The 115,343-nt window shown below is 43.6% G+C and carries 111 protein-coding genes, 1 other RNA gene and 1 riboswitch (2 of these 113 cut by a window edge); of the genes, 80 read left to right on the forward strand and 32 right to left on the reverse strand.

Annotated features, from left to right (window positions below; all coding sequences use genetic code 11):
* Positions 1 to 795, forward strand: the 3' portion of a protein-coding gene (accC, locus tag IRJ16_RS00250; protein ID WP_194109508.1) for an acetyl-CoA carboxylase biotin carboxylase subunit. It extends 690 nt beyond the left edge of the window; 795 of the gene's 1,485 nt are visible here — the last part of the coding sequence; its start codon lies off the left edge, out of view; it ends in the stop codon at positions 793 to 795.
* 184 nt (positions 796 to 979) lie between these two features.
* On the opposite strand, the gene IRJ16_RS00255 is transcribed toward accC, so the two are convergent.
* Positions 980 to 1,438 (reverse strand): NUDIX domain-containing protein, encoded by a 459-nt coding sequence (locus tag IRJ16_RS00255; RefSeq protein ID WP_194109509.1) that lies wholly within the window; start codon positions 1,436 to 1,438, stop codon positions 980 to 982.
* 74 nt (positions 1,439 to 1,512) lie between these two features.
* On the opposite strand from IRJ16_RS00255, the gene IRJ16_RS00260 reads away from it, so the two are divergent.
* On the forward strand, positions 1,513 to 2,097 hold the full coding sequence (locus IRJ16_RS00260; RefSeq protein WP_194109510.1) for a riboflavin synthase: 585 nt from the start codon (positions 1,513 to 1,515) through the stop codon (positions 2,095 to 2,097).
* On the opposite strand, the gene IRJ16_RS00265 is transcribed toward IRJ16_RS00260, so the two are convergent.
* Positions 2,094 to 3,371 (reverse strand): tetratricopeptide repeat protein, encoded by a 1,278-nt coding sequence (locus IRJ16_RS00265; protein ID WP_194109511.1) that lies wholly within the window; start codon positions 3,369 to 3,371, stop codon positions 2,094 to 2,096. The two genes, IRJ16_RS00260 and IRJ16_RS00265, sit on opposite strands and share 4 nt — an antisense overlap.
* Before the next feature lie 120 nt (positions 3,372 to 3,491).
* Here IRJ16_RS00265 and IRJ16_RS00270 point away from each other — a divergent pair, with 120 nt between their 5' ends.
* Together IRJ16_RS00270 and IRJ16_RS00275 are read left to right on the forward strand one after the other, a co-directional pair.
* Positions 3,492 to 3,782, forward strand: a complete 291-nt coding sequence (locus IRJ16_RS00270) for a hypothetical protein (protein WP_194109512.1) — start codon at positions 3,492 to 3,494, stop codon at positions 3,780 to 3,782.
* 109 nt (positions 3,783 to 3,891) lie between these two features.
* Positions 3,892 to 4,977: a DNA topoisomerase IB gene (locus tag IRJ16_RS00275; protein ID WP_194109513.1), complete on the forward strand. Its 1,086-nt coding sequence runs from the start codon at positions 3,892 to 3,894 to the stop codon at positions 4,975 to 4,977.
* On the opposite strand, the gene IRJ16_RS00280 is transcribed toward IRJ16_RS00275, so the two are convergent.
* The 4 genes from IRJ16_RS00280 to IRJ16_RS00295 all read right to left on the reverse strand — a co-directional run bounded on the left by IRJ16_RS00280 (position 4,974) and on the right by IRJ16_RS00295 (position 9,545).
* Positions 4,974 to 5,810 carry a DUF3667 domain-containing protein gene (locus tag IRJ16_RS00280; protein ID WP_194109514.1) on the reverse strand — a complete coding sequence of 279 codons (837 nt, stop codon included), beginning with the start codon at positions 5,808 to 5,810 and terminating at the stop codon, positions 4,974 to 4,976. The two genes, IRJ16_RS00275 and IRJ16_RS00280, sit on opposite strands and share 4 nt — an antisense overlap.
* Before the next feature lie 65 nt (positions 5,811 to 5,875).
* Positions 5,876 to 7,309 (reverse strand): TlpA family protein disulfide reductase, encoded by a 1,434-nt coding sequence (locus IRJ16_RS00285; protein ID WP_194109515.1) that lies wholly within the window; start codon positions 7,307 to 7,309, stop codon positions 5,876 to 5,878.
* 71 nt (positions 7,310 to 7,380) lie between these two features.
* Positions 7,381 to 9,177, reverse strand: a complete 1,797-nt coding sequence (locus IRJ16_RS00290; protein WP_194109516.1) for a M56 family metallopeptidase — start codon at positions 9,175 to 9,177, stop codon at positions 7,381 to 7,383.
* Between the two features lie 11 nt (positions 9,178 to 9,188).
* Entirely contained in the window at positions 9,189 to 9,545 is a 357-nt protein-coding gene (locus IRJ16_RS00295) for a BlaI/MecI/CopY family transcriptional regulator (protein WP_194109517.1), read from the reverse strand.
* A 259-nt stretch (positions 9,546 to 9,804) separates the two neighbouring features.
* Between IRJ16_RS00295 and IRJ16_RS00300 the strand changes: the two genes are divergently transcribed.
* The 4 genes from IRJ16_RS00300 to IRJ16_RS00315 all read left to right on the forward strand — a co-directional run bounded on the left by IRJ16_RS00300 (position 9,805) and on the right by IRJ16_RS00315 (position 15,090).
* Positions 9,805 to 11,355 carry a flavin monoamine oxidase family protein gene (locus IRJ16_RS00300; protein ID WP_228079694.1) on the forward strand — a complete coding sequence of 517 codons (1,551 nt, stop codon included), beginning with the start codon at positions 9,805 to 9,807 and terminating at the stop codon, positions 11,353 to 11,355.
* Positions 11,356 to 11,405: 50 nt separating this feature from the next.
* On the forward strand, positions 11,406 to 12,581 hold the full coding sequence (locus IRJ16_RS00305; RefSeq protein ID WP_194109518.1) for a pyridoxal phosphate-dependent aminotransferase: 1,176 nt from the start codon (positions 11,406 to 11,408) through the stop codon (positions 12,579 to 12,581).
* Positions 12,582 to 12,670: 89 nt separating this feature from the next.
* Positions 12,671 to 13,669, forward strand: a complete 999-nt coding sequence (locus IRJ16_RS00310; protein ID WP_194109519.1) for a Hint domain-containing protein — start codon at positions 12,671 to 12,673, stop codon at positions 13,667 to 13,669.
* Positions 13,670 to 13,782: 113 nt separating this feature from the next.
* Positions 13,783 to 15,090, forward strand: a complete 1,308-nt coding sequence (locus IRJ16_RS00315) for a DEAD/DEAH box helicase (protein ID WP_194109520.1) — start codon at positions 13,783 to 13,785, stop codon at positions 15,088 to 15,090.
* Between the two features lie 96 nt (positions 15,091 to 15,186).
* Here IRJ16_RS00315 and corA read toward each other — a convergent pair whose 3' ends face one another.
* Together corA and IRJ16_RS00325 are read right to left on the reverse strand one after the other, a co-directional pair.
* Positions 15,187 to 16,314: a magnesium/cobalt transporter CorA gene (gene corA, locus IRJ16_RS00320; protein WP_194109521.1), complete on the reverse strand. Its 1,128-nt coding sequence runs from the start codon at positions 16,312 to 16,314 to the stop codon at positions 15,187 to 15,189.
* Positions 16,315 to 16,863: a WbqC family protein gene (locus IRJ16_RS00325; RefSeq protein WP_394355209.1), complete on the reverse strand. Its 549-nt coding sequence runs from the start codon at positions 16,861 to 16,863 to the stop codon at positions 16,315 to 16,317. It abuts the gene before it with no gap.
* A gap of 100 nt (positions 16,864 to 16,963) precedes the next feature.
* On the opposite strand from IRJ16_RS00325, the gene IRJ16_RS00330 reads away from it, so the two are divergent.
* From IRJ16_RS00330 to IRJ16_RS00390, 13 genes are all read left to right on the forward strand, one after another.
* Positions 16,964 to 17,851, forward strand: a complete 888-nt coding sequence (locus tag IRJ16_RS00330) for a lysophospholipid acyltransferase family protein (RefSeq protein WP_194109523.1) — start codon at positions 16,964 to 16,966, stop codon at positions 17,849 to 17,851.
* The gene (locus IRJ16_RS00335) at positions 17,852 to 18,886 is read left to right on the forward strand and encodes a glycosyltransferase family 2 protein (RefSeq protein WP_194109524.1); all 1,035 of its coding nucleotides are present in this window, start codon (positions 17,852 to 17,854) and stop codon (positions 18,884 to 18,886) included.
* A 70-nt stretch (positions 18,887 to 18,956) separates the two neighbouring features.
* Positions 18,957 to 19,850, forward strand: coding sequence for an SMP-30/gluconolactonase/LRE family protein (locus IRJ16_RS00340; protein ID WP_194109525.1), 894 nt, complete (start codon positions 18,957 to 18,959; stop codon positions 19,848 to 19,850).
* A gap of 261 nt (positions 19,851 to 20,111) precedes the next feature.
* Positions 20,112 to 20,288 (forward strand): hypothetical protein, encoded by a 177-nt coding sequence (locus tag IRJ16_RS00345; RefSeq protein WP_194109526.1) that lies wholly within the window; start codon positions 20,112 to 20,114, stop codon positions 20,286 to 20,288.
* 2 nt (positions 20,289 to 20,290) lie between these two features.
* Entirely contained in the window at positions 20,291 to 20,893 is a 603-nt protein-coding gene (locus IRJ16_RS00350; protein WP_194109527.1) for a hypothetical protein, read from the forward strand.
* A 28-nt stretch (positions 20,894 to 20,921) separates the two neighbouring features.
* Positions 20,922 to 21,224 (forward strand): M23 family metallopeptidase, encoded by a 303-nt coding sequence (locus IRJ16_RS00355; protein WP_194109528.1) that lies wholly within the window; start codon positions 20,922 to 20,924, stop codon positions 21,222 to 21,224.
* Positions 21,225 to 21,226: 2 nt separating this feature from the next.
* Positions 21,227 to 21,700: an RNA polymerase sigma factor gene (locus IRJ16_RS00360; RefSeq protein ID WP_194109529.1), complete on the forward strand. Its 474-nt coding sequence runs from the start codon at positions 21,227 to 21,229 to the stop codon at positions 21,698 to 21,700.
* A gap of 3 nt (positions 21,701 to 21,703) precedes the next feature.
* On the forward strand, positions 21,704 to 22,255 hold the full coding sequence (locus IRJ16_RS00365; RefSeq protein WP_194109530.1) for a hypothetical protein: 552 nt from the start codon (positions 21,704 to 21,706) through the stop codon (positions 22,253 to 22,255).
* 204 nt (positions 22,256 to 22,459) lie between these two features.
* Positions 22,460 to 24,472 (forward strand): thioredoxin domain-containing protein, encoded by a 2,013-nt coding sequence (locus tag IRJ16_RS00370; protein WP_194109531.1) that lies wholly within the window; start codon positions 22,460 to 22,462, stop codon positions 24,470 to 24,472.
* Between the two features lie 33 nt (positions 24,473 to 24,505).
* Positions 24,506 to 25,006, forward strand: coding sequence for an FKBP-type peptidyl-prolyl cis-trans isomerase (locus IRJ16_RS00375; protein ID WP_194109532.1), 501 nt, complete (start codon positions 24,506 to 24,508; stop codon positions 25,004 to 25,006).
* A 293-nt stretch (positions 25,007 to 25,299) separates the two neighbouring features.
* Positions 25,300 to 26,049: a molybdate ABC transporter substrate-binding protein gene (gene modA / locus IRJ16_RS00380; protein ID WP_194109533.1), complete on the forward strand. Its 750-nt coding sequence runs from the start codon at positions 25,300 to 25,302 to the stop codon at positions 26,047 to 26,049.
* A gap of 6 nt (positions 26,050 to 26,055) precedes the next feature.
* Positions 26,056 to 26,727 carry a molybdate ABC transporter permease subunit gene (gene modB, locus IRJ16_RS00385; protein WP_194109534.1) on the forward strand — a complete coding sequence of 224 codons (672 nt, stop codon included), beginning with the start codon at positions 26,056 to 26,058 and terminating at the stop codon, positions 26,725 to 26,727.
* Positions 26,724 to 27,347 (forward strand): ATP-binding cassette domain-containing protein, encoded by a 624-nt coding sequence (locus IRJ16_RS00390; protein WP_194109535.1) that lies wholly within the window; start codon positions 26,724 to 26,726, stop codon positions 27,345 to 27,347. The genes modB and IRJ16_RS00390 overlap by 4 nt, the downstream gene beginning before the upstream one ends.
* 1 nt (position 27,348) lies before the next feature.
* Here the strand turns inward: IRJ16_RS00390 and IRJ16_RS00395 are convergent, their stop codons facing one another.
* Positions 27,349 to 27,870: a DUF4251 domain-containing protein gene (locus IRJ16_RS00395; protein WP_194109536.1), complete on the reverse strand. Its 522-nt coding sequence runs from the start codon at positions 27,868 to 27,870 to the stop codon at positions 27,349 to 27,351.
* Between the two features lie 201 nt (positions 27,871 to 28,071).
* Complete coding sequence (gene htpG / locus IRJ16_RS00400; protein WP_194109537.1) at positions 28,072 to 29,955, reverse strand: molecular chaperone HtpG; 1,884 nt, start codon at positions 29,953 to 29,955, stop codon at positions 28,072 to 28,074.
* Positions 29,956 to 30,123: 168 nt separating this feature from the next.
* Here htpG and IRJ16_RS00405 point away from each other — a divergent pair, with 168 nt between their 5' ends.
* A complete protein-coding gene (locus tag IRJ16_RS00405; RefSeq protein ID WP_194109538.1) occupies positions 30,124 to 30,600 on the forward strand; it encodes a hypothetical protein in 477 nt (158 codons plus the stop codon).
* 106 nt (positions 30,601 to 30,706) lie between these two features.
* On the opposite strand, the gene IRJ16_RS00410 is transcribed toward IRJ16_RS00405, so the two are convergent.
* Together IRJ16_RS00410 and IRJ16_RS00415 are read right to left on the reverse strand one after the other, a co-directional pair.
* On the reverse strand, positions 30,707 to 30,940 hold the full coding sequence (locus tag IRJ16_RS00410) for a VF530 family protein (RefSeq protein WP_194109539.1): 234 nt from the start codon (positions 30,938 to 30,940) through the stop codon (positions 30,707 to 30,709).
* A 191-nt stretch (positions 30,941 to 31,131) separates the two neighbouring features.
* Positions 31,132 to 31,713 (reverse strand): acetate uptake transporter, encoded by a 582-nt coding sequence (locus IRJ16_RS00415; RefSeq protein WP_194109540.1) that lies wholly within the window; start codon positions 31,711 to 31,713, stop codon positions 31,132 to 31,134.
* A gap of 108 nt (positions 31,714 to 31,821) precedes the next feature.
* On the opposite strand from IRJ16_RS00415, the gene gpmA reads away from it, so the two are divergent.
* Together gpmA and IRJ16_RS00425 are read left to right on the forward strand one after the other, a co-directional pair.
* Positions 31,822 to 32,511 carry a 2,3-diphosphoglycerate-dependent phosphoglycerate mutase gene (gene gpmA, locus IRJ16_RS00420; protein WP_194109541.1) on the forward strand — a complete coding sequence of 230 codons (690 nt, stop codon included), beginning with the start codon at positions 31,822 to 31,824 and terminating at the stop codon, positions 32,509 to 32,511.
* A 70-nt stretch (positions 32,512 to 32,581) separates the two neighbouring features.
* A complete protein-coding gene (locus IRJ16_RS00425) occupies positions 32,582 to 32,917 on the forward strand; it encodes a hypothetical protein (RefSeq protein WP_194109542.1) in 336 nt (111 codons plus the stop codon).
* A gap of 74 nt (positions 32,918 to 32,991) precedes the next feature.
* Here the strand turns inward: IRJ16_RS00425 and IRJ16_RS00430 are convergent, their stop codons facing one another.
* The gene (locus IRJ16_RS00430) at positions 32,992 to 33,936 is read right to left on the reverse strand and encodes an MlaD family protein (RefSeq protein ID WP_194109543.1); all 945 of its coding nucleotides are present in this window, start codon (positions 33,934 to 33,936) and stop codon (positions 32,992 to 32,994) included.
* Between the two features lie 23 nt (positions 33,937 to 33,959).
* Positions 33,960 to 34,832 carry an N-acetylmuramoyl-L-alanine amidase family protein gene (locus tag IRJ16_RS00435; protein ID WP_194109544.1) on the reverse strand — a complete coding sequence of 291 codons (873 nt, stop codon included), beginning with the start codon at positions 34,830 to 34,832 and terminating at the stop codon, positions 33,960 to 33,962.
* Positions 34,833 to 34,885: 53 nt separating this feature from the next.
* Here IRJ16_RS00435 and IRJ16_RS00440 point away from each other — a divergent pair, with 53 nt between their 5' ends.
* The 3 genes from IRJ16_RS00440 to IRJ16_RS00450 are packed head-to-tail and all read left to right on the forward strand — an operon-like array spanning position 34,886 to position 40,463.
* Positions 34,886 to 37,675, forward strand: a complete 2,790-nt coding sequence (locus IRJ16_RS00440; RefSeq protein WP_194109545.1) for a putative LPS assembly protein LptD — start codon at positions 34,886 to 34,888, stop codon at positions 37,673 to 37,675.
* Entirely contained in the window at positions 37,675 to 38,922 is a 1,248-nt protein-coding gene (locus IRJ16_RS00445; protein ID WP_194109546.1) for a competence/damage-inducible protein A, read from the forward strand. Before IRJ16_RS00440 ends, IRJ16_RS00445 begins: the two co-directional genes overlap by 1 nt.
* Before the next feature lie 44 nt (positions 38,923 to 38,966).
* Positions 38,967 to 40,463 carry a dihydrolipoamide acetyltransferase family protein gene (locus IRJ16_RS00450; protein WP_194109547.1) on the forward strand — a complete coding sequence of 499 codons (1,497 nt, stop codon included), beginning with the start codon at positions 38,967 to 38,969 and terminating at the stop codon, positions 40,461 to 40,463.
* 52 nt (positions 40,464 to 40,515) lie between these two features.
* Here the strand turns inward: IRJ16_RS00450 and IRJ16_RS00455 are convergent, their stop codons facing one another.
* The 6 genes from IRJ16_RS00455 to IRJ16_RS00480 form a co-directional block, all read right to left on the reverse strand.
* Positions 40,516 to 41,310, reverse strand: a complete 795-nt coding sequence (locus IRJ16_RS00455) for a polysaccharide deacetylase family protein (RefSeq protein ID WP_194109548.1) — start codon at positions 41,308 to 41,310, stop codon at positions 40,516 to 40,518.
* Positions 41,291 to 42,241 (reverse strand): glycosyltransferase family 2 protein, encoded by a 951-nt coding sequence (locus IRJ16_RS00460; protein ID WP_194109549.1) that lies wholly within the window; start codon positions 42,239 to 42,241, stop codon positions 41,291 to 41,293. Before IRJ16_RS00460 ends, IRJ16_RS00455 begins: the two co-directional genes overlap by 20 nt.
* A complete protein-coding gene (locus IRJ16_RS00465) occupies positions 42,238 to 43,398 on the reverse strand; it encodes a glycosyltransferase family 87 protein (RefSeq protein WP_194109550.1) in 1,161 nt (386 codons plus the stop codon). The genes IRJ16_RS00460 and IRJ16_RS00465 overlap by 4 nt, the downstream gene beginning before the upstream one ends.
* A 129-nt stretch (positions 43,399 to 43,527) precedes the next feature.
* Positions 43,528 to 44,763, reverse strand: a complete 1,236-nt coding sequence (locus IRJ16_RS00470; protein WP_194109551.1) for a homoserine dehydrogenase — start codon at positions 44,761 to 44,763, stop codon at positions 43,528 to 43,530.
* Positions 44,764 to 44,765: 2 nt separating this feature from the next.
* Complete coding sequence (locus IRJ16_RS00475) at positions 44,766 to 45,818, reverse strand: homoserine O-acetyltransferase family protein (RefSeq protein ID WP_194109552.1); 1,053 nt, start codon at positions 45,816 to 45,818, stop codon at positions 44,766 to 44,768.
* Positions 45,819 to 46,069: 251 nt separating this feature from the next.
* Positions 46,070 to 46,183: riboswitch (SAM riboswitch) on the reverse strand.
* Between the two features lie 191 nt (positions 46,184 to 46,374).
* Positions 46,375 to 47,490 carry a trans-sulfuration enzyme family protein gene (locus IRJ16_RS00480; RefSeq protein WP_194109553.1) on the reverse strand — a complete coding sequence of 372 codons (1,116 nt, stop codon included), beginning with the start codon at positions 47,488 to 47,490 and terminating at the stop codon, positions 46,375 to 46,377.
* Between the two features lie 59 nt (positions 47,491 to 47,549).
* Here IRJ16_RS00480 and IRJ16_RS00485 point away from each other — a divergent pair, with 59 nt between their 5' ends.
* From IRJ16_RS00485 to IRJ16_RS00540, 12 genes are all read left to right on the forward strand, one after another.
* Positions 47,550 to 48,062: a hypothetical protein gene (locus IRJ16_RS00485; RefSeq protein WP_194109554.1), complete on the forward strand. Its 513-nt coding sequence runs from the start codon at positions 47,550 to 47,552 to the stop codon at positions 48,060 to 48,062.
* Between the two features lie 113 nt (positions 48,063 to 48,175).
* A complete protein-coding gene (gene mqnE, locus IRJ16_RS00490; protein ID WP_194109555.1) occupies positions 48,176 to 49,372 on the forward strand; it encodes an aminofutalosine synthase MqnE in 1,197 nt (398 codons plus the stop codon).
* Between the two features lie 35 nt (positions 49,373 to 49,407).
* Positions 49,408 to 50,028 carry a histidine phosphatase family protein gene (locus IRJ16_RS00495; protein WP_194109556.1) on the forward strand — a complete coding sequence of 207 codons (621 nt, stop codon included), beginning with the start codon at positions 49,408 to 49,410 and terminating at the stop codon, positions 50,026 to 50,028.
* Between the two features lie 12 nt (positions 50,029 to 50,040).
* The gene (locus tag IRJ16_RS00500; protein WP_194109557.1) at positions 50,041 to 50,799 is read left to right on the forward strand and encodes a menaquinone biosynthetic enzyme MqnA/MqnD family protein; all 759 of its coding nucleotides are present in this window, start codon (positions 50,041 to 50,043) and stop codon (positions 50,797 to 50,799) included.
* A 224-nt stretch (positions 50,800 to 51,023) separates the two neighbouring features.
* Complete coding sequence (locus tag IRJ16_RS00505) at positions 51,024 to 51,530, forward strand: hypothetical protein (protein ID WP_194109558.1); 507 nt, start codon at positions 51,024 to 51,026, stop codon at positions 51,528 to 51,530.
* A gap of 257 nt (positions 51,531 to 51,787) precedes the next feature.
* Positions 51,788 to 51,985, forward strand: a complete 198-nt coding sequence (locus tag IRJ16_RS00510; protein WP_194109559.1) for a cold-shock protein — start codon at positions 51,788 to 51,790, stop codon at positions 51,983 to 51,985.
* A 136-nt stretch (positions 51,986 to 52,121) separates the two neighbouring features.
* Positions 52,122 to 53,372, forward strand: a complete 1,251-nt coding sequence (locus IRJ16_RS00515) for an MFS transporter (RefSeq protein WP_194109560.1) — start codon at positions 52,122 to 52,124, stop codon at positions 53,370 to 53,372.
* A gap of 103 nt (positions 53,373 to 53,475) precedes the next feature.
* Positions 53,476 to 54,387 carry an oxygen-dependent coproporphyrinogen oxidase gene (hemF, locus tag IRJ16_RS00520; protein ID WP_194109561.1) on the forward strand — a complete coding sequence of 304 codons (912 nt, stop codon included), beginning with the start codon at positions 53,476 to 53,478 and terminating at the stop codon, positions 54,385 to 54,387.
* A gap of 9 nt (positions 54,388 to 54,396) precedes the next feature.
* Positions 54,397 to 54,789, forward strand: coding sequence for a hypothetical protein (locus tag IRJ16_RS00525; RefSeq protein WP_194109562.1), 393 nt, complete (start codon positions 54,397 to 54,399; stop codon positions 54,787 to 54,789).
* 165 nt (positions 54,790 to 54,954) lie between these two features.
* The gene (gene gyrA / locus IRJ16_RS00530) at positions 54,955 to 57,558 is read left to right on the forward strand and encodes a DNA gyrase subunit A (RefSeq protein WP_194109563.1); all 2,604 of its coding nucleotides are present in this window, start codon (positions 54,955 to 54,957) and stop codon (positions 57,556 to 57,558) included.
* A gap of 13 nt (positions 57,559 to 57,571) precedes the next feature.
* Positions 57,572 to 58,690, forward strand: coding sequence for a tetratricopeptide repeat protein (locus IRJ16_RS00535; protein WP_194109564.1), 1,119 nt, complete (start codon positions 57,572 to 57,574; stop codon positions 58,688 to 58,690).
* Between the two features lie 6 nt (positions 58,691 to 58,696).
* Entirely contained in the window at positions 58,697 to 60,103 is a 1,407-nt protein-coding gene (locus IRJ16_RS00540) for a tetratricopeptide repeat protein (RefSeq protein WP_194109565.1), read from the forward strand.
* Positions 60,104 to 60,233: 130 nt separating this feature from the next.
* Here IRJ16_RS00540 and IRJ16_RS00545 read toward each other — a convergent pair whose 3' ends face one another.
* Positions 60,234 to 61,709, reverse strand: a complete 1,476-nt coding sequence (locus tag IRJ16_RS00545) for an alpha-L-fucosidase (protein WP_194109566.1) — start codon at positions 61,707 to 61,709, stop codon at positions 60,234 to 60,236.
* 50 nt (positions 61,710 to 61,759) lie between these two features.
* On the opposite strand from IRJ16_RS00545, the gene IRJ16_RS00550 reads away from it, so the two are divergent.
* On the forward strand, positions 61,760 to 62,221 hold the full coding sequence (locus IRJ16_RS00550; protein ID WP_194109567.1) for a DUF4268 domain-containing protein: 462 nt from the start codon (positions 61,760 to 61,762) through the stop codon (positions 62,219 to 62,221).
* Positions 62,222 to 62,319: 98 nt separating this feature from the next.
* Here IRJ16_RS00550 and IRJ16_RS00555 read toward each other — a convergent pair whose 3' ends face one another.
* Positions 62,320 to 63,189, reverse strand: a complete 870-nt coding sequence (locus tag IRJ16_RS00555) for an OmpA/MotB family protein (protein WP_194109568.1) — start codon at positions 63,187 to 63,189, stop codon at positions 62,320 to 62,322.
* A 106-nt stretch (positions 63,190 to 63,295) separates the two neighbouring features.
* Between IRJ16_RS00555 and IRJ16_RS00560 the strand changes: the two genes are divergently transcribed.
* The 4 genes from IRJ16_RS00560 to IRJ16_RS00575 all read left to right on the forward strand — a co-directional run bounded on the left by IRJ16_RS00560 (position 63,296) and on the right by IRJ16_RS00575 (position 65,258).
* Positions 63,296 to 63,583, forward strand: coding sequence for a hypothetical protein (locus tag IRJ16_RS00560; protein ID WP_194109569.1), 288 nt, complete (start codon positions 63,296 to 63,298; stop codon positions 63,581 to 63,583).
* A gap of 113 nt (positions 63,584 to 63,696) precedes the next feature.
* Positions 63,697 to 64,167 (forward strand): DUF4442 domain-containing protein, encoded by a 471-nt coding sequence (locus IRJ16_RS00565; RefSeq protein WP_194109570.1) that lies wholly within the window; start codon positions 63,697 to 63,699, stop codon positions 64,165 to 64,167.
* Positions 64,164 to 64,619, forward strand: a complete 456-nt coding sequence (locus IRJ16_RS00570; protein WP_194109571.1) for a GNAT family N-acetyltransferase — start codon at positions 64,164 to 64,166, stop codon at positions 64,617 to 64,619. The genes IRJ16_RS00565 and IRJ16_RS00570 overlap by 4 nt, the downstream gene beginning before the upstream one ends.
* Positions 64,620 to 64,634: 15 nt before the next feature.
* A complete protein-coding gene (locus tag IRJ16_RS00575) occupies positions 64,635 to 65,258 on the forward strand; it encodes an RNA-binding domain-containing protein (RefSeq protein WP_194109572.1) in 624 nt (207 codons plus the stop codon).
* A 48-nt stretch (positions 65,259 to 65,306) separates the two neighbouring features.
* Here IRJ16_RS00575 and IRJ16_RS00580 read toward each other — a convergent pair whose 3' ends face one another.
* The 3 genes from IRJ16_RS00580 to IRJ16_RS00590 all read right to left on the reverse strand — a co-directional run bounded on the left by IRJ16_RS00580 (position 65,307) and on the right by IRJ16_RS00590 (position 68,045).
* Positions 65,307 to 66,164 (reverse strand): TonB family protein, encoded by an 858-nt coding sequence (locus tag IRJ16_RS00580; RefSeq protein WP_194109573.1) that lies wholly within the window; start codon positions 66,162 to 66,164, stop codon positions 65,307 to 65,309.
* 148 nt (positions 66,165 to 66,312) lie between these two features.
* A complete protein-coding gene (locus IRJ16_RS00585) occupies positions 66,313 to 66,891 on the reverse strand; it encodes a DUF4468 domain-containing protein (RefSeq protein ID WP_194109574.1) in 579 nt (192 codons plus the stop codon).
* A gap of 92 nt (positions 66,892 to 66,983) precedes the next feature.
* Entirely contained in the window at positions 66,984 to 68,045 is a 1,062-nt protein-coding gene (locus IRJ16_RS00590) for a porin (RefSeq protein ID WP_194109575.1), read from the reverse strand.
* 535 nt (positions 68,046 to 68,580) lie between these two features.
* On the opposite strand from IRJ16_RS00590, the gene IRJ16_RS00595 reads away from it, so the two are divergent.
* Entirely contained in the window at positions 68,581 to 70,752 is a 2,172-nt protein-coding gene (locus IRJ16_RS00595) for a glutamine synthetase III family protein (RefSeq protein ID WP_194109576.1), read from the forward strand.
* Between the two features lie 44 nt (positions 70,753 to 70,796).
* Here the strand turns inward: IRJ16_RS00595 and IRJ16_RS00600 are convergent, their stop codons facing one another.
* Entirely contained in the window at positions 70,797 to 71,303 is a 507-nt protein-coding gene (locus IRJ16_RS00600; RefSeq protein ID WP_194109577.1) for a DinB family protein, read from the reverse strand.
* A 140-nt stretch (positions 71,304 to 71,443) separates the two neighbouring features.
* On the opposite strand from IRJ16_RS00600, the gene IRJ16_RS00605 reads away from it, so the two are divergent.
* Positions 71,444 to 72,985, forward strand: coding sequence for a L,D-transpeptidase scaffold domain-containing protein (locus IRJ16_RS00605; protein WP_194109578.1), 1,542 nt, complete (start codon positions 71,444 to 71,446; stop codon positions 72,983 to 72,985).
* Positions 72,986 to 73,045: 60 nt separating this feature from the next.
* Here IRJ16_RS00605 and IRJ16_RS00610 read toward each other — a convergent pair whose 3' ends face one another.
* The 4 genes from IRJ16_RS00610 to IRJ16_RS00625 all read right to left on the reverse strand — a co-directional run bounded on the left by IRJ16_RS00610 (position 73,046) and on the right by IRJ16_RS00625 (position 77,950).
* Entirely contained in the window at positions 73,046 to 73,870 is an 825-nt protein-coding gene (locus IRJ16_RS00610; RefSeq protein WP_194109579.1) for a murein L,D-transpeptidase catalytic domain family protein, read from the reverse strand.
* A 279-nt stretch (positions 73,871 to 74,149) separates the two neighbouring features.
* Positions 74,150 to 74,731, reverse strand: coding sequence for a nitroreductase family protein (locus tag IRJ16_RS00615; protein WP_194109580.1), 582 nt, complete (start codon positions 74,729 to 74,731; stop codon positions 74,150 to 74,152).
* Positions 74,732 to 74,776: 45 nt separating this feature from the next.
* Complete coding sequence (locus IRJ16_RS00620; protein WP_194109581.1) at positions 74,777 to 75,490, reverse strand: hypothetical protein; 714 nt, start codon at positions 75,488 to 75,490, stop codon at positions 74,777 to 74,779.
* A gap of 27 nt (positions 75,491 to 75,517) precedes the next feature.
* On the reverse strand, positions 75,518 to 77,950 hold the full coding sequence (locus IRJ16_RS00625; protein ID WP_194109582.1) for an alpha-ketoacid dehydrogenase subunit alpha/beta: 2,433 nt from the start codon (positions 77,948 to 77,950) through the stop codon (positions 75,518 to 75,520).
* Positions 77,951 to 78,102: 152 nt separating this feature from the next.
* Here IRJ16_RS00625 and IRJ16_RS00630 point away from each other — a divergent pair, with 152 nt between their 5' ends.
* The 31 genes from IRJ16_RS00630 (at position 78,103) to IRJ16_RS00780 (ending at position 110,721) form a co-directional block, all read left to right on the forward strand.
* The gene (locus tag IRJ16_RS00630) at positions 78,103 to 78,504 is read left to right on the forward strand and encodes a DUF1573 domain-containing protein (RefSeq protein WP_194109583.1); all 402 of its coding nucleotides are present in this window, start codon (positions 78,103 to 78,105) and stop codon (positions 78,502 to 78,504) included.
* Between the two features lie 92 nt (positions 78,505 to 78,596).
* The gene (locus IRJ16_RS00635) at positions 78,597 to 79,793 is read left to right on the forward strand and encodes a pyridoxal phosphate-dependent aminotransferase (RefSeq protein ID WP_194109584.1); all 1,197 of its coding nucleotides are present in this window, start codon (positions 78,597 to 78,599) and stop codon (positions 79,791 to 79,793) included.
* A gap of 133 nt (positions 79,794 to 79,926) precedes the next feature.
* Positions 79,927 to 80,296: a transfer-messenger RNA gene (gene ssrA / locus IRJ16_RS00640) on the forward strand.
* Between the two features lie 854 nt (positions 80,297 to 81,150).
* Complete coding sequence (locus tag IRJ16_RS00645; protein WP_194109585.1) at positions 81,151 to 81,933, forward strand: polysaccharide biosynthesis/export family protein; 783 nt, start codon at positions 81,151 to 81,153, stop codon at positions 81,931 to 81,933.
* Between the two features lie 3 nt (positions 81,934 to 81,936).
* Positions 81,937 to 84,312 (forward strand): GumC family protein, encoded by a 2,376-nt coding sequence (locus IRJ16_RS00650; RefSeq protein WP_194109586.1) that lies wholly within the window; start codon positions 81,937 to 81,939, stop codon positions 84,310 to 84,312.
* A 308-nt stretch (positions 84,313 to 84,620) separates the two neighbouring features.
* Positions 84,621 to 85,148, forward strand: a complete 528-nt coding sequence (locus tag IRJ16_RS00655) for a UpxY family transcription antiterminator (RefSeq protein ID WP_228079697.1) — start codon at positions 84,621 to 84,623, stop codon at positions 85,146 to 85,148.
* A 6-nt stretch (positions 85,149 to 85,154) separates the two neighbouring features.
* Positions 85,155 to 86,471: an MATE family efflux transporter gene (locus IRJ16_RS00660; protein WP_194109587.1), complete on the forward strand. Its 1,317-nt coding sequence runs from the start codon at positions 85,155 to 85,157 to the stop codon at positions 86,469 to 86,471.
* A complete protein-coding gene (locus IRJ16_RS00665) occupies positions 86,468 to 86,971 on the forward strand; it encodes an acyltransferase (RefSeq protein WP_194109588.1) in 504 nt (167 codons plus the stop codon). Before IRJ16_RS00660 ends, IRJ16_RS00665 begins: the two co-directional genes overlap by 4 nt.
* A gap of 9 nt (positions 86,972 to 86,980) precedes the next feature.
* Positions 86,981 to 87,811 (forward strand): glycosyltransferase family 2 protein, encoded by an 831-nt coding sequence (locus tag IRJ16_RS00670; RefSeq protein ID WP_194109589.1) that lies wholly within the window; start codon positions 86,981 to 86,983, stop codon positions 87,809 to 87,811.
* Complete coding sequence (locus IRJ16_RS00675) at positions 87,808 to 88,350, forward strand: acyltransferase (protein WP_194109590.1); 543 nt, start codon at positions 87,808 to 87,810, stop codon at positions 88,348 to 88,350. Before IRJ16_RS00670 ends, IRJ16_RS00675 begins: the two co-directional genes overlap by 4 nt.
* A 129-nt stretch (positions 88,351 to 88,479) precedes the next feature.
* A complete protein-coding gene (locus tag IRJ16_RS00680) occupies positions 88,480 to 89,466 on the forward strand; it encodes a glycosyltransferase family 2 protein (RefSeq protein ID WP_194109591.1) in 987 nt (328 codons plus the stop codon).
* 95 nt (positions 89,467 to 89,561) lie between these two features.
* Positions 89,562 to 90,674, forward strand: coding sequence for a glycosyltransferase family 4 protein (locus IRJ16_RS00685; protein WP_194109592.1), 1,113 nt, complete (start codon positions 89,562 to 89,564; stop codon positions 90,672 to 90,674).
* Positions 90,671 to 91,561: a hypothetical protein gene (locus IRJ16_RS00690; protein WP_194109593.1), complete on the forward strand. Its 891-nt coding sequence runs from the start codon at positions 90,671 to 90,673 to the stop codon at positions 91,559 to 91,561. Before IRJ16_RS00685 ends, IRJ16_RS00690 begins: the two co-directional genes overlap by 4 nt.
* Positions 91,554 to 92,204 (forward strand): class I SAM-dependent methyltransferase, encoded by a 651-nt coding sequence (locus IRJ16_RS00695; protein WP_194109594.1) that lies wholly within the window; start codon positions 91,554 to 91,556, stop codon positions 92,202 to 92,204. Before IRJ16_RS00690 ends, IRJ16_RS00695 begins: the two co-directional genes overlap by 8 nt.
* A gap of 6 nt (positions 92,205 to 92,210) precedes the next feature.
* Positions 92,211 to 93,215 carry a glycosyltransferase family 2 protein gene (locus IRJ16_RS00700; protein ID WP_194109595.1) on the forward strand — a complete coding sequence of 335 codons (1,005 nt, stop codon included), beginning with the start codon at positions 92,211 to 92,213 and terminating at the stop codon, positions 93,213 to 93,215.
* On the forward strand, positions 93,216 to 94,184 hold the full coding sequence (locus IRJ16_RS00705; protein ID WP_194109596.1) for a hypothetical protein: 969 nt from the start codon (positions 93,216 to 93,218) through the stop codon (positions 94,182 to 94,184).
* A 32-nt stretch (positions 94,185 to 94,216) separates the two neighbouring features.
* Positions 94,217 to 95,350, forward strand: a complete 1,134-nt coding sequence (locus tag IRJ16_RS00710; protein WP_194109597.1) for a glycosyltransferase family protein — start codon at positions 94,217 to 94,219, stop codon at positions 95,348 to 95,350.
* Positions 95,347 to 96,411: a glycosyltransferase family 4 protein gene (locus IRJ16_RS00715; protein WP_194109598.1), complete on the forward strand. Its 1,065-nt coding sequence runs from the start codon at positions 95,347 to 95,349 to the stop codon at positions 96,409 to 96,411. Before IRJ16_RS00710 ends, IRJ16_RS00715 begins: the two co-directional genes overlap by 4 nt.
* A gap of 15 nt (positions 96,412 to 96,426) precedes the next feature.
* Positions 96,427 to 97,668, forward strand: a complete 1,242-nt coding sequence (locus IRJ16_RS00720; RefSeq protein WP_194109599.1) for a glycosyltransferase family 4 protein — start codon at positions 96,427 to 96,429, stop codon at positions 97,666 to 97,668.
* A complete protein-coding gene (locus tag IRJ16_RS00725; RefSeq protein ID WP_194109600.1) occupies positions 97,668 to 98,768 on the forward strand; it encodes an acyltransferase family protein in 1,101 nt (366 codons plus the stop codon). Before IRJ16_RS00720 ends, IRJ16_RS00725 begins: the two co-directional genes overlap by 1 nt.
* Positions 98,769 to 98,780: 12 nt before the next feature.
* The gene (locus IRJ16_RS00730) at positions 98,781 to 100,058 is read left to right on the forward strand and encodes a hypothetical protein (protein ID WP_228079700.1); all 1,278 of its coding nucleotides are present in this window, start codon (positions 98,781 to 98,783) and stop codon (positions 100,056 to 100,058) included.
* 28 nt (positions 100,059 to 100,086) lie between these two features.
* Positions 100,087 to 101,256, forward strand: coding sequence for a glycosyltransferase family 4 protein (locus IRJ16_RS00735; protein ID WP_228079702.1), 1,170 nt, complete (start codon positions 100,087 to 100,089; stop codon positions 101,254 to 101,256).
* Entirely contained in the window at positions 101,246 to 101,908 is a 663-nt protein-coding gene (locus IRJ16_RS00740) for an acyltransferase (RefSeq protein WP_194109601.1), read from the forward strand. Before IRJ16_RS00735 ends, IRJ16_RS00740 begins: the two co-directional genes overlap by 11 nt.
* A gap of 16 nt (positions 101,909 to 101,924) precedes the next feature.
* On the forward strand, positions 101,925 to 103,058 hold the full coding sequence (locus IRJ16_RS00745; protein ID WP_194109602.1) for an XrtY-associated glycosyltransferase XYAG1: 1,134 nt from the start codon (positions 101,925 to 101,927) through the stop codon (positions 103,056 to 103,058).
* Between the two features lie 32 nt (positions 103,059 to 103,090).
* Positions 103,091 to 104,023 carry an aldo/keto reductase gene (locus IRJ16_RS00750; protein WP_194109603.1) on the forward strand — a complete coding sequence of 311 codons (933 nt, stop codon included), beginning with the start codon at positions 103,091 to 103,093 and terminating at the stop codon, positions 104,021 to 104,023.
* A 4-nt stretch (positions 104,024 to 104,027) separates the two neighbouring features.
* Entirely contained in the window at positions 104,028 to 105,425 is a 1,398-nt protein-coding gene (locus IRJ16_RS00755; RefSeq protein WP_194109604.1) for a GMC family oxidoreductase, read from the forward strand.
* 37 nt (positions 105,426 to 105,462) lie between these two features.
* The gene (locus IRJ16_RS00760; RefSeq protein ID WP_194109605.1) at positions 105,463 to 106,836 is read left to right on the forward strand and encodes an exopolysaccharide biosynthesis polyprenyl glycosylphosphotransferase; all 1,374 of its coding nucleotides are present in this window, start codon (positions 105,463 to 105,465) and stop codon (positions 106,834 to 106,836) included.
* Positions 106,837 to 106,892: 56 nt separating this feature from the next.
* On the forward strand, positions 106,893 to 107,681 hold the full coding sequence (locus IRJ16_RS00765) for a glycosyltransferase family 2 protein (RefSeq protein ID WP_194109606.1): 789 nt from the start codon (positions 106,893 to 106,895) through the stop codon (positions 107,679 to 107,681).
* A 37-nt stretch (positions 107,682 to 107,718) separates the two neighbouring features.
* The gene (locus tag IRJ16_RS00770; RefSeq protein ID WP_194109607.1) at positions 107,719 to 108,267 is read left to right on the forward strand and encodes a WcaF family extracellular polysaccharide biosynthesis acetyltransferase; all 549 of its coding nucleotides are present in this window, start codon (positions 107,719 to 107,721) and stop codon (positions 108,265 to 108,267) included.
* A 70-nt stretch (positions 108,268 to 108,337) separates the two neighbouring features.
* A complete protein-coding gene (locus IRJ16_RS00775) occupies positions 108,338 to 109,615 on the forward strand; it encodes a WcaI family glycosyltransferase (RefSeq protein WP_194109608.1) in 1,278 nt (425 codons plus the stop codon).
* On the forward strand, positions 109,615 to 110,721 hold the full coding sequence (locus tag IRJ16_RS00780) for an endonuclease/exonuclease/phosphatase family protein (protein WP_194109609.1): 1,107 nt from the start codon (positions 109,615 to 109,617) through the stop codon (positions 110,719 to 110,721). The genes IRJ16_RS00775 and IRJ16_RS00780 overlap by 1 nt, the downstream gene beginning before the upstream one ends.
* Positions 110,722 to 110,734: 13 nt before the next feature.
* Here the strand turns inward: IRJ16_RS00780 and IRJ16_RS00785 are convergent, their stop codons facing one another.
* Positions 110,735 to 110,953, reverse strand: coding sequence for a hypothetical protein (locus tag IRJ16_RS00785; RefSeq protein WP_194109610.1), 219 nt, complete (start codon positions 110,951 to 110,953; stop codon positions 110,735 to 110,737).
* A gap of 560 nt (positions 110,954 to 111,513) precedes the next feature.
* Here IRJ16_RS00785 and IRJ16_RS00790 point away from each other — a divergent pair.
* The 3 genes from IRJ16_RS00790 to IRJ16_RS00800 all read left to right on the forward strand — a co-directional run bounded on the left by IRJ16_RS00790 (position 111,514) and on the right by IRJ16_RS00800 (position 114,241).
* Positions 111,514 to 112,221, forward strand: coding sequence for a sensor histidine kinase (locus tag IRJ16_RS00790; RefSeq protein WP_194109611.1), 708 nt, complete (start codon positions 111,514 to 111,516; stop codon positions 112,219 to 112,221).
* Positions 112,214 to 112,861 (forward strand): response regulator transcription factor, encoded by a 648-nt coding sequence (locus IRJ16_RS00795; RefSeq protein WP_194109612.1) that lies wholly within the window; start codon positions 112,214 to 112,216, stop codon positions 112,859 to 112,861. The genes IRJ16_RS00790 and IRJ16_RS00795 overlap by 8 nt, the downstream gene beginning before the upstream one ends.
* A 69-nt stretch (positions 112,862 to 112,930) precedes the next feature.
* Positions 112,931 to 114,241 carry a UDP-glucose dehydrogenase family protein gene (locus IRJ16_RS00800; RefSeq protein WP_194109613.1) on the forward strand — a complete coding sequence of 437 codons (1,311 nt, stop codon included), beginning with the start codon at positions 112,931 to 112,933 and terminating at the stop codon, positions 114,239 to 114,241.
* A gap of 139 nt (positions 114,242 to 114,380) precedes the next feature.
* On the opposite strand, the gene IRJ16_RS00805 is transcribed toward IRJ16_RS00800, so the two are convergent.
* Positions 114,381 to 115,343, reverse strand: partial view of a Gfo/Idh/MocA family protein gene (locus IRJ16_RS00805; protein WP_194109614.1) — the 3' portion only. 207 nt of this gene lie beyond the right edge of the window; only the last 963 of its 1,170 coding nucleotides appear in the window; the start codon falls outside the window, past its right edge; the stop codon is at positions 114,381 to 114,383.

Genomic DNA, 115,343 nt, shown 5'->3' on the forward strand with positions numbered 1-115,343 from the left:
CAACGCCGCCACCAAAAGGTGGTGGAAGAAGCGCCGTCGTCTGTTTTAACGCCCGAGATACGCGAACGCATGGGTCAATGTGCCGTTGATGTGGCGCGTTCGGTTAATTATACGGGGGCAGGTACTGTAGAATTTATCCTTGACGAAAACCTCGATTTCTTTTTCCTGGAGATGAATACCCGCTTACAGGTAGAGCATCCGGTCACCGAACTGATCACCAACGTAGATCTGGTGAAAGAGCAGATCCGCATTGCCCGTGGCGAAGGGATCAGCTTTAAGCAAGAAGACCTGCAAATGAAGGGCCACTCGATAGAATTACGTGTTTACGCCGAGGACCCGGCCAATAATTTCTTGCCGGACATTGGAACCCTGCAAACCTATATCACCCCAAAAGGCCCGGGTGTGCGTGTCGACGATGGCTTCGAGCAAGGTATGGAGATACCGATCTATTACGACCCGATGATCGCCAAACTGACAGTTTACGGCAAGGACAGGGAAGAGGCGATAGAACGGATGATCCGCGCAATAGACGAGTACCAGATCACCGGCATCACTACCACTTTAGGTTTCGGTAAATTTGTGATGCAACACGATGCGTTCCGTTCCGGGAAGTTCGATACGCATTTCGTTGCTAAGTATTTTAAGCCCGAAGTTTTGCAGAACGCAGATGAGCAGGATGCGATGATAGCTGCCTTGTTAATGGCTAAACTTTTAGACGATAAAAAGTCCGTGAGACGGGAGAAGGTGGCAGTGGATGTTAACTCGAATTGGGTGATGAAGCGGAGGCAGTATTGATAGGGTCAAGTTCTTTCTTGCAAGGGGCTTAAATGGCTAGTCATTAAGAAAGTTAACAAAGGTTAACATATTTCAATATCGTATATTTACAAGTATTTGATAATCATATATTTATAAATATATGATTGGGGCTTGCATTACTCACCTCAGAAGTCCGTATCTGACTGAACATTCACGGTATGGATCAATGCAATACATCCATCAACCGGTCAATAAAAATCATCTGCGACTGATTGATCTTTACTCTGGCTTCATCAACACCGAACCATCCGCCACGATCAACCTCGGGGATATCGATCATTTTACCCGACCTTGGCGGCCACTCGAAAGGGAAGGTGTTGCTGATGACGTTAGTCTCATCAACCTCGCCTTCAATCGTCCATACATGGATATCCTTGCCGCCCTTTGATCGGGTTTGGCCTAAAGGGATAAAATCACCGTCGATGGTTTGGCCCGTCTCTTCGGCAAATTCGCGTTTGGCGGCGGCAAGTGGTTCTTCGTCGGCTAAAAATTCTCCTTTGGGGATCGACCATGCGCCGGCATCCTTGTTCTTCCAAAATGGCCCACCGGGATGGACGAGGAAGACCTGCAGGTTGTTTTCCTGCTTACGATACACTAATATGCCTGCCGTTTGTTTTGCCATCGTCTTAGGTTTATCTAATAAGGTTTTTACAAACCTATAACTTATCTGTGCTTGCTTGTGGCTAACTTCGTGCCATGTTTACCGGAATTATAGAGACCTTAGGCAAGGTAGTAGATCTTCGTCAGGATCAGGGCAACCTGCACATCACTGTGGCATCAACTTTATCGCACGAATTGAAGATCGATCAGTCGGTCGCTCATAACGGCGTTTGCCTTACCGTAGTTGCTGTGGCTGATGGCGCACATATTGTTACTGCTATAGAGGAAACATTGAATAAGACCAATATCGGCGATCTGAAGATCGGCTCACCGGTAAACTTGGAACGCTGCATGCAAATGAATGCGCGTTTAGATGGGCACATCGTTCAAGGCCACGTCGACCAAACGGCTACCTGTATCGGCTATAAGGAACTGGACGGAAGCTGGGAATATACATTTGAATACGACGCTTCGAATGGGAACGTTACGGTAGAGAAGGGATCTATCTGCATCAACGGCATCAGCCTGACAGTGGTAAATTCAAGGGATAACAGCTTTTCGGTAGCCATTATCCCTTATACTTACGAGCATACTAACCTTCAGGTGGTGCGCGAAGGCGATACCGTTAATCTCGAGTTCGACATCATCGGTAAATATGTAGCCCGCTTGATGCAGCGTTAATCGGTACCACCACCCAACTGACCAATGCGGCTGTTGGTGTAATCGATATACTGCTGCTGTTTTTGTGGAGGTTTAGAGCTAATATATTTTTTATAGTACTTAATGGCGTTGGCGGTGTCTTTCAATTGACTATCGAACAAACTTGCCAAGGTGTAGATCGTCATTGGGTTCTCCACGGTCTTAATGTCCTGCACATAAGCCGCAGCTGCTTTCTTATAGTATAATTTAGCGTTCGCTTTGTCTTTCAGTTGCTTGTCGTATACCAATGCTATAGCGTAATAGTATTGTGGTTGCGTATCGTCAAACTGTAAGGCCTTCAAATACGCTTTCGTAGCGTTCTTGGGTTTTGCCAGTGCTTCGTGGCTGTCGCCCATCTCAGCGTAGTAGGATGCCACATTACCTGATACGCCTTGCTCTATGGCTTTCCCCAACCAATAAATGCACTTGTTCATGTCCTTAAGTCCCTTGTAACATAATGCCGCAAAGTAATCGCTGTATTCGGTCTGGTCGTTGGTCGGTGTCGACGACAATATCTCGGCACCACAGGAAAAGTTGTCAAGACTGTAATAAGATACACCTAAGCGGTACCTGGTCGTTTTATCCATGGCATCCAATGCGATCAGCTTTTGGCAAGAGGCAACCACCTCCTTAAACTTCTTCTCTTTAAACAACAACTCAACCATCGCCTGCAAAATGTAAACATTATCAGGGTCTACCTCTGATGCCCGGTCAAGTACCTTAAGCGCTTTGTCAAATTTCTTCAGCTTGATGTAGAACTCGCCAAGGTCAACGGCAACACTTACGTCGGCATCGTTCAGCTTGTTCGCCCTTTCAAGGTAGTTCACAGCGGCGGCAGTGTCCTTTTTACTGCCGGCAATAGTTGCAAGTTTGGTGTAGACGGATATGTTGGTGGTGTCGGTAAGCAGGATCCGTTTCAAAAATAGTTCCGCCCGATTTTGGTTCCCCCGTGCTGCATTAATATCCGCGATAGCGAACAAGGCGCTCCGGTCGGCAGTGTCTATATCGTACACGCGTTGATAGTACATCTCGGCCTCGGGCAAACGTTTGGCCAGCCTGCTCATGTAAGCTAAGCGGTTGAGCGCTTTAACGTCGGTAATAGGTTCGGGGAAGGTCTTTTTTAGATAGTCAGCAGCTTCCAGGTAGCGTTGATTTTGGTAGTAGTCCATCAACAAGGCATCGTCAACCTTCCCCGCTTGGGCAAAGACGGTGGCGCTGAAGAGACATGTGATAAGAGCGATCAGTGTAGTTCTCATGAGCAGTGTGTTTATAAAAACTAAAGTATTAGTTTAAATCGAATTCTCCAAATATTTAAACAAAAAATAGTTTATGGGTGTTGCTTAGTTATATTAATTCATCTTAAACAGAGAAAAATTATGGATACGCTAAAGAAATTTGCCCTGATGGAAAAGATAGTTCATGAGTTAGAGGACTTGAAAAACAGCCAGCAGGCACTGATACAAAAATTAGGTAAAATAGAGGTAGATAACATTGACCTGGGCGATAAACGCCTGGAAAAAGAATTGCCGGAGATGCACCAGCGTGTAGCCGACAATTTGGATACCATTGCAGGTTTGTTAGAGGACTTTGCAACGCAGACCGACACATTCAGTGATAAGAACAACGTTGCTGCATTGAAAGAGCAGGAAGCGATAGAGAACTTGTAATCACTACAGTTACACTATAGGAGGCCGCCCAATAGGGCGGCTTTCTTTGTTTAAACAACACTGTGACCGGCCTAAAAACATTCCATCACAACGCTTGTTGATGTCGGGTATGAACCGCCTCCTGAAAAAATTAGAGAAGATAGGCCGCGACCCTAAGGTCACCGCCAAAGCTGTTGGATTGACTTACATATCGGACAGTACACCCGGCTATACCCGCAAAAGATCGGGCGGCGGTTTTGTTTTTTATGACGCGGACGGAAAGGTCGTTAAGGATAAAGAACTTACCGCAAGATTTAAAGCCTTGGTCATCCCGCCTGCTTACACCAATGTTTGGATATCGCCAAAAGAGACCGGCCACCTGCAATTTACCGGTGTTGATGCCGCCGGGCGTAAACAATACCGCTATCACCCGCAATGGAATAAGATACGCAACCAATCAAAATACCATCGCCTGCAAACATTTGCGGCCCATCTGCCAACGATCCGTCATCAGGTTGATACGGACCTTGACCGCAAGCAATTGGATCATGATAAAGTAGTGGCTCTGGTCGTTCGGCTCATGGAGCTGACCAGTATCAGGGTAGGGAACGAATCGTACAAAAAGTTATATGGATCGTTCGGTTTGACAACGTTACAAGACCGCCATGTTAAATTCGATGGGACAAAGATCAATTTTGAGTTTAAGGGCAAAAAGGGCGTTCAGCATAAGGTTGCCTTGCAAAGCCGCAAACTGGCCCGGTTGGTGAAGCAGTGCCGGGATATCCCGGGGAAAGAATTGTTCCAGTATTATCAGCCCGATGGTACACGTTGTTCGGTAGGTTCGGGCGATGTTAACACCTATCTTAAAAACATAACGGGGGAGGACTTCACCGCCAAAGATTTCCGTACCTGGGCGGGTAGCGTGAGTGCGCTCTACGCTTTTAAAGAAGCCGGAGATTTTGACACAGTGACCGAATGTAAACGCAAGATCGTTAGCGTGCTGGACGAGGTTGCACTGAATTTGGGCAATACCCGCACGGTCTGCAAAAAGTACTACGTGCACCCAACGGTTATTAAAAGTTACGAGGAGGGACACTTGTTCAGATATATATCAGAGCTGGATGGTCGCAGGGATATTAAAGCCTCGGAACTTAATACTGCCGAACAAGCACTGTTGCAGATATTGGAACACGAAAAACTCGCCGAGGCCAGTTAATGAAATACGAATACTCCGATAATTACGTACCCCAAAATACATAGGAACCAAAAAAACGTCCAACCGAATATGGCTACGATCACTGATAGTACACATTTGATGTAACTGACCGCTGTGGACGGCAGATCCAATACCCTAAAATAAGCTATCGACGTGTAGATGACATGCGACGCCAGTAATAAGGTTGTGATCACCCAATGATAACTGGAATCGCCCAGCAGGTAGGTAAGCGGCGTGAATATAAATATTGATAACAGGTTGAGAAAGGAATTAATGAAGGTGACCGTAACCAAATGCTCGGCATAATATAACGTTCGCCGATACATCAGGAACATGATGAACGCAATGATCGGCGTGCTGAGGCAAAGCACAATATTGGTTTTGGTGTTCATAAAATTCATGGCCTTTTGCAGGCGGCGCTGGATCTTGATGTAGCGCTCCTTTTGTTTTTTAGTTTTGTATTCGGGCGGTAATTGGGCTTGTTCCCCACGTTCGGCGGCTTGCCTGTCAATTGCGTAGTCGAACGGTCTAAAGAATGAATTACTCAACACATATATCCCCAGCACAATAAAAAAGAAGCTGAACGGGTTGAAGAACTTTTTGTGCTTACCCGCTAAAAACTCCTTAATGGTGATGCCGGGCTGTGTAGCCAGTTCTTTGATCATATACAGGAAGCCTTTATCGGCATGGGTTAGCGCATGTACTACCTCATGCGTAACATGATGCATGGTTATCCGGGTATGTATTTTGGCAGATTGGCCACAATGATGGCAAAAGTTATCTTCATCATCAAATGGCGTAGCGCAGTTAAGGCATTTAGAAAGGTGTTGCATGAGGTTGTGATCTGTCACCCGAAATATAAAAGATCTTTTTAATATTACGGGTGCAGGCCATTGCATTACAGATATTTACCGATCTGGTCAAACAATTTTTGTGTGCTGCTTGGTCGTTCGGCATCTTTCACTACTATCTCGCTATTTTTTACGATCACATATCGCGGTATCGCGTAACCTTTGCCGCCCCATAATTGCTTGATCAGGTCTTGACGTAGCGCGTCAGATGTACGGATATTATCGCCGGCAAGGTTGTAGTATCTGATCATCTCACGCCATTCTTTATCACGGGCATTATAGTCGGTAGATAGGTAGAGCATTTGCACACTCTTATCTTTCATGAACTTGTGCAGCTCTTTATTATACCTAAATTCTTCCTTACATGGTCCGCACCAAGTGGCCCAAATATCTATGAAAACCACCTTGTCTTTATATCGGGTCAGTAATTCATCGAGTGTATTGATCGATGCATAGCTGTCAACTATCTTTTGTTCCGCGGTCGCTGTGGTTTTAACTTTAGCTTGGTAATCAATTATAGCGTCTATTTCCGGTTGCACAACAACATGATAGCCCGACTTTGGGTAAGTTTTTTTAAAATCGTTGTAAAGATCCAGCAACTCGGGTTCATATTTTTTTGCATTGGCTCTTTGATATAGGAAGTTTGCCAACATATACTCACGAGCAGGCTCCGGTAAATTGTTTGCATAGCGACCATACCAATCTAACAAGTACTCGTTAGACATCCTGGTATCAAAGATCTTAGTTTTGTTGTTGATCTTGCGTAAGTAAGCTTCTTTGTAAGTGTAAGCAAATGCCTCCAGGTACTCATAAAAACCTTTTGTAGATGTAGCCTTTGCATCTGTCATACTGTAGGCTTTGAAAAGCGCTGGCCAATGGTTAGTGAACGACGTATCGATGTTTTTAGCGTCGATAGCGGATGATAACAAGGCCGCATAGTAATAGTCACGGTCGAGCTTTGTATAGTCATACATCGCTTTGCTTATGCCATTGTTTTTTAACAGGCCATCATATTGAACCTGTTCGGTTTTACTTATGCTATCGATAGCCGACCTCACCAGTGCATAAGTTTTAAATTTTTCAACTATCGCTTCAGCTTTGCTCCATACGTCACGGTGCTTGATCTTGTTGATCAAAACCTGGCCTTCGGTATTCCCGCCGGTGATCGTGAAGGGATGCTCTTTATTGTCGGTGTTAAAGGTGATGGTGTAGTCCTTTTTAGGTTCTATATAAAAGCCAAAAAAGCTGCCGTAAAGTGCTTCTACCAAACCCGGGCGGATCAGGTCATTAGTGATGGTATATTCTCTGGCGTCCGACAGTTTAAGATCTTTGAACGTAATAAAGTGGCTGCCGTTCACCGGAGCATAAACCCTAAGAAGCTTTTCGACAGGGGAATTGGTCTTAAAAGTGATCTTGAAATTTTGCGCAATAGCTAACTGCGCGATCAGGGTGATAAGGATGGTAGATAAGGTTTTCTTCATGTATGCAATGTTTCTCTATGAGATGTAATTTACCCAGAAACATTGCATAACAATACGGTTATTCTTTAAAACTATTTGGTTTTGATGAATACTACGCCATTTTTGGCTTTATCGCCATACTTTTTCACACCTTCACTGCCCGGCATGTTGCCGATGGTGTCAATATGGTCTATTCCAAGGTCCTTGATATCTGTTGCCTTGGACTCCTTTCCGTCAATGATCACCAGTTTATCATTAAAGTTGAAGGAAGTACTGGTAGCTTTAATATTCAATACTTTAGCAGGCGTTGCATGAGCAGAAAAGCCTTTAACTGTTACCTCTTTAAGATCAGGTTCCGCGCTGATGGCCCGTGTGAACGATACATTGGTTGCGTAAACGGTATCCCCATCCGCCGTTACGATCTTGCCCGAACCATCGGCCGGTACCGGATAGCCACGCAGGCGTCCTGTCGAGCCTGAAGTTTGTATCTGGATACCTTGCACTTTTGTTTTGTGTATTAAGCTGTCCCCTCTGTACAGTGGGCTCACGCTTACACCAGGCAAGCGGTTTGTGATCACATGCACTTGTCCCTTAGTGGCCATCTCGCCACTAAATACTTTTACGTCGGTTATGTGGTCAGGAATTATCTCGGCAAGGCGTGCCATTTCACTTTTAACACCGTCGATAAACACTTCGGGAACTTCCTGGCCGTTCACCCTCATTTTTGTTATTTTATTGTTGCTGTCGAGTGAAATACCTCTATACAGACGGGTGATGTTTACCGAAGGCCTTCTATCGGTATCTACCTTAGTTACAAAGTCGATATGAAAGAACTTTCTCATCGGACTTACCTCCATGCTATCCGATAATGCTACCTCAAGTGTTTGTACTTGGCGTTTCTTCTTGGTTGCTTGTTTGGTCTCAGTTTTGACAGGCTCGTCAATGGTCACCATATCTTTCAGTTTTATGGTGATAGCCTGCATTATCTTCTCGCTGTTCTTAGCGACTTTTTTTACCTCCGCCTTCGATACCGAAAAGATCAGCAATAGCACCACTACCGCCGGCACCAGAAACAGATAACGGGTGATATTTACTTTAGACGACCGTTTGGCATTCATCATCATAATGCGCTTTTTAATGGTCGACATGTTAAAGTTATTCACTATGGCGCTGTTCTCGGCACCCATGTTCACGTTCAGCAGGCTGTATTGATAGTCCTTGCGGTCCACACCCTTCATCAGGATCTTCTGATCGGTAATGAACTCGATATTCTCACGGATGGCGCGTTTCATCAGCCAAACCCCCGGGTTAAACCAGTAAAAGATAGCGCTTAACTCGCCCAACAAAATATCCAGCGTATGCCACTCTTTAACGTGGATCTGCTCATGTTCTAATATCGCCCCTAACTCGCGCTCAGGGTGATTTTTAGGGTTGATATAGATGTTTTGCCAGAACGAGAACGGATTGATATCGCCATCGATCACACGGATCATGTATTGCTGTATCTGCAACGGCTGAGAGCGTTTGTGCAATCTGTATAAAGACAGTAACTGCATGCCCAGCCTTACACCAAACAGCGTAACACCGGCCCAAAAAGCGGCCAGCATCCAAAACCATACATCGCGCCCCAGGAAAGTTTTGGTGATCTCTTTCACCGGTTGCTGCCAGTTGATCACTACTACCTGTACCGGCTTGGCCAATTCCTCATGCCTATTCAAAAAAGCGGCTACATCCAGTAGGGGATATAGCGTCGAAAAAATGATGGCAGTGATCAGGTAAACCCGGTTAAGGTTATAAAAAGTAAGGTGGCGCAGCACCGCGTAGTATCCCGCACAAAAAATGAGCAGGGCTACGTTCACTTTAATAAGATATATGAACAGGGCAGGCATAGCTTTAAGGTTTATTTGTTCTCGATCATCTTGATTATCTCTTCCAACTCATTCTTGCTGATCTTCTTTTCTTTAGCAAAAAAGGTCACCAATTCTTTATAAGAGTTTTGGAAGTAATCGCTCACAAAGCCGTTCATGAAACGTTTTTTATAGTCGGCCTCCACAATAGACGGCAGGTACCTGAACGAGTTGGCTACCTTCTCGGCCTTAACAAAACCTTTACGCTCTAAGTTTTTTACAGTAGATGCCAGGGTAGTGTAGGGCGGTTTAGGTTCGGGCAGCAGATCAAGGAACTCTTTGATAAAGCCACCTTTGGTATGCCAGATGGCTTGCATAGCCTCCTCTTCTTGTATGGTCAATTTTTCCATTATGTACGATCGTTTATGTAAACCTACGAATGTTTCGTAAAACGCCAAACTATTTAACAGAAATTAACACAAATGATTCATTTAAGCATATGTGCCTAAAAAAATAATTTATTAAAGTTAATTGGTAACTTTTTCATTGTATTTATCCACAAATAGAGCAATTATTATCAAATTATTATTTTATCGATTAACTTTATCGGTATAATTTAAAACATTGGCCAAATTTTTATCTAGAAGGGATTTTTTATCTAAGGGTGCTATGCTTGCCGGCGGCGCTTATCCTGCCATGATGGCGCTCGGAATGCTGAAAGCCGCGCCGGCACATGCTTTCAACCTCGGAGAGAAAGTTGAAGGAAAACACATCATAATATTAGGTGCCGGTCTTGCCGGTATGACAGCTGCTTACGAACTGAATAAATTAGGTTATACCTGCACCATATTAGAAGCCCGCGAACGTACGGGCGGCCGCTGCTGGAGCATCCGTAACGGAAGTTTAAATACTGAGAACGATAAACCCACCGCTACTGCGGTTTTTGATGAAGGCTTGTATTTTAACGCAGGTCCATCACGCATACCGCATCATCATCAACTTACCCTGCATTACTGCAAAGAGTTAGGGGTGCCAATACAAGTTTATAACAACGTGAACGAGGGCGCTTACTATTTTGCTGAGGGTAAAGGGCCGCTTTCTAATAAAAAGATCCGCGTGCGCGAGGTGCATAATGATATCCGCGGATACACTACAGAAATGCTGTCCAAAGCGATGGATCATGGTAATCTCGACTCGGGTTTGACAAAAGAAGATGCGGAGAAAGTACTTAATTATCTGGCTGCAGAAGGTGGCCTGAATATAGATAAACTGTACAAAGCATCGGCCCGGCGGGGTTACATCGAATCGCCGGGAGCTGGGGACAAGCCGGGCAAGATTGGTGATCCTCATAAACTGGCTGATATTATACAGTCGGGTTTATTGGATCCGGACTTTTACAATGTGGCCGAATACACCTACGAGTTGCAGATGACGATGTTCCAGGCGGTAGGTGGCATGGATCAGATAGCAAAAGCATTCGAGAAAAAACTGAAGCCATTTATCAGGCTTGGGGCTGAGGTTACAAAAATCACTAATACCCCAAATGGAGCTACGATCATCTACAAAGATAAACTGGGCGAACACAGTATCAGCGGCGATATGTGCATCTGTACATTGCCCTTACCTGTATTAAGTAATATCAACAATAATTTTTCGGGTGATGTAAGTCGCGCGATAGATTACGTGGAATACATGAAGACCGGCAAGATAGGCCTGCAATTTAAAAGACGTTTTTGGGAGGAGGATGACCAGATCTATGGTGGCATCACCCATACCAATAATGATCTTACACAGATCTTTTATCCATCATATGATTACCTGAGCAAAAAAGGCATCCTGATCGGCTACTATAATTTTAACGATAAGGCCAAACGTACCGGCGAACTAAGCTATGCCGAGCGCGAGAAACTGGCTTTAGAAAAAGGACGCCTTGTGCATCCGCAATACGATAAGGAATTTGAAAAGTCGTTCTCGGTAACCTGGCATAAAACTAAATACAGTATGGGAGGCTGGGGCGAATACAACAGCGAGACCCGCAAAACCTACTATCCGGCATTATTAAAGCCCGACGGACACATTTACTTTGCCGGTGAACACCTGACTTATCTGAACGCGTGGATGGCCGGAGCGTTCGAATCGGCGCGGAGCGTGGTGACGGCTTTGCACGGCCGCGTGACCGAGCAACGTATAAAATACCCTGCAGCGGGAGTAAAAGGATAACAAAAACTATAGGTTAATACTCATACACACCAAACAAAACTAAAGATCACATGGCAAACTCATTATCTCGCAGAAACTGGCTTAAGTCCAGCGCACTGATGGCCGGGGGGCTGGTAGCAGCATCGGGCACGGTAAATACATTAACGGCGGCACCGCTAAACAAAGCGCCATCAGCAGCGCCTGAATTTTTATCAGAGCAGGATTTTTTAAGGCAATTACCGCCAACCGAGATGAAGGCGCGTTTAAGCGCTAACGAAAACCCGTTCGGTCCATCACCGGCTGCTAAAAAAGCTTTGCAGGATGCGATAGATGGCAGCTTCCGTTACCCTATGGGCAGCATGCGAACATTGGCTACCAAGATAGCGGAGTCGGAAGGTTTGCAGGCATCTAATATCTTGTTGAGTTCGGGTTCATCGCCATTATTGCAAGCAGCAGCTATGCACTTTACTAAAGGCGGTAAAAGCGTGATCAGCGGCGATCTTTCTTATAACGATCTGCCGGGTCAGGCGGCACGCTACGGCGGCAGCTGGATAAAAGTACCCATGACACCAGATCTGAAACTTGATCTGGACGCTATGGAAGCCAAGGTTGATAGCAATACAGGCTTGGTTTACATTTGTAACCCTAACAACCCTACTGCTACCATGGTTGATACCGCTAAACTGAAAGCTTTTTGCGAGCGGGTATCTAAAAAAACGACCGTAATGGTTGATGAGGCTTACATTGATTACCTGCCAAATATGGCCGATGTGACCCTGATGGGTGGCGTAAAGGCCGGTCAAAATATTATTGTGGCACGCACCTTCTCTAAGCTGTATGGCTTTGCCGGTTTGCGTTGCGGATACTTTGTTGGTCAGCCAGAATTGATGCGCGAGATAAGCGCTTACACTTCAACGGGTATGGCATTGTCGGCAACCACCATCGCTGCGGCTATCGCGGCTTATCATGAAACTCCTTTCTTACAAGACGCACTGAAGAAGACCATGGCCTCTAAAGAGTTTTTATACGCGACGTTAAAGAAAGAAGGTTACGAATACATTCCATCATCGGCCAACTTTGTATTGTTCCCTATTAAAATGGCGCCGCAACAGTTCAGTCAAGAGATGAACAAGCGTGGCGTAAGCATCCGCACCTGGACATACGGCGGTAAAGATTACTGCCGTGTTAGTATCGGTACCATGGACGAGATGCAGGCTTTTGCCGATGCATTTAAACAACTATCTTAACAACAGAAACTACCGGGACATCTTATTTATACATCTGCACTTATCAATAGCGCGTTTGGCGCTATTGATCTTTTTATTAAAAGCAAATTATGCGAAAATTTACATTCCTACTTTTACTATCAGGCGCTGCCCTATTTGCGCAAGCGCAAACCAAAGCACCAAACCCAAGGCCCATTACCATGGCCGAATACGAAAAGGCGCAAACCTACACAGTTGCTAACTTAGATGCCGACACTTATGTAAAGTTTGATAATGCTTACGTGCTCGACCGTTACGAAGGCCGCAAACCATACTTTATTACCGGTAGCGACGGCTTAAAAAAGCGTATAGATCTTTATAAACTGATCGCCAAGGAGGGCATGCAGGAGATAGGCCTAATGGTTTTCTACACCAACGAGAAAGGCAAGATCTACAAAGCCCTGGTGCCTGATTTTACTGCTGATGCAAAGGTTTGGGACAAGTACTTTAATGATATCGATAACATTAATAAAGTAGAGACCAACTTTATCCTGAAGCTGTCGTATATCCTGTCAAAAGAGATGGCCTTCCAGCAATACAAGGTGATCAACGGTGGCAAGGATATGAAAGAAGAGAATGCCACCTATGGTAACGACATCTGTTTCCCGGGCGACGAGGAAGTGACCATGGCCGATGGCAGCAAAAAGATATTAGCTGCGATAAAACCGGGCGATAGGGTAGTATCTATCGATCCGGAAACCAAGGCAGCCAGTATTGTTAATGTAAAAGAACTAACCACGCACGATGCTAAGAATTACGCGCTGACGCGCCTGGTATTGGTATCAGCAAAAACCAAGAAGACTTTAACTGGTGAATATATCGATCTGAATACCAAAGTGCTGCAAGCTACACCTAACCACCCGATGCCAACCAAAGATGGTCGCCTAAAAATGGGCGAAGTGGCCGAAGGACAGGAAGTGCTTTGCCTGAATGAAAAAACAGGCGAGTACGAAGCCTTTACTGTAATGCAAAAGACCGAAAAAGGCGGCGGCGTACAAAAGGTTTACAACATTGTAGCCGATGGCGGTAGTACCCTGATCCTAAATGGGGTGATGGTGTTGCAGAAGTAATAGGATAGAAGAGCTATTATGAAATGGTTGTTGGATATTACAGATCCGGCAACCATTTTGTGTTTTATAGCCCCTACGAACCCCTTCCCTAAAAAATACCTACCTTTGCGGCCATGGGATGGCTGGAAAAGATCAAACTAACTAAACAATTACTACGTTCTGCCGCTGAGGCGGGTTATGCGTCGCCGACGGAGATGCAATTAAAGACCATGTCGAGAATGATCGGTGGGAACGACCTGGTCGCTGTCGGTCCGCAAGGCAGCGGTAAAACTACTGCTTATGTGCTAAGTGTACTTAATCGCTTTAATTATGCTCCGGACGGTGTGCCGCAAGTACTGATCTTAGTGCCTAACCAGGATGCTGTTGAAGCCGTGATAGATCGGTTTGATACACTTAACCGTAACCGTTCTATATCGATAGTGGGCCTGTATGCTGCGCCTGGAATTGAGGGGCAAATGGATGCCCTGGCAGATGGTGCTGACATTGTGGTAGCTACTCCCGATAGGGCCCGTGCTATCTATCTTAAGTTAGGCTTGAACTTAAATAAGTTACAAGTGATCATTGTTGACGATGCCGATCTTATAGTTAAACAAGGTTTACAGTTACCTGTGGCTGAACTTGCCAACAGTGTCCCCAAAGCGCAACGGATACTGTTTACCGAGGTGATGCACGAGAAGCTGGAAAAAATGATAGGTAATGTAATGGTCGATGCAACACCGGTGATCGAGGTAGACGAGATAGGCGAGCCAACCTTGTCATTACTGCCGCAGATGTTATATCAGGTACCAAATTTTGGTACCAAAATAAACTTGCTTAATCTGTTTATGCAGGACGAGGAATTGTTCACCAAGGTGATCGTCTTCGTTAATACAAAACAAACTGCTATGAAGATCTATGATGAGCTTAGCAAGATCAACCGAGGTTCGATAGCACTACTAAATTCATGGAACCCAACTTTAACAAGCATCGATGATGTGGCTACCTTCAAAGATAGCGATACCCGCATGCTTATTGTCGCTAACGAGAATAATGACGAGGTAACTTTAGATGGTGTACCATTCATTCTGCATTTTGACCTTCCTGAAGAAAAAGATATCTACCTGGGTCGCGTGGTAAACAGTAGCGGGAGCAACGAAGATGACGAAACCATAACCATCACTCTGGCTACCGATATTGAATTGACGTTAGTTAAACGTATAGAACAAGCCGGCGGACAAAAAATGCAGGTAATGGAATTACCGGACGACCTGGTCATCGCCAAAGAGAAAAAGAAAAAAGAAGAAGCCCCTAAAGCTTCGACTAAAGAAGATACTAATGCTCCCGGCGCTGCTTTTCATGAAAAGAAAGCTAAGAACTCAAAGAACTACAATTATAGCTCAGGTGAGAAGGCTAAGATGAATATGAAGAAGAAGCACGGATAGACAAACAATATCCCTCTCCATATTTAACTTCAAGTTCCAACGGACTATAAATTCGGTATTACAAAAAAGTTTGCGAAAGTTAGCTTAAGGTGACAATTACAATCTATGGAACCAACCCTTTCGCCAAAAAACGAACAGCTGTATACCAGCAATTAGTCCCATTAGGATCAATGCGTAGATATAACCGTGATCCCAGTACAGTTCGGGCATGTTATCGGGGATGGTTTCGCCGTGCACACCCTCTCGGGAGAAGTTCATGCCATAGATCCCTGCAATAAAGGTCAGTGGTATAAAGATGACCGAGATAATGGTGAGTACCTTCATTATCTCGTTCATGCGGTTGCTCACCATGGATAAGTAAAGGTCTACCAAACTGGAAGTGATCTCTTTATAACTATCGATCATATCCATGGATTGGATGGTATGATCATATGCATCCCGCAGATAGGTTTTGGTCTCGGGCGTGATCAGCGGACTATCGCTCCTGATCATATCGTTGATCTTATCACGCTCGGGCCAGCTGGCGCGGCGCATAACAATGAGGGCGCGTTTAAGGTGCTGGGCATCATACATGATGCTTTTATCGGGTTTGATGTAAAGTTTTTCTTCTACCAGATCCAGCTTATCGCCGATGGTAGATAAGATCACAAAATACTGATCAATGATCATATCCATCAGTGCGTAACACATATAACCGGCGCCACCTGTACGGATAGATCCTTTGCCAACCTTAAGGCGGGTCTTTATCGGTGCAAAGCGGTCTTCGTTATCTTCCTCAAAACTAATGATCAGCTTATCCTTAACAATGGCCGAAAATTGTGTGTTAGATAGCTCATGCTTAGGTGTCAGCTTCATGATGCGGCTGACGGCAAAAACGTAGTCGTCGTATTCCTCAAACTTAGGCCGCTGGTGATTGCTGGTAATGTCTTCTAAAACAAGCGGGTTAATGTTGAGTTGCTCACCAATGGATTCAATCAATTGAGTATCACCCAAACCATTTATCTGTATCCAATGCGTATGGTCGGGGCAGCTTTTAAACTGCTCTAATATCTCGGGGATGGTCGTCCCCTCGCATTTAACTACCTCTTGCGCATTGTAGGAGTAGATGTTGATCTTTGGCTCAATGGCATCCTCGGCAATACGGATCGTACCCGGGCTATCACCCACGTTACCCATCCGTTTTTTGATATTCAGTTTTAGCTGTGCCTTGGCCAATGCATTCATCTATAAATAATTTATGGTTTGCGGGCCTTGATTGAATAGCAGGTCAACAATACTCAGGTTCTTCAAAAAGCCGATCCGCTCTTCAAAAACCTGAAAATAGGATTTTTGTTCGTACCCGCTTTCCGCTTTGGCACTTATGGTTTTGCGGTAGTCGGCCATATCATCGTATTTGGCATGAAACTCTTCGGTATAATTCAGGTTTACCTTCAGCTTTATCATACCTAACACTATGTTCAGCAATTCCTGATTATAGTCGAATAAGAACTCGAACCTGTCTTCGTAAAAACGGGCAAAGTCATCCTCGTAATATTCAAAAAATGCCGAGCGGCGATAGCATGATTGCAGGCTCATCCAATGCAGGCGTTGCCATCTAAAGTCGTAACTGATGCGCACGTCCTTCACGCTGGTATGTACTTTAGAACCTTTGATCACCGGTATGGTCAGGTCCAATGGCCCATCGGGCGAGTAGATGGTGGCCCGGTTGCGGTAGGTCTGCTTGATGAGGTGTTCGTGATGTTCTATCAGCACATTTTGTTTGTGCTTGTTCAATAGTGTAAAATATTCGACAGGCGGTAGATAAAACATTGGAAGAACAGCGCCGTTATCCGTCATAAATTTTTATGTTTGCAGTTAAAACTGGTCGAAATTAATGATAATTAAAGGGCTTTCAAGAATAGGCGTATTCTTTTTGTACCTGCTTTCTTTATTGCCCTTTTGGTTGCTGTACATCATATCCGATGTATTGTACATCATCCTATATTACATAATTGGCTATCGCAGAGCCGTTGTAGACGAAAATCTGTCCAATTCCTTTCCTGAAAAAACAGCCGAAGAACGGAAAGTCATTGCCAAAAAGTATTACCGTTACCTCGGGGATCTGATCATGGAGACTTTTAAGATGCTCAGTATCTCCAAGGAAGAGTCGCGACGCAGATTTTCACCTGCCAAGCCTGATACCGACCAGCGTGTGCGCGATCATTTAGCACAAGACCGCACCGTTTTAGTAGCTGCCGGCCATTATGGTAACTGGGAGCTAAGCGCGTTGAGTTGCAGTATGATCACCGATAAGGATAGGATCGTTGTTTACAAACCATTGGCCGATGAAGTGTTTGACGATATGTTCAAAAAGATGCGGTCGCGTTTTGGAGGTACACCCGTGGCTATGAAGGACACTTTACGTAAACTGGCGACCTTGCGGGGCAAGCCGAGTTTAACGGTATTAGTGTCCGACCAAACCCCTGTGCGCGAGACGGTACAATACTTTACCCAATTTTTAAACCAGCCGACGGCGATATTTTTGGGAATAGAGAAACTGGCTAACGCGATGAATGCCGTTGTTGGTTTTTGGGATGTGCGCTGCGTAAAACGCGGTTATTACACTTACGAATTTGTGGTGCTGACCACCGAGCCAAAGCAATTGGCCGAATATGAGATAACGAACATGCACGTTGCTTATTTAGAGCAGATGATAAAAGCCGAGCCGCAGTACTGGCTATGGTCGCACAAAAGATGGAAATTTAAGCCCGAACACGTATAGATGAGCAATTTACCTAAAGTAGCGGTAGTTATTTTAAACTGGAACGGCTTAAAACACCTTAGTCAATTTTTGCCCTCGGTACTGGCAAGCGAGTGGGACAACCTGGATATTGTGGTTGGTGATAATGCATCGAGCGATGGTTCGGTCAGCTTCCTGCAACATACATTTCCAACCGTCAGTATAATTCAGAATGACCAGAATTACGGCTTTACAGGTGGCTATAATCGTGTATTGGAACAGGTTGAAGCTGATTACCTCATATTGCTGAATTCGGATATCGAAGTTACCCCTAACTGGATCAAACCGGTCATCGACATGATGGAGGCCGACGAGCTGATCGCTGCCGCCGCCCCAAAGATCAAGTCATATCATCAGCAAACGCATTTTGAGCATGCCGGAGCTGCAGGTGGATTTATAGATAGCTATGGTTATCCATTTTGCCGCGGACGTATATTTTACGAAGTAGAAGAGGACAAAGGCCAGTACGATACGTCGGGCGAAGTTTTTTGGGCATCGGGCGCTGCCATGTTCATTAAAAAGAAATGCTGGGATCTGGCCGGGGGTTTTGACGAACGCTTTTTTGCCCATATGGAAGAAATAGATCTTTGCTGGCGATTAAAGAACCTTGACTATAAGATCATGTACTGCGCCGAGTCGGAGGTATTCCATGTTGGCGGCGGTACGTTAGACAAGGAGAACCCATTTAAGACCTACCTCAACTTCCGCAATAACTTGCTGTTGCTTAAAAAGAACCTCTCGTTCGGCAGGGCATTTTATACGATCAGTTTACGTATCTGGCTCGACTTTTTGGCCGTGATCCGCTTTATGAACGAGGGTAAACGTAAAGATGCCTGGGCGGTAAGCCGTGCGCATCAAAACTTTTTCAGGACACTTTTCAATCGTCCGGCGTTTAAAGTTACCAAAGCGCACCATACCACCTTAAAGTGCATGTACAAGCGCAACATCGTTTGGGATTTCTTCATCAAAAAGAAAAAGGCGTTCAGCGATCTAAGTTCAGAGGATTTCTTTCGGTAATTTTATGTTTATTTGAGATAGTGTAGCAGTTTACTGTTGCGTATCATCAAAACTATCATATCCACCTAAAATGAATTACTTAAAGAAAGGCTTCGCTTATTTGTTAGCTGCCACGCCACTGTTGGCTATTGCGCAAGACCAACCACTGTACGATACCACACAAAAAGTACAACTAATATCCCGTCAGTTCAGCTTTACCGAGGGTGCGTCGGTAGATAAAAAGGGCAACGTTTTTTTCACTGATCAGCCTAACGATAAGATATGGAAATACGACACCGACGGCAAGCTGAGTGTATTTTTAGATAAGACAGGTCGTGCCAACGGCACTTACTTTGACAAAAAAGGTAACCTGATCGTTTGTGCTGACGATAAAGGCGAATTATGGTCAATAGATAAGAATGGTAAAGTTGACGTCATCCTGAAAGATTATGAGAGCAAGCAGTTTAACGGCCCTAACGATCTTTGGATAAACTACAGATCAGGCGGCCTGTACTTTACCGATCCGTACTATCAGCGTGATTACTGGACCCGCAAAAAAGGCGATCTTGACGGTCAAAAGTTGTACTACATAGCCAAAGGTGGCCAACCTGTAATAGCCGACGGAGAATTGCGCCAGCCCAACGGCATTGTAGGCACACCTGATGGTAAAACGCTTTATGTGGCCGACCTTGGTGCCAATAAAACATACAAGTATACCATCAATAGCGACGGCTCACTGACCGATAAACAATTCCTGATCGGTCAAGGATCGGATGGGATGGTGCTGGATGAGCAGGGCAATATTTACCTGACCGGCAGGGGCGTAAGTGTATTTGATCCAACAGGGAAAAAGATCGCTCAAATAGCCGTTCCGGAATCATGGACCGGAAACGTTTGCTTTGGTGGTAAGGATAAGAGGACGCTGTTCATCACGGCATCAAAAGGGTTGTATACGTTGAAAATGAATGTGAAAGGGGTTGAGTAAGGGATCGAGCAGCAACATATTGCTTGATGTCCAACCGCCCGTCTTTATTCCCGTTAATTTCTACCTCGATATCGGAGTCCTCTGGTAAGCTAAGCCAAATTTGATACGAGTTGCCGAAAATTTGCTTGCTCTTCAGGCAGTACTTAAGAAAATCGGTGCCTAATTGTATATCGCAACAAATATTCTGCTTTTTGTGTAAGTTTTAAAAAATGCAAACAACTAATAGTTGAAAAAGCATATATGAGAACTTTACTACTTTTAATGGCTGCAATAATAAGCACCACATCTTGCGCACCCAATTCGTCTCCGGAGAAGCGAATGAATATTAAGAACCTGGAACTTGATCAGAAAGTTGAAGTGATCTCGAAACAGCAACAAGTATTAAGAGACAGTATTTTGATCTTGAAAAAGGAGATCGACGCCATCAAACATCAATAAGCATGGCTGTTGAAAAAAAATCCGTGAAGAGCATACTATCATTGATCATCATAGTATTTATCACTACCAGCGCCATTGCACAGCAAGAGCCGCTACAAGCCAAGTCTGTTATCAAGTTGTTTAAGGAGTACGTTAATGCCGGTCAGTATAACCTGGTCTGCAGTTTATTCGCCGAAAAAGCTAAAGCTAATTTCCCGCCCGATCGAACAGTTTCATTCCTTGAACAACTGCAAGGCAGGTACGGCCATATAAAAAGCACATCGTTTATTTCGGTAGAAAATTCGTTTACCACCTACCTTGCTGATCTTGATAAGGGGCAGGTTGTAATATGGATAGCCGTAGATAGTCTTTCAAAGATCAATGGTTTGTTCGTTAAACCTTACCAGATCATTCCGGCGAAAGTTGAGCGTAATACTAGTAAATTATCGCTGCCTTTTAATGGCTCGTGGACCGTTTTTTGGGGCGGCGACACTAAAGCGCTTAATCTGCACAATGGCGTTAGATTTCAACAGTACGCTTTTGATATCGTTATTAATGGGTTGGACGGCCGTTCTTACAAAACAGACGGAAAGTCAAATACGGGCAGTAGATGGTGTTGCGGATAATATTCCCGGGAAGGTAAACACGATGTATGTGCCAGGCAATTCAGTGATATTAAAAACAGCAAATAATGAATATCTCTTTTTTGCTCATCTAAAACAACTCACTGTAAATGTTAAAGAGGGTGATGTGGTAAAGCAAGGGCAATTGCTTGGCCGGTGCGGCAACTCGGGTAATTCGTCTGAACCACATTTGCATTTCCATGTTCAGGATACGCCGAGTTTCGACACAGCAACCGGAATAAAATGTTATTTCGAGCGCATCCATGTGAATGGAAAGATCATGGGTAATCATTCTCCGATCAAAGGGGACAGAATAGAGAATATCAAACTTTAGTAATGAGCGAAAAGGATTTTCTAAGTATGATACAGGATAACCAAGGCATTATCCATAAGATATGTCGGATCTACCGCGATAGCCCCGAAGACCGGGAAGATCTTTTTCAGGAAGTTGTTTTCCAGCTTTGGCGGTCATACCCATCATTCAGCGGTGGCTCTAAAAGTTCAACATGGCTCTATCGTGTTGCGCTGAACACAGCCGTGGCATCATTCAGGAAAAATAGACCAAATATTACTACGACCGAGTACCTTCCGGATGTACAATTCGAAGATATTAATAATGAAGACAATGAACGGCAGGAAGAGTTTCTTGCGGGTATAAGGCAGTTAAGTGAGCCTGATCGGGCACTGATCGCATTGTATCTCGAAGAATTGAGTTACCAGCAAATTGCAGGGATATTGGGCATCAGCGAAAACAATGTTGGCGTAAAACTTAACAGGATAAAAGTAAAACTGCAAAAAATAGTAAAGTAACCTATGGAAATTGAAGAATTAAGAAAAGAGTGGAAAAGCATCAAAACGCCGCAAATAGATCTTGATCGACTTAAAGATATGACAATAGAAAAAAGCCACCCGGTGCTTAGCGGCATAAGGAAACAACTCACAATGGAACTGATCGGATGGTCAGCGGTCCTTATTATCTGCTTTACCGGCTTAGATGCTGATGCAAAAACGATGCTTGCAAATGCTATATTAATTATATCGGTGACTATCCCGATGCTCTTCAATATTTATGGCTATAAACTATCAAAGGAATTTATAGCCGGCCCGGACATCACTTCATCACTGCAAAACCAAATTAGATCCCTCAAGCGTTTTGCTGTTACAAGTGTGTTGCTTAGAATAATGCTGATCGCAGGAGTGGGTTACTTTTTCCTGTCTAACATCAATATTAACCCGGGCAAGCTTATGTTGCTTGGAGCGGGGAGTGTTTTATTATTATTGCCACTTTACTTATTAGTTCGCATCTGGACCAAAAGGGTAGGCACATTAAGTACCACGCTTAGGTTATTGAAAGAGCACGAATAGGCATCCCAACAACAAGAGCTACGTCTACTTTTTATCACTTCGTCTTTAACAAAATGCAAGTGTGCTAAAGATGGAGAGTTGGATGTCCCCCTCTTTGACCCATTTGGCAAAAATGTAGGCTCTTTCAAACCAAATTTCATAAAAAGTCTTTATTGGGTATATATTGCGATCAACTGCTCTCATATATCAAAGTAGATATAAATTATGAATCGTCTCGCTAACTCATCATCGCCATATCTTTTACAACACGCCAATAACCCTGTCGATTGGTTTCCCTGGGGGCCTGAGGCTTTGCAAAAAGCTAAGGACGAGAATAAACTGATCTTGGTCAGCATTGGTTACTCGGCCTGCCATTGGTGCCATGTGATGGAGCACGAAAGTTTTGAGGACGAAGCCGTGGCTGCAGTGATGAATGAACACTTCGTTTGCATTAAAGTTGACCGTGAAGAACGCCCCGATGTAGACCAGATCTATATGAGTGCCGTACAATTAATGACCGGCCGTGGTGGCTGGCCCTTAAATTGTATTTGCCTGCCTGATCAGCGGCCGATCTATGGCGGCACGTATTTCCGTAAGAACGATTGGACAAGTCTGCTCTTCAACCTGGCTGATTTTTATCAACAAAAACCGGATGAAGCGGCTGATTATGCTGATAAGCTGACGGCAGGCATCAAGCAATATGAATCGGTTACCTTTGTGAAAGATGCTGTCGAATACACCAAAGCCGACCTCGAAAAGATCGTTGAAAATTGGAAACGCTACTTCGATACCGAAGAAGGCGGTATGGGCAACTCCCCAAAATTCCCCATGCCGAATAATTGGCTGTTCCTAATGCGTTACGCACATTATATGTGGGACGGCAATATCGCAAATATTGTAACGCTGACCTTAAAGAAGATGGCTTACGGCGGGATCTACGATCAGATCGGTGGAGGCTTTGCCCGTTATTCGGTAGATAAGGTCTGGCATATCCCGCATTTCGAGAAGATGTTGTATGACAATGCGCAGCTGATCAGTCTTTATGCCGAGGCTTACACCTGGCAAGGCGATGATCTGTATAAGCAAGTTGTTGAAGAGACCATCGACTTTGTTCAGCGCGAATTGATGTCGCCTGATCTCGGGTTCTACTCGGCCCTTGATGCAGATAGTGAGGGAGTGGAAGGTAAATTCTATAGTTTTTCTAAAGCTGAATTGGACGAGGTGTTGGGTATCGATGCACAGCTTTTCGGTATCTATTACAACGTAACCGAACACGGCAATTGGGAAGAGGAGGAAACCAACGTATTCTTCCGCCGCGATGATGACGAGGAATTGGCCGCTAAGATCGGTATCAGTACCAAAGAATTACGTGAGGTGATCCAAACCTGCAAGGTTAAGCTGATGGCATTGCGAGATGGACGCGTCCGCCCGGGACTGGATAATAAGATATTGGCCTCGTGGAACGGACTGATGTTGCGCGGTTTGTGCGACGCGTACAAAGCATTTGATAAACCGGAATATCTGGAATTGGCATTAAAGAATGCTGAATTCATCACCAAACAATTGATCAATGCTGATGGTAAGGTCAATAGGATCTATAATGCTGATGCAGTTAAAGGCGATGCCGACCCGATCGCGTTCCTGGATGACTACGCCAATATCATTGACGCATTTATCGGCCTATACGAGGTCACTTTTGATATTAGTTGGTTGGAACAAGCTAAAGAACTCACCAACGTCGCTATCGAACATTTCTACGATGAGGCAAATGGCATCTTCTTTTATACTGATGACCAGGAACAACTGATCGCCCGTAAATCAGAGATCATGGATGGCGTGATACCGTCATCCAACTCGGTAATGGCGCGTAACCTGAAAAAGCTGTCGCTGGTTTTTGAGGATGAACGTTATGAGCAGATCGCGGCTCAGCAGTTACGCAATATCTTCACACTAATAGCTAAGTATGGTTCATCATATTCAAATTGGGCGATCTTGTTACAAGAAGAGATATTCGGCTTAGCCGAAGTGGCCGTTACCGGCCCCGAATTTCAGGATATCCGCTGGGAATTGGAACAAACTTACGCGCCTAATAAAATAATATTGGGAGGTACGGCAGAAAATTTACCTTTGCTGCAAAACAGGGTAGGAGAGCGGACGCTCATCTACGTTTGTAAGAACAAGACCTGCGGTTTACCTGTCGACAATGTTGCCGATGCGTTAAAACAAATTGCAGGTTAAACGCGTATAATTAACGGATCAATATAATAAAGAATGAAAATTGAAGCACAACACGTAGTATCATTAACCTACGATCTATATGTTAAAAACCAGTCTGGTGTGGAAGAACTGGTCGAAAAAACTACCGAAGAGCAACCGCTTACCTTTTTATATGGTGCGGGCCAAATGTTGCCAAAGTTTGAAGAGAATTTGAGCACATTATCAACCGGCGATACTTATGATTTTAGATTAACGGCGGAAGACGCCTACGGTGAGCATGATGAGGAAGCGATAGCTAACCTGCCTATCCAGATGTTCGAAGGTCAGGATCTGCCCGAAGTTGGTGCGGTATTGCCTTTGCAAGATAACCAGGGTAACCATTTTCAAGGACAGGTGATCTCTATCGCCGAGGACGCGGTATTGGTTGACCTTAACCACCCGATGGCTGGTCAGGAATTGCACTTTAGCGGCAAGATCCTTAACGTACGACCGGCTAATACAGAGGAATTGGCTCACGGCCATGCACACGGTCCGGATGGTCATCACGCTCACTAATAAGAAGTATTGTAATACGTAGCCGACCTTTTAGGTCGGCTTTTTTTTGCTATTGTCAAAAAAAAATAACTATAAAGAAGGTTAACAAAGGTTAACATAGTTTTGTAATAAATAAACATAAAACATTGATAATAAGTACATTTATATACTTTATATAAACTTTACATGTTTTTAAAAAATTGATGGTCTTAATTTGAGATAGATTAGAACTCATTAGATAAGCGCTTAATCATCTCCCCGTCGATGTATCCTGACAATTTTAAATTCCCGCTTTAAACCCTACCTTAGCCTTGATGAATACGTTAAGGTCGATCTTCACATTTTTATTATTTGCTTTAGGTGTTGATGCCTGTGCACAAACCATTAATGTGGCGGTGGCGGCTAATCTGCAGTCGGTCATCAAAGAATTGGGCGAGGATTTTAAAACGCGTTCGGGTATTGCTGTCGAACCGATCGTAAGCTCATCCGGTAAACTGGTGGCACAGATCAGTAACGGCGCACCATACGATGTTTTCCTGTCAGCGGATATGGATTTTGCTCGAAAACTGTCAGACGATGGTTTTGCCGATGGCAAGCCAAAGGTCTACGCGAAAGGTATCCTGATCGTTGGTACGGTACAGGATATCGCGATCAATACCTGGCGAACATCGATATTGACCAAAGAAGTTGAGAAGATCGCTATCGCTAATGCTAAATTGGCACCCTACGGTCGCGCGGCCGAAGAAGCGTTGACCAAACTTGATCTGCTGGATAAAATACGTTCTAAACTGGTTTATGGCGAAAGCATATCCCAGGTGAATACTTATATTGTTCAACCTGCTGTCACCTTAGGCTTCACCACAAAGTCATTAGTTAAAGAGCAACAAGGCAGCATGACCTTCCATTGGGCCGAGGTAGGTCCTAAACTATACTCGCCGATAGAGCAAGGTATGGTGGTCATCAAAAAAAGCAAAAACAAGCGTGCGGCAAAGAAATTTTACGATTATATGCTGACCGCACCCGCGCAGGAGATCTTAAAAAAATACGGCTACCTTATCCCATAGATACGGATGGACGCTTCGCCTATTTGGTTATCGCTTAAGCTGGCCGCCGTAACAACAGCTTTGTTATTGCTCATCGGTTTGCCGCTGGCTTACTGGTTAAGTAAAGGCCGGTCGGTATGGCGCGTGATCATCGAGGCCATCGTTACACTGCCGCTCGTATTGCCACCCTCGGTATTAGGATTTTATCTGCTGATCGCTTTTAGTCCGCAAAGAGGGTTTGGTAAATGGTTAAACGAACATTTAGATATCCAATTAGTGTTCTCGTTCCCGGGATTGGTGCTGGCATCCGTCATTTATAGTCTGCCGTTTATGGTGGGGCCTATCAAGTCGGCTTTACAGCAATTGCCATCTTCGCTCGCACAGGCGTCATATACCTTGGGTAAAAGTGAGTGGGAGACGTTCATGAAGATCCTGCTCCCCAATATCAAAGCATCGGTACTGACCGCCGTAGTAATGACCTTCGCCCATACCATCGGCGAGTTTGGCGTAGTGCTGATGATAGGTGGTAATATCCCCGGTCAGACCAAAGTTGCATCCATCGCCATTTACGATGCTGTGGAGAGCATGGATTATGCTACTGCTAATACCTACTCTTTGTTGCTGGTTGTTTTCACATTCGTTATTGTCACCGCTGTATTTCTCCTCAACCGCAATAAAGCCAAAAGCCCGCTGGAATGATCGCTATCGATATACATAAAAAGCTAAAGATCGGTAAGGGATGGTCTGACCTGCATGTGCAATTACAGGCAGAGCGTGGTACTATCACGGTCATTCACGGACCGTCCGGGGCAGGTAAATCTACGTTTTTAAAAGTGTTGGCGGGGTTGATCAAGCCGGAAACAGGTAGTATCTCGGTCGATGGTGATGTTTGGTTAGATACCTCATCCAGGATCGATCTATCCCCTCAACAACGCAAAGCAGGATTTGTATTCCAGAACTATGCTTTGTTTCCTAACATGACCGTTAAACAACACCTGCAATACGCTACTAATGATGCCGCCTGGATAGACGAGTTACTAAGTTTAGGCCAACTACAAACCTTCGCCGATCAAAAACCTGATGACCTTTCGGGAGGTCAACAACAGCGCCTGGCTATTTTGCGCGCCATGGCCATTAAGCCTAAATTATTACTCATGGACGAACCGTTTTCGGCACTCGACCAAAAAACAAAGGCCGACCTATTGGCCGGCCTGAAAATTTTATGGGATAAATTACAAACGACGGTGATCATTGTAAGCCATTATCCGGATGAATTAAAGGATATCGCTGATCATCAGCTCTATGTCAGCTATCAATAGCTTACTTCTTATCCTTCTTATTCGCCTCTACATAACCCCAAAAGCTGATCGCGTCCCTGCTGGTGTTGTTCACAAATAAGGTAGCATAGCCTGATGGGGTAACTTCTAAGATCATGCGCTGCACATCTTTAATATCCGTAGGTTTGATGATGATCTGATAATTGTTTTTACGTGTAGCGGCCTCGTAAACAAAATCTGTGGATGCAAATTTGATACCGCCGTCGCGTGGGGCGTTCGGTACCAGATAGGCCTGTCCGTAATAGGGCAGGAATGACAGGATGGTATCCGGCAGGATCTTTAGATCGTAATAACCGTATTGGATGTTTACGTTACCACCCCTTAACGGACTTGCCGATTGAACGTAGAAGGTAAAGTCCTTGCTCTCTACCAATTTTCTCACAGCTGCCTCTTTAACAGCTTTTTTATCTGCTTTACTATCTTCTTTTTCGTTTTGCGGATAGGCCGCAAAAGCCCCGGCGAAAACTATGGCCAACGCCGCGATGGATGTCTTTAATGCTCTCATATATCTCTCATTTTTTATACAGGATGCATAACATCCGTATATTCCATAAATAAAACGAAGACCGTGCCAGTTTAAGTATCAAGCGAAAGATAATGCTAATGTGTAAGCTATGCAACAAAGCTTATAAAACAGCAAAGCCATTCAAATAGAATGGCTTTGCATATCTTCTATCCCTCCCTTCAGGGAGGTAAGGAGGGTTTCTTAGATCATGCTCACACTACGGTTAACAAAGGCGGTCAGGTCGGCACCGGTCAGTAAACCTTGGGATAACAGAGCTAAGTCGAATGCTTGTTTAGCTAAACGCGATGCCTCTTCAGCGTCCTCGGTTTGCAAAATACGGGTGATCAGTTTGTGGTTGCCGTTCACTACCACTTTGTAGTTATCAGGCATGTTGCCATAAAAGCCCATACCGCCGCCCATGGCTGCCATCTCTTTCATACGGCGCATAAACTCGTCCATAGTAACGGTTACCGGTAATTCCTCAGGGTTAAGGCTTTCCAGCTCAACTTTGTAAGCCGGCTTGTTGATAGCACTATCAAAGATGGTTTTCACCTGTGTGCTTTGCTCTTCGGTCAGGATGTGCGCCGGTGCATCATCTTTCTTGATCAGTTTATCGGCAACATCAGCGTCAACGCGTTTAAATGACGTTTTTTCTAACTTGTTCTCTATCTGGCCAACAAAGTGGTTATCTATCGGCGAATTCATCAGCAACACATCGTACCCTTTTTTATTGGCCGACTGAATGAAAGAATCCTGTTTAGCCGGGTCGTTGGTGTAGATGTAAACCAACTGATCGTCTTTATCGGTCTGCTCGGCCGATACTTTCTCTTTGTACTCGTTAAGCGTGTAGTTGGTTTTGTCGGTGCTGGTCAGCAAAACAAAGTCTTTAGCTTTATCGTAGAATTTCTCTTCGCTGATCATTCCATATTTAACAAACAGGCCAATGTCGCTCCATTTTTCTTCGTAAGCGGCACGGTCGGCTTTAAATAAGTCCGACAGCTTGTCAGCTACCTTACGGGTGATATAGCTATTGATCTTTTTAACGTTGCTGTCAGCCTGTAAGAAACTACGCGAAACATTCAACGGGATATCTGGTGAATCGATCACACCGTGCAGCAACATCAAAAATTCAGGAACGATGTCCTTAACCTCGTCGGTAATAAATACCTGGCGAGAGAACAGCTTGATCTTGTTTTTACTGATCTCGAAATCGTTCTTCACCTTAGGGAAGTACAATACACCGGTCAAGTTAAATGGATAATCTACATTCAGGTGGATCCAGAACAATGGGTCCTCGCTGAAAGGATATAATTCTTTGTAGAAGTTCAGGTAATCCTCGTCTTTTAACTCAGATGGTTGCTTGGTCCAAATAGGGTTGGTATCGTTGATAATGTTGTCAACCTCAACGCTCTTGGTCTTTGGTTTACCTTCAGCATCCTCGCCATCAGGCTCTTGCTCGGTAATGGTGCCGAATTTTACCGGAACAGGCAGGAATTTAGCGTACTTATCCAGGATGCCTTGCAGCTTAAACTTATCCAAAAACTCTTCGCTTTCAGCGTTCACATATAGGATGATATCCGTACCACGGGTTTCGCGGATGCCTTTGCCGATCTCAAATTCAGTGCTGCCATCGCAGGTCCAATAAGCAGGTTCAGCGCCTTCCTGATAGCTCAAAGTTTGTATCTCCACACGGTCGGCCACCATAAAGGCCGAGTAGAAACCTAAACCAAAGCGACCGATGATCTCGTTAGCATCTTTAGCCTCCTTAAATTTATCCATAAACTCGGTAGCGCCCGAGAAAGCGATCTGGTTGATGTATTTCTTGATCTCGTCGGCCGTCATACCAAGGCCGTTATCAGAAATGGTGATGGTTTTAGCATCTTTATCAAAAGCAACTTCAACCTGTAAATTGCCCAACTCGCCATTATATTGGCCTAATGAAGCTAAACGTTTGATCTTTTGCGTAGCATCAACAGCGTTTGATACCAATTCGCGCAGGAAGATCTCGTTATCAGAGTACAGGAACTTTTTAATGATAGGGAAGATGTTCTCGGTGTGGATCGAAATGGTGCCTTTTTCTTGCATAATATTATAATTTAATAAAGTTGTTAGATGATATGTCTATTGCATATCAATGGGCGTTCCAAAGGTGGTAGGGTTGTCAAATTGGCAGAGTTGATATATATTGCCCCCTTAACAGAAATATTTCTGAAATCTATTTTGAATTATCGACTAAAGAATTAGTTTTACAATATGAAAAGCACCATACAACTATTTGCAATTGCCGCATCGGCCTTACTTTTCGGTTGCGGGCAAGGCGAACAAAAAGCCGACGATAAACCAGCATACACCAGTCACCTTACGGTTGGTAAACATTGCTATAAAGCATTGTTCGAAAAAGATAGCGCCGCTATTACTTTCGATGTGGCCGCCAGCGGTAAGATCAAAGGCGAATTGGCCATTCAATTTAATAAGAACGACACCTTAGACCTAAGCAAAGGCGAAGTGACCGGCGAGTTTAAAGGAGATACCCTTTTTGGCGAATTCAGCTTTAAGAACAAAGGTACACAATACGTGAACCCGGTAGCACTGCTACACAAAGGCGATACCTTGCTGATGGGGCAAGGCAGGGTAATGGAATATTTAGGCCGTACCTATTTTGACCCGCAAGTACCAATCAAATTTGAAAAAGCACGTTTCAGATTTGTACCGGTGGAGTGTGCTAAATAGATAATAGTGGTTTATTTAACCACAAAGAATTAAAAACACAAAGCCTTGCGTAGTCGATAAGCGAGGCTTTGTGTCCTTTGTGTTTCTCAACTTTGCGCCCTTGTGGTTAGAGCTGAACTCGATCATCCCCCAAACTCTCCAGATACAATTCTTCCACTTTCTTCCTCGCCCAATCCGTCTTACGCAAAAACTTTAGGCTCGACTTAATGCTTGGGTCATCTAAAAAGCAATTGATACGGATCCGGTAGCCCATCTCCGCCCAACCGTAATGCGCTACTAAGTGGTTCAGGACAGCTTCGAGCGTTTTGCCGTGGAGTGGGTTATTGGTTTGCGATGACATGGTGCAAAGGTAAGGTTATTTTTTGGAGACCCTTGTTTTGGATATGACGCTGCAATTATCATATGATAAAAAATAGCGACATATCCAAACCTTAAGGGTGCTTTTATTTAAAATTAATACATTGACTATCAATTAAATAAAAGTGTATATGGTGTATACACCCACGCTGTATACACCTATAGTATTCTTATTTACAAAGCACCTATCGGCAACACAGTTCTTCCGTAAACTTCATTCAGTACACCCGCAATACCGGTGTAGATAGCCGAACTACCGCAAATGATTCCAACATAACCTGCTATGTGTTCTATCTGTTCGCTGCCGGTAGCTTTGGTTACGGCTAATAGCGCGAATAAGATGGTCAGTGACAAAAACACGAATTGTAAAGCTCTGTTCAACTTCAACGTGCCAAAGAACAGGCAGAAAGTGAATACACCCCAAATGGCTAAATATGCAGAGAACGCGGTAGGAGAGGTAGCCTCGGCCCAGCCCAATTTAGGGAACACGATCAAGCCGACCAACGACAGCCAAAAGAAACCATAAGATGTAAAAGCGGTCAACCCAAAGGTGTTATTCTTTTTAGCCTCGATAATTCCGGCTATCACCTGGGCAATGCCGCCGTAGAATATGCCCATGCCTAATATCATGGAGTTTAAGGGGAACATTCCGGAATTATGCAGGTTCAATAAAACAGTTGTCAAGCCAAAAGCGCATAGGCCAAGGGGTGCAGGGTTGGCAATGCCATCCTTTACAGGTGCAGTAATTTCGCTCATAAATTGTTAGGTTAATAATGGTTTATAAGGGCAAGCTAAGTCAATTATCGGTAAATTACAAATCAATTGGCCAAACATGCTAAAAGGTTTTACGTTTAATGATCAGATATGCAGAAAGTAGTATTGATACGTCACGGAGAAAGCATTTGGAATTTAGAGAACCGCTTTACCGGCTGGACCGATGTTGATCTGAGTGAAGAAGGTGCCAGGCAAGCTTACCGTGCCGGCCAACTGCTAAAAAAACACGACTATAATTTTGATGCAGGCTTCACATCGATGCTTAAACGGTCTATCAAAACCCTGCATTACATTTTGGAAGAACTGGACCACCTTTGGATACCGGTGACCAAATCATGGCGGCTGAACGAACGTTACTACGGTGCCTTGCAAGGTATGAATAAGGACGAAGCGATCGCTCAGTATGGCATAGACCAGGTGCACAAATGGCGGCGCGATACTAATGAACATCCGCCCGTGGTCACTAAAGACGATGATCGATATCCCGGCAAAGATCTGCGTTATCGATTATTGACCGAACGGGAGTTGCCACTGACCGAGAACCTGAGCGAGACCATGGACAGGGTGTTGCCTTTTTGGAACGAGATCATTGTGCCCGTCATCCGCCAAAACCAAAAGGTAGTGATCTGCGCGCATGGCAATAGTTTGCGCGCGCTGATCAAGTACATGGATAACCTGACCGATGAGCAAGTGGCCGATCTGGAGATACCCACCGCCACGCCATGGGTTTATGAATTGGACGAAGGCCTGAATACCATTCGCCACTACTATCTGGAATAACCGTCAAAAAAAATTACAATAACAGAACCGCCGCTTTTTTATCTTTGCGGTAAAATACAATAGAACTACCATGAGACCCGGAGATAAAGTGATATGTGTGAATGCCACCATCGACCCAGATAAAGCTGAAGAGATCCGTAAGGATTTTGAGATATGGGTGACCAAGGATACCCAATACACTGTTCGCGAACTATTAGATAACAATGGCATCGTAATGGGGGTGTTGTTGGATGAGATACACAACTTCCCTAAATATTTTAAGCTGATAGACCGCTTTCAGGAGCCGGCCTTTGCGCACTGGCGTTTCCGCAAATTAAATTACGCCACCAGCGAAGCCGCCGAAGAGCAGGTTGAAGAATTAGTAGGAGTGGGCCGCAGTGATGAAAAACAACAAGAAGGTTTTTGATCGGTCGACCATGAAAAAGCGAAGCGCCATTGTGATGAACAATGGCGCTTCGCTTTTAAAAAGTTTAAAGGATATTAATCTTTCTTACCTCCAAAAACCGAGAAGCTAACATAACGCTTTGGATGCGCCTTAAGATCGGTCAGCAGGTCATCAAGGCTTTGTGTTGCTTTAGCCATGTTATCGTAAACCTGGGTATCATTTAGTAATAAGCCAAGCGATCCGTTCTTGCTGTTAACTTTAGCCATTGTTGCCTGTAGGTCGGCCATGGCTTTATTAGCGTTGTCGAGGGTTTGTTTGATGTTCGAGTTTGCCAGATCGTTACTCACTTTCTTAAAGTTTCCGGTAACATCATTCATATTGTTAACAGTAACTTTTAGGCCGCTTGATGCAACCTCGGCATTGGTAAGGATACCGTTAATGTGGCTGGTTTGTGAACCGACCAAAGCATCTATCTTTTTGGTAGTACCTTCTAACGTTTGTAATGAGTTAGCAATGCTGTTAAAACTACGATCCACATTCTTTTGAAATTCAGGATTCAATATCTTGTTGATCGCGGCCAAAGATGAATCTACCTTACCGATCAGTAATTCTGCTTTACGCTGGATTGGCTGCAAGCTCTCGGCCAAACTACCCTGAATATCGGCACGTAATGTAGCGCCGTCTTCGGCCAATTCTTTGCTATTGCCTAATTCAAACACAATGGCCTTGCCGCCTAAAAGGTCGGTGCTTTGCAGTTTGGCTAAGGTGTTCGCAGGGATGTCATAATCCGGCTCTATTTTAAACTCTACAATACTGTAGCCGTTGGGCTGCAATTTCATAGATGATACCCGGCCTATCTGGAATCCGTTAACCAAAACCGGTTTTGATACTGTTAGGCCTTCCACACTGCGATAAACGGCATAATATTTATTAGAGCGCGAAAAAACGTCGTTACCGCGCAGGTAACTGTAGCCTATAATAAGTACCGCTATACTAAAAGCGGTAAGTGCGCCTATTTTGGTTTCGTTAGATATTTTCAAGGTAAATGTGTTTTAAGTTGTGTTTAGTTAGATGTTGATGGTTCTACTTCTTTTTTATAGGTCTTTATAGCTTCTAGTATCGCCTCTACAATTTCGTTCTGTCCTTCTTCCGAACTCATGTATTCCTCTTCTTCGGGGTGGTTGATGTAACCCATCTCCACCAGTACCGACGGCATCCCGGCTCTGGCTAACACGTGCAAACTTTGCTCGCGTACACCTTCGCTTTTGCGGCCCTGGCCTATAAATTCTTCATTCACTAAAGTCGCAAAGCGCAAACTTTGTTTTCGGTATTTTTCTTTAAAGGCACTTAACAGCATGATAGATGCAGGATCAGTAGGCATTAGTTCCGTATTCTCTTTGCCGCCGGCGTCTTCCATTTCATTTTCACGTATAGCCGCCTCCTGCTCGTTACCCCTCCTGAAAATGTAGACCAGCAGCAGCACACCTTTGCCCGAACGGTCTGGTACACGGGTCACTTTACCACGAGCACCTCTAACTATTCTATCAGACAGTGAGTTACAATGAAGGGAAATAAAAAGCTGCCCTTTTTTCTCGTTAGCGATAATGGCGCGTTGTTGTAGTGTCACCTCATGCTCGTCGGTGCGGGTCATAACTACTTTAACATCCTTCAGATCTTTTTCTATCGCCGCCTGCAATTTCAAGCCTACGGCCAGCGTTACAATGCTTTCCTTAGAGAAAGAGCCCGATGCCCCGGAGTATGAACCATCCTTACGATGGCCGTGACCGGGATCAATAACTACCGTTCTTAATTTAAAACCCGGAGCAACAATAGTATCCGGACCGGGCTTATGGACCGAAGTAAAGGAGAAAAGTGTCAGAGATATTAATGATAAAGATAAACCGAAGATGGATCTTTGTAATGCTTTATTTTTCATTATTTTTGGGCGCTGTTAACCAACATACGCAAAATTAGTATTCGTAATCGATTTTGAAATTTATCCGACTTTTTTTTCTGCTTGCAGTTGTATTATTGGTTAATGAGGTAACTGCCGCTGCAAAAAGCGGGCGGGTTAATAACGCTTCAGCTAAAGATACTATTATCCAGCTTGATCCTGTTAGGGATAAAATATTATTAAGAGGCAAGTCTTACGCCCCTGCGGCTAAGGACACCGTGCCCAAAAAGTCTGCTAAAGATACCATTCCAAAAACATCCCGCGATACCTTGCCTAAACGGGTGGTTAACGGAAATCCGTCAGACACCAGTCAACTAACCGAGAAGGTAGTAGCTAAAGCAGATTCTAACTTTGCCGATCGCGAACATAAGATGACATATTATTACGGCAATGCGCGCATCACTTATGGAGAGATGGAGCTTGATGCCGAATACATCAGGATAGATGAAACAAAGCACCTGATATTTGCCAAAGGGCGTATAGATCCGCGTACCAACCGTTATATCGGCCGACCTATCGCCAAGATGGGAAAAACAGAGAAACCCATAACATCCGACTCGCTAATAGTAGACTACGTTACCAAAGGCGCACACGTATGGAACAGTGCCACCGAGCAGGACGGTAATTATATCTCCGGAGGTCAGGCTAAAAAGTTAAAAGGAGATGAGGTAGCTTATGCCGACGCTTTGTTCAGCACCTGCGATCTGCCTTATCCTTATACTCACTTTGGTATTGTGATCACTAAAGGTATCGCAGAAAAGAACAGGATCATATCATCATTGTTTTATTTAGAGATACAGGGGGTGCCGTTGCCAATTGGTTTGCCTTTCGGTTTTTTCCCTAAGCCCGAGTCACGGTCATCAGGTTTCATATTACCAACTCCCGGCGAGGACTTTAAGCTTGGGTTCTTTTTAAGGAACTTCGGCTACTACTTTGCTATTAACGACTATATTGACGCTACTGCGCAAGCTACTTATTACGCCAAAGGATCTTACGAGTTAGGGTTAATGACACGTTACACAAAGCTTTACAAATACAACGGATCGCTAAATCTTAACTACGGGTCGCATAATTACGGTTTAGAAGGCGATCCTGCCCAAAAAGATTTCAATGTGCAGTGGTCACACTCTAAAAACCCGTCATCGCACCCCGGCGTAACTTTTAGTGCATCGGTAAATGCAGGTACATCAAGCTTTTACCGTAACAACCCTGCTACAACAAACTATAACCTGCAACAGTTAACACAGAACAACTTGAACTCCAGTGTCGCCTTTGGCCGTACATGGGAGGGGACACCTTTTAACTTTACAGCAAACATCGCACACAGCCAGGATCTTACCCGGCAAACAGTTACTTTGGAGTTGCCAAGTTTTGCATTCAACGTGGCTACGCTTAGCCCTTTTGCCAGTAAAGGAAAATTAGAGGGTACGACAGAAAAATGGTATCAACGTATCACTGTTGGTTACAGCCTTGTAGGTACTAACAGGCTTACTGCCATCCCTGAGTCTGAGTTATTTAAAGGCTCTACACTGCAAAAACGTTTGCAAAACGGTTTGCAGCACCAAATACCTATTGGTATCAACCTTAACGTCTTAAAGTACTTTCAGTTCAACTCGAATTTCAATTATACCGATCGCTGGTACTTCCAAACTATCCGAAAAAGATTTGCCCGTGGCAGCTTGACCGGCTTAGATTCTATGGCTACCGATACCGTTCCGGGTTTCAGAAGGGCCGGCGAGTACAGTATGAGTGCCGGTATATCTACCAAGGTTTATGGTACCATGACATTTAAGAACAGCAAGATCAAAAAGATCCGCGACGTGATAACACCGTCTATCAGCTTCAACTACCGCCCGGATTTTTCGAGCCTTGGATATAATTACAACCAGATCGCTGTGAGCAACGCCAGCATCCCATATCCAGCAACTGTGCAGCGTTATTCTATTTACGAGCAGTCTGTTTACGGCGGTCCTTCGGGGGGGCGTTCGGCCGGTCTGGCGTTCTCTATCGATAATACTATTGAGGCTAAGGTGCGTGCTAAAAGCAGCGATACATCTGGTAAAGACCGGAATGTCCCTATTTTGCAGGGCCTTTCATTAAACTCGTTCTATAATTTCGCGGTCGACTCTTTTAGATTATCACAGATCAATCTTCAGGGGCACACCTCGGTGCTTAACCAAAAGATCAATATTAGTTTTGGTGGTGTGTTAGATCCTTACGTAGTTAACGTGCGCGACTCGATTACCTCTAACCAAGTAGTTCGTTATGCAAGACGTTTCAATAGATACACCTTTCAGGATGGTAAAATGCCTTTCCTGACCGCGTTTAACTTAACCATGGGTGCTAACCTTAACCCGGCTGCATTTAAACGAACAGATGGTAACGGCCGCCGCCCGCCGGGACAACCTAACACTTTGGCAAACATGACCGCTGAACAGGCTAATAAACTGGCACAATTAAATAGCGACCCGAACGCCTATGTGGATTTTAACGTGCCTTGGAATTTGAATTTGAACTATAGTTTCAACTATAATAACGACAGGATAAATACGGTAACATCCAACACTGTTCAGATAAGCGGGGACGTTAGCTTAACACCGAAATGGAAAGTGCAGTTCACATCCAACTACGATATCAAAACCAAACGATTTAGCGATGCTACCTCGTTCAATATTTATCGCGACCTGCATTGCTGGGACCTTGCTATTGGTTGGATACCGTTCGGTTTCTACAAATCTTACAACGTTACCTTAAAGGTTAAAGCCGCCGTTTTACAGGACTTGAAACTGACCAAACGTAAAGATTACTATAACAGCAATTTATAATGCTTGCAGAGATCATCACCATTGGCGACGAGATATTGATAGGGCAAATAGTAGACACTAATTCGGCCTGGATAGCCCGCGAGTTGAATAATATCGGTGTACGCGTAAAGCAGATATCATCAGTATCCGACGACCGTGAGCATATCCTGAAAGCCTTAGCAGAAGCGCATCACCGTGCTAATATCATTTTGATAACCGGCGGCTTAGGGCCAACGAAAGATGATATCACTAAAAAGACATTAGCAGAATACTTCAATGTCGGCTTTGTTGAAAGCGATGAAGCTTTAGTGAACGTAGAGCAGATCTTTAAAAAGTATAACCGTCCGTTATTGGACGTTAATAAACTGCAAGCGCAAGTACCCGCGAATTGCGAAGTGATACTGAACAAGAACGGTACAGCGCCCGGTATGTGGTTTGATCATGATGGCCGCATCTACATATCTATGCCGGGAGTTCCTTTCGAAATGATGTACATGATGGAGGATACCGTTCTTCCTAAGTTGAAAACATCATTTGATCTGCCGCATATCATCCACAAAACGATCTTGACCGTTGGCGAAGGGGAGTCGTTTCTTGCTCAACGGATAGAGGATATCGAGGATAGCTTACCTTCGCATATCAAACTGGCTTATTTGCCTAAATTAGGCCAGGTGAGGTTGCGCCTAAGCGCTTACGGCACCGATGAAGCGGCACTGACCGATGAGGTAAACCGATATGCCCAAAAGATAAGCGAACGCGTAGCCAATGTTGTAGCTGCACATGAGGACCTTCCCTTAGAGAAAGTTATTCTTGATAAGATGGCTGTAAAAGGCTTTACCCTATCGGTTGCCGAGAGTTGCACCGGTGGTTATATCTCACATTTATTTACCCAACACGCCGGCTCATCGGCCGTCTTTTTGGGCGGTGCGGTCTCATATTCTTACGAACTGAAGGAGAGTATCCTTGGCGTAAAGAACGAAACGCTGTGGCAAACCGGCGCCGTAAGTCAGGAGACGGTAAAAGAAATGGTAGAAGGTGCGATATTAAATTTTAAGTCGGACTATGCCATCGCTGTGACCGGGGTTGCCGGACCGGGAGGAGGGAGCGAAGACAAGCCGGTCGGAACGGTTTGGATAGCAGTGGCTTCTGTTAACAAAACGGTCACAAAGAAATTCACATTCGGATCAAAAAGGGCCCAAAACATCGAAAGAACCGCAATTTCGGCCTTAGGAATGTTGAATACTTTACTTGCAGAAGTGGAAAATTAAGCCCCTAATTGATTATTTTTGGACCATCTATACTAATATATAATATGGCCAAATACCAATTGTTGCTGCCGAAGATGGGTGAGAGTGTTGCAGAAGCAACGATCATAAGGTGGTTGAAAAACCCCGGCGATCCCATTGAAGCGGACGAGGCAATATTAGAGATCGCCACCGATAAGGTAGACTCTGAAGTACCCTCGCCGGTAAGCGGCAGACTTTCTGAGCAGTTATTTAAAGAGAACGATGTAGTACAGGTTGGTGCCGTTATTGCCACCATTGACACGTCTGTCCCCGAAGCGCCAAAACCAGCTCCAACTCAGGCCCCTCAACCAGTATCAGCACCTGCGCCAACTCCTGCACCTCAACCAGTAGCACAGCCAGTATATCAGGCCCCTGCGCCTGTTTTAGAGAAAGCACCGGCTACGGCTCAGGCTATCCCGGGTGTAGATCAGTTGAATAAACCGGCCCCTGCACCACAACCTGTTGTTGCTGTAGCGACCGAGGGCCGCTTCTACTCGCCATTGGTGAAAAACATTGCTCAGCAAGAGGGGATAAGTGTTGCTGAATTGGACCGTATCCCGGGTTCAGGAACCGACGGCCGTCTAACTAAAGACGACCTGTTGGCTTATATCACTAATCGCCCGGCAGCCCAAGCTAACCGTGCCCCACAACCTGTGGCAGTGCCTCAACAAGCTGCCGCTCAGCCGACTTCTACAGCGCAACAGCCACATGCTGCGCCACCAAGTCAGCCAGCTCAAACGGCATCTCAACCACAGACCGCTGCTCCGCAACAACAGGCGCCGGCGGCACCAAAACCGGTATATTCGGTTTCAGGTGGCGACGAGATCATTGAAATGGACCGCATGCGCAAGCTGATCGCCGACCATATGGTGATGAGCAAGCATACATCGCCGCACGTAACATCTTTTGTAGAGGCCGACGTAACTAACATAGTCAACTGGCGCGAGAAGGTAAAGAAAGGCTTTGAGCAACGCACCGGCGAACGCTTAACTTTCACTCCGATATTTACCGAAGCTGTTGTAAAAGCGATCAAGGATTTCCCATTGATCAATAGCTCAGTAAATGGCTCTCAGATCATCAAAAAGAAAGACATCAACATCGGCATGGCTACTGCGTTACCAAGTGGTAACCTGATCGTTCCGGTGATACATAAAGCCGATACGCTGAATCTGGTAGGTTTAACCAAGTCGGTCAATGACCTGGCTACTCGTGCACGTGCTAACAAACTTGTCCCGGACGAAGTAAAGAATGGTACCTTTACCATCACCAACGTAGGTTCATTCGGTAATGTGATGGGCACTCCGATCATTAATCAGCCACAAGTAGCTATCCTGGCGGTTGGTGTGATCAAAAAGAAACCGGCTGTTTTAGAGACCAAAGACGGCGATGTTATTGCCATCAGACATATGATGTTCCTGTCGTTATCATACGATCACCGGGTGATCGACGGCTCGTTAGGTGGTTCATTCATCCGCCGTGTAGCCGATCATCTTGAAAATTGGGATGTGAACAGAGAAGTATAAGTTAGACCAAAGAACAGATCAGTTAAATACCTAATGCAAAAAATGCCGGAGACTATTGTTTCCGGCTTTTTTGTATAATATCGGCAGCAAAATCACCGGTTCGCTTAAATTGGTAACCTTTACCTTGCGCCCAACTGATGAAGTCCTTAATGCGTGCTATAAAATCATCGCCCGTGTTACGCATCACATAACCGGGGAAACCATATTTTTCGGGCTTATGCAGGTCTGTAAATTCCCAGGGGTGAAAGTATAAATTCAAATAGCCGTCCTTATTGTAAGTCGCTCCCGATATCCATTTGATCAGGAACATAGGCAGATTATGGAAACTCAGCCAAAATAAAGGGAAACGGATCAACGGCGACACTGAAGCCGGTAATTGCAAAACGCCATCCTGCCAAAACCATTTACGCGGGCGGTCGAAGTTATTGTAACGGCCCGGCAGCCAGGTAGGGTTGATAGATGAGTTATACTTATAACCTGCCTTTTGTATCTCGCGCTCATCAACGGGCATCATGCGGGCCATGCGGTAGCCGCTCACTGGTGTATCGAACAATTCCTCTAAAACCTTCTTTGACGAAGCTAAATGCGCCGGGATAAACTCTGAGTGGAAATATCCGTGCGATGCTAACTCATGGCCTTCGGCAACGATCTGTTTAACTACATCCTGCTTATGTTTGGCATAATTGGCAGTACAATAAAAAGTAGCCTTGATACCAGCCTCCCGCAAAATATCAAGGACAGCCAAAGTACCTTCTGTCGATACCGCTAACTGCTCATCAAAGTCCAGGCTTTTACCGTACTCAAATGGCATATCAAATTCTTCAATATCAAAGCTTAGCAGTATCATTATTCAGTTTAATAAGGTTAGTAGAACGGACGATATAATTTGGCCTCTGCTTAGCCTGCATAAATAATTTACCCAGGTACAGACCAATGATACCCAGCACCATCAACTGCATCCCGCCAAAGAAAACCACAGTGGCAATAACAGACGCCCATCCCGGTGACTCGTGTCCGTAAGCAAATGTCCATGCGATATAGGGGATGTACAATAACGATGCAGCAGAAAAGAAAGCACCGATACCGATCGCGATATTCAGCGGCCTTACGCTAAAGGCAGTAACACCCTCCACAGCGAAGCGAACCATCTTTTTTACAGTGTATTTGCTCTTACCCGAAAAGCGTGGCTCGGCCTTATAATTGATTGCATATTGTTTGAACCCCAACCATTTGATCAACCCCCGCATGAACAAGCCATTCTCGTTCAATTGGTTCAGTACATTGGCCACTTTACGATCAATCAAACGGAAATCGGCAGTACCTTTCTCCAGCTTGGTGTCCGAAAGAGAATTGATCATGTTGTAGAATATCTCTGACGACTTGGTCTTGAAATAAGTAGCTTCGTCGTGATATTCGCGGGTGGTGTACACCACATCATAGCCTTCTTCCCATTTTTGTAGAAATTGCGGTATCAGCTCAGGCGGATGTTGCAGATCGCCATCCATGCTGATGATGCAATCGCCATCTGCATAGTCGTAGCCCGCTTTTAAGGCATTTTGATGACCGAAATTACGGGACAGTTCTAAGTAATATAAGTTTGCGTTTTGTTCACTTACGGCCTTCAGTGTCTCTAAGGTATTGTCAGAACTACCGTCGTCGACAAAGATTACTTCATAAATATAGGGAACATCTTTTAGAGCAGCAGTGAGTCTTTGCACCAGCTCGTTAATGTTGCTTGCCTCGTTAAAAGATGGTATGACGATGGATATTTTTTTCATGCAGCTAATTCGCGCGTTTTAAAGTCGCGGGTCCAGGTTTCGTAAACTATCCTGATCCATATCACAAAACAAGGTAAGGCTTTTAAAGAATATGGTTTGATATACTCGCGATTAACAAATTTAGGGAACAGATCAGATGGTGATAAACTGGTAACGGCTAAAGCAAATATCAGCAAAAATATCTCAAAGCCGGTAACGGGCCGATCTAACACCATGTACCAAACAGCAACGCCAACGAAAGCAATGATGTAAGTCGGCGACTCGGAGCCGGTGCTGAATAACACCGTAAATAGTAGGGTAGAGGCTAAGATCAGCAATTGATAATTGACTATCTTGAACGCCTCGATACGCAAATAAGACGTTGCAAAAAGCAGCATCCCCGGCAGGATAACAATGGCATCGGATAACTGCGGATAATTGAACACCCGCCGGATCATACCCATTACCGAGATATCCTGCATAATGGAAACGGCGTTATGTTTGTTCTTGTCGGCTAAACTGGCGTACCAATCTTTATAACATTGTACCACAAAACCCGGCGACGAGAACGGCATCGGTAATGCAAATAGTACCACCGACCAAAACATCAGAGATAGAATGAATTTGATCTTATTATCGGTAAAGAAAAAGAACGATAACCCCACTATACCGTAAAGCTTGATATATGTACCGGCAATAATGAGCAAAGCCGCCCAAAATTCCTTACCGCTACGGATAAATACGAAGCTGAGGACGATGATCGTCGTCATCATTGGATTGAACTGCGCGCTGTACGACGCCGTCATTAACTCGTGTGCGCATATCAGCAACACGGCGTATTGAGCCTCTTTTTTTATCGGAAGCATCAGCACGGCTTTGTACAGAACTAAGGCGTTAAGCATTGTCCATAATACTACGCCCACGCCATCCGGTAACAAGGTGAACGGCGCTATCACCAGTGCGAACAGTGGCCCGTAATGATTGGTATCAAAGTAAAATTCGGGCTGGGGCGTGTATAAGTTATGCTGATGGATAAGGTTTACGAACGTGTACTTAAAGATCAGGTAATTGTTAATAGTTTGCGCAAACGCCATTTTAAGCACTGCGAACAAACTTAAGCCGAACCAAAGGATGGTAATGAATATCTTATTGGTAAAAAGCTTAACTATCTTGTCCATTAATACGGTATGTGGGATCAGCGATAGCTGCAAAGATAATGATCTGTTTAAAACTGACGAGGAGAATTTACGGCATAAAAAAAGCTTCCCTTTTGAGGAAGCTTTAAAACTTTTTTCCCGAAGTGACTACTAAATAACTTCGAGGTTATGTTTTAGCGCCGAGGCTAAACTGACCCCTGTTAGCTGATCGGCAAAAGCCACGAAGGCTTTGTTATCCGATATACGTTGTTGATTGGCGATCAGATCTTGAAGACCGATCTTTCCTAAAACAAATTTGTAACTGTCTGAGTAAAAGCGCTCATGGATATGTATAAAGTTCAGCACATCAACCAATGCCTCGTCTTCGTAACGTAGATAAACATTCAGCTCTATGTCGTTTGTGAACTTAAGATCGGTACGCAGCTTGGCTTTTTTGTATTCGTATTGATAATCGTAACGCAGCGCCGCAATGTCGGACAATACCGCCGAACCCGTTGGGTGGCCGCCTGCACCTTTACCATAAAAGAATTGCTGATCGGCAAAAGCAGCCTGTACGGTTACGCAGTTGTACTCGTAATCTACATTGTAAAGGAATTCATTCTCGTTAACGAACTTTGGCAGCACGAACATAGCAACATTCTGCTCATCCAGTTCTTTAGCTACCGGAACTAATTTGATCTTTAAGCGTTTTTCACGCGCGTATTTAAGATCGTTAGCTGACAGGGTCTGGATACCGATGTTCAATACATCCTCCGGTTTCACTACAATGCCGTAAGCATGCGCGGCAGCTATTACCAATTTGTATTTAGCATCGTAACCACCAACATCTGAGGTTGGATCGGTCTCGGCAAAGCCAAGGTCTTGCGCTTCTTTGAGAGCCGCGTCGTAATCTAAATTATCATTGTATCCTTTAGAAAGTACAAAGTTTGATGACCCGTTAAATATGCCACTGATCGAGTGCAGTAATTCGTTATCATAGTATTCTTCCAGGTTACGGATGATCGGGATACTGCCGCATACTGATGCTTCATACAATAACGATGTACCGTGGTGCTGCTGCAAAGCGATCAGCTCCTCTAAATAAGTGGCAACCATCTTTTTGCTGGCCGATACCACATTACGGCCGGTACTCAAAGCGCGTGAAACGATCTCGAAAGCGGCCTCTGTATCATTGATCAGTTCCACCACGGTATTGATATCCGGATTGTTTAGGATCTCCTCACGATCTGTAGTGAACAGGTCGGCAGGCAGGCTGCGTTTTTTGGTCGGGTCTTTAATAGCGATCTTAACGATCTCGATGTTCAGGTTCTTGGTCTTTATGATGTCGTATAGGCCCTGGCCAACTACGCCAAAGCCAAATAAACCTATTTTTAGTCTCTTGCTCATTATTATGCACTGTGTTGCAAGTTAGATAACTCGCTTGTTTGGTTTGTTTTTAAAAAGGTTGATATGATATTTGTAAGTTCTTCTGTATCAATTAAAAATCCGTCGTGTCCGTAAAAAGAATCCAACTCAGTGAATTGCGCCCCAGGGATGTTATCGGCCAGGTAATGCTGCTCATCTATCGGGAATAAAACATCCGACGTGATACCGATCACCAAAGTTTTAGCTTTAACGGTTGCCAAGGCCAATTTAACACCACCACGGCCACGACCTACGTTATGCGAATCCATTACTTTGCTTAAATACCAGTAACTATAAGCGTTAAAGCGGTTTACCAATTTATCGCCCTGATAGTTTTGGTAACTGGTAGCACGATAGTTATTTACCTCGTCGCTTTGGTCTTTTTGCGTTTTGCCGTAAGTGTGATAGGTGCGATAAGATAACAATGCCATACTCCGGGCCGCTTTAAGCCCCTTGCTGCCACCATCCGGCGTTTCACTGTAGAAACTATCGTCAGCTTGCAAAGCCAGGCGTTGCGACTCATTAAATGCGATCCCCCAAGGCGAATGGCGCGCATTGGTCGCGATCAGTATTAAGTTATTGATACGCTCGGGCTCTAAAATACTCCATTCCAAAGCTTGCTGACCACCTAATGATCCACCGATCAATGTATGTATCTCGGTAACGCCCAAGTGTGCTGCTAATAACTGATGTGCCTTAACAACATCGCGAATGGTATAGTCAGGAAAGGTCAAATAATAGGGTAGGCCCGTGGTTGGATTCTGATGTAACGGACTGGTCGTGCCGTATGCCGAACCTAAAACATTGGCGCAAACAATAAAATACTCAGCAGGATCAAAGTAATAACCGGCACCAAAAAGGCCTTTCCACCAATCCAGCACGTCCGAGTTTGCGGTGAGCGCGTGGCAAACCCATACTACGTTGTTACGCTGTTCATTTAACGTACCGTAAGTGTGGTAGCCTATCTCTATCTCAGGCAGTGTCTCTCCCGACTCTAAGGTGAAGGTTTGCGTATGTTTAAGTACCTGTGTTGTCATTTTTATCTGGTATCGCCTTAGCGGGGCAGACACATTTTAGCTTGGTTGTTTGGTAATTTTGATTGTTAGAAAAGGGCATGACCCTTTAGGGGCAGCACGTAATTTCAATAAAATGAAAGGGTACGTGAACGCGTTAGCAGCAACAGCACATCGGCATATTGCAAATGGCGATAATGCTTACAGATAATGTGTTACGCTTTTGCGCCTGCTGAGAAAATCTTTGGATGTTGGTCTTCATTTGTATGGTTATTAATTTATATCCCCCGATGATCCATTCACCGGGCCAGGATTTGGCACCTTCTCCGCCTGCCGGAGGGTTGCCAGTGGGTCTCAGAGCCTGATCTCTCGCCACTTCTTTATAAATCAAAACCTTTTGAGGGGAAATGATCCTATGGTATCGCTACCAAATAATGTTCCAAATATAGGTTGAAAAACTATATCGTTCCAAATTAAATTTTTATTCTTTGGAAAAGGGTGAGCTGTTAATGATAACAGGCGAAAGGTTTGTATTGTCTGACCTTCGTTATTTCAGCACCTTTTACCTTTCGCCTTTAACCTATTCCAAAGCCTGCTCCATATCCGCGATCAGATCATCAATATGCTCTAACCCTACAGACACCCGTAATAAATTCTGCGGAGTTTTAGTATCCGGGCCTTCTACCGATGCGCGGTGTTCTATTAAACTCTCCACGCCACCCAGACTGGTTGCAATGGTAAAAAGCTTTAATTTGGATAAAACCTGCTTAGCTGCATCAGCGCCGCCTTTCACACAGAAAGAAAACATCGCGCCAAAGCCCAACATTTGATCTTTAGCGATCTGATGTTGCGGATGCGAGGTCAAGCCCGGGTACATCACGCTTTCTACATTGGGTTGTTGTTCTAAAAATGCGGTCAGCAGGTGGGCATTGTGCTCATGTCCTCTCATTCTGTAAGGCAGGGTCTTTAGGCTTCTTACCAGATAGTAGCAATCCATAGGCGAGGGGATAGCGCCGCCCATTTCTTGCACCTGACGGATCTTTGCCCACCATTCATCTTTTACAGCAGTGATCAAAGCTCCACCCATCAGGTCGCTGTGCCCACCGAAATATTTGGTTGACGAGTGCATCACCAGGTCGGCGCCGAGCTCTAACGGTCGTTGAAACACTGGCGTAGCGAACGTACTATCTACCACTACCTTTATCTGATGCTGTTTAGCTATCGCGATGACCTTTTTAATGTCGGTCACTTTTAACAACGGATTGGATGGGGTTTCTACCCAGATCAGGACGGTTTCAGGTCTTATGTTTGCTTTTAATGTAGCCTCGTTATTGATATCGATAAAGTCGAAAGTAAGAATACCGGCAAATAAGATCTTGATCTGGTTGCGTAAACCATGGTACATATCATCGGGGCAGATAATATGCGTACCGGGAGCAAGCGACTGAAATACCGCCATACCCGCCGCATTGCCGGATGAAAAAGCCGCTGCTTCTACACCGCGTTCTAACTTTGCCAATACCTTTTCTAATTGATGACGGTTAGGATTGGCAGCGCGACTGTAGATATATCCATTAACATAACTGCCGTCGACCTCACGTTCAAAGGTCGTCGACATAACTATGGGCTGGATAACAGCTTTAGTGGCATCATCAGTTTTATTTCCGGCATGTATGGCAATAGTTTCAATTTTCATATATTTGGGATGTAGCGTTCAAGGCCAAAACTACGTAACCTATACCATAAACCAACTCTATGAAAAATCTAACCTTTATTTTATTGATCATTTTTTGTTTTTCGTGTAAGAAAGACTCTATCCAAGTATCCGGATTGGAGAATAGCCGTCAAGCCTGGGAGACCTACAAAATATCTGTTAATAACTCTTACTCTTATGTCAGGTATTCCGCATCGGTGTTCGGAGGATACTCAGAATCAACCATCATGGTACAAAATGGAAAAGTGATAGGCCGAACGTTCAAGTCCGGGGTCTATCAATACAACCCAACTGTTTTTGTTGAGCGCGTGTCATGGACCGAAGACGCCGCTACGCTCAATACCCATACTGGTGGCAATTTTCCGGCCGTCACGATCGACCAACTTTATGCCGAAGCTGAACGTGATTATGTTAACGTTGATGAGAAGGAGAACAAGAAATATTTTAAAAAAGACGACAAAGGTTTATTAGCGATCTGTGGTTATTTTCCCAAGGCCTGCCAGGACGATTGTTTTAGAGGAATTCAGATTAAAAATATCCAGCCGCTCAAATAAACCTTTGGCGGAAGTAAGTGTAATGTCAAAACCGCATGTTCAAACATGCAACAATAGGGCCGTGCTAATAAATAGCACGGTTTTTTTATTAATTTTGACCAAAATATTTACAGATGGCTGCATCAGATAAAATTCAGGTTTTGTTGAATGACCCCAATTTAGCGCCTGAACTAAAGAGCATCGCCCAGAAGGTATTAGACGGCCAACGCGTTACATTTGACGAAGGTGTGCTGTTATACGAGAAAGGTGAATTAGGCTACCTTGGCGTTTTGGCTAACTTTATCCGCGAGCGAAAGAATGGTGATAAAACCTATTTCAACCGCAACTTCCATATCGAGCCTACCAATCTTTGTGTTTACGATTGTAAGTTCTGCTCGTACTCGCGCCTGATCAAACAGCGTGCTGATGGTTGGGAATACAGCATGGAAGAGATGCTGAACATCGTAAGAAAATACGATGATGAGCCAGTAACCGAAGTGCACATCGTTGGTGGTGTGTTGCCACAGTATGATGTTCCTTTTTACACCAAACTGTTCAGCAGTATCAAAGCTCATCGCCCGGATCTGCATGTTAAGGCTTTAACCCCTGTGGAGTATCACTATATCTTCAAAAAAGCTAAGATAGATTATTCTACCGGTATGGCATTGATGAAGGATTCGGGTCTGGACTCGATGCCCGGTGGTGGTGCCGAGATCTTCGATAAAGAGATACGCGACCAAATAGCAAAAGATAAATGTACATCAGAACAATGGCTGGAAATTCACGAAGAGTGGCAAAAGTTAGGCATGCGTTCTAATGCTACCATGCTTTACGGCCATATCGAACAATTTAAGCACCGTGTAGATCACATGGAGCGCTTGCGCCAGTTACAAGACCGCACAGGTGGTTTCCAGGCGTTCATTCCGCTTAAATTCCGTAATAAGGATAACCAGATGAGCAACGTGCCCGAGGTTTCAGTGATAGAGGATCTGCGTAATTATGCAATAGGTCGTATCTACTTGGATAACTTCGACCATGTTAAGGCTTATTGGGCTATGATCAGTCGCACAACTGCGCAATTATCGTTAAACTTTGGTGTTGATGATATTGATGGCACGCTTGACGATACTACCAAGATCTACAGCATGGCAGGCGCTGAAGAACAGCACCCGGCCATGAGCACTAAGGAACTGGTAGAACTGATCAAACAAGCAGGCCGACACCCGATAGAGCGCGATACGCTTTATAATGTAGTGACAGATTACAACGAATTTGTGTTCCCTGATGCCGCGCCTAAGCCCCATTTTTATAAATTGCCGGTTGTGAATTAAAAAAGTCCATCGACGATGGACCATGGACTTTAAAAATGATCAAAAAGATATTACATATCGTACGCCACGGCCAAACGGACTTGAATAAACAGGGTATCGTGCAGGGCCGGGGTATGAACACGGATCTGAATGCAGAAGGCTTGTTACAGGCCGATCTGTTCTATAATTCCTATAAGGACGTTAAGTTCGATAAGATCTACATCTCCGAGTTAAAGCGCACACAACAAAGCATCCAGCAGTTTATTGATCTTGGTATACCTTATCAAAAACTTTCAGGCTTAGATGAGTTAGGTTGGGGTGAACAGGAAGGCCAGCTAAGTACGCCTGAAACAAAAGGGGCTTTCCTTCATATTATCCGTGCCTGGAATGCCGGCGAACTGGATGTAAAATTTGAAGGTGGTGAAAGTCCAAACGAGATAAAAGCCCGTCAGATCGAGGCGATGGAGACGATCATGAGCCATACTGAAGAAAAGAATGTACTGATCTGCATGCATGGCCGCGCGATGCGTTTTTTGCTTTGTTGGCTTACCGAAAGGCCGCTGAGCGAAGCAGAGCAGTTCCCTCACCAAAATCTGGTGCTTTATAAAGTTGCTTACGATGGCGAGAAATTCGAGATCATCGACTTTAACAACTCCATCCACTTAAATAACCACTAACCACAAGCTATCGTGGATAAGATCAAAATATCAGCGGTTAGTTACACTAACACGCTTCCTTTTCTACACGGCATCCGCCATACCGATATCATTAACAAAATAGATCTGAGCGTAGATATCCCGGCAGACTGCGCCCAAAAGCTGATCGATAACAAGGTTGATATTGGGTTGATCCCTGTGGCCGCTACATTGGATCTGCCTTATTGGGAGATCGTGTCCGACTATTGCATAGGTGCCAACGGACCGGTCAATTCTGTCTTTATCTTCAGTAACTGTAAGATAGAGGATATCCGCACTTTACAATTAGATCCTCAGTCTCGTTCATCGAATAACTTGGCGAGGGTACTGCTGAAGAACTACTGGAAACTGGATCCGAAATTGGTCATTAACGCCCCGGACTATACCGAAAGTAACGACCCTAACACCGCTTTTGTACAAATAGGGGACAGGACCTTTGGGAAAAAGGATAAGTACGCTTACGTGTATGACCTGGCCGAAGAGTGGAAGAACTTTACTGGTCTCCCTTTTGTATTTGCTGCCTGGATAGCCAATAAGAAGATACCGGCCGAGTTTGTTGCCGAGCTGAATACCTCCTTAAAACATGGTTTAGATAACCGTGATGTGGTGATAAAGGAACTACCTGCACGGACCGACTTTGATCTGGAAGACTATTTGATGCATAAACTGGACTTCGACCTGACCGATGATAAGGTGAAAGCGCTACATCTTTTTATCGGGTATCTTAAAAGTTTACAAAAGTTAACGTTTTAGACCCCAAAACAGAGAGGGGGATGCTCCCAAAAGCATCCAAAATTACTTAGTGTACATAATACAATTAGCATATTGTTAAAAATACACTAAGTAAAATACCATCAATTTCATAATTCTAAATTACAATCGCCTTGGTTATGAAATTTTCATAAAAATTAAACTTTACTTGCCATATAGTAAAAGTGAGGGTAATTTTGTGTCGTTAATTAAAAGAAAAAACGATCATGAAAAAGTTCATATTATCAGTTGCAGTATTAGCAACTATCACTTTATCAGCACTAGCTGCCGACGATAGCAAAACAGTTAAAGACGATTCTAAAAATGTTCCGGTTACGGTATTGAACCAGTTCAACTCTGAGTTCAGCGGTGCAAAAAATGTTACCTGGACCGTTAGCGATAGCGCCCCTAAAGCCGACTTCGTTGTTGATGGTGTTTCTAAAACGGCATTCTACAATATCTCTGGTGATTTTGTTGGTGTAACTCAAGAGGCGACCATTAACGATCTGCCTGCTTACGGTGTAAAACAGATCTCAAAATTATATGCAGGTTACAACACCGGCCAGGTGATCAAATTTGTTGCGGAAGACCCTGAAATGCCAAATTTCACTAACAGCCCGCTTACCGCGCCAACCACTACTAACTACTACGTATCGCTTACCAAAGGTAATAAAGAGATCTTGGTACAGGTTTCAGTTGACGGTACCGTATCTTACTTCAAAAAAGTAAAATAAGTTAAAAAAATAACCCTCACATTTATACCTAATGCCGTTCGTGACCCGAACGGCATTTTTTATTTTGCATAATGTCAGTTTTGCGTAACCATTACATATATAATTGATACTCAAACAAAATATTTGTTTTTAATTGCAATTAAATATACATTTGGATTAAGAGGAATAAATTTTCTAACTGACAATTAAACCTGTTAATTTTTCAGTCTGGTTTTTTTTCATCTATTTATTATAAAACAATACACGCTTATTACATTATGAAGACTGGAAAAGTAAAATGGTTTAACACCCAAAAAGGCTTCGGCTTTATCATCACCGAAGAAGGAAAAGATCTTTTTGTACATTTTAAAGACGTACAAGGCGGCGTTAACGCTATCAAAGATAACGACACCGTAGAGTACGATGTAGAAGAAGGCAGAAAAGGATTACAGGCAGTAAAAGTGAAAAAGATATAATTCTATCATTCTTAAAAGCAGCAAAAAACCTTTGTCCACCACCATGGCAAAGGTTTTTTTATGCAAAAAATTTCGGGATCGTGACGGAAAGTTTATTTTAGACCCACCAATTTCTTAACCGAACTTAATTTTTAACATGACCGACATTAACGCATCACGCAGCAAACTCAATGTAATATTCCTTGTACTGGTAGCCTCGTTAGGGTACTTTGTCGATATTTACGATCTGCTGGTTTTCTCTATCGTCCGCGTCGAAAGCCTTAACGGGATAGGTATCACCGATAAAGCTGCCGTTACCGAACACGGTACGTTCATTATCAATATCCAAATGTTCGGCTTGCTGTTGGGTGGTATCTTATGGGGGATAATTGGCGATAAGTTAGGGCGTATCAAAGTGTTGTTCGGTTCGATACTGCTTTATTCCTTGGCTAACTTCGCGAACGCTTATGTTAACGATGTAAATACTTATGCCGCTGTACGTTTCATAGCCGGTATTGGTCTGGCCGGCGAACTTGGTGCCGGTATCACCCTGGTAAGCGAGACCATGAGTAAAGAAAAACGTGGCTACGGCACTATGATCATTGCTGTAGTGGGCCTTTTTGGCGCGGTACTGGCCAATATTGTAGCTACCAAATATGGGTGGCGTAATGCGTATAAAGTTGGCGGCAGTTTGGGTATTGTGCTGCTGGCTTTAAGGGTCGGTACGTTCGAGTCGGGTATGTTTAAGGATGCCGAAAAGTCCAACGTATCCCGTGGTAACTTCCTGATGCTTTTCAGCAACGGCAAACGATTTTTAAAATATCTGTATTGTATTTTAATAGGCGCACCGCTTTGGTACGTGGTAGGCGTACTGGTAACGCGCTCCAAAGAATTTGGCGAGGCTTTAGGCGCAACAGGTGTATTAAAAGGTGGCGACGGCATCCTATGGACCTACATAGGTATATCAGTTGGCGACCTGGTCGCTGGTCTCTTCGCCCAGATAACTAAATCGCGCAAGTTAACAATGGCAGTATTCCTGCTATCATCAGTAGGTTGCGTGGCCTGGTATCTAAGCAGCAAAGGCATCACGCCCGAGCGCTTTACCTGGGTTTGTTTTGTAATGGGCTGCAGCGTAGGCTACTGGGCAACGTTCGTAACCATTGCTTCAGAGCAGTTCGGTACAAACATCCGCGCTACAGTGACCACCACAGTGCCAAATTTTGTGCGTGGTGCGTTGATACCGATCAACGCAATGTTCGGTGTATTTTCAGCCCAATATGGGATGATCACCAGTGGCTACATCGTTATGATCATATTGACCGTGTTGTCGTTATTCTCGCTAAGCCAACTTAAAGAGACTTTTGGAAAAGACCTTAATTATGTGGAGGGGGATATTCCTTCGGTTTAGTAATTATTCTGAAATTAACTTGACTTACCATTGTTCCGACCGTAGCGCAAAAAATGCACACCAATGACCGATGACCAACGGTCAATGACTATCTTCGTCCCCGATGATAACTAAGGAGCAAATTACCGCCGATTACAAGACCATTCAGGATGAAATTACAGCCGCGCTGGAGCAATTAGACGGCTCGGCCACGTTCGAACAAGAGATATGGGAACGTGATGGCGGAGGTGGCGGCCGCACCCGGGTTATCCAAAATGGCAATATCATGGAGAAAGGTGGCGTTAACTTCTCCGCCGTTCACGGCGAATTGCCCGATGTTATGAAACGTGCGCTGAAGGTGGAGCAGAACGACTTCTTTGCGACAGGCGTATCCATCGTAATGCACCCTAACCACCCGCTGGTTCCGATCATTCACATGAATATCCGCTACTTCGAAATGCCATCAAGCTTCGGCGACGGGCAAACACCTGTAAGATGGTTCGGTGGCGGGATAGATCTTACTCCGCACTATGTCATCGATGAAGATGCTCAATTTTTTCATCAACAATTGAAAGATGTTTGCGATAAGTTCAGCAGTAATTTCTACCCCAAATTCAAACCCTGGGCCGATGATTATTTCTTTATCAAACATCGTAACGAAACCCGCGGTATAGGTGGTATCTTCTATGATAAATTGACAGCTACAGATGAATTGAGCTGGGAAGATATATTCGAGTTCTCTAAAGCTTTAGGCCGTACCTTTGCACCAACCTATGTCGAATTGGTTAACCGCAATCGCGATAAGCAGTTTACCGATCAGCAAAAAGAGTGGCAGTACTTACGCCGTAGCCGCTACGCCGAGTTTAACCTGGTGTATGACGCAGGCACCAAATTCGGCTTAGAGACCAATGGCCGTATCGAGTCTATCCTGATGAGTTTACCCCCGACGGCTAAATGGTTATATGATCCTAAAGTTGAAGAAGGCGGCGAAGAGGAAAGAACCTTATCTTTATTAAAAAAAGGCGTCAACTGGTAAAACCAAAATATGAAAAATTTAGCCCTTGCATTATTAGCCATTTGTGTGTCATCATCTTACGCTCCGCCCAAATTGGCTGGTAACTGGATCTTTAAAGGCGGCATCTACAATGGCAAAAAAGAGGGTGCACCTAAGGAGTACACCTTGCAACGCAAGTATCAATCGGGCACCTTTAATGCTTTCCTGTTAGAGAAAGGGCAGAAGCCATTGAAGTACCAATCGGGTAAATACACTATCGGTGACAAGGAATACCTGGAAACCGAGACCTACAGCATGCAGCAGTCTAAAATGAAGGGGAAGACCGTTAAATATCAATACACCATCCGTCACGATTCGCTCATTCTGATCGGTGTATTGCCTACCGGGATGACAGTAGAAGAATACTGGAAACGATCTAAATAAATTGTGGAAAAATATTGCCCTGCAAAGGCCCGTTTTATGTGTAAAACGGGCCTTTTGTTAGTAAAAAAATGTGGGGCTTAGTGTAAAATAGCTATCTTCGCAGGTCGCTTTATTAAATAAAAATTGCATAAACCTATTTTAGCGAAGATCTATTAAAAACTAAAGATGGCTGACGAGACAGAAAACGAAAATTCGCATAAGGAAGACAGAATAATCCCTATAAATATTGATGAAGAAATGCGATCGGCTTATATCGATTATTCGATGTCGGTTATCGTATCGAGGGCCTTGCCCGATGTGCGCGACGGTTTAAAACCGGTACACAGGCGCGTTCTTTATGGTATGCTCGACCTTGGTTTGAGCAATAACAAACCCTACAAAAAATCGGCCCGTATAGTGGGTGAGGTGTTAGGTAAGTACCACCCGCATGGTGATACATCGGTTTACGATGCCATGGTGCGTATGGCCCAGGATTGGAGCTTACGTTATCCATTTGTTGAGGGACAAGGTAACTACGGATCTTTAGACGGTGATGAGCCGGCGGCGATGAGGTACACCGAGGCCCGCTTGCAAAAGATAGCTGAGGAGATGCTGGCCGATATTAACAAGGACACCATCGATTTTCAACTGAACTTTGACGACTCGTTAGAAGAACCGACCGTATTACCGGCAAAGGTGCCTAACTTGTTGATCAACGGTGCATCAGGTATCGCGGTAGGTATGGCCACCAACATGGCGCCACACAACTTGACCGAGGTGATCAACGCTACTTTGGCTTTGATAGACGACCGAAATATAGAGGTGACCGAGCTGATGAAATACATCAAAGGCCCGGATTTCCCTACAGGTGGTATCATCTACGGTTTTGAAGGTGCTAAAGAAGCATTCATGACCGGTCGTGGCCGTATCGTAATACGTGCACGTGCCGAGATCGAGATATACAATGGCGACCGCGAACGTATCGTTGTTAGCGAGATACCTTACCAGGTAAATAAATCGGTCATGATCGAGCGTACGGCCGAGTTGGTGAACGATAAAAAGATCGAAGGTATCACGTCTATCCGCGATGAATCTAACCGTGAAGGTATCCGGGTAGTTTACGAGATCCGTCGTGATGCTAACGCGTTGATCGTACTGAACAATCTTTATAAATACACTTCGCTTCAAACTTCTTTCAGCATCAATAACATCGCGCTGGTACATGGCCGCCCGATGCAGTTGAACCTGAGGGATATGATCCACCACTTTGTGGAGCACAGGCACGAGGTTGTTGTGCGTCGTACTAAATATGAGTTGGCCGAGGCTGAAAAGCGCGCCCATATATTAGAAGGTTTACTGATCGCGCTTGACCACCTGGACGAGGTGATCAGGTTGATCCGTAGTTCGAATACGCCTGAAGAGGCTCGTGATGGCTTGATGACCCAGTTCGGTTTATCAGAGATACAGGCACGTGCTATCCTGGATATGACCTTACGTAGGTTGACCGGTCTGGAGCGTGATAAGATCAAGGATGAGTATGCTGCATTGATGGAAACCATCAATTACTTAAAGTCTATCTTAGCTGATGAAGGCTTACGTTACGGCATCATCAAGACCGAACTGACCGAGATACGCGATAAATATGGTGATGAGCGCCGTACCGAAATGGTACACTCATCGGCCGAAATGAATACCGAAGATTTTATTGAGGATGAGAACGTTGTGATCACCATCTCAAGAGAAGGTTACATTAAACGTACATCATTAACAGAGTATCGCCGTCAGGGTAGAGGTGGTAAAGGATCTATCGGCAGTAACAGCCGCGATGCTGACTTCATAGAGCACTTGTTCATTGCATCTAACCACAACTATATGCTGTTCTTTACCGAGGCCGGCCGTTGTTTCTGGTTACGTGTATTTGAGATACCTGAAGGTTCGCGTACGTCTAAGGGTCGTGCGATCCAGAACATCATCAATATCCCTAAGGATGAGAAGATCAAGGCTTACATTAAGTTGACGTCTATTAAAGACCAAACTTACCTGGAGAATAACTTTATCATTATGTGTACTGCTAAGGGTACCATCAAAAAGACCTCGTTAGAGGCTTACTCTCGTCCGCGTGCTAATGGTATTAACGCTATTAACATTAACGAGGGAGATACGCTGTTAGAAGCAAGCTTGACAAGCGGAACAAGCGAGATCGTAATGGCGCTACGTTCGGGCCGTGCGATACGCTTTAATGAATCTACCGTTCGCCCAATGGGCCGCAACGCTACCGGTGTGCGTGGTATCACTTTAGATAGTGAGCAAGACGAGGTAGTAGGTATGATCGCTATTGACGATCCGACCACTACGGTACTGGTAGTATCAGAAAAAGGTTATGGTAAACGTACTGATATCGAAGATTATCGCGTTACTAACAGAGGCGGTAAAGGTGTAAAAACCATTAGCGTTACCGATAAAACAGGCAAACTTGTTGCCATTAAAGGTGTTACTGATGAGGAAGACCTGATGATAATCAACAAGTCGGGCATCATCATCCGTATAGCCGTTAGCGAATTGCGTACCATGGGTCGCGCTACGCAAGGTGTAAGATTGATCACGCTGAAAGGCGATGACGAGATAGCATCGGTAGCTAAGATCGAGCGCGAAGAGGAGGAAGAAGAAGTTACCGAAGGCGAAGCCACAGAAGGTACCGTAGCAGAAGGGGAGACCCCAACTGAGAACGCTATCGGTGATGCCGAAGGAACAGAACCGACCGAGCCTGCAGCCGACGACGATCAGGAATAAAAACACATCAACTATGATCAACCGTAAAATAACATTTTCGGTAATTGTACTAATGCTCACTTCATCTTTAGCCTTCTGCCAGTCAGAAGCGCTAAAGAATGCAGTGAACAACCTGGCGAGTTACAAGAAAAATCAGGATCTTAAATTCCTGAGCGTCGCCCGAAAGACCGTAGATAGCCTGATCAAAACCAGAAAAGATTCGGCCGATCTTCAAAAGAACATTTACAAGACCATTATCTACACGGCCATCTTGTACAATGACCCTATCAACAAACTGGGTAACCCGCCAACGTTTTTAAGAACAACTACCGAGCATTACGATAATCTTGCCCGTCAACGCAAGATCTACAAGTATCAAACGGAGATGAATTTCGCGGCGCGGTGCCTGGCCAATACCTACATCAGGTATGGCTTTTTGCACATGGAAAAAGGGAAGGACTATACAAATGCGCTGGCATCGTTTAAAATGGCGCAGAAGTATGCGCCATCGTTTAAGCAACTCAACGCTTATATCGCTTATGCTAACGGGCGTTTGGGTAATATCCAGGAGGCTGCACGTTATTATACGATATTACTGAATACAGATACCATCCGTGCTGAATATGTGGAAGCGGCGGCAAACACGTACCGATCGGTAGGGGATACCGCCAGGGCATTGCAAGTGCTGCAAAAGGGGAGGAAGTTGTTACCCAACGATCGTACGTTGCTGTTAGAAGAGGCCAATATTTACAATAATAAAAAGGACTACAAAGCTTTAGAACCCTTATTACCACAACTGCTTGACGGTAATCCAAATAATGCTGATATTGCATTCATCGCAGCTAACTGTTACGACCGGTTAGATAAGTTTGAGCAAGCCGAATCACTTTATTTACGCACTATAGATCTGAACGAGGTTTTTTATGAGCCTGTGTTTAACTTAGGTGTGTTATATTTACGTTCAAGCGCTATAAAAAAGGATTCGACGGCAACTAAAGACCTGGTGCGTGCGGGGCAATGGCTGGAAAAAGCGAACGAGATATCGCCGTATGATGCCAAATGCTTAAATTTATTGCAGATAGTGTACACAAAACAGGGGAACCGATCCCAATTAGATAAGGTAAACAACAAATTAAAACAGTTAACCAATTAATTGACCATGAATATTAAGTTTTTAACGACGGGCCTGTTGGGCTTGGCCACCATGACCGCGGTTGCTCAGAACAGCGAACTGACCAGCGCCCAAAATGATCTGAACAAGTACGAGACCATGAAGACCCAACAAACGATGGCTAAACTTGCCATTAGTGCCTTGGATAACGCAAAGTCTTCTATTGATAAGGCTTCTGTCCACGAAAAAACTGCTACTTTGCCTAAAACTTTTGCGCTTAGAGCAGGTATTTACGCAGCATTGGCGTTGAATGATGACAAGCCGGAGTCATCTAAAAAACTGTTCGCAACATCTGATGAGGCATTGAAGAAAGCCAAAGAATTAGATACTAAAGGCGAATTTAAAGTGATTGTAGAGAACGCAGGCATCAATCTGGCGCAATATTCTATGAACTCAGGTGTTAAAGAATATGAAGCTAAAAACTTCGAAGCAGCTTACAAGTCTTTTGATCATTACAGGACCCTAAGGCCGGAAGATACTACTGCTATATACTACACTGGTTTAGCAGCATCGAACTATCAAAACTATGATGCGGCAATTGCTAACTATACCAAACTATTAACCACCGGTTATAGCCAAAAAGAAGGTGTTTATTCGGACGTTACTAATTTCTATCTGCAAAAAAAGACCAACGCCGACTCGTTAAGCGCTCTTAAAACGTTAGAAGAAGCGATCGCCAAATACCCGAAGCAATTAGACTTTAACAGATTTTTGATAGATCTGAATTTACGCATGGGTAAACAAAGAGAGGTTTTAGGTAAAATTGAAAGCGCTTTAGCTGCTGATCCTAAAAATAAGACCTACTATCAATACGCCGGTCTTTTATATACCCAAATAGGAGATGAAGCTAACAATAAACTGATGTCTTTAAAAGATGCTGCTGAAGCGAAAAGAAAAGAAGACAATAAGAAAGCTGCAACCACAGCAGGCAAACCTAAAGTTACACCTAAGGGTGCTAAAGCACCAGCCGCTGCTGCTGCTCCGGCAAAAGCCGAGGGTACAGATTTCGCCGCATCTATAGCTACTCAGACACAAATACGTGACGAGAACTTGAAAAAAGCTGAAGATACTTACCGCAAATTGTTAGAGATAGACCCCAACGATTATGATGGCTTATTGAACTTAGGTTACGTGTTAAACATTCCTGCTATCGAACTTTACTATGCAGCCCCAAAAATTCCTATCGAGAATGCTAAGGAATTTGCAGCTACCGAGAAAAAGTCAGCTGAACTGTTTGAAATAGCAAAACCATTTTTATTAAAAGCGGTAGAAATGAAACCGAATGATGTTAGTGCTTTGAACAACTTAAGGAACTACTATATCGGCACAAAGAACACTGCTAAAGCAACAGAGATTAAACAAAAGATAGAAGCTGCTAAAGCAGCTGGTAAATAATATAGGAGAGGCCATGAAATATGGCCTCTTTCTTTTTGTTGATATTATTTAACATAATAATAATTATATAAAAATCAAATATCTGCAAATACAGTTTTGCTGCGACAGATATTCGATATAAAAAGCTGGATTAAAAAGGATACTTATAAAGTCCAAAGTCGCTTAAGGCGATGCTTGCTGCAGCATTAGTCACACGCAAACGGACTTTATTTGTAGTTACCGGTGATGTTAATTTTATTAAACGGTTTGCACCAATGCTTGTAGCCGAAGCAACTTGCTGCCACTTGTTGTCATTCCAAACATCAATTGCAACAGCATCAATACGCTGGCCGAGTTTGATATTTTCACGAAGTTGGATAACGTCAAAAGTTTTTTCGGATAATAAATTTAAGTCTAATTCAGGCGTTTTAACATTATCGTCGGTTGCCCAATAACTGTATCTATCTTTATCTAATAGAAGTTTGGGACCATATTTAGCGGCATTTTTACTGCGAATGTTACTGACCACAATTTTGGCATCTTTGGCGAAATTATTTTTGAACATTGTATTTAATGCGTCACCAAATCCTTTAAGGGAAGCGACATCTCCCGGCACCAGCAAACCATTTTGATCAGGAGCTATGCCAAGATCCAGCGCAGCCCCTCTCCCAACGCTGGCAAAATAGATATTCATCAGTGTTTCAGGGCTTTTAACCTTATCATCCTGGTTTTTATGATAGAACCAGCCCGGTCTGTGCGGCACATCGCATTCGGCCGGCATCCAAAACTTACCGTCACGATGGCCTTCAATACCTTCCTTATCAAGCACAAAGCCGTTTCCAGGCTCTTTGCCGGCTTCCGGAGCATGCGGTGTATAAGTCGCCCAGCTGGTCTCACCGGCTTTTCCTGCCTCGTTACCTACCCAACGTACGTCAGGACCTACATCGCCAAAAATGGCCGCTCCAGGCTGCAATTTGCGGGCTATGCCCCAGGTATCATTCCATCCATAGTAGGTAGAACGGTCTATCTTGCGGACCTCTTTAGCGCCGCCGTAATAGCCGTCTCCACCGTTGGCGCCATCATGCCAGGTCATAAATAGCGGACCGTAATTGGTATATAACTCATCTAACTGCTTGCGGTACACATCAGTAACATATTCAGGCTTACCGTAAAGCGGACTATTCCTGTCCCATGGGGAACAATAAACGCCCATTTTTATACCTAACTTATCGCAAGCCTGGCGATATTCTTTCAAGATATCGCCCTTACCGTTCTTATAGGGGCTTTTGCTGATATTATGTTCGGTGGTCTTAGTTGGCCACATGCAAAAGCCATCGTGATGTTTGGCTACAACTATAATACCCTTAAAACCACCTGCTTTAGCCGCGCCAACGATCTGCATAGCATCAAATTTTTCGGGGTTGAATTGTTTGGGATCTTCGTCACCGTAGCCCCATTCTTTGTCAGTAAAGGTATCCGGGCCAAAGTGGATCAGGCAATACATCTCTGTTTCTTGCCAGGCCAGCTGGGTTTTCGTTGGCAAAGGCCCAAATGGTTTTGGCGGTGCTTGCGCGAAACTGCCTGACGCTAAGGGCGCTAACAAAAGTAATGGTATCAATTTTCTCATATCAGGTTGGTATATCAGGCTAATTTAACAGTTAATATCTATTATTGCACATGTTTTCGAAAGCAGAGGCGGCGCAATTACGACAAGAATTTTGGACCACATTGGGCAGATACCTGCGCCCGATACTTGGCGCTGACGGTGATAAAGTGAACTGGATAAACTATAAGACCGGCATCAAGTTCGTCTACTTCCGTATGGAGGCTGAGAACCGTTCGGCGCGTATCGCTATCGAGATAACTCATTATGATACAGGTATCCAGGAGTTGTTTTATGAACAATTTGCTGAGCTAAGAAATATACTGAACGGCTACCTGAATGAAGACTGGACCTGGGAGTTACATCATCAGGATTTAGCAGGTAAGATAATCAGTCGTATCTACACCGAGTTACCTAAAACCAGCATTTATAACCGCGAAGATTGGCCAAAACTGATCAGCTTTTTTAAGCCGCGCATCATCGCATTAGATGAGTTTTGGAGCGTTGCAAAGTATAGTTTTGATGCGCTGAAATAGACAGCCTCTAAGCTAAATGATTAAAATTCGTGTACCAAAAAAGCACGTTTTTCGTTAAAAAAAAACGTGCTTTTTAGGTGTTATTTTACAGTTTGTAATTATTTGGTTTCGGCTGCTTTTTCAGGAGCTTTACCGATCAGATCCATAAACTGATCCAGTTTTGGAGTGATGATGATCTGGGTACGCCTGTTCTGCATTTTTCCGGCTTCTGTAGAGTTGTCAGCTATCGGGTTATACTCACCCCTGCCGCCTGCTGTTAAACGTTTTGGATCTACGCCATAATTGGTTTGCAAAGCAGTTACAACAGAGATAGCCCGCAATGCGCTCAGATCCCAATTACTACGAATATTTTTCAGCGCAATGGGCACATTATCTGTATTACCCTCGATCAGCACATCGTAATTTGCGTAATCTTTAATGATCTTGGATATCTTGCTCAGGGTCTCTCCGGCTTTATCAGATATCTCGTAACTGCCAGATTTATACAGCATGTTATCCGATAGCGAAACATAAACCACCCCTTTCAAAACCTTCACATCTACATCCTTCATTTCAGACTGGCTCAACGAGCGGGTCAGGTTGTTGGTGAGCACCATGTTAAGCGAGTCGCTTTTGTTTTTGGCGTTAACCAGTTGCTGAATGTATTTATTAGAGCTGTTGATCTCGTCCACCAGTTTACTGATGTTGACGTTGCCCTGGCTGCTGCTATTCAAACATTTGTTCAATGCTTCCTGCAGTTGGCGGGCGTTGGCTTTTTCAGACGCTATGGCCTGATCTAAGCTTGTGATCCGTCCGTTGGCAACGGCCAGATTTTTTTCGCTCGTCAGGAATTTATAATTCAAGCCTTCCGTATCTTTTTGTAAACGATCGTAAGTAGCTTGTAACTCTTTGTACTTTTTAGAGCTTACACAGCCCTGAGCCATCGCGGCGGTGATGAGCAGTGATGGTAACCATATTCTAAGTTTCATAACAATTAATTTTTAGGTAGAATTTCTAATTAGCTTTTTTATCAAACTCATTAAAAACAATAAAGTTTGATGCACACCTCTCGCAAATTTTAGACCAGAACAAAAAATGGCCACCCTGCAACAGAATGGCCATTTTTATAATTTACTGATGTTCAATTACATCGGTGGTGTCTTGGTAGTGTCTCTGGCGGCAGAATCTGTTGTTGCAGATGTATCTTTAGCCATAGCAGATGAATCCGCCATGGTGCTATCAGAGTCAGAAGCCGCTTTTTCGGCGCTGCTGCAACCGGCAGCCGCCATTGATCCTACAATCGCCGCGACAAGCGCGAAACTCAAAAATCTCTTTTTCATGGGTGTATGTTTTATGTTAATGTTCTGTTATCTGCTTGTATAACCCCTTTTTTAAGTGCTTTGTTTAGTGTTATTTACGTTTTTATAACTTATAATGACATTTTTGTAGGTAGCTAAAATTTGCGGTTGGCCGTTTTTTAGTGATATTTAACCATCATGCTGGTATCTGAGTGGGTTTTAAAATGGGCTTTACGGTTATACCCTCCCCTGCTGTTGCAGCGCATTTGGGTAAAGCGGTTCAAAAAAGATTTTAAGGGTGCAAGCATTGTTGTACGTAAAAGTTTACTCAACAAAAATTACAACAACAGCATCTTCGGCGGCACCTTATTCGCTACGGCTGACCCCTGGTATCCACTGTTATTCCACCAGATATTTTTGCGCAAAGGCTACCGGGTGATCGTTTGGCTTAAATCGGCCGAGATACAATATTTAAAGCCTGCACATACCGATCTGCATTTTGATATCGATATTGATGATCAGACCATTGCCGATGCTGAACGCATGCTGAACAGTAATGGTAAATTCATCCGTACCTTCCACATAGAGATGCTGAACAGGCATAACGAGGTATGCGTAAATGTACAAGTTGAAGCTTACGTACGTAAATTAGATATCCCTGCCGAATGAAAGTAATTATGAACGATGATGCCTTTGCAAAGAAGCGCTACCATATATCTAACGATGTTGATCTGCTGGACGTGGACGCGATCCACAAATACCTGGACCAGCGATCTTACTGGGCTAAAGGCATCCCGCGCGAAAAACTGGACAAAGCCATCGCAAACTCGTTATGCTTTGGTGTTTTTAAGGTGACAGCACAAGCCGGTTTTGCCCGGGTGGTGACCGATAAGGCCACCTTTGCTTATATCTGCGATGTGTTTATATTAGAGGACCATCGTGGCGTGGGGCTTTCTAAATGGTTGATGCAAACCATTAGGGCGCATCCCGATCTGCAAGGAATCCGCAGGTGGAGTTTGGCTACGGCCGACGCGCACGGACTGTATAAACAATTTGGCTTTACCGCCATTAGTAAACCCGAACTATGGATGGAGGTATTTACTCCTTACATTAGTCAATAAAAAAAGAGGAACGGCATGAACATTAAACGGTTGATAGCAGAAGGCGAAGGCGTTTCTCTGGATTTTAAGAAGACGATAACGCGGCACGAGAAGATAGCCAAAACGCTGGTGGCTTTTGCCAACAACAAAGGTGGCCGCTTGCTGATCGGCGTGGCCGACGACGGCTCTATCAAAGGCGTTAAGTTTGAAGAGGAAGAAAAATACATGATCAGCCGCACGGCGACCCATTACGTGCGCCCGGCAGTTGAGCCTATTTTCGAAGAGGTGTATGTTGATGACAAATTGGTACTCATCGCAAACATTAAAGAGAGCGACACCAAACCGCACTATGCCCTTGGCGATGATGGCAAATGGTGGGTTTACGTACGGGTGCTGGATAAAAGCGTATTGGCCAGTAAGATCGTGGTCGACGTGTTGAAGCGCTCTGGCGATGATACCGGTGTACTGATCGAATATTCGGCCAATGAGCGCACCTTGTTAAGTTATTTGCAAGAACATACCCGTATAGATATAAAGCAGTTTTGCGATCTGCTATCCATCAGTCGTAAAAAAGCTCAGCGGATACTGGTTGATCTGGCACTTTCTGGTGTGATCAGTATCCACACATCCGAAAAGGAAGAATATTATACAGCCATGTAATATAGCAACGCCCGGTCCGTGTTTGTTCAGGCCGGGCGCTGCCTATGTTTAATTAGCCTCTATCTGGAAATTGATAGGCAATGTATAACGTACCCTTACCGCTTTGCCATTTTGTATGCCGGGTTTCCAGGGTTTGGCCAGGCGCAGTACCCGGGTCGATTCCTCGTCGAAACCATTGCCTGCTTTCCTCACCACCTGTATATCGGTTATGGTGCCGTCCTTCTCGATAATAAAACTCAGGAAGGTTTTGCCGCTGATACCATTCTCTTGCGCAACGGATGGGTAACGTAAAGTTTTCTGCAAAAATTTGTTCCAGGCCTCCATGCCGCCTACGGGTTCGGGCATTACTTGTACGGTGTAGATCTCGGCTACGCCATTATCAACTGTGCCGGTGCCTTCAGATGCCAGGCCTTTATCGTCGCCACCGTTGCCGGGTGTTGCGTTAAGTTGCCCTTTAGTACCTTCGTTGTTTGCCACATTCGACACCGCAACATCCTCTTTTAAAGCTTCGATAACCTCGGCCTTATCATCTGGCACAGGTTTAGGTGTAACAAATACCTGCGTTTGTACACTTGGTGTGTTTACCTGTTTAGGTTGTTGGGCGGGTTGATCAACTGTTTTAGGCTTCGGCAACTCCTTCGGTTGTTTCATTTCGTAAACCACATCGTCCGGGATCTTGGTCTCAATTATAGTAGTTTTAGTGGTCGGGATCAGCGGCTTGCTTCTGGCAATAACCGTTGCCGTAATGCCGAATAGCGCAAAGGCTAAAAAGGTCCCGGTGACGGCTTTTATCATCAAGTTGTCGTTCTCTTGCCTTAGGGTGTACGCGCCGTAATTGTGGTTGCGGTTTTTGAATACAAGATCGAGCCACTCGCCCTTGTAAAGATCATTGTTTGAAAATAGCATGATAAGTGAATTTTAATTTAATATTTAACGGACTGTAAGTCAATCAAATTATTACTAAAAACACTTTTCAAACTAATTTATTAGTTATCAGATTTATTTGTCATTTCGTTAATATTTTTATTCAAATATTTTCAAACTAATAATTTAGTTACCATTTTTTGGTATCTACCTTAACAGGTTCAGTAGCTTTTTTTTCAGGGTCGGCTGTGTAAAACGTCATTTGTTCGCCTATCTCTATACCAAGTTTAGCTATCTGATCTAAATAAATACTAAACTCCCGCTCCCCTACTTTCGCTTTTAGTTGCTCAAAAGTGTAGTCTACTCCCGGTTTTTTAGCATACACACCGTAGCGCGTACGTTCGTAAGGATAAAACACAAAGTCGGTCAGCCAGTAACGGTACTTACCTTCTTTAACCTCGGCATTTAACGTATAATTGACTTCGCCCGCTTCGTGCTTAGCCAGGTTAGCGCTGGTGTAGATCAAAAATGAGCTTTTAATGGCAATGTTGTTCCCGGCTTTGGTGTCCATTTTTAACTTTCCAAAACGTTTGCTTTGGTTTAGTCCCCTTAGCAAACGGTTATAAAGCGTATCGCCGGGTAGGCCGGGTGTTTCGCTCACTTTATAAAATATGTATTTGTTATGCTCGTCAAGCGTAACCAATTCTTTTTGGGCCGATGCTATTTTGCCGCTGAGCAATACAGCTATCGCGATCAGGATCTTTTTCATTGCTACAATTATAGCGTTTTAACAGAATACGTAAAAACAAAAACCGCCCCGGGAATATCCCTGAAGGCGGTTTTGTCTATTTAAATTCAGTATTAGAATGCGTACACAGCAGCTAAGCCAAATTGCGAAGCTGATTTGGTAGCTACACCGTTTTTGTTAGTGAAAATAGATGTTGCCTCTTTAGACGCGTTGTCCAACCTAACCTCAGGGATGAAGGTAAGCGGGCCACCTTTAATGTTAGCTGATAAAGTGAACGCAGTAACGCTCTCGTTAGCAGCAGGGCCAGCTGTTACCCAAACACCGTCTTTGGTTTTGAAGTACTCGGCACGTAAACCAAAGCTTACAGCAGATGATACAGCCAATTGAGGGTAAAGAGCGGCACCAACGTAACCGCCACGTGGACCGGCAGGAGATTTAGGCGCATCGAAGTTGGCAGCGTTCACGCCCAATTTAAATGCTTCGGTGATCTGGTAAGACGTTGTTAAGTCAACAACGGTACCTGATGCAGGGCCGGTAAGGAAGTTAACATAAGCGGTCCAGCCTTTAACCGGAGCGACCATTAACTGGGTACCGATGGTGTTGATCTTGCTTGCAGCGGTGTAAACGTTCCAAAGGTCGTTATAGAGACCTGCCGACAAGCTTACTTTATCAGAAAATGCATAAGTGAATTTAGCACCGGCATTTTGGAACGGACCATTGGTGAACAGATACGAAGTAGAGTAGTTAAAGTTACCTACCGGCGAGATAACCTCGTAACCAACAAAGGTAGCCATGTAACCGGCGGTCACGCTTAATTTATCGGTAAGATCATAAGCAACATACAAGTTTTGGATGTGGAATGAGTTTGCAGCGTTATTAGTGGCACCATCGCCATTAGGTACCGATTGGTACTGACCACGTGGACCAAAAGAAAGATCACCAACAAATGATGCCTTACCAACTTTCTTTTTCGCAAAAAGGTTAACCATACCTATCGAAAAAGAATTTTGATCTGAAGCGAAACTTGTAGGGATGTTATTATGGCCGGAGAAATCGTATTTGTAATAGGTGTCGACAGAACCGCCAATGGTCAATGGTGGGTCGGTTTTTTCCTGTGCGTTTGCGGCAAATGTTGCTGCCGTAAGAGAAAGTAAAAGTAAAAGTTTGCTTTTCATCATGTTTTTAATTGTTAAGGTTATTTATTTTATTGTTTGTTGAGTTATTTACAGTTTTCAAGGCTCAAAACGCCGTTACTGAACGGGTTATATTCCTAATTATTTGTGTTTTATTTACAAAAACGTCAAAAATTTAAATCAAAATCGAATAATTGTTAATTAATGACAGTTAATTTTATAAATATTTCATGAAAATAGATCTGAAGTACCACAAAAGCAAAATTTACTATACAAAATCTATTAAAATGATAGCACTTTTATAAAATTTACAAAAAACAATATCAAAAAAACATTCTTTTTGCATTATTAATAATGAAATTTGAGTGAAATAGGAAATTACCTATCCGTTAATTCGATATTGGCAAAATTTAATTGGGTTTTATAAGATATTGTATCAATATTTCCAAGATCTGAGCGCGCGCAATGACTTATTTTTAGAAAGGACCGATCATCTCAAAATGAAGAGAATTTTTGGCTACATAATGACGCTTTTAAGGCGGGATAAGTTATTTTTGATGATCAATACACCTAAAAAATGACAAATTTTCGTTTCAAAGCACTGGAAACCGCTCTTTCGCGTACGATTCCGGAGGTAAAGATGCCTTCTACTAAAATATCCGACTATTTTGGCATAAATGTTTTTGATCATAAGAAGTTAAAGGATTACCTCTCTGCCGAGGCTTTTAAAACGGTCCTGAGTTCTACTAACGATGGCGAACCTATCCCCCGCGAAACGGCAGAACAAATAGCATCAGCGATGAAAAGCTGGGCCATGAGCAAAGGCGCTACGCACTACACCCACTGGTTTCAACCGCTGACCGGATCTACAGCTGAGAAACACGACGCATTTTTTGAGCCTACGCCCGATGGCGCGATCGAACGCTTTAGCGGCGACGCGCTTGCCCAGCAAGAGCCGGATGCGTCAAGCTTCCCGAGTGGTGGTATCCGCAATACTTTCGAGGCCCGGGGTTATACCGCCTGGGATCCGTCGTCGCCGGCTTTTATTATGGGGCGGACACTTTGTATCCCAACCGTTTTTGTTTCCTACACAGGCGAGGCATTAGATTATAAAGCACCTTTATTAAAGGCATTGAATGTGCTGGATAAAGCTGCCGTTGATGTTTGCCACTACTTTGATAAAAGCATCGAAAAGGTAAATGCATCGTTAGGTATAGAGCAGGAGTACTTTTTGGTTGACCTTGCCTTATTTAATGCGCGCCCCGATCTGTATATGACCGGCCGTACACTGTTCGGCCATATGTCGGCCAAAGGCCAGCAGTTAGAGGATCATTACTTTGGTTCGATACCTGAGCGGGTTTACGCTTACATGCAGGATATGGAGACCGAGGCGTTATGTCTGGGTATCCCACTGAAGACCCGCCACAACGAGGTTGCGCCATCGCAATTTGAGTGCGCGCCTATTTACGAAGAGATCAACCTGGCTATTGACCACAACCAACTGTTGATGGACCTGATGGATCGCGTAGCCAAACGCCATAACTTTAAGGTATTACTGCACGAGAAACCTTATGCCGGCCTGAACGGATCAGGCAAGCACAATAACTGGTCGCTGATCACTAATACGGGCAAGAACTTGTTGTCGCCGGGCAAAACGCCAAAGAACAATCTGATGTTCCTTACCTTTTTTGTGAATACCATTAAAGCGGTTTTTGAGCATGCCGACCTGCTACGCGCGTCGATAGCATCAGTAAATAATGACCATCGTTTGGGCGCTAACGAAGCGCCGCCGGCCATCATATCGATATTCCTGGGCACGCAGCTGAATGATGTGCTGGACGAGATAGAAACATCGCGCATCAGCAAAAAAATTAAAGACGATAGCATGTTATGGCAGGGCATCCCTAAGATCCCTCAGATCTTACAGGACAATACCGACCGTAACCGTACTTCGCCGTTCGCGTTCACCGGCAACAAATTTGAGTTGAGGGCAGTCGGCTCTTCAGCCAATTCGGCCGACCCAATGACGATATTGAATTTGATCGTTGCTGATCAGCTGAAAAAATTCAAATCCGACGTTGATAAGCTGATCCGCAAAGGCGAGAAAAAAGATGTGGCCTTATTGACGGTTATTAAACGTTACATTAAAGAGTCGAAATCTATCCGCTTTGAAGGCAACGGTTACAGCGAAGATTGGGAAAAAGAAGCAGCCGCACGCGGATTAAACAACTTTAAGACCACGCCAAAAGCGCTGGATGTGCTGATATCTGAAAAGACCCAACGCCTGTTTGACGAGACCGGCGTTTACAACCGCCGCGAAGCGCATGCCCGTCACGAGATATTGTTAGAGAGTTTCTTTAAAAAACTACAGATAGAGGCCCGCGTGATCGGCGAGCTGGTGAACAATACCATCATCCCGGCGGCCATCAACTATCAATCTAAACTGGTAGAGAACGTGCGCGGGTTAAAAGAACTTGGTTTCGACAAAGAAATGTACGCCGCGCAGATGGATGTGATCGGTCGCATAGGCGAACACGTTAATTTCATTAAAACCAACGTGGAAGAACTGATCAACGAGCGTAAACGCGCCAACGTAATGGAAGACCCACGCACCCGCGCCATTGCATACGACGAGAAAGTAAAAACGCACTTCGCTCCCATCCGCTACCACGTAGATAAGTTGGAACAATTGATAGACGACGCCCTTTGGCCACTGCCAAAATTCAGGGAACTGCTGTTTATTAAATAAGATACCTCACCCCAATCCCTCTCCGATGGAGAGGGGCTTTTTGTTTATTGTTGCCTCAACACCGCAACGGTCACGATCAATTGGCCGAGGTGTCGCATGGTGTGCTCGGCCGAGTGTGTAAGCAGACCGATCACGGTTGAAGGTATTTGCGCGCGGCCGACTCCCCTAACGTTTGTAAGTATAGTCTCATCCGTGGAGGTGATCTGCGCTAAGGCGATATCGACTTGCTTTTTGAACGAGTCGACTAACTGCTCCACTGATCTGCTTTGATCTTTCCCTTCGGACTGTAGGTATCGCAATTGCTCGTCACTGAGCAATTCGCCTCGGGCGTAGGTCAATAAACGATCTAACACACCTGTCAAATGTTGCAGATGAAAACCCGGCGATGCCATGGCGGCAACGGACAACCAAAGCTTATCGTCGGGAAAGTCGTGCATTAATTCATTCAACTCTTCGCGGGCTTGCAGTAACGCGTGGGCAACGGGTTGCAACAATGTGGGAACGTTATCGAGCGGGCCTCGGAGCCATACTTCGGGTAGGTTGTTTTTCATCAGATCGGCCTATAAAAAATATCAAGTGTATGGCTTTTACAACTATCGGTTGCGATGAGTAATTGCCGTTCACGCTTAAACATGTCCAAAATTACGCTTGGTACGGACATTGATATCACACCTGCGTAAAATATCCCAAAATGACTAACCATAACAAAACTAAACTCAGCCGCCTTGCGCTTATCGCATGTTTCCTATTGACCCTTGGCTTCGGTATGCAAAGCTGTAAAAAGTCGCGCTCGGAGATGGGCAAAGACCTTTATAGCAAAACCAAGAACAAGGTTTACAAAGACGTCACCCCCGAAGGCTTTGAACCGGTATTTAAAGCCATGCTGGAAAGCGAAGGCGCAAAACTCCCCAACGCAAAGATAATCCTGGCCCACTACGCCGCCAATGGTTACGACCCCACCCTATTATTAGACCACTTATCGGGCGATGATATTAAAGCCTTGCCGCAATATCTGAATAAGTCTAACGAGCACGGATTAGACCCGACATTGTTTAGGGCTGCCAAGATAGATACGCTGATAAATAACATCTACGGCAAAAAAAGCATCAAAACTTTAGAAGAAGCTTACCATGATATGGCCGAACTGGAAATGACCATGGCCGCATCACTCATCAGTTACTCAAATGCTCTGCAATTCGGGGTGTTCAACCCACGTAAGATATACCAACGTTACTACACTGCTACCGCACGCCCGGATAGCGCGTATATGAATAATGCATTGAACACAAAAGACTTTAAAAGTTACCTGGACAGCATCCAACCTAAAGATAAACATTACGTAGCGTTGCAAAAGGCGTTGATGGAAGGTTTTGTAGCGACTGGACAAACTAAAGAGGAGACCCAACGTACTTTAGTGACCAATTTGGAACGACTGCGCTGGAAGAACAAACCTACGCAAGACCGTTACGTGATCGTTAACATAGCCGACTTCAGGCTGGATGTGATGAATCAGGGCAAATCTGAACTGAACATGAAGGTTTGCGTAGGCGAAGGCCGTAATAAAGATGCCGAAAATAGTTTGGTGGAATATGATGAAAGCGATAAGGTAGACCGTCCATTCTCGCGTGAGACACCGCAGTTGGCAAGTGAGATAAACATGGTGCAGGTGAACCCGATCTGGAATATCCCCGTAAGTATTGCCAGTAAAGAGATAGTTGTAGAAGCGCAGAAAGATCCCTACTATCTGGCTAACAAAAATATTAATGTATATAAAGACGGGAAGTTGATAGATGACCCGGAAACGATAGAGTGGAATGCAAATTCAGGTACTGAATACTCCTTTAAACAACAGCCGGGTAGCGATAACTCTTTAGGCAAGATCAAATTCCTTTTCCCTAATAAAAGCAGTGTTTATTTACATGATACCCCTGCTCAAGCTCCATTCGGCAGAGAGATGCGTGCGGTTAGCCATGGTTGTGTACGCTTAGAAAAACCTTTGGAATTTGCCCGTGTGCTATTTGGCGACGGTACGGAGAAATTTCAGAAGATCGAGCAGTTTATGGGTGAAGATAAATCGCAGCCTACCGACCTGGCCCTACCTAAAAAGGTACCTGTTTACTTAACCTACGTCACCGGCTGGGTTGATGATGCCGGGCAGATACAGATCAGGCCGGATGTTTACGGTTTAGATATTGTACTTTATGGTCACCTGCAAAAGCTGATCCGGGGTTAAAAGCAACAAAAAACGCGATGGGAAAACCCATCGCGTTTTTTGTTATAGATACTTTTAAATTTAGTTTTGAGCGATAGCTTCTTTAAGAACTATCGGGTTGGTATCATTCATCAGGGCAAATTGCGCAGCGCTGTCCTCATTCAAAAACTTTGAAGTGTAACGCTGATCGCGACCTGTAATAAACAGCATGTTCTTGTTTTTTACTGTGTTGATGATCTGATCGCACAATTCCGGTGCAACTGCCGGGCAACCATGGCTGCGGCCTAAACGACCTAATTGGTTAATAGTACCCTGACTAACATAATCGGCAGCATGCAGCACAATAGCGCGATTGCGGGCCTGATCATTAAAACCACGATCGACACCATTCAACCTTAACGAGCGACCATGCTTGCCAACGTATGTATCGTCGGTCACATAAAATCCAAGGCTGCTTTGGTGCGATTCGTTGTTGTTAGAGAACGCGTCGGCCATATCGTTACCGCTGCCTTGTCCGTGAGCTACCCAAGTGTTCAGCAAAAGCTTTTTGTTCAGCACATCCACTATCCACATACGTTTTTGCGTGCTTGGCTTGTTAAAATCCACCACAGTGATCACACTGCTGGCTAAAGGTAACATGTTAGCAACCTTTAGATTATAATAACCGACAAGTGCTTTCTCGAAAACTGCAGAGTCAAGGCCCGAAAATTTTAGCTTAGCCGATGAGTAGATGTCATCCACATACTGTACGAACCTGATCTTGGCTGATGAATTTGCGGTAGCAGTAGTTTTAATGTTGCTGCTATCAATAACGGTCAGCGAACTTTTTTTAGCAAAACCAAAGCTGATCACTGAAACCGAGATGATGCAAAGTGCGCAGGTCATCCATAAAATGTGTTTTCTCATACTTTATCCTTTGTTTTAAAAACGTGTTTAAACAATAGCGAAAGAAGGTTTTACCATTAGGAGGTTAAGTCAAAGATACGCATAAGATCGTTACAAACAAAACGACCATATTAAAACGAAATCAATTTTACTTTTAGTTAACAATTCAATATCAGCACTTATCACTGATGGAATACCCACGTTTTAATATATAAACGTTTAACATATTATAAAAACGAAAAAGCCCGGCATATAGTACGCCGGGCTAATATTATGTACAGTATGTTTTAAGCACAGGGCTTACTCAACCCATTTTATCTTCTCTTCTACCGGTACTTTGCGTTTGCCTTCAGGATGCTCATCTGCGTAACCCAGGTAAAGCAGACCTAATACGTTATCCTCCTCGCCTAAACCTAAAAAGGTCTTAAATTCCGGGCGAAGGGTCATACCACCAGTGCTCCAGAAAGACGCGATGTTTAATGATGTAGCACCGATCAATAAATTCTGCACTGCTGCAGATGCCGCCATAACTTCTTCCAAAGCCGGGATCTTCGGCAGATCGCCACGTTTCATGCTGGCAATTACGATGTGCGATACCTTCTCGCCCATGTTTGTCAGGTTATTAAAGGTGGTCGGGTTAAAAGTCTCAGGCGTGCTGCTTTGCTGATATAGCTCGGCGTGCTGAGCACAGAATTTAGCCGGATCAGCATAAACCACAAATTGCCAAGGTTGGGTATTGCCGTGATTAGGGGCCCAATCAGCCAACTCTAATAAGGCTGCTACGTGTCCGTTAGGTATTTTGTTACCGTTCATCATAGCAGGCTTAATGCTACGACGGTTCTTTATTGCGTTTGATACGATAGAGAAATTGTTATTTTCCATGCGGCGAAATTAAGGAAATAAATTGTGTAGACGATAAATTACACATCACTTATACCAAGTTAAATAAGTCGGATTTTTTGCAGAAAGCTTTTTAAGTACCTTAGTTGGGATCTTATTGGTCTTTATATAAGTTGGTTCCCATAAATACTGAACTGCTATTGGATAAGAAAATTTTGAACTTACGTTAGAAAGTTTCCCCTTTCGATAACTATAAAGGTCAAACACATAATAAGCATGTCCTCTGTACCGATGATAAACTTGACCGATAATCTCATAACTGCCATCATGGTCGATATCCCGTTCTAAATTTGAAAATAGATCGTAAAACGAAAATGCATCAAACCTGTTTGATCCCTTATTAAATAAATAAATTTTGGTTTCGTAATTGGCAGCATTCCCACTACCGTCATTTGGCATATCTATCTTAAAATCTAAAAGCCCATTTCCGTCTATGTCTGCAATAAAGATCGGCGACGTTAGAAATATATTGGCGATATCTACCTCTAACTTTATCTTTTTTATCACACGGCCTTTATGATAAAGTAGAATATTGGAACTGTCAGATAATTGACTTCCGAGAAATTTTATTTCGTAATCTTTATACCGTGCTATTCCAGTAAATCCTTCAGCACGCTTATCTTCACCATGTTTTATGTTTACCGTATCGTATTTTATCGCCGGATATTTCTCAATAGGATACTGTGCGAATATCCCCGTAAAAAAGAATAGGAACAAAGCGCTGATCAATATCGTCTTCATTCCTATTCAATAATAAAAATTTAATGATCAATAGATCGCCGGATACTTACCCGGGTTAGCTTCGTTCATCATGTTGTAAACCGTCTCTACCACGTCATCATGCGATGGTTTGGTGAAGTAGTCGCCGTCTGATCCGTAGGGTGTACGGTGTTCTTTGGCGCAAAGTGTTTTTGGATGTGCATCCAATAAATAATAACCACCTTGTTTTTCCAGGATCTGTTGCAGGATATAGGCCGAACCACCACCCGGGATATCTTCGTCAACAATCAGGATCTTGCTGGTCTTTTTTAGCGAGTTGATGCAAGTGTGTTCCTTATCAAAAGGATATAGTGTTTGCGGATCTATCACTTCGACGTTGATGCCCATACCCTCCAGTTCGGCAGCGGCTTCCATAACGATACGTAAAGTAGAACCGTAGCTAACGATGGTGATATCGCTACCTTCGCGCATCACCTCGGCAACGCCCAACGGAACGGTAAAGTCGCCAATATTGGTCGGTAATTTCTCTTTCAGGCGGTAACCGTTCAGGCTTTCTATCACAATGGCCGGTTCGTCGCCCCTTAATAAAGTATTGTACATACCGGCTGCTTGGGTCATATTACGCGGAACGCAAACGTGGATGCCACGCATACTGTTCAGGATCACGCCCATAGGCGAACCTGAATGCCATACACCTTCTAAACGATGCCCTCGCGTGCGGACAATTACCGGCGCTTTTTGGCCACCATAAGTACGGTAGCTTAAGCTCGAAATATCGTCACTTAAAACGGTGATAGCCCAGATGAGGTAGTCAAGATATTGTATCTCGGCAATTGGCCTAAGGCCGCGCATGGCTAAGCCCATCCCCTGCCCAATAATGGTCGATTCGCGGATGCCGGTATCGCTGATGCGGATATCGCCGTACTTGGCTTGCAATCCGGCAAAACCTTGATTAACGTCGCCAATAGCGCCAAGGTCTTCACCGAAGGCTACTATTTTTTTATCGCGCTCAAAGTTGGCGTCAAAGCAAGCGTTCAAAATTTCCCTGCCGTCGATAAACTTCGGTTCAGCATCGTATATCGGTGCAACAACCGGTACTTTTAATGGCGACGATGGTGTGTTACTGAACAACTTGGCATTATAACGCTCGTAGTTAAGCGCGTTTTGGGCAGTTAACCAATCTTTTAATTGTTGTTTCTCTTCGCTGCTATCGGCAATGCTCACACGTAAGGCTTTACGCACTGCAGATATGATCTCGCCACGACCGGGATCTACTGTGCCCTCCATCGTAGTGGCTATCTGCTGCAGCTCGGCGCCTTTATCCGAGTTGAGCGATAAAGCATTGATCATGGTAGATGCCTCGGTCATCTCGTTCTTTATCTCGTCGTGATATTCATCCCAGGCCAAGCGCTGAAATTCGCGGACAGTCTTTTTAGCCGTAGCTTCCAGTTCGTCCAATTCCTCGTCGGTACTGATGGCCGCGCTGATCATCCATTTACGCATTTGCAGCAGGCAGTCGTGTTCGGCTTCCCAGTTCAGGCGTTCTTTAGATTTATAACGCTCGTGAGATCCTGATGTAGAATGGCCTTGTGGTTGGGTCATCTCTACCACGTGTATCAGTACAGGAACGTGTTCGTTACGGCAAACGGCAATGGCACGCTCATAAGTATCGCAAAGAGCTACATAGTCCCATCCGCGTACTTTAAATATCTCTAACCCGTTAGTCCCCTCCTCGCGCTGGAAACCTTTTAATATCTCGGATATATCTTCTTTAGTTGTTTGCAAACTCGCCGGGACCGATATCGCATAAGCATCATCCCATATAGAAAGCGCCATGGGGACTTGTAACACGCCGGCGGCGTTGATGGTCTCGAAAAAAATGCCTTCGGATGTTGCCCCGTTACCTATGGTACCAAAAGCTACCTCATTACCATTTACCGAAAAATTACTTAAATATGCTAATTCAGGATTATCTCGATACAGTTTTGATGCGTAAGCCAAACCTAAAAGGCGCGGCATGTGCCCGCCCGTGGTAGAAATATCCGACGAGCAATTCATCGTTTCGGCCTGGTTCACCCAGTTACCATCCGCGTCAACAAAACGCGTAGCGTAATGGCAATTCATTTGCCTGCCTGCCGATGCTGGTTCTTTTTCAACATCGGGGTGCGAGTACAATTGCGCAAAGAATTTCTTCAGATCGCTCATGCCTGTAGCGAACATAAATGTTTGGTCTCGGTAGTAACCCGCGCGCCAATCGCCGTTTCTAAAAGCCTTGGCCATAGCCAATTGCGCCACCTCTTTGCCGTCGCCAAAAATGCCGAACTTGGCTTTACCGGTCAAAACCTCGCGGCGGCCCAATATACTGGCCTGGCGACTTTCGACACCGATACGGTAATCGTTCAAAACTATCTTGCTGAACTCGTCGAAACTAAGCTCAGATGCGTCGAACCGGGTGGTAGCTTGTATAGTGGCTTCGGGCATATTATATTCTGTTTACGGGGTAAAAGTAGGAAATTCTATTTTGTAAACCGAATGCACAACATATTTATCGGACTGAACAAAATGGATACACGAATGTTATTTGATATATGGTTAAACCTTTTATCTTTGTAATAATCAAACCCCAAAAAGAAATGAAAAAGTTAATTATACTTTGTGCTGTAGTGTTAGGTTTCGCATTTACAGCTTCGGCACAAGAGAGTGCTAAGGCCGAATTCAAATTCAACGAAGAAAAGCACGACTTCGGCAAGATCACTCAGGGTAAACCAGTTACTACTACTTTCGAGTTCGCTAACGTTGGTAAAGAACCCCTGATCCTTACTGCAGTTACCCCAGCTTGTGGCTGTACCGCTGCCGATTACACCAAAACCCCTGTTAAACCAGGAGAAAAAGGTATTATCAAGATCACTTACAGCGCTGCTGTGGTAGCGCCTTTTAATAAGACTGTTACAGTAACCTCTAACGCGGCAACCCCTACTAAGATCCTTTACATTAGTGGCGAGGTTGTAGCTGCACCTGCTACATCGAGCAAGTAATTTGTTAAATACAATATTGGCAAAGGCCTTCGGTTAGTTCCGGAGGCCTTTGTTTGTTTATGGCGGTCGGTAATTTTTACTAATTTTGCCCTATGCCAAAAATATCAAGCAAAGGGCAGCATATGCCTGCATCGCCTATCCGTAAGTTAACTCCGTTTGCCGATAAAGCTAAACAAGCCGGTAAAAAAGTTTACCACCTGAATATCGGTCAGCCCGATATCGAAACGCCGGAAGGCATGCTGAACGCGATCAAGAATGTCGATTTTGACGTGTGGGCCTATACCCCATCAGAGGGAACATTATCTTACCGGACCAAGTTAACTGAATACTATAATAAACTTGGTTATAACATTGCACCACAGGATATTATAGTAACCGTTGGTGGGTCTGAAGCGATAACCATAGCCATGATGGCTTGCCTTGACCCGGGTGATGAGGTGATCATCCCTGAACCTTTCTACGCTAATTATAACGGCTTTGCCTGCGAGAGCGATATTGTGGTTAAACCGATATTATCTTATATAGATAACGGCTTCGCCCTGCCTCCTATCAGCGAGTTTGAAAAGCTGATCACTGATAAAACCAAGGCGATCATCATCTGTAACCCTAACAACCCGACCGGTTACTTATATAGTAAAGACGAGCTGAACGCCCTGAAAGAACTGGCCATAAAATATGACCTGTACATTTTCAGCGACGAAGCTTACCGCGAGTTCTGCTACGATGGCCGTGAATTTATTTCGCCAATGCACATGGACGGTATTGACGACAACGTGATCGTGATGGATACCGTAAGCAAGCGTTACAGCGCCTGCGGTGCCCGTTTAGGTTGCATGATCACCAAGAATAAAGCCGTGATAGCCGCCGGATTGAAATTCGCGCAAGCGAGGTTGAGTCCGGGTATGGTGGAACAGATAGCAGGTGAAGCTGCTGTGGATACCCCTGACAGCTATTTTGAAAAAGTGAACGTAGAATATACAAAACGTCGTGATATCTTAGTTAGTGCCCTTAATAAAATGGACGGCGTATTTTGCCCTAACCCGGGCGGCGCATTTTATGTGGTAGCTAAATTCCCGATAGATAATGCGGATAAGTTTTGCCAATGGATGCTGGAGAGCTTTGAGCATAACAACCAAACGGTAATGATGGCACCCGCTACAGGTTTCTACAGCACACCTGGCGCAGGCAGCAACGAGGTGCGTATGGCGTATGTATTGAATGCTACCGATCTGGAAAATGCGATGGAGTGTTTAGAGCAAGCGCTGAAGGTATATCCCGGGAGGGTTTAAGTCTTGAGTCCGAAGTCGAAAGTCTCAAGTCAAGTAAATAGGTAGCATTGTATAAGTATCGGATAAGATCTCGTATATTTGTTGTAACTTAATTCAAGACTTAGGACTTTCGACTTAAGACTTCCAAAAAAATGGGGTCGACCGGAATTGACAGGATGGAGATAAGTAAGTAAGCATACCGTGCATTGTATGTATTAGCACGTTAATCTGAACATTCAAAACCACAAATGGCGAAAATAACTACGCCTTAGCTGCCTAATTTAGAATTAGCATAGCTTTTGTCCCGCCGGTTTTGCGTCCCAATGGATCGGCAACCGGGGCATCGAAAATTGGAACTGGCCCGTTGATGGTATTACAAACAGGCGAGATAAAGTACCTACGGATAATAGTATAGGCAAGCGACCGGCCTTCTGATATCCCGACAATTAAACGCAAGCTAAGTATGTAGAAAGCTTACCTTATACCATGTTTGGACGAGGGTTCGAATCCCTCCGGCTCCACCCAAAAGGAGATGCTGTTCTAGCATCTCCTTTTTATTTAAAACGGTTTTTTATTAATAGAAATATTGATAATCACCATTACGACTACCAGATCAAACAAATCGTATAATTAATCGAACATTATTTATAACTTCACGTATAACAAAGCAGTACTAAATTTGATTCGATGCTAAACTTTTTTAAGTCGTTATTTACTCATAAACATCAGTGGGAAGTAATTGCAGACAGTTACTTTGAAACCGATGGTGGCATTGGTATGCAGCCTATAAAACATAGCCGGGTAACGTGTCAAAAATGTAACATAATTGGCGATAAGGTAGAGCATCCTATGTATGGCACTAAGATCACCTTAATAAGCGCCGAAACTTCGTCTTATGTATTAGCTACCCCAACTCCAAACTATTCAGAGGAGGTCTCTCCGTCATCTTTCACAGGTTCTCTGGCTCGCTAATAGTCCCTGAGCTTCTTACAGATCTTACCCAAAAGATCAATTTCTGCTCTCTTATTAGGGCTTACATTCGCGTATCCAATTTTTTATGCCGTTTTTAGGTATTGAAATGTTAATAACAGTGTGCGATCTCGACCGCTGGAACGATCATTCCGCAAAGGAATAGAATAATATCTTAGTGTAAATTGAACACTTTTACATGCCGATCTATCATTAAAAATATCAGTATAATAAATTTTAACGGTTAAACTCTTTGTTAAATAAAATTTTCGTAATAGTTACATTCCCTAAAACAATCATGATGATTAGCAAATTTTCAATAATTTGTTAAATAGTTGAAAATAAGGCAATAGAATATTTATTTCATTGAAATATTGATAGGTTTGCGATGTCGTATTCAACTATCGAAATGAAAAAAGAACTATCATTAAACCTATCGATCATTTGCCTTTTTCTGGTAGCCATAGGTACATCGTGCAAGTCATCCAGAAGTTTAGTATACTTCCAGGATGTAGACAGATCTAAGATCCAGACCCAAACGATAGATAATTACAACGCCTCTGTAGTGCAACCCGGCGATGTTTTACAGATAAGCGTGTCAAGCGCCAATCCTACAGCTACCGCGGCGTTCAATAACAGTTCCACGGGCGCCCCTACTACAAAAGAAACAACCAGCGCAAGCCAAGGATACCTTGTAGACGATGCAGGGATGATCAAAATGCCGGTTTTGGGTAATATCAAAGTAGCTGGTTCCACTGCAGCACAAATACATGACCTACTTATCCCCAAGTACGCGCCATATTTAAAAGACGCTTTTGTAAACATACAACTTTCAAATTTTAAGATATCTGTTTTAGGGGATGTCGCTCATCCAGGGGTATTTGATGTTCCAAATAGCCGTATCAACGTTTTAGAAGCGCTCAGTCGCTCCGGCGACCTTGCCGCTACTGCCAACAGGGATGGCCTGGTATTGATACGTGAAGTTGCCGGCGAAAGAAAGATCATTCCATTGGATCTGACCAATAGCAGCGTGATGCAGTCGCCATATTACTACTTAAAAAATAACGATGTATTATATGTAGAGCCCGGCAAAGCGAAATACGCTACCGTGAGCCCTACCAGCCGTACGTTGCCTATAGTACTTTCTATTGTCTCTGTCCTGACCATCATTTTTGCACTTACAAAGAACTAAGGTTTGAATACAGAGATCAATAATATACAGCCGATACAATTCGATGATACAACTAAGATGACGCCACAGCCATTTGACCTGAAAGCTACATTAAGGAGGTATTTATACCATTGGCCCCTATTTTTGATATTCGCGGCGGTGAGTGGTGCAGGTGCGTTCTATTACCTTTTACATGCCAAACCTGTCTATATCATTAATGCCAAATTAATGATCAAGGATAACACCACTAAAACTAACGAAGAGATCGCTTTAAAACAACTTAGCGAAACCGAACAGCCTAAAGGTGTCGAGAGCGAAATAGAGTTATTAAGATCAAAAACTTCCATGTTGCAGATCGTGAACAACTTGCAACTGTGGGTGACGTATCAACAAAAAGGTAAATACGTAAGCAAAGATCTTTACGGACAATCTCCTGTTAAATTTGAGTTGACCGATCCTGGCAAATACACTACTGGCACGATCAGCATAGTAGTCGATGATAGCGATAGCTATCACGTAGTTTCAGGAACAAATAACGGCCCTAAACTGGGATTTGGTCAACCTGTAAAGAACAACGTTGGCGGATGGCACTTAACTGCCACCGAAAACGTAAAAAACTTTATCGGCCGATCAATAATGATAACGCTTGCAGATACTAACCAGGTCGCTGATCAATATTTGACTAAGCTTAAAATGGCCAATCCGGATAAGAACGTGCCGATAGTTTACCTGACCATAGAGGACGAAGCGCCGGGCAGAGGTATCAACGTTCTGGATCAGGTGATCACTGAATACCACAAAGAAGCTGCTTTAGCTAAAAAAAGAGCAACGAAAAATACACTTGATTTTATTGATGCCCGTTTAGGCTCGCTTACAGGTGAACTTAATGGCGTGGAAAGAAATGTAGAAGAATTTAAAAGCAGTCGTGGACTTACTGATATCGCGGCCGATTCAAAAGCTTCGGTAGACAATTTTCAGGACAACGATAAGCGTTTAAATGAGATCAATGTGCAGCTTGAGGTAGTGCGAAATATCGAACGTTATATCAACTCAGGTATCGGCGATGGGGAGTCGCCACCGTCGACCATTGGTATTGCCGACCAAACTTTAACTAATTTGGTTGACCAATTGACCGACCTGCAGTTAGAAAAAAGCAAATTACTAGCCACCACTCCCGCCGGCAACCCAATATTCGTACCTTTAAACAGACAGATCAACTCGACCAGAGAAGCTTTGCGGCAAAGCGTTGGTAGCATTAGAACCTCGCTCACAGCTATCAAAGGGCAATTACTTAGCAACAATTCCAGATTTCAGTCCACCATAAAAGGCGTACCGGGTCAGGAGCGCCAGTTGGTCGGCATCAAAAGACAACAGGGCAGTAAAGAAAATTTATACGAATACCTGCTTCAAAAACGCGAGGAAGTAGCCCTTGATTACGCAGCAACTATCCCGGCAGCGACCACGGTCGAGACCGCTAATTTTGGCGGATTAAAATCATCAAAAAATAATTTGGTGATCGCTATGGCATTTATGTTCGCACTGGCCGGACCGGTGGGCCTTATTTTAGCGCGGGATGCGGTGAGTAGCGTGATCATTAATCAAAATTCCATCATAAACTACACTAAGGCACCTGTGATATCCGAGATCATGCAGAATGATAGCAGCTCGCCCGAAATGATACTAAGCAAACCGAGATATATCATAGGCGAACAATTTCGGGATCTGCGGACCAAACTCAATTACCTGCACAATAAAAAACCTAAGGGAAGGGTAACACTCTTTACATCCAGCATTGCCGGTGAAGGAAAAAGTTTTGTCGCAACAAATTTAGCGGTGACCCTTGCTGCAGCTAAACGCAAGACCATATTGCTTGAGTTGGACATGCGGATACCAAAGATACACCAGATATTAAATTTGGATACCCAGCATGCGGGGCTAACAAGTTACTTGAACGGCGAAGCAACTTTGTCAGATATCATCCAACCCACTGCCTTGCATCCGGATCTTTATGTGATCACTACCGGGGCGATACCGGAAAATCCATCAGAATTGTTAGAGACCAACCGCATGACCGATCTCATCGAGTTTCTAAAGCTGGAATACGATGATATCCTGATCGATTCGCCGCCTGTGCATTTGGTTACCGATGCGATGATACTGGCCGACCTTTGCGACGTGACCTTATATGTGGTGAGACAAGCTTTTACACCAAGCTCGGAACTTGCTTTTATAAAACGGACGTACGCCGAAAAAAAGCTACCGAATATGAATATCATATTTAACGGCGTAGAAAAAGAAGGTAAATATAGCTACGGCTATAACCTGTACAGCAATTACTATAACAACGAGAAAACGACCAAAGCCCATTCAAACTGGAAGACTTTCTTCTCGAGATTTTAAATTGATACAAGGCAGTGGCAGCACTGCATACTACTCTGTTAATTGAGCCGATAATTAACAACATATCCTTCGCAGCAACCTTTTAGTTGCATATTACACTCTGTTAGTTGAGCCGATAACTAACCACATTGCCTTTAAAACATTGCTAAAATAAGTCCACTGTGACTTAATTAGCGAAGCTATACAAGGCAACGAACCCAATATAACATCGCCATAATAAGCACACTGTGACTTAATTAGCGAAGCTATACAAGGCAACCAGATCCGACAAAGTATCTGTCACCCACACTAAAACATTTTTCAAACTAATGATGATAGCGGAAAGAAACTTACAGTCCAGATGGCTGGCTGCATATGTCCGGCCCAAGTATGAAAAAAAGATCATTCAAAAGCTCGCGGATAAACAAGTAGAACATTACTGTCCGTTCACCAAAGTGGTAAGGCAATGGAGCGATCGTAAAAAGGTGATCGAGGTGCCATTGTTTTCGGGCTACATCTTTGTGAAGATAACAGACAAAGAAATGCTTAAGGTAAGAGAGATAGACGGAGTGATCAACTTTGTTTATTGGTTGCAAAGACCGGCGGTGATCAAAGAAGAAGAAATAGACATCATTAAGATGTTTTTAAAAGAGTACGATAACGTGAGCATCGAGAAAAAGCATTTCTCTAAAAACGATATCGTAAGAATAACAGGCGGCCCTCTACTTTTTCAGGAGGGTGTTATCACCGAAGTATTTAACAAGACGGTTAAAGTAGATCTTCCATCGTTAGGTTATCAGATGATGGCTACAATAGATAAAGACGATCTTGAGCTACTCAGTAAAAATGTCGCTTAGCACTATATGATAGGCGTTATAAGGCAATTTGCCGCAAGCGAAGTTTACGGAAAGTTGAAAACTTATGGTACGCTTGTTACCATTGTAGGATCGGCACAGGTGCTTATCCAGATATTTGCCTTTGTTAGCGGCATCCTCATCATCAGGACCTTACCCACAAGCGAATACGCGTTATACACCCTGGCCAACACGATGCTGGGCACCATGACGGTACTTGCTGATGGCGGCATTGCAATGGGTGTAATGTCTCAAGGGGGCAAAGTTTGGCTTGATAGACAAAAATTGGGTAGCGTACTTTCTACCGGTTTTTATCTGCGAAAAAGATTCGCCGTAGTAAGTTTAGCCATCGCCATACCGATCTTGATGTATTTGTTAAGACATCACGATGCGAGCTGGTTAATGACCGGGTTGATCGTGGTAGCTATCATCCCGGCGTTCTTAATGTCCCTATCGGGCGAGTTGTTGGAGATAGCACCCAAATTAACGCAGGACATCAAGCCGCTTCAAAAGATACAGATCGGTACCAATATCCGCCGATTGATCTTATTAGTAACTACCTTATTTATATTCCCATGGGCAGTGGTCGCAATACTTGCTTCGGGCTTTCCCCAGATATGGGCCAATCTTAAGTTAAGAAAGATCTCGGTCAGTTATGCCGAGCCTGACCAGATCCGCGACCCGGCTGTAGAAAAAGAGATATTAAAGCTTGTAAAAAAGCTGCTCCCCGGTGCGCTCTATTATTGCCTAGCCGGTCAGGTTACGATATGGTTGATATCTATATTCGGCACCACAAGCGCCGTTGCGCAGGCAGGCGCATTAGGACGCATATCGGTAATGCTGACATTGTTCAGCGTACTTTTTGGCACTTTGGTTGCCCCTCGTTTTGCCCGTTTAACAAATAGCAAGCAGGTTTTATTGCCTAAATATCTATTGATACAATCAGGAGTATTGGCACTGTGTATCTGCATTATCAGCGTTGTTTACCTTTTCCCATCACAAATATTATGGGTATTGGGTACTGGCTACGCTGACCTTAAGATCGAATTGATACTAAGCATATTAGGTAGTTGCCTTAGCCTGATGGCGGGTATCTCCTACTCACTCTATGCCAACCGGGGCTGGGCAATGAACCCATTGTTCATTATACCATTTAACATTGCCATAATTGCTGTAGGCGCCGTATTGATCAATGTATCAACATTGAAGGGCATATTACTACTCAACATCTTTATATCGACCATTGAGATAGCGGTGAGCGTGGCTTATACCATAATTAAGATCGCCAAAATAAAGCCTGAGATTACAGACACAGACCTATCATGAAAAACGTTTTTTACAAGGTATATTTTGCGATGCAACGGCGCAACGAAGAAGAGAAGATAAACCGACTAAAGTCGAGCCTTTTGCAATGCGGTGATAATGTTGCTATTGACCACACCTGCCATATTATTGTGCCGCAAATGATGGAGATAGGTGCTAATACCTCTATCTCATCTTACACCACTATCTACGCTACATTCGGCGTAAGGATCGGGGCCAATTGTTTGATATCCAGCAATTGCGGCATATCCTCATATAATCACATACAAGTATCTGATAACCGCAGGCGGGATGAACACCGCGATCATGAATTTTCTGAACCAGTGATCATCGGTAACAACGTTTGGATCGGTATGAATGTATGTGTATTGCCCGGCGTTACTATCGGCAATAACTCCATCATTGGTTCGGGCAGTGTGGTCACTAAAAATATACCCGAGAACGAGATATGGGCAGGTAATCCGGCCCGGTTGCTAAAGAAAATAGATCTTCCTACCCTTTAATTTACGACTTTGTTATCCATTATCATCCCAACCTGTAATCGCAACGCTTTGTTGAGCGATTGCCTGCGTCAGTTAAGTCCCGATGCCCAAAAACCTGACGGTTTTGAGTATGAGGTGATCGTTACCGATGATAGTCAGGACGAACAGGCCAAGAACTTATTAGAGCAAAGCTTCCCTTGGGCTACCTGGTCAAAAGGCCCGTGTAAAGGCCCGGCGGCAAACAGAAACAATGGCGCAAAGCAAGCTAAAGGAGATTGGTTAATATTTTTGGATGACGATTGTGTGCCGCACAGCACCTTGCTTAAAGCTTACTACGATATCATCCGAACAAACCCTAAATGTGAGGTTGTAGAAGGATCTATATACAGCGATAAACAGATAAAACTGCTCTACATTGCACCTGTCAATGTGACCGGAGGCCACCTATGGTCTTGCAATTTTGCCATAAAGACCAGTGTATTTAAAAAATTGGATGGCTTTGATGAAAATTACAAGTTCCCTAATTTAGAAGATAACGACCTTAATAAACGCCTGATACGCCAACGCTCGGTTATCCTTTTTGCTAAGGATGCTAAAGTATATCATGCACCGCGACCAGTAGCAAGCCCTAAAAAATTGGCGCAACGTCACGAAAGTTGGTTATACTTCCACTCAAAATTTGGCGAGCCTAAGACGATTAACACACTATTAAAAACAGTGATCCGCGCTCGTTTGAACGCGATCTATCACGCCCCTAAAAACCTGACCAGTTTGAAAGCGTTCTTGCTGCTTTTTTCGGAGTTGTATCATACGATCCAATACAGCAAACAGTGGAAACGCAGTAATAACCTGCCGGCATGATAAAGAGAATTATCAAAAAAGCATTACTGCTTTACGCGTTCAAAAATGTCAGGACAAATAACCTTGACGCGAGTATCCACGTGGGCAAATACACGTTTTTTAGAGCACGTGATAAAAGCCTGATCGATCTTGCGGAGAATGTGGTTATCAACAATTACGTCAGTTTGTATGCAGATGATGACGGCATCATTGAGATAGGTAAAGGTGTTTTCATTGGCGATTATTCTACGCTAAGGGCAACCAGGACAATTATTTCTGTCGGTGCTAATAGCATGATCGCGCAAGGCGTAAAACTGATATCGACCAATCATAATTATAAAAGCAAAGCCATGCTGATCCATGAGCAAGACATCGATCTTGACAAGATCGGCATTGTGATCGGCGAGGATTGCTGGTTAGCAGCCGGCTCCGTCATATTACCGGGCGTTACCTTAGGTAAAGGCGTGGTAGTTGGCGCAAACGCTGTAGTAACCAAAAATGTGCCTGACTACGCAGTAGTTGTTGGCGTGCCTGCAAAGGTGATTGCATACCGAAAATAAAAAGATCAGATTCCTATTCGTTCATAGCAATTAACTGAGCACTTCACTCACCTTTTAATAAAACATTAAGCATGCCAATCTACCGGGCATAGTTTAACAACTCATGAATAATAGACCTGATACAAGATCGTGGAAAAAATAATCGTACTAACACCGGTAAAGAATGAAGATTGGATACTTAACGAATTTTTGACAGCTACTTGCAAATTTGCGGATGCCATTATCATTGCTGATCAGTTGTCGACAGATACGAGCAGATCTATTTGTGCAAATTTTCCGAAGGTTACCGTCATAGACAATAGTAGTGCAGAATTTAGTAAAGCAGAGCGGCAAGTTCTATTGATTGAAACGGCACGAAAATTATTCCCTGACGACAAACGCATTATTTTTTGCCTGGATGCAGATGAGATAATTGCGCGGGACGGTATAGAAAGCGGCGACTGGAAAATAATCAAAAGTGTCGGACCCGGTACAACAATATTTTTCGAAAAACCCGATCTTCTGGCAGGATTGACCACATGCTTAAGGCATCAGGACAATTATACAGGCCTAGCATATGTTGACGACGGAGCAAATTGGCTTACAAAAACGCATGCTGCACGTGTTCCATATAACCCTATTAATGGCACAATGCTGCTTGTTCTGAATATTAAGTTTATGCATTTTACATGTACAAGGCCTAATGTGCGGTCAGCAAAATTCAGATACTATTCGGTAATTGAAAATATAAAACGCTTGACGCCGGTCTATTTACGACGTTGCAATTATCCGGCGCTTTTTGCAGTCAATAATATAGGTGGTGAGGTAGACAACCAATTAACACCTGAAAGTTGGTTGAATGGATATAAAACAATGGGTTTGGATTTGCACCATCTACCTGATCCCGAAAACTCTTGGCACGACTATGAAGTGCTTAAGTTTTTTACAATATACGGCGAACAGAAATTTCATTTAGATGATATTTGGGATCACGATTGGGAACGAACCCGGCTTGCTGCCATACATGATGGAATGGCAAGTCCTCTATCTGACCAAATCAAGGGGCCAGGCGCTTTTGTAAAATATATTGGCCGTTGCATAGATGCTGCTTATAAATTCTACAAAACGCACAAGTGATCGCTCTTTTTAACGGAACAGATCCTATGATCAACCGCTTACTAACCGCCATCAAGTTCATGATATGGCCGACCAATTTAGACAGTTAGATAACAATGGCTTTAAACAAAAAGATAATTGTCCATATCTCGGAGGTTAACATTTCGCAAGAAAGCGGGATGGGGCGCGTGGAGTACTATTGGAAAAAAAGTTTTGAGGATGCCGGGTTTCAGTTTATCCATATCGGTCCGGATGAGATCGGTATTTCTAAGCTACCTGCCCTTTTTGCTTACCAGGCCTATAAATATTATAAAAAGCTGAACATCACTGCTTCTGCCTTTATCGTTCACGAACCTTTAGCCGGTTATTTTAAAAGCGACAATATCCCTTGTTTTTTAGAAAGCCATGGTGTTGAACGCCGCTATTGGGAAGACAGGTTAAATGGTAAAATACCGTCAAAGAATCTAAATATATCTTTAAAGTCGAGAATGTTTTTCCCGGCCTGGAGATTGTTCGGATGTGACCGAGGATTAAAACGCGCGTCAAAATTATTGCTGATCAATACCGATGACAAGCGTTATGTAATGCAGCGTTATAAACGCGAGGAAAAAGACATTTTTGTTTTCAAGAATGGCGTTAGTCCCGAAGCACTTAAAGTAGAGCGACCAACACCTCCTGCTATTTTTACGGTGTTGTTCAACGGCAATTGGATCGAACGCAAGGGCATCCAAACGTTGATAGAATCGGCAATTATCCTTTCAGATCAGGGTTTAAAGGTAAATTACGTTTTAATAGGTACGGGCACTACGGTTGAAGCCGTTTTAAAAGATTGGCCCAAGGAATTGCATGCATTCATTAAGATAGTAAGCAGATTTAAAGCAGCTGACGAGATGGATCTTATCGGAATGTCATCAGTGTTCGTACTTCCCAGTTATGCTGAAGGCCAACCATTGAGTTTATTACAAGCGATGGCTGTTGGAAAATGCTGCATCACCACAAATTGTTGCGGACAGAAAGATACCATCCAAGATCAGCAGAATGGATTTTTATTTGAGGTTGGCGACAGCATTAAGTTGGCCTCGATCTTATCCGAAAGATACCACGATGCTGAGGGAACTCAAAAGATCGGCGATAGTGCCCGCGCTTATATTAAAAACCATACGTGGGAACAGGTTTCTGCTGAAGTAGTAGACTTTATTGGGTCTAACATCCCGGCTAAGCAAATATGATATTTCATTTATTAGCGCTTCTGTCACGGGTCAAAACCTATTTTCAGATCAGGACCATTCAAAAGAACTTTAACTTAGATAGGAAACTTGGTGAAAAAGTCAACTTAAAACAACGCGACGAAAGTATCCTGATAGTTATTGCTCATGTTGTACCGGTTGCAACTACCAATAAAGCCGACCGTCTTAAAAAACTTAAAGAATGTTTAGATAGCATCAAAAGTTCAATAGCGGGTTATCAGCACCGTATAGTAATATTAACCAAAGAGGGTTATTCTTTGCATAGCCTGCTCCCCTCCTATTTAATATTCGATCTGCAGATCCATTTATCACATCAACAAGATCCGATGCTTGTAGAGTTTGACGCTTTTGAAGTGTTTAAGGAGCAAAAGGATAGCTACGATCACTTTCTCTTTTTAGAGGACGACATATTGATAAACGATAGTTGGTTCTTGGAAAAGATCAAAGCGTTTAACACAGCTATCGACAATAACGAATACGTACTTCTGCCTCATAGATTTGAATATAGTGAAGGCATTAAATACTATTTAGATCAAACAACTACTTACGGAACATCAACTGCGCATTATCATCATAATGACACGATGTCAATAGAAATAGAAAACGTCAAATACTGTACCTATGAGAACCCCCATGCTGCTTGGTATTGCTTAACCAAAAAGCAACTAAACAGCTGGATCGCATCCGGTTATAAGTGGAAAAGTAAGATCGTAGCATTCGGCCCCCTGGAGTCGGCTGCAACATTTTCTTTGTTAGAGAATTTCAAATTCCTTAAACCCCACCCTCGCAACATCAACTATTTTGAGGTGCAGCATTGCGGTAATAAATATATTAAACAAGCCGGACTAATTAAACAAGATCATGCTTAACTATCAGGCTTTTAACGTTGAGGTTTTCAACAAGGTACCGTCCACGGCTACCAAAACACTGGATATCGGTTGCGGTACCGGCGAAATGGGAAAAGCATTGAAAGCCAAGTATCCGCAAATGCAGATCGATGGCGTTACCTATTCTGAAGATGAACGTTCTATAGCAGCTGCTCACCTGGGTCATATCATAGTGGCTGATCTGAACCGATCGTTACCAATGTTAAGCGGCCGATACGACTGTATGATATTTTCTCACATCCTTGAGCATACTTTAGATCCAAGTAATGTTCTAAAACACTTCAGCAAAAATCTGATACCGGGGGGGACGATCATCGTTGCTCTGCCTAACGTGCTGCAGTTTAAACAACGCTTTAGTTTTTTGCGTGGAAATTTTAAGTATTCAGAAATAGGTGGGCTGATGGACGTGACGCATTTTAGATTTTTTGACTGGTTATCTGCACAAGAAATGATCAGTAAAGCAGGGCTCAACATAACATCCAAAGCTTCATACGGTAATTTTCCATTCCTATCGTTGCGCAAGATCGCGCCGGGACTGTGTGCTAAAGCTGATCAGCAATTTTTAAAATTCTTCCCGGGCTTGTTCGGATTTCAGTTCGTTTTTACTGCTAAAAACAAAATCTAAGCGTATATGCTTGTTCCTAAAGTTTCTGTTATTATCCCTACCTATAACTACGCGCGTTTTATTTTAGAAGCTATTGAAAGTGTTATCAAGCAAACTTACGGTATCGGCAATATAGAGATCATCGTTGTTGATGATGGATCGAAAGATAATACTAACGACGTTTTAAAAGAATATATTGATAGTGGCATCATACAATATCACTATCAGGAGAATCACGGTAAAGCAAGCGCCACCTACCAGGCGGTACAAAAATGCACAGGCAAATACATCTTTAATTTGGATGCCGACGACCATTTCTTTCCAGATAAGATACAAACCTATGTGAACGTATTTGAACTGGACGAAAAAATAGTGCATGTAGCCACTCCCAACAGACTATTATACGAAAAAGATGGCTCTGTAGAGATCGAAAAGATCCCGCTTAACCTATTAGAAAGGACCTTTGACGGATCGGCTTTACTGCAACGTTTATACAATAACAATATATTTTTTGGCGGAGGGTCAACCTTTGCTGCACGGGCCAAAACCTTAAGATCGATTACCATACCGGCAGGCGTTGATATGTTTATCGATGAATTTTTATTGCTCGCGCTACTGCCCTTTGGTAATAGCTACTTCATTAATAGGCCGCTTTCTACCTGGCGGGTACACGGTGGTAATTTTTCTAACAGAAATCTCTCTAAAGAGAACATGGCCAAAAACCAGGAACGGCTGCTAAACTCCTCGGCTTCCGTACTGGATTACTTAACCCAGAATAGTTACGATAGAGATATTATCAAGATATACCGCTTGCTGCATGCGACCAGAAAGATATCTTTTAAAGAATCGTACGATCACAAGAACGGCGCGGACATTTTTAATTATGCTTACGGCGTATTTTTTAAGATAAAACCCCGTTGGAGCATCATTTGGAAATACAACGTGATGAGCAGAATGGTGCCGTCGATATTTATCCCGACCATGCGTAAACTTAAAAAATTACTGTTCGCTAATTCCCGGCACTCGTTTTAAATGCGGTCTGCAATATGTACATTATTTGAGGGCGATTACCATTATGGGTTGGCTGCTTTGTCAAATTCGCTTTACGCGCAAGGTTTTAGAGGAACAATTTATGCCGGATATAAAGGCAAGTTACCTGCCTGGGTAACCGACTATCAAAACAATAACGATGTTTTATGTGAGGATGGGTTAATAGTAGAAGTTGCAGGTGGGCTGCAACTTCATTTTTTACAAATTGGATCCAACTCGCATCTTACCAATTATAAACCCGATCTGCTATTGCAGTTGCTTAACGGCCCTGCTAAAAATGCTGATAGCATCTTTTACTTCGACCCGGATATTGTGGTAACCACTCCCTGGTCCTTTTTTGAGCAATGGGTAAGCGCGGGCATCTGTTTGTGTGAGGATGTAAATTCTCCGTTATCAGAGCATCACCCGCGCCGGGACGCCTGGAGAAAACATTATGCAACTAACGCGATCACGCTGCAATTTAAAAACAGTGTCTATGTTAACGGAGGTTTTATAGGGCTGGAAGCTAAAGACGCAGGCTTCTTAGGAAACTGGAAAAACGTTCAAGATATTATGGCCGATGCGATCGGCGGATTAAATAACTCGGTTTTTGCAGGCAAGCCATTGCCCGAAGGTCAGCAGGAACGATTTAACCCATTCAGCAGGACAGACCAGGATGCTTTAAACATCACGATCGAAACCTGGGATGGCAAAGTATCCTACATGGGCAAAGATGCCATGGGTTTTAAACCCGGCATAGGTGTGTTGCCCCACTCATTAGGTTCATTTAAACCCTGGCATGGCGGGTATTTACTAAGAGCTTTAAATGGCTACACACCCCGCAATGTGGATCGGGAATATTGGCGATCGGTTAATACGCCGATCAATTTATATACGCGATCAACGATATCATACAATTCGATCGCTTTAAAACTGGCAGCGTTTATTGGCAGATTCTACAAACGCGGTTAACAACATTTATAAAGAGCAAAAGAAAGAGATAGATGAAGATAGGATTTATTTGCGGCTCGCTTGAAGAAGGGAAAGATGGTGTTGGCGACTACGTACGGAAATTCTCTTCAGAACTGATCAGAATGGGGCATCAGGTGGTAATAGCTGCAATCAATGACCAGCATATTACAATGCCGTTTACAGGCGTCCAACAATTTACAAACGTCGATATCCCGGTTTTGCGCCTGCCCTCAGTAGAGCATATAGACAATAAAATAGCAGTTTTAAAAACGTGGATGACAGCATTCGGACCGGATCGGTTGAGTTTGCAGTTTGTTCCTTTCTCTTTTGATAAAAGAGGACTTACATTCTCCTTAGGAAAAAAATTACGTTCGGCATTCCCTGCTGCCAATTGGCACATTATGTTCCATGAGTTGTGGGTGGGTATGAAGTCTGACTCGTCCTTTAAATTAAGAGCATGGGGTACGCTTCAAAAACTACTTATCCAAAATATGATCAGCGTGTTGCAGCCAACAAAGATGCATACGCAAACCCATCTTTACCAAGCCCAGTTATGGGATGCAGGATATACGGCTTCATTATTACCACTGTTTGGTAATATTCCGCTAATAAAAGATTCACAGACCGACATAGTTGACAGTAAACAGATCAACCTTGTCCATTTTGGATCGATTTATCCCAATGCGCCAATAGTGCAATTTGCGGCAGATATGGCGCAGTACTCAAAAAAAGCCGACGTGCTTGTCACCTTGAATATTATTGGCCGAAGCGGTCCTGAAAAAGCTGATTGGATGGCGCAATTCAAAAGTCATGGCTTGACCGTAAACGACCTTGGCGAACGTAATGTAGATGAAATAGCCGAGCTATTCTCAAAAGCTGACCTCGGTATCGCTACTACTGCTTGCGCATTGATAGAAAAAAGCGGATCGGTGGCTGCCATGCGCGAGTTCGGACTGCCGGTAATCTGTGTGGCCGCTCCCTGGAGACCGGACAAAAAATTCAGGATAAAGAACATGACAGACGTATTTGAATATCAGGAGAACAACCTTGATGACTTTATGTACAACAGGCATCACTCCCCGTATATCATCAATGTATCGGTGGTAGCCAATCTGTTTATCAATGCACTTGTTGATAGCCATCAACTGAATCCAGAGTTATCATGAGTAATACGGTATTAGTATTCTGCACGCAACACATGCCCACCGGTGGCATAGAAAGTCATTTGAGGGAATTTTGTAATAGAATGGACGAAGCCGGGACCGAGATAGATCTGGTCATTGTCAACTCAGCAATGCTGCCCGAGACAGAAGCATTTTACAGACGTGTTTGCCGCAAGGTTTACATATCCAAAGGAAGCTCTTCGACGAAACGCTTGATAGCTCTTGTTGCGGCGGGGTTCAGATTTTTATTTAAGCGATACGAAGCGCTTTATACTAACGGGCAGGGCGAAAGTATCTACCTATTCTCTAAATTGGTATTACGCCACGGCCCTTGGGTGCATCATCACCATACATCAGGCGGGTTGTCTGATCAGGTAACCTGGGGAAACCAATATAAAAAAGCCTTGATTACTGCAGACAAGGTCATTGCGTGTTCTACAAAGAATGCTGCCGATATGGAGATCGCGCTTTTAAGAGATGTGGAGACCATTCCATGTTTTTCAAGAGATATATCAGGCACTCAGATCTCTGAGCATGGCAAATTGGTCTTTGGTTATTATGGCCGTTTGATACCCGAAAAAGGCATCGATATCCTTTGTTCATTAAGCAACGATGAAAGCCTTAAAGATGTAGAGATACATATATGGGGCGAAGGGAACGCTTATCCTGCGTCATTTTTTGACGATTACCCGTCATTAAGTTATCACGGCTCATTTTCAGGCGAGTTCGAACTCAGCCAAATAGTTGGTCAGTTGGATGCCTATCTTTTGATATCTACACACCCCGAAGGTTTACCAATAGCGCTGTTAGAAGTTATGAGCGCCGGTGTACCTTGGTTGGCAACAGATAAAGGCGGAATTACGGACATCGCTTGTGACCCACTGTCTACCAGAGTTATATCCGATAGTATGAACTACGACGATATTAAAGTTGCGATCAGGTCATTGGCCGACGATATTAAGGCAGGCAACATCAACCGAACACTTCAAAAAGAATTATACATACAAAAATTTGCCTACTGGGTGCTTGTCGACCGCTGGAAAAGCGCTTTATCACTTCAATAACCAAGCCTTTACAACATGGTCATATTTAGTCACCCAACGGGTAACGCAAATTCAAGAGCTGTTGCCGATGGATTGTTACGACAGCAATTGCTTTCGGCATTCCATACATCGATAGCCATATTTCCGGATTCACCGTTGGACAAGCTGGCATCTGTCAGGGGGTTCGATGAATTAAAAAGGAGAAAGTTCAACACTGATCTTGAGCGATTTACGGTAGCACATCCTCTGCTTGAAGTTGGACGGATGCTGGCCATGAAAGCCGGGTTTAGCAACCTGCTAACACACGAGACAGGGATGTTCTGTATCGATGCCATTTATAACGGCATTGACAAGATCGTAGCGGAAAGTTTATCTCAAGATCGGTCCGGCGCAAAAGCCGTATACGCTTACGAGGACGAGGCATTACTGTCTTTCAAAAATGCTAAGCTACAGGGACTACAATGTTTCTACGATCTGCCTATCGGCTACTGGCGGTCGGCCCGTACGTTATTGCAGGCCGAATTAGAAAAATGGCCCGATTGGGCATCTACTCTTGGTGGATTTAAAGATTCAGAAAGCAAACTGGCCAAAAAAGACGAAGAGCTATTATTAGCTGACAGGATATTTGTAGCAAGCTCATTTACCGCTAAAACGTTAAGCGACCACCCTAACAAATTGGCCCCTATAGAAGTGATTCCTTACGGCTTTCCGGATGTGATAGGCCAACGTACATATGAGCGAACATCAAAAAAACTTAAACTGTTATTTGTAGGAGGCTTATCGCAACGTAAAGGGCTTGCCAATGTATTTGCTGCTGTTGATAAGCTGAGCAACTACGTAGAGTTGACCGTTGTAGGAGGAAAAGGCTCGGAAGAATGCGTTGCATTAAATAAAGAATTGAGGAAACATACCTGGATACCCAGCTTACCCCATCAGGAGATATTGGATCTAATGCGTGAGCATGATGTGCTGCTATTCCCATCCTTGTTTGAAGGCTTTGGATTGGTGATAACCGAGGCTATGTCACAGGGTACACCGGTGATCACTACTGGCCGCACAGCCGGCATCGACCTGATAAAGAACGGTCACAACGGATGGCTGATAGAAGCTGGATCCACCGAAGCTTTACACCAGGCTATCGAAAACTTAATAGAGCAACCCGATCTGATCGAACGAACAGGCATGAACGCAATGGAAACTGCAAGGCAACGGCCCTGGGAAAGATATGGTTCAGAATTGGCGATTGCCGTTATAAATGCTATCAACTTACAAAGATAATGAACAAAGACCACAACAGAAGCTTTGGACTTGACCTTGCACGGGCTTTTGCAATTTGCCTGGTGCTACTATCTCACTTTGGCCATAACAGCTTTGATGCATTTGGTTTTTGGGGTGTAGAATTGTTCTTTGCCCTAAGCGGCTTTTTGATCGGTCAGATATTATGGCGCAACTTTTCTGCAACCAATACCTGGGATCTTAAGCAGATCTTTAATTTTTGGTCGCGCAGATGGTGGCGAACGGTGCCAAACTATTTCTTGTTCTTTTTGATCATGCTATTGTTGGCCTATCTGCAAGATGTCCAGCTTCCGGGTATTGGTCGCATTTCACAGTTTCTTTGGTTTGGTCAAAATTTAGTGGAAAGTCATTTTGACTTTTACCCGGTAGCCTGGAGCCTTTGTATAGAAGAATGGTTCTACCTTTTGTTCCCATTATTCTTGTTCGTGCTTTTTAAAACCGGGCTTACTGCAAAAAATACTTTTACGATCACTTTACTGCTGTTTTTCGCAGGATCGATCACCATTAGATATTTGCTGATCAATAGCGATCATGGCACCTCACTTAGGACCATCACGTTCGCCCGTTTAGATGCTATAGCAAGTGGCGTGGCTGTGGCTTACGTTTTACAGATGGTTACAATAAATAAACTAACGCGAGCCGTATTATTTATAACAGGGTCGCTGATAGTTTGTATACCGGCGGTGTTGATATTTCTGATGCACACACCTGTAGAGGTCATTGAACAAAACCCGATTTTTCTACTAACGGTCCCTGTTGGTTTCGCTATTACACTTCCATTCCTCAGTACGTTGAACGCGTTGCCGCAAAGTTTAAAAAGCATTAATATTACTGTCAATAAATTGAGCTTATGGTCGTATTCTATTTACTTAAGCCATATGCCGATAATGTGGTTAGCTTATTCTATGATGGCCGATATGCGCCAAAGCATGGTAGGCAACCTTTTATCTAAACTTTCGGCACTAACACTTACCATTATGGCTTCTGCATTAGTATTTCGGTTTTTCGAAGTGCCTTTCACTAAAAAAAGGCCGTCTGAATATAAGCCGATACCGCGTGGTCCAATACGCGTTAAAGCTTAATTAGCTCATATTTTGGATAATAATAATCTACAGATCAAGCAAGCGATATGGGCTTACTTTCTGCTGCTTCTTTTTGAAGGCGCACTACGTAAGTGGTTTTTACCGGGCTTGGCTACTCCCCTGCTTATCATACGTGATCCGCTTGCCTTATGGATAGTGGTAGCAGCTGCCCGGCGTGACCTGTTGCCTTACAACGGGCTTGTAGTAACAATGCTTATTGTAGGCATACTGGGTACCATCACCGCTGTGATATTTGGCCATGGTAACCTTTTTGTAGCCATATACGGCGCGCGGATGTTGCTTTTCCATTTCCCGATGATATATGTGATGGGTAGCATTTTAGCCAGGACAGATGTTATCAATATTGGTAAAGCTACAGTATGGATAACCATACCCATGACGGTGCTGATAACCTTGCAATTTTACAGTCCGCAATCGGCCTGGGTCAATCATGGCATCGGCGACGTAGAGGGCACCGGATTTTCGGGTGCGTTAAATTACTTTAGGCCGCCGGCAACTTTCTCTTTTAATAATGGCACTACCCTGTTTTATAGTTTTGCAGCGCCTTTCGTATTATATTTTTGGCTGGCTAAAGAGAAATTCAATAAAATAATTTTGGCAATAGCTACCGGTTGCCTGCTATTATCCATTCCGTTGTCCATCAGTCGTGGTCTGTTCTTCCAAATAGCTTTATCGGTAATGTTCATGGTGTTTGTCATTATACGCAAGCCGGAGTATTTAGGAAAGTTGGTAGTAGCGATAATTGGCATATGCATTATAAGCATTCCATTAAGCCAAACCAAGTTTTTCCAAACTGCTACTGGAGCCTTCACCAACCGTTTTGAGGATGCTAATAAGAACGAAGGCGGCATGGAGGGAGTTTTGATGGACAGATACCTCGGAGGCCTTGTTGCTGCGCTCGGACAAGCGCCCGATTCGCCGGTGACAGGTTACGGACTGGGCATGGGTACCAATGTTGGCAGTATGTTACTATCCGGACAGATCACGTTTTTAATCGCCGAAGGAGAATGGGGCCGGGTGATCGGTGAGTTAGGCCCTTTTATGGGGGTGGCTGTAATTTTGGTGCGCATAATATTAACATGGCAATTGATAGCGGCGTCGTACAGGAAACTCTCAGATGGTGACCTGCTACCCTGGATGCTACTTAGCTTCGGTTTACTGATCATCGCACAGGGTGGATGGTCGCAGCCTACATCATTAGGTTTTTGCATTATGATAGCGGGCCTGATGCTTGCCTGCTTAAACCCAAAAGCAGCTAACGAACAATAACATATACACCATAAAGCTGATATAAACATTGCAAAGAATTATATTGATAGGTAACTATCAACCGGATAAACAAGAAAGCATGGAGCGCTTTGCTCAAATGCTTGACAAAGGTTTTTACAAGGCAGGCTATCACTCCGAGATATGGAGGCCTGCCACGATCTTTGGTAAACTGACCAAAAACACGTCCTCAGGTTTGGGAAAATGGATGGGATACATTGATAAGTATCTGATATATCCCATCGCTTTAAGGATCAAACTTCAAAAACTGAATATTACATCGGGTAACATTTGTTTCCATATCTGCGATCATTCAAATTCCATCTACCTAAAACATTTACCTAAAAAAATAAGCAGTATTACCTGTCACGATGTTTTGGCCATGCGTGGAGCGATGGGTTTTGAAGATGCAAAAGTACCGGCATCAGCATTTGGTAAAATACTGCAGAGATGGATCTTGAACGGTCTTAAAAAAGCTAATAAGCTTGCCACTGTATCTGCTCATACTTTAAAGCAGTTGAAAGAGCTCGCCCCTGATATTAACGAAACTGAACAAGACGTTAGGGTTATATATAACGGCTTTAATGATACGTTTTCGGTCAAGCATAAAGCAACCACTAAAGTACTGTTGTCAAAAGCCGGCTTGGGTTACAAAACACCTTACATTTTGCATGTAGGATCAGACCTGCAACGCAAGAACAGAAAACTGCTGGTAGACATGATATCATTAATGAAAAACAGTTGGAGCGGTTATGTTTATTTTGCCGGAAAACCTATTGATGATAAATTAAAGGCATATGCTACGTCATTAGGTGTAGCGGAGCAAATAGTTTCTATCGTCGACCCCGACCATCAGACCTTAGAGGCATTATACGCCGACGCTGAGGCTTTTATATTCCCATCTTTTTCTGAGGGATTTGGATGGCCGCTGATCGAGGCCCAAGCCTGTGGCACACCTGTTATTACAAGCGATATTGAACCCATGATGGAAGTTACCGGTGGTAAAGCTTTTTATGCCGACCCTAACAAACCTGCAGCCTACGTTAAGGCGTTCTTCGCATTAAAAGATCAAACATTACGTGCAGAAGTTGTTGCAGCAGGATCGACTAATACAGAACGTTTTGGCGCATCAGAAATGATAAACGCCTATATCGATCTTTTTGGATGGACTACAAAAACAACGGGAACCAATGTTAATTAAAGCAATAACGGTAATATGTCCATGGCCATTAAAAAGGCTGATCTTAAAGTATTGGTTCAAATACAGCATTGATCCGAGTGCGAGTATTGGCTTATCCTGGATATTTCCGAAAACATTGGTCATGGGGAGCAATGCCAAGATCGATCACTTTACTGTAGGGGTCAATTTTGACAAGCTTATCATGGAAAATGATTCATACATAGGCCGATCAAATTGGATAACCGGGTTCCCTATATCTACAGACTCAAAGCATTTTCAACATCAACCAGATCGTAAAGCCGACCTGATCATTGGTCAGCACGCGGCCATTACTAAGAAGCATCATATCGATTGCACTAATACCATTACCGTCGGCGCTTTTGCTACCATCGCGGGTTATAACTCGCAATTGCTGACACACTCTATCAATACGTTCGAGAATCGTCAAGATAGTGCTCCTATCATTATTGGCGATCACACTTTTGTCGGCACCAATGTGGTGATCCTGGGTGGCGCTACTCTACCAGCTTACAGTGTACTTGGCGCAAAATCGATGTTAAATAAAAAACACGATCAGGAGTGGTCACTTTACGGCGGCGTACCTGCCAAACTGATCAGCAATATACCTGTCACCGCCAAATACTTTAGCCGTACAGAGGGTTTTGTCTACTAAACTGCAACCATTATCCATGAAGATTTTATTTGTAATTCCCACCTATAAACCGGCTTACGTTTATGGCGGACCTGTGGTAGTGGTAAGTATCCTTGCTGAATCATTAGCAAAGAACGGTCACGATGTTACCGTATATACCACAACTGCCAATGGAAAGACCGAGCTGGATGTAGAGACCGATAAACTTGTGATGATAGATGGGGTTAAGGTTTTCTACTTTAAACGATACACTAAAGATCATTCGCACTTATCGCCGGGTTTCTGGAAAAAGATATACAGCAGTGTGGGCAGTTTTGATATTGTGCATTTACACTCCTGGTGGAATCCCGCTATCGTGATAGCGGCAGGCATTTGTAAGTTAAAGGGTGTTAAACCGGTACTGTCTCCACACGGCATGTTTTGCGATTATGTGTTAGACACTAAAAACAAATTAAAAAAACAGGCACTACATTTGGTGAGCAAGTTATTGCTTACTAACACCTGGCTACACGTTTCTACACTGAACGAATGGAAAGAAAGTCAGAAAATGCTGCCGACAAAATGGGACGGTGTGATCATTCCAAATCTGGTCATTTTAAATGGTACGCCTGATCTGGGAGTTCGGCAGACAAATGAGATCTTTACTATTGGTTTTATATCAAGAGTTGACCCAAAAAAAGGTTTAGACCTGCTGATCAAAGCCTTAGCTAAAGTAACCTTTAATTATACCCTCAAGATCGCCGGCTCAGGTGAAAATGATTACATAGCTGATCTTAAAAATCTGTCTGTCGAGATGAAAAACCACGACAGGATACAATGGCTTGGCTGGAAAGATAACGTTCAAAAATTTGAGTTTTATAAAGCCATAGACCTATTTGCCCTTACATCACGCAACGAAAACTTTGCCGTAGTGGTTATCGAATCGCTTTCTGTCGGCACCCCCGTGTTTTTAAGCAGTAGCGTGGGTCTGTCAGACTATGCGATGGAAAAGGGCTTAGGTTGGATCACAAGTACCGATCCTGATGAGATAGCTAAAGATCTGGAATTGGCTTTTTCCGATCATAAAACCCGATCGATCATCAGCGAGAAAGCTCCTGCCATAATTGCCCGTGATTATGAGATTGACCAACTTACAAAGCAATATGTTGATTACTATCAGTCTGTTATTTAAACGATCAAACTAACTGTTTAAAAATATAACTGATGAATAACATAGGATTCGGCTGTTCAAAACTAACTTCAAATTTTAGCAAGAAACAGGCTATCAGAAATTTAGAAGTAGCTTTTGATAACGGTATCACCCATTTTGATGTGGCCAGGCTATACGGACAAGGTTTAGCCGAAAGCATTTTAGGTGACTTTGTACGCGATAAACGCAGCAAGGTGACCATTACTACCAAGGTGGGGTTGTTCCCTAATGGCGGCTTTTTGTTAAATAACTTATTCTTGCAGAACGTAGCTAAGATCGCTTATCAGCAATTAAAAAAGGTCGGCCCTACAAAACTCACTAACACGTTGGCTGACTCATCTGTGATCAGCGACCTTTCGGTGGAACGAGTCCGGGGATCCATTCATACCTCTTTGCGGGAATTGAATACGCCCTATATAGACTTTCTACTTTTACATGAGGCTACGATAGGCCAAACCAATGATGCTGAATTGATCGCACTGTTAGATGATCATCGAAAGAATGGGTTAATAAAGAATTACGGAATTGCGAGTTACGGCGATAAGATCAAAGATGAGTTGTATCTTTTACCAAGCAGCTTCACGGTTTTGCAAACCGACAGTAGTTATCCAACACAAAAAGACTTGGATCCGGCAGGCCGATCCATCGAACATAACTTTTATTTCAGTCCGTTCCTACACCTAAAAAAGGTAAGCAGTTTGCTCGCTGCTGATAAAGATCTGACGCGTTCTGTCTCTGACCTGCTGAATTTTGATGCGACAGAACATGTCCTTGATGTTTTTCTGATCCAGCAGAACATGAATACCAATGACGGCACTTTCCTTTTCACCACGTCCGATAACAAAAAGATTCAACATACGGTTGACCGCTGGCGACATGTGCAAACATTGACCGTGACACCGGAAAATTTTGAGAAAGCCAAAACGCTGATCAATACCAAATTATAAGCCCATGCCTTTAAATATTGTTATCATAGGTGCCGGTACGTACGGCTGCTATTTAGCTAATGCCATTTCAGAAAAATATCCAGATGCCCAGATCAAATTGTTCGATGTGGGGGATAGTAACATCAAGTCTGAAAGCGAAATAGGATTTTTATCTAAAGTTATGAAGGGGGCTTATAAAGCCTCGTCTGATGGGCGTTTTTTTGGCTTAGGGGGCACATCCGCTAAGTGGGGCGGCCAACTGTTGTTCTTTTCTGAGCGGGATTTCGCTTCGGATAGATACATGGATGATATCGTTGACTACAATATCAAACATCACCGCAAAGTATTAAGCCGTTTTTTTAAAGATGCTCCCGATCTGAAAGAAACGAGTTTTGACAACGACCTTTTTATAAAAAAAGGGATCTGGTTAAAATTTAACCAACGCAATTTATTTAAGCACTTTGATCTTGCTCGCAAAAGCAATATCACGGTCTACAATAATTCCCGAGTAATTGACCTTTTAAATGATGGAGAAAAGATCACCGGCGTAAAGGTTCAAAACTCTAATAACGTAGCTGTTCATACCGCGGACATCTTCTATTTGACCAGCGGAGCTTTTGAGTCATTACGATTATTAGAAGTGTCGGGCCTTGCCGATATGCAGGAAAGTTCGGCAGGGTTTGCCGATCATGTATCTTTACGATGTTTTAAGGTCCACTCGCCTACCGCTAAAGTCGGCAAACAAGACTTTCAATTCCGCTTTTTGAATGGCTCTATGATCACCTCACGCCTGGTCGGCGAGATAGATAACGTATCCTACTATATTCACGCGATCTTTAATGAGGACTTTAACATTTTTCAGTTCTTAAAGCAACTGATATTTAAAGGCAAATTTTCTACCGATAAACTGACCGCATCGTTAAAGCAATTCATCTATATCTTCCCTTTCGTATTCAGTTATCTGTTCCTTAAAAAGTTATACATCTTTGGCAGCTGGTACATCAATGTCGATATCGAACTGCCTGCCAACAACAATAGCATCAAATTATCAGATCAAATCGATGCTTACGGTCAACGGGGCATCAACATAGATTACAATATAACACCCGACGCAACGGCAAGGTTGTTAGCGATCAAGCAACGGGTAAAAACATTACTTGATGCATCAGGACTAAAATATACCGAGTTAGCTGACACAAACGCGTCCGCTTTAAAGTTAGAAGATACCTACCACCCGTACAAACTATTCAAATACAACGGCTCCGCAGGTATCGATAGTGTTTATCAGCCTTTAAAGGGTCTTTTTCTTTTTAACACCGGACTGTTATACCGTTCAGGAGGCATCAACCCTACTGCATCTATCTTTTGTTTGATAGAACAGCATATCGCTGAGGTTATGCACAATTTGCCGCGCAACCAGTAAGTCGAAACACACAACACCAATAAATATTAACCTTATTATGGAGATCCGTTACGTATTTATACTGATCGTAGTATTGATCATATTTGATATTACGGCAGTGAATCTTTCCTATGTCTTAGCTTATACAAATGTTAGCAACGTGCATCCTACACGTTTTTTTGACACCTATTTTATCATACTGAACATCACCTGGATCTTTGCCAGCTACTTTACACGTCTATATCATTTATATACCATTCAGAGCCTCAAAAGCCTAATCGGTAAAACGTTTACCACCTTTGTGATCTACAGCTTGTTGACGGTAGTTCTATTCCTGATCTTTAACAGCCGTTTACACGAAACGCTTGCATACTACATCGTCACACAGCTTTTTATGATATGCTGCGGCAGAGGCATTATTTACCTATTGCAGAACATCCATCAAAACATAACACATTTCCGCAGAAATGTAATTATTGTAGGGTATAACGATACGGGAAAAAATCTTCATCGCTATTTTTTGCGTAACAGCATGTCCTTCAGCTTCGCCGGCTTCTTTGACGATGTTACTAATTACGATGCTGATACAGACTTGAAAGGCGATCTGAATGATATCATAGCTTACACCAACGAGCATAATATCAAAGAGATATACTCTACGCACTACCCAGAACAGGGCAGCAAATTTGCCCAGCTGTTCGCTTTGGCAGAATATCATTGTGTTAAAGTAAGGTATGTCGCCGGTTCATCTGATATTATTGATAGCAACTATTGTGTCCGGTATATTTTTCAAGGTACAAGGATATTAAGCAAGCGGATAGAACCACTTGACCTGCTGCGCAACCGCATTCTAAAAAGAGCGTTCGACTTAGTATTTAGCACTTTGGTCATATTTTTTGTTCTGTCGTGGTTGATACCTATCATCAGCATCCTGATCAAAGCCGGGTCACGCGGGCCTACGTTCTTTTTGCAATTAAGATCAGGCCGGGATAACCAACCTTTTTGGTGTTATAAATTCAGAAGCATGACCGTCAATAAAAATGCTAATGCCCAACAAGCATCAAAAGGCGATAGCAGGGTTACTAAGATCGGTGCATTTATGAGGAAGACCAGTATTGACGAGCTGCCTCAATTTTTGAACGTCTTTTTAGGCCACATGACCGTGGTTGGCCCCCGCCCGCATATGCTATCGCATACCGAACAATATAAGCAGACCGTGAATAATTACATGGTACGGCATTTTATAAAACCCGGCATAACCGGCTGGGCGCAAGTTAATGGTTATAGGGGCGAGACCCGTACAGAAGACCAAATGCACAACAGGGTAGATCATGATATATGGTACAGTGGCAATTGGTCTATCTATCTGGATCTGAAGATCGTTATCGCAACAGTTGCTAACGCCGTTAGAGGCGAAGAGAATGCCTATTAACACCTCTCCTATTTTCTATTATCATTCCAGCCATCATCTCCTAAACGTAATACGATATGACACAAGTTGACGCCAACTTATTGCAAGCTCTTATACTTACTAAGAACGAAGAACCCAATTTAGATCGGGTACTTGATAAATTACGCTGGCTTGATCAGGTAGTGATCATTGATAGTTTTAGTACCGATAATACGCTCACGATAGCTAAAAGATACCCAAATGTTCGGATATATCAACGAGCTTTCGATACCCATGCCGACCAATGGAATTACGGCCTCTCAAAGTTGATATCTAAATGGGTATTGACGCTTGATGCCGACTACATTTTGACCGATGAATTTATTCGGGAGTCTATGGATCTTATTGCCAACGACACCGTTGACGCCGCCACGGTAAGATTTAAATTTTTGGTTTTTGGACAAACTCTTTTTGGCGATAATACCATGCCAAGGCCGGTGTTATTTAAACGCATCAAATGCCACTATTTTAACGATGGTCATACTCAAAGATTACATATTAACGGCAGTACCACTTCGCTAATATCTTACATTTTGCACGATGACAGAAAATCGTTGTCGCGCTGGCTTAGCAACCAGGATGGATATGCGATAAAAGAAAGTAAAAAACTTACCGGGCATATCGGTAAAGTAACCGGCCTTAGCTCCCGCTTACGTAAAACAAAAATATTAGCACCGTTTTTAGTTTTCTTCCATTGCCTCATCGTTAAACGATTGATATTTAACGGCTGGCGGGGGTGGCATTACACGCTCCAGCGCACCATGGTAGAGATGATATTGGCGTTAAGACTCATCGAAGAAGAAAAACTATCTAACGACCTAAAGTAAGCCCTATCACCCCACATTCAATACAAAACCGATATTTATGGAAACTGATCTGAGCCTATTTGACAAAGGCAGTTACACCGCCGGCCCCAAATTAAAAGTACTGATATGGTATGTTGTAAATTATACCATTTTTAATAGCGCCATACCCTGGCCAAGTTCTTTAAAAACAAAGATCTTAAGGTTATTCGGAGCGACCATTGGTAGCGGTTTAAATATAAAACCCAAGGTAAGGATCAAAAACCCTTGGCGGTTGGTCGTTGGTAACAATTGCTGGATAGGCGAATCTGTCTGGATAGATAACCTTGAAAATGTAACCATTGGGAACAACGTTTGCCTATCGCAAGGCGCGATGTTGCTGACCGGCAATCACGATTTCACTGTCAGTAGCTTTCCATACCGTTTAGGTAAAATAGAGATACAGGACGGCGTTTGGATAGGCGCTAAAAGTGTGGTATGCCCGGGAGTTACCTGCGAAAGCCACTCCATTTTAACGGTCAATTCGGTAGCGACCAAGAACCTGAGCGCCTGGCATATCTATGGCGGAAGTCCATCAACCTTTATCAAGATCAGAAAGATATCTGCCTGATCAATGCGTCTCGGCACCTTCCGAGAAATAATATCAATGATCACATCCTGATTATTTTTAATCATCTGCAATGTCTGAAAAAAAAATATTACTTATTGGCGGAAATTACTGGCCCGAGCCTATCGGCATCGGTAAGTACAACGGCGAAATGATAGACTGGCTGTCAAAAAACGATATTGAATGTACCGTAGTGACCAGCTACCCTTACTATCCACATTGGAAAGTACAGGAACCATATACAAAGGGGAATAAGTGGTTTAAAAAGGAAGTGATCAAGTCTACAGGGCCGGGTACAAAAGATATTACGATATATCGTTGCCCGCAATACACGCCATCCAACCCAAGTGGAATGACACGCATGCTGCTTGACCTTAGCTTTAGCCTGTCTTGTTTTATCATCGTTATCAAACTGCTATTTCAAAAAAAACACAGCCATGTGATATCGGTAGTTCCATCTTTCCAGATCGGCCTTGCAGCTATATTATATAAATTTGTGACCAAGGCAAAATTCTTATATCATATCCAAGATCTGCAGATAGACGCGGCAAAGGACTTGGGTATGATCAATTCTAAACTCTTACTGAAATATATGTTCAAGATCGAAGCATACATCCTCCGTAAAGCCGACATTGTAAGCAGTATATCTGCAGGTATGATCCGAAAGATCAATGCAAAGATCGATAAGGGAGTTGTTTTGTTTCCGAATTGGGTGGACACTGAAACGTTATTCCCGATAGAAAATAAAGTTGCTTTAAAACACAAATTTGGTTTTGAAGCTCACGAAAAAGTGGTTCTTTATTCCGGAGCATTGGGTCAAAAACAAGGTATCGAAGCTATATTACAAACCGCTAACGACCTTAGGCATTTGCAGGATTTAAAATTTGTGATATGTGGTTCGGGCCCTTATAAGCCGCGCCTCCAAGAAATAGCAGAAACACTCCGACTGACCAATGTGGTGTTCTTGCCTCTACAACCTTTCGAAGAGTTCAATAATTTTTTAAATATGGCTGATCTGCACCTGGTGATCCAAAAAAAGAATGCGAGCGATCTGGTAATGCCCTCTAAACTGACCGGGATCTTAGCGATCGGCGGTGCGGTATTGGTCACGGCTCCATCCTGCTCGACCCTATTTGAAGTGATACAAGAAAATCAGATGGGGATATTGATAGAACCCGAAGATCAAAAGGCATTGAACAAAGCAGTGGAGTTGGCTGTGATCAACAATGATATGTTCATTAAAAATAATGCACGCGCGTATGCAATGAACTTTTTGTATAAAGACAATATCCTATCCAGATATTTTGAAGGTTTTGTTAACGATAAAAAACTGGAAAAAATACCGACTTGATGACTGAAAAACTAAAATACATAACTCCATTTACCAGTTTGAGCACGCTAAACAAGCTCATCCTTTTTTTTAATATTCTTGCTGCCTTATCACTTTTGGCCAGTTACCTTGCACCAATTGTGAGCCCGCAAAAGAATTGGGTGTTCGCATTCCTTGGCTTAGGTTACCCGATATTGTTTTTAATTAACCTGATCTTTTGCTCCTATTGGGCTATTAGAAAAAACCTGCTTTTTTTATTGTCAGCACTTTGCTTGGTTGCCGGTTTCAACATTTTCTTTAATAACATTAATTTTAATATTAAGACCGCTAAACCAAACGGTTCGTTCAGGATAATGGCCTACAACGTCCATAATTTTAACGGTTTAGAGAAACCGATAAACTTACCTAAATACACCCAAACGCTTGCCATAATAAAAGCGAACGCGCCTGAAATATTGACCATAGAAGAATTTCATTTGCAAAGCGCCCAGTATAAGATCATCGATTCCTTAAGATCGGTGCTGAACACTTCCCATTTCTATTTTGAACCGTTCATAAAAACACCGTTCGACTCAACAGGCCTCGCCATTTTTTCAAAGTTCCCCATAATCAACAGAGGGATAGTTGACCTATCAGGAAAACACTATCAGAACAAGGGGATATTTGCTGATATCAAAACCCCAAAAAAGATCATTAGGATCTATTGTTTGCATTTAGAGTCTTTAAACTTTGACAGTAACGAATACAAGAATTTGGATCAGTATAAACTTCCTGCTTATGCCATGATCAAAAATATTTCGGTCAAATTAAAAAAGGGGTTTATTAATCGTAGTGTGCAGGCAAATACTTTAAAAAGAGAATTGGCTATCTGCAAATACCCTTATATCATAGCCGGCGATTTTAATGATACTCCCGCCTCCTACGCGGTAAATTCGATATCAGCAGGTTTAAAGAATAGTTTCCGCGAGCAAGGCATCGGTTTAGGTGTTACGTTCAATTCAAAGATACCTCTGCTCCAGATAGATTATATCTTGGCAAGTCCTGAATTTACGATAAAAGACCACCAGGTGATCGATAAAAAAATATCTGATCATAAACCTGTGTATAGTGACGTATATCTGCCCTAAAGGTGACGGGTGCCTATTGCACCTGTCTTAAGATCGGCCCAAAATCATAATTGATAACATAGCCTATCTCGTAAAATTTTTCTTTAGCTATGTCCGGCTTTGTGAACCAAAAATAGATGGTACCTCTATTAACATTCAGTGTTTTGGCCAATTTAGCGATGTTAATGTTTTCTTTAATAAACACGTCCTTTAGAATTTGTCCTTTGTGATTTAATTGATCTGAAGCTATCATCTTGTGTTTTTTAATTTATAAGGCCTAAATGGGCTTACTGTAAAACTACCACCTTGCTGATCCTTAGGTGATACCATGTTTATGGTATATTTAGAACTAATACGAACTTTATTTTACTTAGATTTAACAAACTTAACTGTGATTATTTACGTTATCACTTTATCAAGTCTGAATACGAACTGTGTTTTTCGGCCATGTGCTTCTTCAACCTGAAAAATATCATAGTTGCAAACAGAGCTTGACTGTTTAAAAATTCACTTTATAACTTCAAGGTGTTCGTAAAATATGTTGCCTATTTTGATAAGATCGACTTTAATATTTCATTTTTTACAGAGCTTGGTATAATCATATCATCATCTATATTCTTATGGCTATTTATAAAAAGGATATTTCAGTATTTTCTATTTAGAAGGCACTTTAACCTCGCTAATTATTTAACAGTTGCGCTTACGCTTATAGCTGTTTTTTCACCTCTATTTTTAATAAGCAGAGGCTTTTTTGATCCAGCTCATAGTTTATACCGAAATTTAGCTATAGTCTGTAGTTTAGTAATACTCACTTTGCTCGCATTAAATATCTATCGTGATCGCAGAAATAAGCAAAAAGCAGATAAAGCAAGTTACGACGCAGAGATAGCCATTAAACGTTTAGACAAATCGATCAATGAAGCTAAGGAGAGCGAAAGAGAACGTATCTCCCGAGATCTGCACGATGATGTCGGCGCATCTTTGAGCGCCTTAAAATTGCATCTGACCAGTGTCAGTTATGCCGGAAATGCTGACGATCGAGAACATTCTATATCATTGGTCACCAAAATAGCTAACGATATAAGGCTGATCACACATGATCTGATACCGCAGGATTTTACTCATAAGGACCTTTTTACCAGTTTAGAGAGCAACATCGACAATCTGAATAAAAAAGGTGAGATAAAATTCACATTGATCACCGAGTGCGACGCCTCCCGTCTAAATTCAAAAGACTCCGCAGTGGTCAACTACAGGATCGTGATGGAGCTGGCAAACAACGTGATCAAACATTCGGGCGCTACAGAAGCATCCATTCAGATCGCCATACTACCATCTCTTACACAGATCATAGTGGAGGATAACGGCACAGGAATGACCAATACCGGCGAAAATGGCATTGGTTTAAGAAATATATACTCAAGAGTAGAGTTTTTGAAAGGTAAAGTTAGTATAGACAGTAGTTATAAAGGGACAACGGTCATTATAACTATTCCGGCAAGCACATACAATTATGAATGACACCCCCCTACAGATCATTATTGCCGAAGATCATCCAACTTATTCTTTTGGAGTGCAACAGGTATTGATCGGTCTGGAATATATCAAAGTGATCGGGATCGTTAGCGATGGTAAACAGTTACTGCATTTAATTAATTCTGTTATACCAGACCTGATCTTAATGGATATCAATATGCCCAATTTAAGTGGCATAGATGCAGCTATCAGCATCAAAAAGCAGCATCCACAGATAAAGATCATTTTTTTGACGATGTACGAAGAAAGATCTATCATTAATAAATGCTTGCAATATGGCGATGGCTATCTGTCCAAATCAAGCACAGCCGGAGAACTTACAACAGCGATCAATGCAGTAATGGCAGGCCAAAGTTTTACTTTATTGAACACCAACCTCAACACGCCCATAAACAAGGAATTGTCGGTAAACGATGAGTTAAGTAAAAAGCACAAGCTGACCAAACGAGAGATCGAACTGATACTGCTGCTAAAAGAAGGTATGACCACCAAAGAAATAGCAGAAAGCCTATTTTTAAGCTATTTCACAATAGAAACTCACCGGAAAAATATATTTCGCAAACTGGAAGTTAAAAACCTGGCGGGACTTATAAATTTCGCCACACAAAACAAGATCACACACTAACTATTTAGTGCTCAATATTTTATTCACCTTGGTTAAACGTTCGTTTAACTTTTTGCCCCATTATTCATTATGAAGATCGCCGTTGTAGGTACAGGCTACGTTGGACTTGTTACCGGTACATGCCTTGCAGAGACAGGTAACCACGTTACCTGTGTTGATATTAACGTAAAAAAGGTTGAAGCCATGAAGAATGGTCAGTTACCTATTTATGAGCCCGGACTTGAGCTATTGTTTCACCGCAATATTAAACAAGACCGCTTATTTTTTACATCTGACCTGGCCGCGGCTATCGAGGATGCCAAGATCATCTTTTTAGCGTTGCCGACCCCTCCGGGTGCCGACGGCGCAGCCGACCTGAGCTACGTATTGGGTGCCGGTGCCGATATTGCCAAACTATTGAAAGAATACAAGGTCATCGTGACCAAATCAACCGTACCTGTTGGCACCGCTGATAAGTTGACCGCGGTACTTAAAGCCAATACCGATGTAGAATTTGCGGTAGTATCAAACCCTGAGTTTTTACGCGAAGGCGTTGCCGTTGATGACTTTATGAAGCCCGACCGTGTGGTAGTTGGTACTACCGACGAACGTGCCCGCAAATTAATGGGCGAGCTTTATGGCCCGTATGTGCGCCAGGGTAACCCGATCATCTTCATGGATGAGCGCTCATCTGAGTTAACTAAATATGCGGCCAACTCTTTCCTGGCTACCAAAATATCTTTCATGAATGAGATAGCCAACCTGTGCGAATTGGTTGGTGCCGATGTGGATATGATACGTAAAGGTATCGGATCTGACGAGCGTATCGGTAAACGCTTCCTGTTCTCGGGAATCGGTTACGGTGGCAGCTGTTTCCCTAAAGATGTGCAGGCTTTAGCCAAAGCATCTGAAGAGAACAAATACGACTTTAAGATCCTTAACGCGGTAATGGATGTGAACACCATCCAAAAAAGCGTGCTGGTAGAAAAAGTGAAGAACTACTTTAAAGGTGACCTGAAAGGTAAAAAATTCGCCTTGTGGGGATTGGCCTTTAAGCCTGAGACCGACGATATCCGCGAAGCACCGGCTTTGTACATCATCGACGACCTGTTGAAAGCCGGCGCTACTGTTGCCGCTTTTGACCCTGAAGGTATGAAGAATGTTAAAGAGCTTTTGGGCGATACCATCAGCTACGGCGACAATCAGTACGACGTATTGAAAGATGCCGACGCGTTATTGATCGTTACCGAATGGTCGGTATTCCGCACGCCAGACCTTGACCAGGTTGGGTCATTGTTAAAAAACAAAGTGATATTTGATGGCCGTAACCTTTACGATCTGCAAAAAATGATAGATTGCGGTTTCTACTACAACAGCATCGGCCGTAAGATCGTAAGCTAACTATTGGCTCACAGTTGCATTGGTTGCGGCTGTACATTACGACATGAGAACAGGCAAAGCTTTTCGAGAATTTCGAAAGGCTTTGCCTGTTTTTTTTGTACAAGTCTAAGCGCCAACGCCTACTATACTGAATGCTGTATTATACCGTATAAGTGGTCCATTTTTCATCGCTGGCATTGGATGCTACGACGTTATCTATAAATGCCATGCCGCGTATACCTTCGTCTATCGAAGGGAAATCCAGCCATTCGGGTTGGGGTTCCCTGCCTTCGATCTTAGCACCAAGGGCTAATACAAAGTTCTTATAAAGATTGGCAAAGGCTTCCAGATAGCCTTCGGGATGGCCTCCCGGGGTGCGGCAATTTGATGTTGCGCTGGTGGATAGCCTGTCGGTGTAACCGCTTCCTGCTCTCAAGGTCTCGGCAGGTTTATCCAGCCATCTCAGCGTTAGTGTATTTGGTTCCATTTGGGACCATTCCAAACCGCCGTTCTCCCCATATATACGCAAGCGAAGCGAGTTCTCTTCGCCGGCAGCTACCTGGCTCGCGATCAGTGTGCCTGTTACTTCTTGTTCAAATTTAAGCAATACAGCACCGTCGTCGTCAAGCATGCGGCCATTTACAACGGTAGTAAGCGCAGCATTCAAAGCGGTGATCTTAAGGCCGGATACATGCTCTGCCAAGTGCGCGGCGTGGGTGCCGATATCGCCCATGCAACCCGCTTTGCCCGACTTTGAAGGGTCTGTGCGCCAAGATGCCTGTGCGTTACCCTCCCGCTCGGACAGGCGGCTAAGCCAGCCCTGTAAATACTCTACATATATCTTCCTAACTTTTCCAAGTTTGCCGGACTTGATAATTTCGCGAGCCTCTTTCACCAACGGGTATCCTGCGTAAGTATGCGTCAGCAACAGCATCAGGCCGGTCTCTGCCAATTTTGCCTGCAATTGTTTTGCTTCTTCCAGCGTAAAAGTTATCGGTTTTTCTATAACCACATTAAAGCCGCATTCAAGGGCTTTCATGGCCGGGGCAAAGTGCGCAAAATTGGGTGTTACGATAGTTACAAAATCTATACGTTCGTGCGGTGGTCGCGCGGCCTCCTTATC

It is taken from the genome of Mucilaginibacter myungsuensis, from assembly GCF_015222005.1.
GTDB lineage: Bacteria > Bacteroidota > Bacteroidia > Sphingobacteriales > Sphingobacteriaceae > Mucilaginibacter > Mucilaginibacter myungsuensis.

Bases quoted from the DNA above. Each gene is read 5' to 3' on its own strand.
- IRJ16_RS00265 (WP_194109511.1), bottom strand. From the start codon at position 3,371: ATGAGAACTACACTGATCGCTCTTATCACATGTCTCTTCAGCGCCACC.
- IRJ16_RS00795 (WP_194109612.1), top strand. From the start codon at position 112,214: ATGAATGACACCCCCCTACAGATCATTATTGCCGAAGATCATCCAACT.
- IRJ16_RS00350 (WP_194109527.1), top strand. From the start codon at position 20,291: ATGGCTGTTGAAAAAAAATCCGTGAAGAGCATACTATCATTGATCATC.
- IRJ16_RS00695 (WP_194109594.1), top strand. From the start codon at position 91,554: ATGCTTAACTATCAGGCTTTTAACGTTGAGGTTTTCAACAAGGTACCG.
- IRJ16_RS00765 (WP_194109606.1), top strand. From the start codon at position 106,893: ATGACACAAGTTGACGCCAACTTATTGCAAGCTCTTATACTTACTAAG.
- IRJ16_RS00705 (WP_194109596.1), top strand. From the start codon at position 93,216: ATGCGGTCTGCAATATGTACATTATTTGAGGGCGATTACCATTATGGG.
- IRJ16_RS00315 (WP_194109520.1), top strand. From the start codon at position 13,783: ATGGGATGGCTGGAAAAGATCAAACTAACTAAACAATTACTACGTTCT.
- IRJ16_RS00395 (WP_194109536.1), bottom strand. From the start codon at position 27,870: ATGAGAGCATTAAAGACATCCATCGCGGCGTTGGCCATAGTTTTCGCC.
- IRJ16_RS00270 (WP_194109512.1), top strand. From the start codon at position 3,492: ATGGATACGCTAAAGAAATTTGCCCTGATGGAAAAGATAGTTCATGAG.
- IRJ16_RS00435 (WP_194109544.1), bottom strand. From the start codon at position 34,832: ATGAAAAATAAAGCATTACAAAGATCCATCTTCGGTTTATCTTTATCA.
- IRJ16_RS00495 (WP_194109556.1), top strand. From the start codon at position 49,408: ATGATCAAAAAGATATTACATATCGTACGCCACGGCCAAACGGACTTG.
- IRJ16_RS00780 (WP_194109609.1), top strand. From the start codon at position 109,615: ATGACTGAAAAACTAAAATACATAACTCCATTTACCAGTTTGAGCACG.
- IRJ16_RS00755 (WP_194109604.1), top strand. From the start codon at position 104,028: ATGCCTTTAAATATTGTTATCATAGGTGCCGGTACGTACGGCTGCTAT.
- IRJ16_RS00565 (WP_194109570.1), top strand. From the start codon at position 63,697: ATGCTGGTATCTGAGTGGGTTTTAAAATGGGCTTTACGGTTATACCCT.
- IRJ16_RS00525 (WP_194109562.1), top strand. From the start codon at position 54,397: ATGAAAAATTTAGCCCTTGCATTATTAGCCATTTGTGTGTCATCATCT.
- IRJ16_RS00340 (WP_194109525.1), top strand. From the start codon at position 18,957: ATGAATTACTTAAAGAAAGGCTTCGCTTATTTGTTAGCTGCCACGCCA.
- IRJ16_RS00630 (WP_194109583.1), top strand. From the start codon at position 78,103: ATGAAAAAGTTAATTATACTTTGTGCTGTAGTGTTAGGTTTCGCATTT.
- IRJ16_RS00785 (WP_194109610.1), bottom strand. From the start codon at position 110,953: ATGATAGCTTCAGATCAATTAAATCACAAAGGACAAATTCTAAAGGAC.
- IRJ16_RS00700 (WP_194109595.1), top strand. From the start codon at position 92,211: ATGCTTGTTCCTAAAGTTTCTGTTATTATCCCTACCTATAACTACGCG.
- gyrA (WP_194109563.1), top strand. From the start codon at position 54,955: ATGGCTGACGAGACAGAAAACGAAAATTCGCATAAGGAAGACAGAATA.
- IRJ16_RS00725 (WP_194109600.1), top strand. From the start codon at position 97,668: ATGAACAAAGACCACAACAGAAGCTTTGGACTTGACCTTGCACGGGCT.
- IRJ16_RS00300 (WP_228079694.1), top strand. From the start codon at position 9,805: ATGCTTGCCGGCGGCGCTTATCCTGCCATGATGGCGCTCGGAATGCTG.
- IRJ16_RS00425 (WP_194109542.1), top strand. From the start codon at position 32,582: ATGAGACCCGGAGATAAAGTGATATGTGTGAATGCCACCATCGACCCA.
- IRJ16_RS00605 (WP_194109578.1), top strand. From the start codon at position 71,444: ATGACTAACCATAACAAAACTAAACTCAGCCGCCTTGCGCTTATCGCA.
- IRJ16_RS00720 (WP_194109599.1), top strand. From the start codon at position 96,427: ATGGTCATATTTAGTCACCCAACGGGTAACGCAAATTCAAGAGCTGTT.
- IRJ16_RS00665 (WP_194109588.1), top strand. From the start codon at position 86,468: ATGAAAAACGTTTTTTACAAGGTATATTTTGCGATGCAACGGCGCAAC.
- IRJ16_RS00550 (WP_194109567.1), top strand. From the start codon at position 61,760: ATGTTTTCGAAAGCAGAGGCGGCGCAATTACGACAAGAATTTTGGACC.
- IRJ16_RS00555 (WP_194109568.1), bottom strand. From the start codon at position 63,189: ATGAAACTTAGAATATGGTTACCATCACTGCTCATCACCGCCGCGATG.
- mqnE (WP_194109555.1), top strand. From the start codon at position 48,176: ATGGCTGCATCAGATAAAATTCAGGTTTTGTTGAATGACCCCAATTTA.
- IRJ16_RS00545 (WP_194109566.1), bottom strand. From the start codon at position 61,709: ATGAGAAAATTGATACCATTACTTTTGTTAGCGCCCTTAGCGTCAGGC.
- IRJ16_RS00685 (WP_194109592.1), top strand. From the start codon at position 89,562: ATGGCTTTAAACAAAAAGATAATTGTCCATATCTCGGAGGTTAACATT.
- IRJ16_RS00285 (WP_194109515.1), bottom strand. From the start codon at position 7,309: ATGAAGAAAACCTTATCTACCATCCTTATCACCCTGATCGCGCAGTTA.
- IRJ16_RS00330 (WP_194109523.1), top strand. From the start codon at position 16,964: ATGATAATTAAAGGGCTTTCAAGAATAGGCGTATTCTTTTTGTACCTG.
- IRJ16_RS00740 (WP_194109601.1), top strand. From the start codon at position 101,246: ATGTTAATTAAAGCAATAACGGTAATATGTCCATGGCCATTAAAAAGG.
- IRJ16_RS00620 (WP_194109581.1), bottom strand. From the start codon at position 75,490: ATGAAGACGATATTGATCAGCGCTTTGTTCCTATTCTTTTTTACGGGG.
- IRJ16_RS00800 (WP_194109613.1), top strand. From the start codon at position 112,931: ATGAAGATCGCCGTTGTAGGTACAGGCTACGTTGGACTTGTTACCGGT.
- IRJ16_RS00540 (WP_194109565.1), top strand. From the start codon at position 58,697: ATGAATATTAAGTTTTTAACGACGGGCCTGTTGGGCTTGGCCACCATG.
- IRJ16_RS00515 (WP_194109560.1), top strand. From the start codon at position 52,122: ATGACCGACATTAACGCATCACGCAGCAAACTCAATGTAATATTCCTT.
- IRJ16_RS00415 (WP_194109540.1), bottom strand. From the start codon at position 31,713: ATGAGCGAAATTACTGCACCTGTAAAGGATGGCATTGCCAACCCTGCA.
- IRJ16_RS00335 (WP_194109524.1), top strand. From the start codon at position 17,852: ATGAGCAATTTACCTAAAGTAGCGGTAGTTATTTTAAACTGGAACGGC.
- htpG (WP_194109537.1), bottom strand. From the start codon at position 29,955: ATGCAAGAAAAAGGCACCATTTCGATCCACACCGAGAACATCTTCCCT.
- IRJ16_RS00405 (WP_194109538.1), top strand. From the start codon at position 30,124: ATGAAAAGCACCATACAACTATTTGCAATTGCCGCATCGGCCTTACTT.
- IRJ16_RS00675 (WP_194109590.1), top strand. From the start codon at position 87,808: ATGATAAAGAGAATTATCAAAAAAGCATTACTGCTTTACGCGTTCAAA.
- IRJ16_RS00375 (WP_194109532.1), top strand. From the start codon at position 24,506: ATGAAAATTGAAGCACAACACGTAGTATCATTAACCTACGATCTATAT.
- IRJ16_RS00450 (WP_194109547.1), top strand. From the start codon at position 38,967: ATGGCCAAATACCAATTGTTGCTGCCGAAGATGGGTGAGAGTGTTGCA.
- IRJ16_RS00585 (WP_194109574.1), bottom strand. From the start codon at position 66,891: ATGAAAAAGATCCTGATCGCGATAGCTGTATTGCTCAGCGGCAAAATA.
- IRJ16_RS00480 (WP_194109553.1), bottom strand. From the start codon at position 47,490: ATGAAAATTGAAACTATTGCCATACATGCCGGAAATAAAACTGATGAT.
- IRJ16_RS00750 (WP_194109603.1), top strand. From the start codon at position 103,091: ATGAATAACATAGGATTCGGCTGTTCAAAACTAACTTCAAATTTTAGC.
- IRJ16_RS00710 (WP_194109597.1), top strand. From the start codon at position 94,217: ATGAAGATAGGATTTATTTGCGGCTCGCTTGAAGAAGGGAAAGATGGT.
- IRJ16_RS00290 (WP_194109516.1), bottom strand. From the start codon at position 9,177: ATGCCTGCCCTGTTCATATATCTTATTAAAGTGAACGTAGCCCTGCTC.
- IRJ16_RS00305 (WP_194109518.1), top strand. From the start codon at position 11,406: ATGGCAAACTCATTATCTCGCAGAAACTGGCTTAAGTCCAGCGCACTG.
- IRJ16_RS00775 (WP_194109608.1), top strand. From the start codon at position 108,338: ATGTCTGAAAAAAAAATATTACTTATTGGCGGAAATTACTGGCCCGAG.
- IRJ16_RS00280 (WP_194109514.1), bottom strand. From the start codon at position 5,810: ATGCAACACCTTTCTAAATGCCTTAACTGCGCTACGCCATTTGATGAT.
- IRJ16_RS00615 (WP_194109580.1), bottom strand. From the start codon at position 74,731: ATGGAAAATAACAATTTCTCTATCGTATCAAACGCAATAAAGAACCGT.
- IRJ16_RS00660 (WP_194109587.1), top strand. From the start codon at position 85,155: ATGATAGGCGTTATAAGGCAATTTGCCGCAAGCGAAGTTTACGGAAAG.
- IRJ16_RS00535 (WP_194109564.1), top strand. From the start codon at position 57,572: ATGATCAACCGTAAAATAACATTTTCGGTAATTGTACTAATGCTCACT.
- IRJ16_RS00445 (WP_194109546.1), top strand. From the start codon at position 37,675: ATGCTTGCAGAGATCATCACCATTGGCGACGAGATATTGATAGGGCAA.
- IRJ16_RS00575 (WP_194109572.1), top strand. From the start codon at position 64,635: ATGAACATTAAACGGTTGATAGCAGAAGGCGAAGGCGTTTCTCTGGAT.
- IRJ16_RS00595 (WP_194109576.1), top strand. From the start codon at position 68,581: ATGACAAATTTTCGTTTCAAAGCACTGGAAACCGCTCTTTCGCGTACG.
- IRJ16_RS00390 (WP_194109535.1), top strand. From the start codon at position 26,724: ATGATCGCTATCGATATACATAAAAAGCTAAAGATCGGTAAGGGATGG.
- IRJ16_RS00625 (WP_194109582.1), bottom strand. From the start codon at position 77,950: ATGCCCGAAGCCACTATACAAGCTACCACCCGGTTCGACGCATCTGAG.
- IRJ16_RS00485 (WP_194109554.1), top strand. From the start codon at position 47,550: ATGAAAAATCTAACCTTTATTTTATTGATCATTTTTTGTTTTTCGTGT.
- IRJ16_RS00510 (WP_194109559.1), top strand. From the start codon at position 51,788: ATGAAGACTGGAAAAGTAAAATGGTTTAACACCCAAAAAGGCTTCGGC.
- modB (WP_194109534.1), top strand. From the start codon at position 26,056: ATGGACGCTTCGCCTATTTGGTTATCGCTTAAGCTGGCCGCCGTAACA.
- IRJ16_RS00465 (WP_194109550.1), bottom strand. From the start codon at position 43,398: ATGGACAAGATAGTTAAGCTTTTTACCAATAAGATATTCATTACCATC.
- IRJ16_RS00475 (WP_194109552.1), bottom strand. From the start codon at position 45,818: ATGACAACACAGGTACTTAAACATACGCAAACCTTCACCTTAGAGTCG.
- gpmA (WP_194109541.1), top strand. From the start codon at position 31,822: ATGCAGAAAGTAGTATTGATACGTCACGGAGAAAGCATTTGGAATTTA.
- IRJ16_RS00460 (WP_194109549.1), bottom strand. From the start codon at position 42,241: ATGAAAAAAATATCCATCGTCATACCATCTTTTAACGAGGCAAGCAAC.
- IRJ16_RS00770 (WP_194109607.1), top strand. From the start codon at position 107,719: ATGGAAACTGATCTGAGCCTATTTGACAAAGGCAGTTACACCGCCGGC.
- hemF (WP_194109561.1), top strand. From the start codon at position 53,476: ATGATAACTAAGGAGCAAATTACCGCCGATTACAAGACCATTCAGGAT.
- IRJ16_RS00255 (WP_194109509.1), bottom strand. From the start codon at position 1,438: ATGGCAAAACAAACGGCAGGCATATTAGTGTATCGTAAGCAGGAAAAC.
- IRJ16_RS00345 (WP_194109526.1), top strand. From the start codon at position 20,112: ATGGCTGCAATAATAAGCACCACATCTTGCGCACCCAATTCGTCTCCG.
- IRJ16_RS00370 (WP_194109531.1), top strand. From the start codon at position 22,460: ATGAATCGTCTCGCTAACTCATCATCGCCATATCTTTTACAACACGCC.
- IRJ16_RS00560 (WP_194109569.1), top strand. From the start codon at position 63,296: ATGGCCACCCTGCAACAGAATGGCCATTTTTATAATTTACTGATGTTC.
- IRJ16_RS00745 (WP_194109602.1), top strand. From the start codon at position 101,925: ATGAAGATTTTATTTGTAATTCCCACCTATAAACCGGCTTACGTTTAT.
- IRJ16_RS00410 (WP_194109539.1), bottom strand. From the start codon at position 30,940: ATGTCATCGCAAACCAATAACCCACTCCACGGCAAAACGCTCGAAGCT.
- IRJ16_RS00590 (WP_194109575.1), bottom strand. From the start codon at position 68,045: ATGAAAAGCAAACTTTTACTTTTACTTTCTCTTACGGCAGCAACATTT.
- IRJ16_RS00275 (WP_194109513.1), top strand. From the start codon at position 3,892: ATGAACCGCCTCCTGAAAAAATTAGAGAAGATAGGCCGCGACCCTAAG.
- IRJ16_RS00690 (WP_194109593.1), top strand. From the start codon at position 90,671: ATGATATTTCATTTATTAGCGCTTCTGTCACGGGTCAAAACCTATTTT.
- IRJ16_RS00295 (WP_194109517.1), bottom strand. From the start codon at position 9,545: ATGGAAAAATTGACCATACAAGAAGAGGAGGCTATGCAAGCCATCTGG.
- IRJ16_RS00365 (WP_194109530.1), top strand. From the start codon at position 21,704: ATGGAAATTGAAGAATTAAGAAAAGAGTGGAAAAGCATCAAAACGCCG.
- IRJ16_RS00505 (WP_194109558.1), top strand. From the start codon at position 51,024: ATGAAAAAGTTCATATTATCAGTTGCAGTATTAGCAACTATCACTTTA.
- IRJ16_RS00635 (WP_194109584.1), top strand. From the start codon at position 78,597: ATGCCAAAAATATCAAGCAAAGGGCAGCATATGCCTGCATCGCCTATC.
- IRJ16_RS00360 (WP_194109529.1), top strand. From the start codon at position 21,227: ATGAGCGAAAAGGATTTTCTAAGTATGATACAGGATAACCAAGGCATT.
- IRJ16_RS00580 (WP_194109573.1), bottom strand. From the start codon at position 66,164: ATGCTATTTTCAAACAATGATCTTTACAAGGGCGAGTGGCTCGATCTT.
- IRJ16_RS00455 (WP_194109548.1), bottom strand. From the start codon at position 41,310: ATGATACTGCTAAGCTTTGATATTGAAGAATTTGATATGCCATTTGAG.
- corA (WP_194109521.1), bottom strand. From the start codon at position 16,314: ATGAATGCATTGGCCAAGGCACAGCTAAAACTGAATATCAAAAAACGG.
- IRJ16_RS00645 (WP_194109585.1), top strand. From the start codon at position 81,151: ATGAAAAAAGAACTATCATTAAACCTATCGATCATTTGCCTTTTTCTG.
- IRJ16_RS00610 (WP_194109579.1), bottom strand. From the start codon at position 73,870: ATGAGAAAACACATTTTATGGATGACCTGCGCACTTTGCATCATCTCG.
- IRJ16_RS00570 (WP_194109571.1), top strand. From the start codon at position 64,164: ATGAAAGTAATTATGAACGATGATGCCTTTGCAAAGAAGCGCTACCAT.
- IRJ16_RS00260 (WP_194109510.1), top strand. From the start codon at position 1,513: ATGTTTACCGGAATTATAGAGACCTTAGGCAAGGTAGTAGATCTTCGT.
- IRJ16_RS00310 (WP_194109519.1), top strand. From the start codon at position 12,671: ATGCGAAAATTTACATTCCTACTTTTACTATCAGGCGCTGCCCTATTT.
- modA (WP_194109533.1), top strand. From the start codon at position 25,300: ATGAATACGTTAAGGTCGATCTTCACATTTTTATTATTTGCTTTAGGT.
- IRJ16_RS00760 (WP_194109605.1), top strand. From the start codon at position 105,463: ATGGAGATCCGTTACGTATTTATACTGATCGTAGTATTGATCATATTT.
- IRJ16_RS00655 (WP_228079697.1), top strand. From the start codon at position 84,621: ATGATGATAGCGGAAAGAAACTTACAGTCCAGATGGCTGGCTGCATAT.
- IRJ16_RS00715 (WP_194109598.1), top strand. From the start codon at position 95,347: ATGAGTAATACGGTATTAGTATTCTGCACGCAACACATGCCCACCGGT.
- IRJ16_RS00470 (WP_194109551.1), bottom strand. From the start codon at position 44,763: ATGAGCAAGAGACTAAAAATAGGTTTATTTGGCTTTGGCGTAGTTGGC.
- IRJ16_RS00600 (WP_194109577.1), bottom strand. From the start codon at position 71,303: ATGAAAAACAACCTACCCGAAGTATGGCTCCGAGGCCCGCTCGATAAC.